Below are 114270 nucleotides of genomic sequence, written 5' to 3' on the forward strand. Positions count from 1 at the left end.
TTCTGATGGTGCGAACCGATCTGCCCGGCCGGCGGCTGATTGAACCGCTGATCCTGGTGCCAATATTCGTCTCGCCGATGGTACTGGGGTTCGGCTATGTGGTGGCGGCCGGGCCGGTCGGCTTCTTCTCGCTGTGGGCGGAAAAGCTGATTGGCTTTGTGCCGTGGAATATCTACTCGATGCCAAGCATCGTGGTGATCGCCGGGTTGACCCACGTGCCGCATGCCTATCTGTATATCTCCTCGGCGTTGAGAAGCGTCGGTTCGGACGTGGAGGAAGCGGCGCGCATTGCCGGTGCTTCGCCATTGCAGGTGATGACGGCGGTCAGCTTGCCGATGGTGCGTCCTTCGATCCTCTACGCCAGCGTGCTGCTGTTCTTCCTCGGGCTGGAGGTGTTTGGCCTGATGCTGGTGCTGGGCGATCCGGAAGGCAATATGGTGCTGGCGACCTATCTTTATCAGCTGACCAACAAGCTGGGCACGCCGTCGTACCATCTGATGGCGGCGGTGGCGGTGGTGTTGATCTGCATTACCATTCCGCTGGTGATGCTGCAACGGCGGCTGATGCGCACCGCTAACCGCTTTGTGACGCTGAAGGGCAAGGCGTCGCAGGCCCGCGCGCTGCCGCTGGGTAAATGGCGCTGGGTGGCCGGTGCGGTAGTGGCGGCATGGCTGACCATCACCATTGGCGTGCCGCTGCTGGGCGTGGTGCTGCGCGCGTTTATCTCCAACTGGGGCGTCGGCGTGTCGATCTGGGATGAGCTGTCGATCGGGACCTTCCGCACCATCTGGCAGCAGCCGAACCTGCTGCGCGCCATCGTCAACTCGATGGCTATCGGCGTGTTCGGCGGCGCGCTGGCGGTGGCCTGCTACCTGTTTATCGGCATTGCCATGCACCGTAAGCCGGATAACGTCACGCGCTTTCTCGACTACAGCGTGCTGGTGCCGCGCGCGGTGCCGGGCCTGCTGGCCGGTCTGGCATTTCTGTGGGTGTTCCTGTTTCTGCCGATGTGGCTGGATCAGTCGCTGAAGCATGGCTGGCTTTCGGCGTTGCCGATGGCGGAATGGCTGCGTGAACACTTTATCGTCTGGCTGAGGTCATTGCGCAGCACCATCTTCAGCGTCTGGCTGGCCTATACCGTGGTGTGGATGGCGTATGGCCTGCGGCTGATCTCGTCGACGCTGTTGCAGGTCGGGCCGGAGCTGGAGGAAGCCGCGCGCAGCACCGGCGCTTCCCGCGCGCAGATCACCCGCCACGTCACCATCCCGCTGGCACGCTACGGGCTGATCGGCTCCTGGCTACTGATGTTCCTGATTTTCGAGCGCGAATATTCCACCGGCGTCTATCTGCTCTCGCCAGGCACCGAAACCATTGGCTCGATGCTGGTGTCGCTGTGGGCGGCGGGCGCGATCGATATCGTCGCGGCGCTCTCCTTTATCAATATCCTGCTGGTGGTGATTGGCCTTGGTGTCGCCCTGCGCTTTGGAGTGAAATTACATGATTGAGCTATCCGTAGAAAATCTGCATCTGACCTATGGCGACAATCCGGTGCTGAAAGGCGTCTCTATGCAGCTGAAAAAGGGCGAGGTGGTGTCGCTACTGGGCCCTTCCGGCAGCGGCAAAACCACGCTGCTGCGCGCGGTCGCCGGGCTGGAGAAACCCACGCAGGGCAACATTGTTATTGGCGACAAAACCGTTTATGCCGGCAATCCGCGCAGTGAGATCCCGGCGGAAGAACGCAATCTTGGGCTGGTGTTCCAGTCTTACGCGTTGTGGCCACACAAGACGGTGTTTGAGAACGTCGCCTATCCGCTGAAGCTGCGCAAGGTGGCCTCGGCGGAGATTAAGCAGCGCGTGCAGTCGGTGCTGGAACAGCTGGGCCTCGGGCATCTGGGCCAGCGGCATCCGCACCAGCTGTCGGGCGGACAGCAGCAGCGCGTGGCGATTGGTCGGGCGCTGGTCTACAACCCGCCGGTGATTTTGCTGGATGAGCCGCTGTCCAACCTGGATGCCAAGCTGCGTGAAGAGGCGAGGGTGTTTCTGCGTGAGCTGATCGTCAAGCTGGGGCTGTCGGCATTGATGGTCACCCACGATCAGAACGAAGCGATGGCCATTTCCGACCGCATTCTGTTGCTGAACAACGGCGTGATTGTGCAGCAGGGCACGCCGCAGGAGATGTACGGTTCGCCTGCCACGCTGTTCACCGCCGAGTTTATGGGCAGCAATAATCGCCTGCACGGCAAGGTAACGGAGGTCAGCGAGGGCAACGCGCGGATTCAGGGCGTGGACTGGGCGTTATGGGGACGGGCAGCCGAAGGCGTGACCGTCGGACAGGATGCTACCGCGGTGATCCGCGTCGAGCGGGTACGCCTGACCGACGGCCCGGAGGAGAATGCGCTGGCCTTGCCATTGCTGACCAGCATGTACCTGGGCGACCGCTGGGAATACCTGTTCCGCACGGCGGGCGATGACTTTGTGATCCGCGCCTACGGCACTGAACTGCGCGACCCGGCGCACTGTCATCTGTCACTGCCAGCCGGGCACGTGTGGATTTTCCCGAAAGGCTAATCAGAACGGGGGCGACATCCGCCCCCGGTTTTCCCCGCAACATTTTCTTCCCGTCACCCAGACTTTCAAATGCGGCAGACGCCGCCATCAGCGTGGTATTTCCCGTCGCAGTCATGGCCGAAGGTCACAGCCTGTTTAATCTGAACTTCACGCCAATGGAAAGCGTAACAGGTGGCTTTGTTAAGACGGTCAGATGCTGTGTCAGACAGGACAGGTGATTCATCCTGTTCTGAAGTCAGATTAGCCAGAGGCTGTTTTAGAGTTAATTATTTTCTGAAGCGTTCGCTATTTAATTTTCCTGCTGTTAAATCGTCTTTTTTAATTTTATCGCGCCAGCGGAAGGGATGCGGCGGTTTATTTATAAAACCTACCCTGTGCTTATAAGGAAAAAATAGTATTGAGGTGATTTATTTTCTTGAGAATAGTCCTGGTAGCACCGATCGGTTATGCCGATGAATCGCCGCTCTGCACCGGGTTAATTGTTAAGAATAATCTTGCATTATGGGGATTAATCAGCCCAGCGGAAAGTTAACGTAATTATTTGTCATTATTTCCATTGAGAGGGATTATTTAATTCAAGGAATAAAAAGCAAATTAATTGATTAAATACAATGAGTTGGATTAGTTTTTCAATGAAAACTATATATCATTACGATAAAAAATATTTGTTTTACAGCTTTTATCTGCAATTCACATACTCGCCACGATATTTACTGCTGGCTGTAATAACGTCACGTAAATAACGAAAGGCCAAATCAAGATTTACCCCTCGCAGGCCATATGTCATGGATGTTTTTTCGGAGTTAATAAATTGTGGACTGCGTGCCTTAATTGTTTAGCTGCTGAAGGAATGCAGGGTTTATTTTGATAACCCTTTGTGCTTCTTTATATGTTAAAAGGAATTTCAGTAATGAAAAAATGCAGCTTCAGTCTGAGCGCTGTCGCATTATCCGTTTTATTTAGTCTTGGCGCGACCGCGCTGACGGCTAATGCAGCAGCGATTGCTGTGCCGGATGTTAGCGCGCTGAGTAAAGATGGTAATGGACAGTATGTCGGTGGCGGTTCGGTATTTATTGGTGGCTCTGATTTAACCTGGAGCAAAGATGTCACCGCCGGAACGGCGTGGCAGAAGATCAAAATCTATACGCCAGGCTTTGATGCGCTGGTTCGCAGCAGCGGCTATCTGGATTATCTGAACAGTGCTTCAAGCCAGCTGGAATCTGACGCTAATTATCTGATTGAGGAAGACTATCAGCGTTCTGTCCACGGGCAGCGTCTGGCCAATGCCTTAACGGAACAGGGCTATTCACGACCCACCAACGTGGTGCAGGGACTGCGCATGGGGTCGGCGGATAATCGCTATGTTAAAACCCAGGCGGTCACCCTGTATCAGCGTGATGCCAGCGGAAATATCGAATACCAGAAAAATGCGGATGGCACTTACGTCGTTGATTCGCAAGGCCATCAGATCCCGCTGACCGTCAGCAAAACCATCGAGCTGGATCGCAATTCCGATGTTTACCTGCGCACGGCCGAGAATGTCGGTGGTGTGGTGGGTCTGCTGGATGCAGAAATTTACTCTAAGGTGAAAAGCTTCGCGGCGAATGTCACGGCTGCGGTCACGTCGGCCGGCAACTTGCATGAAAATGACTGGAACGGTCACGCGCGTGATGTGGTGAGCATCCGCAACAGCATTATCAATAATACCCTGACTGATGACGCGTATGTCGTCAGTCCCGCGATTGAAAGTGAGTCCGGTACCGATGAGCAAGTCTACAGTGAGCGTCCGTTCGCCGTCGGCCTGTCTTTGACCCATTCAGGTGCGACCTGGCAGACTGACAGTGCCGGCAATCAGATTGACAGCAGTACGCTGACCAATGTGGTGCCCGCCACCGCCAATATCGTGCTGGATCAGGTGCAGATCACTGCGCAGAACCTCGCTGCGGTCCGTCAGGATAACCATACCTACACCAATCAGAACCGTTATGACTGGCTGGCCGATACGGAGTCTACCGCGCTGCAGATCGCCGGTTCAGGTCTGTTTGCCACCATTAATGAGTCAACCCTGAACGGTGGGGTGAATGCTGCGGGTACGTCGCTGGCCCTGTCGGGACATGCTAACCGTACCGATATCAGCAGTTCAACGCTGAATGGTGATGTCACGATCAACCATGACGGTAACATCCCGGTGATTACCGTCGCGGTGAAAAGAGACTCGGCTGGCAACTATACGGCGGTCGGAGCCAGTGTCAGCACCACTGATGCCTCCGTGCTGGATCGCAGCCATAACGGCACCACGCTGAATGTGGCTGGCAGCACCATTAACGGCGATATCACCGCAGGCGGCACCACCGGCTTTAGCGTGCAGCTGGTGGACGTGACCGATGCCAATTCACAATCCAACATTGCCCCAACCGTGCATGCCACCACGCAGTCAATTTATAACAACGTGATCAGCAGTACGAATCAAACCGTGTTGGCCAATGCCAACGGTGCCTGGACACCCGTGACCGTTAATCTGGATCAGAGCGTGTTAAACGGTAAGGTCACCGGCACCACCACGCTCTTCAATCCTGTCGATTATGCTCACCAGAGCGCTGAGCGTGTGCTGACGTGGAATCCGGATCTGACCGTGAAAAACGGCTCGGTATGGAATGCCGCTGCGCGTGCTAATGACCAGGGACCGGAAGTCGCGCTCAGCAATCTGCATAACCTGAACCTGACGGCCTCAACGCTGAATCTGGTGAACCTGAACAGCCAAACGTCGACCCTGGGCGGTAAAAATCGTTCCCAGGACCTCAGCACCGCGCGCGTGGTGGTGCATAACAACCTGACGCAGGATAAAGACGTTAACGGCAACTACCTTGGCTCGCAGATTATTAGTGGTGACAGTATTGTCGCTCCGCTGCTGGACCTGGGTGGCGAATATGCCTGGGGTTCTCTGCAGGTGAAAGGCAGCGCTGCGGGTAATTATCTGCTGCATATCGCCAGTTCCGGCATTGAACCTTACGTTTACAACGACTATCTGGACGATGCTCAATACAACGCAGAAGTTGGACACAGCTTTGTAAACTACAAAGACGCCAACAGCGATGCGACCTTCACCGGTAAAACCGAGCTGGGTGTATACCAGTACATCGCGTCCGATGAGTATGACGACACCTTACCGGGCGAGCGTAACGTCTACTTCAAACGCAGCGGTAAACTCTCCAACTCTGCCGCCACCGCACTGAGCATCCCGGCGGCTCAGGTCAACGTGGCAACCTTAGAGTCCGATGCACTGGCTAAACATCTGAACGCTTCCCGTAAGGCTAAAGATGTCGGCGGCGTGTGGATCTCTTACTTCGGCGGTAAAAACGAACAGCGTGTATCTGCAGGTGCTGACTATGACCTGAAGACCAACGGCGTGATGCTGGGTGTGGATAACCGTTTCGACATTGAGAAAAACGGCAGCTGGCTGACCGGTTTAGCCTTCAGCTCCGCGCGTTCTAACCTCAGCGTAATGAACAGCTCGGGCGACCTGGATAGCTACGGTGCGCAGTTCTACCTGTCCCGTCGCTTTGAGAATGGCCTGTTTGTTGATACCCAGGGTCAGTTCGATCACTTCAGCAACAGTGCCTCGGTGCGGATGCTGGACGGTCGCAAAGCGCATGCGGCGTTCTCAGGCAACGGTTACGGCCTTGGCATGAAGGTGGGTTACACCTGGGAAGACAACGGACTGTTTGTTGAACCTTATGCGAAAGCCACCGGACGTGCGTTTGACGGTGCCCACTACACCCTGACCAACGGCATGGTCGTCAACGGGAACGATTATAAATCCCTGCAGGGCGAACTGGGTGCCGATCTCGGCTACACCTTCGAGATGGGCGCCGGTCACCTGAAGCCTTACCTGCATCTGGCTGGCATCAACGAGTTTGCTGACAACAACCAAACTCGGGTGAATAACGCCACGCTGAACAACAGTATTGATGGCGCAGCCATTCAGCTTGGCCTGGGGGCGGAAATGAAAGTGACCGACAACTTTGGAGGTTACGTCGCCTATGACTACGCCAGGGGCCATGATTCTGAACGTCCATGGCAGACCACTGTCGGTGTGAACTACAGCTGGTAATTTTAAATCATCGTCCCTGCCTTAGCTTATTTCGAGGCGGGGATTTTTTTCATCAGGGAAAGGAGGAACAGGATGTGGACGTAAAGGACAGAAGTACTAAGTCTCCGCTGCGTAAAGTCGTGGCGCAAAGCAACCATGACAGTGCACAAGTCCCAGAACTTCTGGAGGAGTATGCGGATAAACCTCTCTATCTGTTGATAGCGTTGTGGTGCCGACATCAGAACAGCTGGATAGACCGACAACAAATCTCCGACGCTTTTGCTATTACCGAACGGCGGGCAACCTTTCAGATCTCCTACATTTTGCGGCACAAGGAGATGATTGAATGTCAGAGCAGAAAAGCGCGGGGTGATGACACCGGAAGATTGCGTTTACAAATCAAAGTGCAGGAGGTGGACTTAAACAGACCCGCGCGCAGGACATTTGCCGAAATGCGTGGGGAGGTTAAAAAACCGGAGAGAGCGGAAAAAGAACCCGTAAACGACTGGCGATGGGTGTTGATGCGACAGCCGCCAGGATGCAAATGATGCCGTTCAACTGCGTACCCAGCAACCAGGTAACCTTAGCCTGACATAATGCCGGGGCGTGAATTACAGCATTTTTACTTTTTATACTACGCCATACCAGGGAAGTTTTGCTTGTGAATGACATAAAAAAACCAGCCCGCAGGCTGGTTTCAGCGGTGAAGAAGACCGCTTAATCTGTTCCTCAGGTGCGAACCCGCAGAGCAGCTTCAATCTTATCGGCGACCTTCGTCACGACGTAGGCAATCACCATATAGAACACCACGGCAATCAGGAACGCCTCAAGATAGTAGAAGTTCAGGGCGGCGGTCAGCTGAGCCTGGGCAAAGATATCGACCACTTCAATCGCGAAGGCCAGAGAAAGCGCCTTCATGATCACCATAAACGAGTTCGCCAAATCCGGGATGGCGGCAACGATAATTTGCGGAAACAACACCCGACGGAACAGTTGGCCATTGCTGTAACCCAGTGAATGCGCGGCATCGGACTGACCACTGTCAAAGGAGTTCAGCGCACCTTTCACCACTTCGGCCTGGAACGCGGCGACGCATGCGGTCAGGGCAATGATAATGATCGCCCAGTTCGGCATGGCATGCGCGTTGATTTCTACCCCAAGCAGCGAACTCATCGATTGCAGCGCCAGCGGCAAACCGTAATAGGCGAGGAAGATCACCACCACCATCGGGATGCCTTTGAAGGTGATTTTGTACACCACCACCAGTTGACGCAGCACCGGGATCTTTTTGTGTTCGATGAACGCCAGCAAGCCACCGAGCAGCGTCGAGATAATAAAGATGGTAACCGCCATCGCCAGCGTGACCGGCACGGCATCCATAATGCTCCAGAAGTCCGGCAGCAGCACATCAAGATCAAACATATTCTGAGTCCTTATTCCTTCACACGCTTGCCGTGAACTTTATCTTGGCTGCGGCGCTTTTCGACGTGTACTTCGCATGACGCATCTCGAAGAAACGCACGATAAGCCAGGCCGCCAGGCACAGCAGAGAGTAGATCACCGCCAACACCAGATAGGTGCCGAACTGATACTGGTTATAATCCCGCTCCATAATCAGGTGCGCCGTCGCCATCACATCTGCCGCACCGATGTACATCACCAGCGCCACGTTGTGGATCAGGTAAATGATCGAGTTACCGTAACCCGGCAGAGCGATATGTACCGCCTGTGGGCCAATAATGCGCGTCAGCTTCTGGCGGAAGGTATAACCCATGCTGTCCGCCGCATCATGCTGACCCCGCTCGACCGCAAGGTAGGCCGGACGCATCACTTCAGACAGATAGCCGCCGTGATACAGGCTGAGCCCGACCATCGAGGCGATATTGGCGGTGATAAAATCCGCCAGGCCAAACCCGCTGACGACCAGCGGCAGTCCATAAAAGGCGACGAACAGTTGCAGCACCACCGGGACACTGCGCGCGTAGGAAACATAGAGATCGGCCAGCTGGCTGAGCACCGGTAACCTGCGCACGCGCAAGGTGGTGGCCACTATCGCCAGAAAGAATCCGGCGATCAGCGCGACAAACATAATCGCTAACGTCAGCGGCAAAGCCGAGAGCAGCTCGGGGATCATGGTAGAAAGATTCACGTTGAAACACTCCTGGGTGCAGCTTTGCCCGTCGGCGACAAAATGAGAACAGCCTTACTTCATGTATTTGACGACGTCTTCGCCAAACCATTTCTGTGAAAGCTTATCCAGCGTGCCGTCATCCTTCAGCGCTTTCAGCGCGTTGTTGATATCGTCGTTCAGCGCCTGATTTTCCGCCGAGCGGTGGATCAACACATAGGTATTGTTGATGGAGATGGGTTCGCTTGCTTGAATAGCCAGCTTCTGATTATCGATAACCGTCTGCTCACCGAGGTTGGAAGGCAGGATCAGCGCATCGTACTTGCCGTTCTGCACTTCCTTCAGGCGATCCGGATAGGGCACACCGGCGCTTGACGCTTTGATGTTCACTTTGTCGTTTGGATTTTCCTGCTGCCACTGAGTGACCAGCTTGTAGACGCCGCCGCCGGCGGTCACCGGTACGATGTTCTTACCGACCAGATCTTTCAGAGTGTTGATATTGCTGTCTTTGCGGCTGTAGATTTTCATCAGACTGGCACCCATCGGGCTGTCCGGGATCAGGAACTGCTTGCTACGGGCTGGCGCTTTATAGAAACCGCCGGTGGCCATGTCGTATTTCCCGGTCGCCAGTCCGGTTTCCTGCGCGATGTCTGCCGCGCCGGTCATCACAAACTTGTACTGGGGCAGTTTGGCATTGATCGCTTTTAATACGTCAGGCTCGTAGCCTTCTGGCTCAACGCCAATCGCGCCCCAGGACAACGGCTTGGATTCAGCAGCAGTGGCGATTTTAATGGTGCGCACGACGGTGTCAGCAGACGCGGTGAAGCTCAATCCAGCGGAGGCCATGGCGAGCGTCACGCCGCCGATAACGGCCAGGCGACGTAAGGTAGTCTTGATTGCAGGCATGTCTTTATTCCTTTTATTAGTAGAGTGCGTGTTCAGAATTCAGGAACTGGGCGAGTCGTGGGAGGGACGGATTATCAAAAATCTCCGTCGGCGTGCCTTCAGCGGCGACGACGCCCTGGTCCATAAAGACGATTCGGTTCGAGATGTTTTTGGCAAACTGCATTTCGTGGGTGACCAGCAGCGAGGTGATGCCTGACGAGGTGACGTCCTGAATCACTTTAAGCACTTCGTTAACCAGCTCAGGATCCAGCGACGAGGTCGGTTCATCAAACAGCATCACATCCGGTTTCACCGCTAACGCGCGGGCAATACCGGTTCGCTGCAGCTGTCCACCGGAAAGCTGGGAAGGGTAGTGATCCTGTTTTGCGTCAAGGCCCACTCGCTTCAGCTCTTCCATCGCAATATCACGCGCTTCTTCTTTCGATTTGCGCTGTACAACCACCAGAGGATCCATCACGTTTTGCAGCACGGTCATGTTTTTGAACACGTTGAACTGCTGGAAGACCATTGCCGTCCGCAGGCGAATAGCCTGGATAGCCTGCTTATCTGGCGACTGATAATCCATTTTGACCTGGTCGAAGGTGATCAACCCTGAATTGGGCTTCGCCAGATAGTTAATGCAGCGCAGCAGGGTGGTTTTCCCGGTGCCGCTTGGGCCGATAATCGACACCACATCGCCGCGTTTGACCGAGAGATTGACGCCTTTCAGGATCGGAGAACTGCCGTAAGACAGCTTAAGATCGTGGAGTTCAAGCATGTTGGTAGTCCTCTTTATTTCCCGGGCGTGGCATGGCCAAGCACGTGCATCAGGCGATTTGCCCAGCCAAAAATCGAAATAGCGTGGATAAGATCGATAATTTCGACGTCATCCAGACCCACAGAGCGCAATGAGGCGATATCTTCCACCGTCGCTTCGGCAGGCGCAGCCGATAACCGGCGGGCAAAGCGATAAATGGCGGCATCGCGCGGGCCAAGCATTTCAGGTTTATCAAAATAGATCGCGCTGACCAGCTTATCGCTTTTGGTCAGTTGGGCATGACGGCGCGCGTGAACCACGGCGCAATACTTGCAGCCGTTAACGATCGACGCCCCTAATGCCCCCAGCTCGCGATCCGGACGGTTAAGCCCGCCTTCGACGTACATAATGGCGTTGAACAAAACGGTGCGGGCAACGTAGCTTTCCGGATCGTGCGCCAGCGTGCGCACGTACTCGGAAATCTTCTTGTTGGATGGCGTCACCTTCATCGCATCACGCTGCGCCGGCGTGGCGTCTTCCACGTCGACGGGCGCGATGTAAGGATGCCAGGCCAGAGGCTTCAGGCTGACCAGAGGGATCATGCGGACCTCATCAGGCGCAGGCCAGCGGCAACGCGCGTTTGGAAGTTAACAAAAGCGATCAGCTCGGACAGCGCAACGATTTGCGCGTTGTTGAGCCCGGCCTGCTGCAGACGGGTCATATCACTGGCAGCGGCCTCGCTCGGGGTCATGGTGACCCGATCGGCATGGCGGACAATCGTCGCCAGCGGCTCATCCAGATCGACTTCGCCATTCGCCAGCTTCAGCAACTGTTCCGAAGGGGAAAGCGCGGCCAGCTGTACATCATAGTCCGCCATCAATTCTTCTGCGGCATTCAGCGCGGCCATGCGGTGAGCAAGCGCCAGCCGCAGTGACGGTTCCAGTCCCTGAGTGTCCTCTGGCTGTAAAACAGACAGGCGGCAAAGCTCTGCGCCCTCAACAAATTCCGTACGGAAGCGACGGGCCTTAAACAGCGCGTCGTCCGGTGAAAGTCCGGCAGCCTTATCTATTGCGTCGATCACAACGTGTTCTCCTGATGTAGCAAGGGGGTTGAATCAACCCATTCGTCACCCTGCAATTCCGGGATGTCGTAAGCCACCATGCTTGCAAAGTGGGCGTCGACGTCCTCTGCAAACAGCGAGGCGGTGATGCCGCGAACCAGACGATCGGCACCGGCACTGACTGCCGGAATATCACCGGAAACCTTGCCGTGCGTCAGCATCGCCGCATCATTAAAGCAGTGTATATGTGCCAGCATCGGGCAGGCGCCCGGCACACGCTCGCGGAACTCAAAGGATGGGCCAAGGTCCGGCGCTTCCAGCATATTCTGCCTGGCGGGTCCCATTCCGGGCTGATAGCGTCCGTCGGCCCAGTTGCGGATATGCGAGGCCAGCGCGGAAAATTCCGGGCGGCCGGTAAAGTCATTGGAAAAACCGGTGGCCGCGATCAGAAAATCAGCTGGGCGCGGGCCCTGAGTGGTTTCAATCAGCAGCCCGTCCGCCTGCTGTTTTACCGCGACGATGCCGCAGTCCAGCAGGAAGCGGGCATTGGGATGGCGCGACACGCGCAGCGTTGAAGAACGCGGCGGCGGCGTCTGGCTGGAGGCGGTGTAGTCGACAAACTTCCACTTCCAGGCATCCGGCAACTGATGCATGCCGTGCACCACGCCCTGGCTGCCAATCCCGGTCATTTTATTGATGCGTGGCATCTCTTTGCGGCGGATCAGCATTTCTACCGAACCGGCACCTGCTTCAAGTGCGGTGGCGGCGTTATCCATTGAAGACGCGCCCGCGCCGATCACCGCCACCCGTTTGCCTTGCAGCGCGGCAAAATCAATGTCGTCTGCCGAGTGCGCCCAGTAAGCGCGGTCGATACCGTTAAGGAAGTCCGGCACGGCGAAACCGCCCAACCCGGAACGTCCCGTGGCCAGCACCAGCCGACGGGTCAGCACGCGCCCCGTTTCCGCCCCTTCAACATCAAGCGCGATAAATTCGCCAACCTGCGAGATGCCGGTCATGCGCACGTTGTTCTGCACCGGAAGATTAAGCACCTGGCGATACCAGACCAGGTAATCCATCCACTGGCTTTTTGGGATCTTGTCCAGCGCTTGCCAGGCCTGCTGGCCCCACTGTGCGGTGAACCAGGCGCGGAAGGTCAGCTGTGGCAGACCCAGCGCAGGACCGTGCAGCGTTTTCGGCGAGCGCAAGGTTTCCATGCGGGCGAAGGTAATCCACGGGCCTTCCAGACCTTGCGGGGCCGCATCATAGGCAATGACATTATTGATGCCGGTCAGCACCAGTTTGGCGGTGGCTGCCAGGCCGCACATACCCGCGCCAATGACCACAACATCGCGAACGGCTTCGCCCTGATGCAGCTGCTGAGGAACCCAGGGTTTTGCCGGCAGCTCAAGGAATTCAAGATCTTGCTTGAGCTGGGCTTCCAGTACGTCGAGGCCGATGGGCAGTGGCGAAGTTGCAGGCGTTGTCATCATAAATTTCCCCGACTTGTGTTGAATTCAGTCTGTCACAAGTGCTGCGGTAAAGGCCTGGCGAAGATGAAATCCAGCAAATTTACGCCCGTGGAGAGATAATTTTATTATCTGCCTGGTGCATGATTTAGCATTCATTATCTGTCTGGCGCATGGTAATAAATCAGTTTTCGCATAATCCACTTCCCCCGGATGGGAGTCAAGCGGGCTGATTATTTGTTAACCAATGAAATTCTTATATCTTATGCTGAAAAAAGCATATGCCGCAGGCGGCGGCAGTGAAAAGGGCTGTTGAGATGAATGGCGGGGCGTTCAGAAAAGGAGGGTGTTGAAAAATTAGTCCTGATTTATCAGCTTCATAACCCGCTGGTGTTCGGTGGCCGGCAGCCGCTGGAAGGCGGGAAGCAGATTGGCGGCTGCGGTCTCCAGCGCATCAACCAGCGACTGAGTCGCCGCTGAAAGTTGCCGACCTTGCGGGGTGATCACCCCAAAGAAGTAGGGGATCTCCTCTTCCAGCGCGCGAATAGCGACCCCCTCCAGCGGCATTCCCCAGGCGGTGACCGGCTCCAGAATGGCGACGCCCAGACCGGCACGCACGCAGGCAAGGATATTGGCGGAAGAGTTAGTCTCGATGGTTTCGTGAGGGGGTATCTTCAGCTTTTTCAACGCCTTTTCGAAACGTCCACGCAGGCGCAGCGGGCTCCACGGCACAATTAAACGCCGTCCGGCTAAACGACCAATGGCAATTAACTCTTCTGATGCCAGCGGATCGCTTTCTGGCAGCGCGACCACGCATCGGGATTGACCAATCCAGTGCAAATCCACCGCATGATGTTCCAGCGGCAGGCTACACAGACCCAGATCCGCTTCGGCGGTGATCACGGCATGCGCGGTTTGTTCAGCGGACTGGCTGACAATCTGCACTTTGTTTTGCAGGCCCAGCAATGCCAGCGCCTGGGGTAATAAACCTGCGGCCAGTGCGGGCGTCGCCGCAATACTGAGTGGACGATGCTGCTGATGGCCAATTTCATTGGCGCGCAGGCGGATTTGTTGCAGCGACAGTAACGCTTTTTGCACGTACTGATGCAGTTGAAGCGCTTCTTCGGTGGGGTGAATGCGCGGGCCGTTGCGGATAAAGAGGGGATATCCCAGCGACTGCTCCAGCTCCTGGATCAGCCGGGAAACCGAAGATTGTGAACGATCCAGCGCCTTTGCCGCCGCCGTTACGCTGCCCGCAGAGATGACGGTGGCAAAAGCTTCCAGCTGTCGCAAATCAAGGTCATGTAAAGTTGTCATCCCGCCGACGTCCCTAACTGGTTGATAAGTCCCAACAAGCGTGTGGGAAACCTTCTCATCATAGAGAGACTCTGCCGAATAATCTACAACGGTCCCAGGGCCTGAAGTGTTCTGCGTGCGGGATTGGGATGTTAACAATGGATAGCAAAATCACAATAACAGCACTAATTGTTACTACACTAATAATAACTTGAGTTATTATTGTTTCATCGGAGGCAAACAAACCTCCCAAACAAATAACTTAAGGATTACAACCATGAAAACCATCAACACACTGTCACTTGCCGCTGTAGCCGCTCTTTCTCTGATTTCATTTGGTAGCTTCGCGCAGAGCGTCTCCGTTACCTCATCGACTCTGGACGGCGCTGAAGCTAAAATCGCTGCACAGGCACAGCAACACGGCGAGCAGTACAAAATCACCAGTGCTAACACCAATAACAACGTGTATATGACTGCAGAATTGTATAAATAAGGAATGGTTGCATAAGGATGTGCCGGAAGAGGTCGCCCATTGGGCGGCCTTTTTTGCATTTGAAGTGGATAAAAAGCATCGCAAAAAGCGCGGATCAGTCTGAATAAGCCTGGGATTACTTCTGGCCCTCGATTTTGGTGGCATTTTTCCGGGTAAAATCTCTGAAGTCACTAATGCTTAACGGGCGGGAAAAGTAAAACCCTTGAAACGCAGTGCAGCCAAAACTCTTCATCAACGACCATTGTTCCGGTGTTTCAATCCCCTCAGCCAGCACCTCAAGTTTCAGATCGAGCCCCATGCGCGCAATATGCCTTGCGATGACAGCCCCCTTCATACTTTCTCTCGCGCCAAAGACAAAGCTGCGGTCGATTTTTATTTGCTCAAGTGGCAGGCGGCGAAGGTAACTTAATGATGAAAAACCGGTACCAAAATCATCCAGCGAGAATCTAAATCCTGCATTCGACAGCGCACTCATTTTTGCCACCACGGTTTCAATATCAGAGGCAAAAACGCTTTCAGTGAGTTCAATCTTCACCAGTGAGGGGGTGATCTGCGCAATTTTGGCCTGATTCAGCAGGCTTTGAACAAAGTCTGGCTTCATCAGATGATCAACGGTGACATTGATGGAAAGCGTCAGGTGACTGGTTTTAGGATCTAACCGCCATTCGGCTAATTCTCTGAAGGCATTGACGATCACCCATTCACCCACCGAAGGCATCAGCCCAGCTTGCTGCGCATCGGGAATAAATTCCGACGGTGGAACCAACCCTTTTTTGGGATGGTTCCAGCGCAACAGCGCTTCGGCCCCAGAAATATGACCCAACGAATTAAGCAGCGGCTGATAATAGATAACGAATTCGTCGTTATAAATCGCATTCTGAAGAGATCGGATTTTTTCGCTCCTGCGCGAGAAATCTATACGCATGGCGACGATGCCCCCAGCCAGGATAGCGGTCGACAATATGCCGTTAATCCAGGGGAGAACCGCTCTCAGTTCAGGCGGAATAGGTTCTGCGAAAGGGAAGACTAAATTGGCTGCACTAAATACGCTGAACGTCGCCAGCGAGAGTAATATTATCAGCAGTTGCAGCAGACTCTTCTGCCTCTGGTAATTGATATAGCCAACCAGCGCTATCGTCAGCAGGTAAAGGTGGGTTGTTCTTGGCGCATCCATTTCAGGGATATCAAAAAATAAACAGAAATAGATGGCATAGGCAATGTGGACGACCTGAGCAAGCATCAGACCTGTGGAAAAACTTCGCTTTTCGGTTACGGCCCAACAAATAATGGCGGCAATAATCAGCGTAATGTCTGAATAGGCCATCGACCATTCATGCAACATTAAAAATACCGTACACCAACCGCATATCACGATTAAACCAATAATAAAGGCAGAACGGCACATAAAAGCGAGATGTTCTTCATCCAGAGATTTGACAACTCTTTGCTTGGGCATGGTGCAGATGACTCCACTTCTGTAATAAATTAACCCTCTGAAATTAGAGTTTTGAGGTAAGAATCAGAGGCGAGATATGAGTGATTTAAGTCAAATAATCGTTAGTAAAGTCGTCGCCGGGTGGCATTTCTTTGGATGACGGAAACACTTTAGCATCATTCTATTTCCTTTTAGAACACTTTATGTATGAATTAATTATGAAGTAAAAGGCTTTCTTATCTCAATTAGCATATTAAATAATTCAATGAATAGAATGAGTTAAGGCTGAGATGCTGACGCAAAAATCGACTTGAGCACTTATACCAGACTGTACAGCTTTTGATCAATATTTTCGCAAGGGTATTATTTCACGGTTTTAATCATTGCAGATTAGCGATCTTTTAATTTTTAAACCTGTTTCGAAGGCCGCTGTTTAATTGCTTCTCCTGGTCGCCAATCAACGTCGGAAACTGTGGATGAGGACGCTGCGATAGACTCTATAGGAGAAAACGGAGGCTCAGAAATTTAGCTTAAATATCGTTGCGTTCCCGTTCGCCTTTGCTTATTGTGTGAGCGATTAGTGCCAGTTAAATCAAGAGGTCAGTGTCTCATCAGGCGTTAACCAGGGCCCGTGGAAGGAATCTACGGGTCAGATAATTTTTCTATAACAAGGATTGTTATATGTCATCACATTCCCCGTTTTTTACCTGCAGCCGCCTCGCGGTGCTATTGGCGATTTTTCCACCGTTTTTTGGGCTAAACGTGGCCCTGGCCGCCCCTGGCGATGAACCGCTTGTTCTGCAACAGCAGCGGCAAAAAGCGCTGGAGCAGCAGCTTACACCGCCAACACCCGACGTGCACCTTTCGCCGCCTGCGTCTGGCTTCAGCCGCATTCCGTTTCCACAGGAAAAACCCTGTTTTCTAATCGATAAGGTCGTGCTCAGCGGCATAGACGACTTACCGCACTGGCTGCCGCTTCGGTTAATCACCCATCAGGCCACGGGTCAGTGCCTGGGCGGCAAGGGTATTAACCTGTTGATGAGCGCCCTGCAGAACCGCCTGATCGATCATGGCTATATCACCTCGCGTGTGCTGGCGCCGGCCCAGGATCTGACCAGCAACGAGCTTAAGCTGGTGATTGTGCCCGGCAAGGTGCGCAAGGTGGTCCTGACGCCGGGCAGCGACCGCTACGCTTCGCTGTACGCTGCCTTCCCGGCCCATGCCGGCAACCTGCTTGATTTACGCAACATTGAGCAGGGGCTGGAAAACCTGCAGCGGCTGCCGACGGTGCAGGCCAGCATGGAGATTGTGCCCGGCGAGCAGCCGGGCGAAAGCGACGTGCTGCTTAGCAGGCAGCAAACAAAAATGTGGCGCGTCGGCGCGTCGCTGGACGACGCCGGCACCCGCACGCCGCAGACCACACCATCACCCTGGGGTATGCGCAAAGCAAAGTAGAGGATTTTAAAAACATCCAGGGGGTTAATGCGAAATATCGCTACGAGTGGAACTCTCCTCTCAGTATCATAAGCTCATTTACCTATCTGAATGGCAGTAATGACGGTCATTATTCAAACGTCAATAATACTATCTATCCAGAAGTTGATGTAAAGTATTATTCTTTAACCGTCGGTCCGGCATATCGTACCAATGATTTTTTCAGTCTCTATGGTTTAGTTGGCTTGAACTATAACAAAGTTAATTACAGCTATGACTTGGAAAAGTTTGGCCTGGGAAATTCAAGTAGTACGAGTGACAATAAATCTACCAACCTGATGTATGGCGCGGGTATGCAAATCAACCCATGGAATAATCTCACCATCGACGTGGGTTATGAAGGTTCAAGAGTCACAGACGGCGTTACGGACTACGCAGTGAATGGATTTATTGTGGGTGTTGGCTACCGCTTTTAAGTCGCGAGTGCACTGTTAAGAAGAATCCGGCCATGTGCCGGATTTTTTCTGCGCTTTTAGGGTATTAATCGCTAAAAGATAACGCTTAGCCAAATGATTATCGTCATTACCACTGCCACTAACTGTGCCGCACCGCCAATATCTTTGGCGCGTTTAGAGAGGGGATGAATCTCTAAAGAGATACGGTCCACCACAGTTTCAATGGCGGTATTCAACAATTCCACGATCAGCAAAATAAAGCAGGTGGCAATTAACAGGAGTCGTTCGGTTTTTGTGATGTCCAGAAAAAATGTAATGATCAGTAAGAATGCGTTAATGATGATGAGTTGGCGAAAAGCATCCTCGGTGAAGATGGCATCTTTCAAACCTTCCCAGGAATTATTGACGCTGCTGATGAAGCGATTGATGCCTTTTTTCTTTTCAAAGGACATGCGTTTACTCTTATAAATTAGAATGAATTCATTATGCCAACTAATAACGTCAGGTGAGTTATCCTGAGCTTTTAATGATTAATTATTTTAATTAATCATCTCGCGGCGAGACTTGCTCGCAGTGCAGTGCTGCATAGCGACCAGTTGCTAAGCAACACCACCGCGAGAGTCGACGCGCGTTAGCGCCCGTAGAAAGATCAGAGTGTCTTTTCAAACAGGCGATAACGCTTATACGGCACGGCACCAATGCGCTCCAGAATCGTTCGCATGCCGGTGTTGGACTCCAGGATCCACGACATCTCCAGCGCATCAATATTGCGTCTGGCAAAGGGATCACGTAACGCCTCAATCAATAACAGCGCCATAATTGGCCCCATCCTACTGAACTGAAAATCATGGCGAACGCCCATCAATGGCACCCGCGCAGTGCGCACGCCGCTGACCTTCAGTCGCCATAACAGCTTCGCCCAGCCGAAGGGGAACAAACGGCCTTCTAACCCTTCAATAGCCTCGTTAATATTCGGTAAGCCCACGATAAATGCGCAGGGCACAGAATCCACTTCGGCAATATAAATCATGTCGTCTGGAACCAGATATTTCAGCTGGTCACCCATGGTGGCAAATTCATGTTCGGTGAAGGGCACAAACCCCCAGTTGTTTTGCCAACCGGAGTTGAATATTTCCCTCAATACCTGCATTTCTTCAGCAAATTTTTTACGATTCAGGCGGCGAATGCTGACCTTTTTTCTCACCTGAGCCATCAGTTTAGTCAGTGAAGGTTCAAAATGCAGATCGGTCCGCTTCATCCAATAGGCCAACAGATCAATGCCCTGTGAATAGCCTTGTTGTTCAATATAATCAGCGTAATAGGGTTTACCATGCGTCATCAGGGCGGAAGGTGGGGTATCAAAGCCCTCAATCAATAAGCCGCTTTCCTGATTGATATTCATGCTGAATGGGCCGGTGATCTTGATTGCGCCTTTTGACTTAAGCCACGCTTCTGCCGCCGCAAATAACGCCTCAAAAACCTCCGCATCGTCAATCGCATCAATCATGCCGAAATGGCCGGTATCCTGACCATAAAGCTCGCGATGCAGACTGTCGATTTGCGCGGTAATTCGCCCGACAATTTTACCCTCTTTTTTTGCCAGAAATGCCTGCCACTCAATATGTTCAACGCTCGGGTTCTTCTTCGAGAGATGCTCCTCACGCTCGATAAACAGCGGGTCAATCCAGTTGGGATCGTTGCGATAAAGTGAGGAGGGAAAAGCAATAAATGCCTTCAAATCACGCTTTTCAGTGACTTTTTCAATATGAATCATAAAAAACCTTTAATTATTTTCGTCTGTTCGAAGAAGCCCACGGCCAGCTGGCAGGCATTTTAAAGTTCTCAAAGCGATGATCAAGCAGGCCTGAAAGCGAATGCTGATGATGGCAAAAGCATTATTTGTTAATAAAAGTTTTGCTTCGCGCGGGTAACTATTAATTTAAACATTACGTGCTGCAGTGATTATTGGCAGAGTACTTCCGCAACAGGGTAAGCAATTTATGCTTTACTCTTTCGTTCTATTAGTTTTGTAAAGACCTTTGACCCTTTGCAGTCTACTGATTTTCTTTTTCTGACGTGAAGCTATTTTTTATCACTTAATGCTTTTGTCATAATCATCGTGAATCAGCTATTCACTTTTAACCGGGTTCCGGCTACTGTTTATGAAGTGTTTAGGTTCGGTAATGAACGTGAGAAGACGCGGAAATATAACGTTGCGTCCTGAACATAAATGCCAGTGAGACTCTTTTTCTTTAGTCATGGGTGGTTTGCGAAAGCTTAACTGCTTGCGAAGCTAATGGCGGAATAAAAAAGAGTTAAATAACGGATTATAAAAAAATTCATAATAAAACATCAACTCTCTCACCAACCTTGCCTGTCGCATTTGGTGATTTGAATCTATGGCTGATTTGTCTATGTCTGAAACGAGCTCAACCCATTCTCTTCCTATGCGCTATGCCGATTTCGGCTCACTGGTGGAGGCGTTAGATTACGCCGCCCAGGGCCGCACAGGAATGAACTTCTATGACCGTCGCAATCAACTGGTGGGCGTGTTGGAATATCGTGCGCTGAAAGAGCGGGCGATAAGTGGCGCTCGTCGTCTGCTGTCGCTGGATCTGAAAAAGGGCGACCGTGTTGCGCTGATCGCAGAGACCAGCGTCGGTTTTGTCGAAGCGTTCTTTGCCTGCCAGTATGCCGGTCTGGTCGCGGTCCCGCTGGCCATTCCGATGGGGATCGGGCAGCGTGCTTCGTATGTCACCAAGCTGAAAGGATTGATTTCCAGCTGCGCACCGGCGGCGATTATCAGCAGTGAAGAGTGGGTGCCGTTAATCAGCTCAGCCACAGAAAATGCACCGCCTCCACACATTCTCAGCAATGCCGAATTCAATGCCTTGCCGGAACGGGATATTGCGCTCGACAAGCCTGCAGCCGATGATATTGCCTACCTGCAATATACCTCCGGCAGCACCCGTTTCCCGCGCGGGGTGATTATTACCCAGCGTTCGGTGATGGCGAATCTGCAGGTTATCAGCCATGACGGAATCAAATTACGCGCTGGCGACCGCTGCGTTTCCTGGCTGCCGTTCTATCACGATATGGGGCTGGTGGGTTTCCTACTAACGCCAGTGGCGACGCAGCTTTCCGTCGATTATCTGCGGACGCAAGATTTCGCCATGCGGCCTTTGCAGTGGTTGAAACTGATCGACAAAAATCGTGGCACGGTCACCGTCGCGCCGCCTTTTGGTTACGATCTGTGCCTGCGTCGCAGCAACATGAAGGAGCTGGCCGGGCTGGACCTTTCCAGCTGGCGCGTGGCCGGCGTCGGCGCGGAACCTATTCCTGCCGAATTACTCAAGCAGTTCGGTGAGCACTTCAGCGAACTCAGCTTTAATCCCAACGCTTTTATGCCTTGCTACGGCTTAGCTGAAAACACGCTCGCGGTCAGTTTCTCGGAAGAGAACGCCGGGGCGCAAATTCATGAGATCGACCGTGAAGTGCTGGAATATGAAGGCCGGGCCGTCGCGCCAGGCAAAAATACCCTGGCCACCTCATCCTTTGTGAATTGCGGCAGAGCCTTGCCTGGGCATCGCATCGATATTCGTAGTGAAAATGGAACGACGTTGCCGGAACATCAGGTTGGGCATATTTATATTTCAGGCCCCAGCCTGATGAACGGTTATTTCCGTGACGATGTTTCGCAGCAAATGATCAAGGCGACGGGCTGGATGGATACCGGCGATTTGGGTTATCTGTCAGGCGGAAATCTGTATGTCACCGGCCGCAAGAAAGACTTAATTATTATTCGTGGCCGTAATATCTGGCCGCAGGATATTGAATATGTTGCTGAAGCAGAACCGGAAATTCATGCCGGCGATGCGATTGCGTTTGTCACCGAAGAGCACGGTGAGGGCGCCAGAATTATATTGCAGATCCAGTGCCGGATCGGTTCTGAAGAACGCCGTGAGCAGATTGTTCACTCGCTGTCGGCCAGCATTCAAAGCGAATTCGGCGTGGCGGTGGATATCGAACTTCTGCCGCCTCACAGCATTCCACGCACCTCGTCAGGGAAACCTGCGCGCGCTGAAGCGAAAAAACGCTGGTTATCCGCAGCACTCTATCCGGCGGTGCAACTGGCTGGGCTGGCCTGATGAGCACCACGGTCGCAGTGACGGGCGCAACGGGTTTCATTGGGAAACACATCGTCGGGAATCTGCTGTCGCGAGGCTTCAGGGTGCGGGCGTTAACCCGCACACCGCAACCCTCCACCGACGACAATCTGGTGTGGATCCAGGGTTCGCTGGAAGATCAAGCTTCGCTCTGGGAGTTGGTGCGCGGGGCAACCAGTGTCGTTCACTGCGCAGGGCAGGTGCGCGGCAGTTCGCAAAATACCTTCACTCAATGCAACGTTAACGGCAGCGTCGGCCTGATGCAGGCTGCCCGGTTAAGCGGCAGCTGTAAGCGATTCCTGTTCCTGTCGTCTCTGGCGGCCCGCCATCCTCAACTGTCCTGGTATGCGCGATCGAAATTTGTCGCCGAGCGCGAGCTGATCTCAATGGCCGTAGGCATGTCTCTGGGTATATTCCGCCCGACGGCGGTTTATGGACCGGGCGATAAAGAATTGAAACCGGTTTTCGACTGGCTGTTACGCGGCGTGCTTCCCCGACTGGGCTCGCCAGAAGCGAAGCTCTCGTTTCTGCACGTCAGCGATCTTGCCGAAGCCGTCAGCCAGTGGCTGGTTGCCGACGTGCCGGAGACGCAAACCTGCGAACTCTGTGATGGCGTGCAGGGCGGTTACAACTGGCTGCGATTGAAGGCGATCGGTTCAGCGGTGCGCGGAGGTCCGGTGCGGTTGCTGGGCGTGCCGTTGCCAGCGCTTAAGTTCTTTGCCGACGTCAGTATGTTGTGGAACCGGCTGGCCAGAAAAGAGCCGATGCTGACGCACAGCAAAATCCGCGAATTAACCCATCAGGACTGGTCGGCAAGCAACACATCTTTATCCGAAACCATTCACTGGTTTCCAGAGGTCAGTCTGGAACGCGCGCTGCGTGAAAGACTGTTTTAATTCTTACGAGTAGAGGTTTTCAACGTTCTTATGCTAAATCGCGACGAAGTGATGGATTATATTCTTACCTGCTTACAGGACATCGTTAAGGGCGGGGTGGATGTCAGGCCGGACAGCGATCTCGTCAACGATCTTGGCCTGGAATCGATCAGAGTGCTGGATTTGCTGATGATGCTGGAAGACAAACTGGATATTTCTATTCCGATTAATATTCTGCTGGATGTCAGAACGCCTGAGCAACTGCTTGTCGCGCTGCAACCTCACCTGGAGAGCGCCAATGGGCCTGTATAATAAGTTTTCACGCCTCGCGGGTGAGCGTGAGCAGTTCCAGACGTCCGGACTGAATCCTTTTGGAACCTGTATCGATGAGATTTACTCCGCGACGGAAGGGCGCATCGGTGACCAGAAAATTGTGCTGGCCGGAACCAACAATTATCTTGGACTGACCTTTGATGCGCAGGCCATCGCTGACGGCCAGGCCGCTTTAGCCCTGCAGGGAACCGGCACCACCGGCTCGCGTATGGCAAACGGCAGCTACGGTTCACACCTGGCACTGGAGCAGGAGCTGGCGACCTTTTTCAACCGCCCCTGTGCCATCGTTTTCTCCACGGGCTATACGGCTAACCTCGCCGTCATCAGCACACTTGCGGGCCCTGGCGCGGTGGTGCTGATTGATGCCGACAGCCACGCCAGTATTTATGATGCCTGTGCGTTGGGCGGCGCTGAAATTATCCGTTTCCGTCACAACGATGCTAACGACCTGGAACGCCGGATGGTCCGTCTGGGCGAACGGGCAAAAGAGGCGATCATCATCGTCGAAGGCATTTACAGCATGCTCGGCGACGTGGCCCCACTGGTGGAAATTGTCGATATCAAGCGCCGGTTTGGCGGGTATTTGCTGGTCGACGAAGCCCATTCCTTCGGCGTGATGGGCGAAAACGGTCGCGGTCTGGCCGAAGAGCTGGGTGTGGAAGAAGAGGTCGATATTATCCTCGGCACCTTCAGCAAAAGCCTGGCGTCGATAGGTGGCTTTGCCGTGGGCAGTAAAGCCATGGACGTGCTGCGCTACAGCAGTCGGCCCTATATTTTCACCGCGTCACCTTCGCCATCCAGCATTGCTTCGGTGCGTGCCTCCCTGCAGAAAATCGCCCAGCAGCCTGAATTACGCAAAAAGCTGTGGAGCAATGCCAACCGTCTTTATAACGGGCTGGCGCAAATCGGTTATGAGCTGGGGCCACGGATCAGTCCGGTGGTGCCGGTGATGATTGGCTCGAAAGAAGATGGCCTGAATTTCTGGCGCGATCTGATTGCGAAAGGGGTTTACGTCAACCTGGTTTTGCCGCCGGCGGCGCCGTCTGGCGTCACGCTGCTGCGCTGTAGCGTCAATGCGGCACACAGTGATGAAGAGATCGATAAAATCATTCAGGCGTTTGCGGAACTGAAAAAGTAACCGCGCATTCCCTGCTCATGCAGAGCAGGGAATGCAGGATGAAAGCGGAGGTTATTGCGAGTGGGCGACCGATTCACCTTCATAAACCGACAGGTAACCCTGTGTAGCCATAAATTCAGAGATAGCCTGTTCCGCTGCGGCAATCACCTGATCGATCGGTTTATTCGCATCAATATCAACCAGCGGTGCGCCTTCAAACGTCAGTAGCGGTGTGGCAGCCACTTTTTTACTGAGTTGTTCGCGGCGGTGATCGGGCTTACGTGCGCAGGCGACGTCAAGATCCACATTCAGTTTGATCACCAGGTCTGGCTTATGCGCCGCCATCCACCTGAAGGCAGAACGCTCGCGACCGGCCATCCATTTTACCAGGCCGTTGCCTTTGGTGTCTGGCGGGAACACCGTTCCGTCATAGGCACCGGGAATTTGCGCCTGAGGAAAACGGTCGGTTAATACGATGAGCCCTTGTCGACGATAAGCCAGCATGCGGCGAAAACGTAATAAGCGGCGCACAACAAAAGTCATGATCACCACCGACGGCAACAGACCCAGTTTGGTCTTTTTTGTTTTCACTTTTTTGGTATTACGCTCGATGGCACGTTCAAGGGATTTGCCCATTAGAGGCAGTTGTGACACGGCGCGTCCGACATTTCCGGCCTGTTTACCGAGGTGAACGTGTACAGCAGGACCGTATTTTTTGACGTGAACAATCAAATGTTCACAGACAGTAGACTTTCCGGAGCCATCACTGCCAATTACCGCAATAAGCGGCGGGAGTCTGGAGGTCATAATACTTTGCTCTTTATTAATACTGAATGAAATGTACCATTTTGACCGCAAGAAGTCGTTAGCGAGGTATGGTTATAAAATGCTACTTGTTGGTAACGCCGTGGGCGGAAAATTAAATCAGGTGGTTGCGTTTTTTCTGAGTGATTTATTCTGTTGTTGAGCGGATAAATATACGTCTCAGGGCAAGAGTTTATGAATTTTAGAGCACGAAATAATAAGAAAAATAGCGTGAAAAGATGGTTTGGATGCCCGCTTAGCCGGTATTTAACAATACCTGCTACCCGGTGATAAATGACTTGAACCCATAGAGGAACAGAATAAAATGGTTTTTTTACCTGTGGATAGCTTGTTGTGCGCCAGAAAATAAATTCCCAGTCGCGTTATTCCCCGGTGCGCGTAATCGCTATTACAGGTTGTGATGGTTCCGGAAAATCGACGTTAGCTGCCAGTCTGGTTAAGCACTTCTCTTCGCAACAGCCGACGGAATTTCTCTATCTCGGTCAGTCATCAGGATTGATAGGAAAGTGGATCGCCGATCTGCCAATCATTGGTGCGCCGTTTGGCCGCTATTTGCTGAAGAAATCCGATCGCGTTCACCAGCGTCCTTCCACGCCTCCCGGCAATGTTACCGCGCTGGTGATTTTTCTGCTCTCTTTCTGGCGATCTTATAAGTTCTGGAAAATGCTCAGAAAAAATTGCCATGGTCAGTTGCTGATCGCCGACCGCTACCCGCAGGCCGAAGTGCCGGGCTTCCGTTTTGATGGACCGCAGTTGGCCAAAACCCACGGCGGAAATCGTTGGATTGGTTGGCTCAGGAATAAAGAGCAAAAGCTCTATCAATGGATGGCCTCATATCCGCCATTGTTATTAATCCGTCTGGATATTGATGCGCAGACAGCGCATGCCCGCAAACCCGATCATTCGCTCGCCGCGCTGCACGAGAAAATTGCCGTTATTCCTCATCTGACTTTTAATGGCGCAACCATTCTCGATCTGGATGGTCGGGAGCCGGCAAATAAAATTCTGGATGAATCATTACGTGCGATTCAGGCCTCATTAACCTATTCAGAGACAGAGTTATTTCATGACCATCATGCTGAAGAAAATTAACAACGGGCGTGCAGAAAATGACGTGGACGACTCTTCTTTCTGTATTCCGGGGCTTATTGCGGTTGTCGGCAGTGACGGTACCGGAAAATCGACGCTGACGGCTGATTTAGTCAGGAATTTGCAAAAGCAAAGGGTAACGGAACGCCGTTATTTAGGTCTGATATCCGGTGAGGATGGCGATAAAATTAAACGCTTACCGGTTATTGGTGTCTGGCTTGAACGTCGGTTGGCGGCAAAATCGGATAAAACGCAGCGCATGAGTAATAAGCCTCCGGCACTGTGGGCGGCTCTGATTATGTACGGTTTTTCATTGTGGCGTTCGTCGAATTTACAGAAAGCGATACGTCTTGCGCAGAGCGGCGTACTGGTGATCAGCGATCGTTATCCTCAGGCTGAAATATCGGGTTTTTATTATGATGGTCCCGGCATTGGCGTGGAACGGGCAAAAGGCTGGTTAATGAGCCGACTGGCCGAAAGTGAACGACGCTTATATCAGCAGATGGCGTTGATTCGTCCGCAGCTTATTTTGCGTCTGGATATTGATGTGGATACCGCCTATGCGCGTAAACCGGACCACAGTTATGAAGAGTTAGAAGATAAAATTTCTGCCATGGTCAGAATTCAGTACAACGGTTCGCGCATTATCGAACTGGATGCGCGCGCGCCTTACGAGGAAGTGCTGGCGAAAGCGCTGGATTCGATCACGGCTGTTGCCGCCGGTTCCACATCATGAAGCACTGGTTTAAGGATGGCGCCTTTCGCACGATGTTGAAAAATGCCGCTTATCTTGGATCCGGCAGTGTGGCAAGTGCCCTGCTGGGCCTGGTGGCGCTTTCCTGTGCCGGCAAAGGCATGTCGACAGAAATGTTTGGCGTACTGGTGGTTATTCAGGCTTATACCAAAGCGGTCAGTGATTTAATTAAGTTCCAGACCTGGCAATTCGTGGTGCAATTTGGCACCCCGGCACTGGAAGGCAAGAATATCTCCCGCTTTCGCGACGTGATTTCATTCTCCTTTGGGCTCGATATCCTTAGCAGCGTCGTGGCTGTATTGGGTGGAATGGCGCTGCTGCCTTTCCTTTCACACTCGCTGGGTCTGGATATTCACAGCCTGTGGCTGGCGGTGCTTTACTGCACGTTAATTCCGTCGATGACCTCGTCCACGCCGACCGGTATTTTGCGGGCGTTCAACCGCTTCGACTTAATTGCCGTGCAGCAGGCGATTAAGCCGTTCCTGCAGGCGGTCGGCAGTCTCTTCTGCTTCTATTTCGAGCTGGGTTTCCCCGGTTTTATTATTACCTGGTACGTTTCCAACCTGATTGGCGGCACGCTGTTTTGGTGGTTCGCCGCGCGCGAGCTGCGTTCCAGAGAGATTCATAATGCGTTAACTCCCCGACTGATGAAGACCGCTCGCCGAATTGAAGGCGCGTGGGACTTTGTCTGGACGACCAATTTCGCCCATACGATTTGGGCGGCGCGAAATTCCTGCAGTACGGTGTTGGTTGGCATCGTTTTAGGTCCGGCGGCGGCCGGCCTGTTTAAAATTGCGCTGACCTTCTTTGATGCCACCGGCACGCCGGCCAAGCTGATGGAGAAAAGCTTTTACCCGGAAATCATGCGCCTCGATCCGCGCACCAGCAAGCCGTGGCAGCTCGGCCTGCGCTCCGCACTGTTTGCGGGTGGCATCGGGGTGGCGGTGGCGGTGCTGGTATTGGTCGTCGGCAAGCCGCTGATTTCCGTGGTCTTCGGCTATAAATATTTGCAGGCCTATGACCTGATGCAAATTATGCTCGGTGCGATCATCGTTTCTATGCTGGGCTTCCCGCAGGAATCCTTGCTGTTTATGGCGGGCAAGCAGCGGGCATTCCTGATTGTGCAGACGATTTCTTCGGCCTGTTATATTGCGCTGCTGATCGGCATGTCGCACTTTTTCGGCGTTCAGGGCGCGGCGTTTGCCTATTTTGCAGGGCAATCCTTAGACGTATTACTCACGATGATCCCGACGTTACATGCCTGGCGCCATCGCAATGCCCTGCGGTTTACCCTGCCTCAAGAGAGTCAACAAAATGGATAATAACTGGAAGAAATTTCCCGTCGAAACCACGGAATTGTTATTTGCCGCCGTGGAAGAGGATGACATCGTTGATGCGAATTTCAGTCTGCCGCAGCAGATCGCGTTGCCGTGCTCTCAGGAAGGGCTGCGAAATAATTATGCGCTCTGCCTGCAATTCTGGCAGGACGGCTTTTCCCGTGAGGAGTTACTGGGTCTGGTAAACGACTTCCTCAGAGGACGTGACATGTCGGCGTCGACGCGTTTACGCTACAAATATATTCGCGCGCGTTATAAGCATTTACGTTTTGCTCAGCGTCTGTATGGCAAAAAACATCAGTCGGGTCGTCTGTTCCATCTGACCACCGTGCTTCTTGGCCACTTCCAGGATGCGTTCCGCAATGGCAATAAAAAGAACCTGAATCTCTACGGCAATATTCTGCGGGTGTTCCTCAGCAAGCCGATCTGGTCACAGGTCAGCCATGGCCTGCGTCATCTTAAGTTAGAAACCGAAAGCGGATTTATTGCCTATCGTCAGGATCAGTTGCGGCAACTGCAAACGTTGATTGCCAACCCAATGCTGACCGGCAAAGAGTTTCACGACGTCCGCAAAATCGTCAGTCAGCAGGTCTCCTTCTACGACACCCTGAGATCCCTCGATCCTGAAAACCTCGAAGCGCGGAAAATTTCCCGCTTTATGGCCGCGATTAACGGGCTGATGGGTGACCGGCATGATGTGATGGTGGCCGACAAGCTGTCTGGCGGTAAATCCTACGACGCGCCTGCGGTATTGGATATCGATATCCGCCAGCGGCTGGAATCCCTGCTCGCCAGGTTTCACGCGCAGTGATCAACGCCGGGATGCTTCGCAAGTCGATGGCCCTGGTCTTGCTGTTGCTGCCATTCGCGGCATCCGCCCATAACTTTATTTATGGCCAACCCGTTGCGCCCGTGGCAATTGCCGACCGTGGGGAGTTGATCCTCAGGGAAGGGGAATTCAACTATCAAGGCTGGAACAGCGGCGAACTGGCGGGAAAGGTACGGGTTGTGCAGTACATCGCGGGCCGTACGTCGGCGAAAAAGAAAAACTCGCTGCTTATCACCGCCGTTAAAGAGGCGCAGTTTCCCGAGGATCGCTTCCAGCCCACCACCATTGTTAACACCGATGACGCCATCCCCGGCTCCGGTTTCTTCGTCCGCGGAAAGATTGAGAAGAACAAAAGGAATTATCCCTGGGCACAGTTCGTTGTCGACAGCGACGGCATCGGGCGGAAAACCTGGCAGCTCCCTGAAGAGAGCTCCACCATTTTAGTGCTCGATCGGGAAGGGCGCGTACGCTGGGCGAAAGATGGGTCGCTGAGCCCGACCGAAGTCAGCGATGTGATCGGCCTGGTGCAAAAGCTGATCGGCAGCGGCCAATCATGATGTGCAACCTGACGATGAGCCCCGTGGAGAAAAGCGGCTGGCCTGGCGCGAAAGGAGAACCGTTGTGTCGCTGATTGAACGCTATATCACGGTTGAAATTCGTCGGCTGGTGATGGTTATCGTCGGTTTTCTGGTGGTGATGTTCGCCAGTTATTCCGCACAGCGCTACCTGACCGATGCGGCCAATGGCACGCTTGCGTTGCAGGTGGTGTTTGATGTCGTCTGCTACAAAGTATTGATTGCGCTGGAGATGCTGCTGCCGGTTGGACTGTATGTTGCCACCGCCGTCGCGCTGGGCCAGCTTTACACTGACTCCGAAATCACCGCAATACTTGCCGCCGGTGCCAGCCCGGCTCGCCTGTATAAAGCGGTGCTGTTTTTAGCGATTCCACTGGCGGTGGTGGTGACGCTGCTGTCTCTTTACGGCCGTCCGTGGGCGTATGGCAATATCTACCGGCTGGAGCAACAGTCGCAGTCGGTGCTGGATGTCAGCCATTTACAGGCCAATAAATTTAACGTTAATGGCAGCGGCAGAATGGTGATGGCCAGCCGCATCGAGCCTGCCAGTCATCAGCTTACCGACGCGTTGATTTACTCCCGCTCCGGGAAAAATACCAACCTGTACCGGGCGCATTCGGTGGTGGTCACCGATCCTTCACCGGCCACTCCCAGCGTAAACCTGAAGAACGGCACGGCGTATGTGTTGGATCGCGAGGGGGCGCAGGACAATATGCAGCATTACCACAGCCTCAATATCGCGTTGAAACCCTTTATTGAAAGTCAGGAAGTCAGGCGAAAGTCGGCTCCCGTGGCCGAGTTAAGGCGGTCGTCGGATCCGGCAGATAAAGCAGAACTGCAGTGGCGGGAAAGCCGCGGCCTCAGCACCTTATTGATGGTGCTGTTAGCCATCCCGCTCAGCCGCACCAAACCCCGGCAGGGACGCTACGCCACCTTACTGCCGCTGACGCTGCTGTTTACCGCCATTTTTTATGGTGGCAACGTCTGCCGCACGCTGGTAGCCAATGGTTCGCTGCCTGCCATCCCCGGCGTGTGGCTGGTTCCGCTGGTGATGCTGATTGGCTTAGCCTGCTGTATTGCGCGCGATTTCTCTCTGCTGCGGAAATTCTCCCGATGACTATTTTCAGCCGCTATCTGATGCGGAATATCTTTATCGGATTTGCTGCGGCCGCGGGTTTGCTGATCCCGCTGTTCACCACCTTCAACCTGATTAACGAACTCGATGATGTGGCGCCGGGCGGCTATCGCTGGACGCAGGCGCTGCTGGTGGTCGTGATGACCTTACCGCGCAGCCTGGTGGATCTTGCGCCCTTTGTTGCCTTGCTGGGCGGCATTGTCGGGCTGGGGCAGCTCTCCAAGAGTCTGGAACTTACCGCTATCCGCACCGCCGGGTTTTCGATCTCCAGCATTGCGCGGGTGATGTTCTGCGCCGGACTGGTGATGACCCTGACGCTCGGCGCGGTAGATGAGTGGGTGGCCGCTCCGTTGCAACAGCGGGCGTTGCAGATAAAAAATGTCGCGATGGCGAAAGCAGAAAGTGACTCCGATGCCGGCAATGCGCTGTGGGCGAGGAGTCAGGATGACTTTGTGACGGTGCAATCGTTGGATAATCACAACCAGCCGGTGGGGATCGAAATCTTCAGCTGGCAGCCCGACCTGACGTTGAAGTCCTATATTTTTGCGCAGAGCGCGACCATCGCCGGAAAGGGCATGTGGACGCTACACAATGTCACCGAAAAGCGCTGGGATAAGCAGCAGGAAACCGTCAGTAATCTGCCAGAAATGCAGTGGCATTCGCTGTTTTCGGGTGAAGATTTGAAGAGGCTCACGTTGCCCGCAGAAAGTTTCTCGGCCCGACAGCTCGCTGACTATATTGTCTATCTGCACAAAACCGCGCAGCCAAGCCTGGAGTATGAAAGTGCCTTGTGGCAGAAAGCGGGGCGGCCCATTTTGATTCTGGCAATGATCCTGCTGGCGGTTCCCTTCACCTTCAGCACGCCGCGTGCGCCGGGACTGGGAAGTCGCTTAGCGCTGGGCGTAATCGTCGGGCTGGTGACCTGGATTGTTTACCAGATCGTTCTTAATCTCGGGATTTTGTTCTTAATCAATGCCCAGCTCACCACGCTGGTGCCGCCGGTGTTATTGCTGGGGCTGGCGGTTGGATTGATCTATCGCTTCGATCGGCGGCTAAAGTATTAGGTACTGAGTCTGACAATCCGAGCAGACCGCTCCCTTGCCCTGGATCAGCGTAAGAACGAGGAACACTCAATGATCACGTTATGCAAAGCCTGCGGTACATCTTATGAGATAACCTGTTCCCAGCCAGCTCAATGCAAGATATGCCAGGATGAACGTCAGTATGTCCCCGCTTCCGGGCAGCAATGGGTGGACTTTGATGCCCTTTGTGCTTCGCACAGCAATAAGTGGAAACAACACGACAGCGCTCTCCTCAGCCTCCGCACCGTGCCAAATTTCGCCATCGATCAGCGCGCGTTTATTCTGCGTACACCTGAGGGCAATATTCTGTGGGACTGCATTGCCACGCTGGATGACGCTACGATAACGTTAGTGGCCTCACTGGGAGGACTTAAGGCTATCGCGATATCGCATCCTCATTACTACACCACCATGCAAGATTGGGCTGAAGAATTTAACGCCCCAATTTACCTGCATGCCAGTGACCGTGAATGGGTGATGCGCGACAGCCCCTGGATTACCTTTTGGCAAGGCGACACCCTCGAACTGACCCGCGATGTCAGCGTGATACGTCTCGGCGGGCATTTTGCTGGCGGCTGCGTTCTGCACTGGGCGCGAGAAGAAGGTATCGTGCTTTCCGGCGACATCGTTCAGGTAGCGCCGGGCGGGCAGGGGGTCTCCTTTATGTGGAGTTACCCCAATATGCTGCCGTTGCCCGCCGCAACGGTCAGCGACATCACACAACGCCTGAGTACGGTGAAATTTAAGAAACTGTATGGCGCTTTTGAAGGCAAGGATTTAACGGATAACGCGGATGAAATCGTGCGGCGTTCAGGCGAAACGTATCTTCGCTGCCTTAAATAAAGGGGGAGGTAATTGCTGAAACCGCAAACTTTGTCCTCACGTGACAATGCGTATACCTGGCTCAAGTTTTTTCAATTCTTGGGTAAAATAGCACCGTAACTGATAGTTTGGCTGGAATGATTTCAAACATAAAAAACATCACCAACAACGCCATTATCATCACCAGAATAAATTAAACAAGCTTCGCTTTCGTGTTCAAATATTCCAAGCTTTTATAAATATTATTCATAAATTCGTGAGCTATTTTGTCTTGCTTAATTTAATTTATTCCTTCAAAAAAAGGAAGGACACTGTGTGTTGGCATAATCCTATAGACAGGAATACCCATTGATTCATCTATAAAATAAATATGATTTTTATAGTTCATAGATATTTACCTCTTACTCTGTTAGCTAATGTAATTCAAAAGTAAGAAGGCAGGTGAGGGATTTTGTAAAAACCTAATAACTGATTTAACCATGCCGACTCGAGGATTTAAAATTACATGCCCAATGTTATAAATTCTCATCTGCAGACTTCCGCCCTTAAAATTTTTATCTCCATAACGAGTTATTCCAGTAAGAAAGTCTGCTCCTGGTACATAGTGGTCATCTCAGCTCAAATAATATCTGTTCTCAGCATTCGTGAATCGCCAAAGGTTTAACAGACACCTCGGAGTCATTTAAGATGACTTAAAAGAGAGGTGCTCATGAGCGTTAAACGTTATCCCGAAGAGTCTAAAATTGAATCGGTAAAACAGGTTGTTGAGCGAGGCCATTCTGTTTCCAGCGTCGCAACACGTCTCGATATCACTACTCACAGTCTTTACGCCTGGATAAAGAAGTACGGACCGGACTCTTCCACCAACAAAGAACAGTCAGATGCTCAGGCTGAGATCCGCCGACTCCAGAAGGAGCTGAAGCGGGTTACTGACGAACGGTACATATTAAAAAAAGCCGCGGCGTACTTCGCAAAGCTGTCCGACTGAGGTACGCCTTTATCCGTGACAACTCCTGTTGTTGGCCTGTTCGTCTGCTCTGTCGGATGCTGAATGTTCATCCGAGTGGGTATTACACTTGGCTTCAGCAGCCGCATTCACCACGGCATCAGGCGGATCTCAGGCTGACAGGACAGATCAAACAGTTCTGGCTGGAGTCCGGTTGCGTTTATGGTTATCGCAAGATCCATCTCGACCTGCGAGATAGCGGGCAACAATGCGGGATTAACCGGGTCTGGCGGCTGATGAAGCGTGCCGGGATAAAGGCTCAGGTCGGGTATCGAAGCCCACGAGCGTGTATAGGTGAAGCCAGTATCGTGACACCCAACAGACTCCAGCGGCAGTTCAACCCGGAAGCACCGGATGAACGTTGGGTAACGGACATAACTTACATCCGAACCCACGAAGGCTGGCTGTACCTGGCCGTAGTTGTTGACCTGTTCTCACGCAAAGTTATCGGCTGGTCAATGCAACCCCGGATGACAAAAGATATTGTCCTGAATGCGCTTCTGATGGCCGTGTGGCGACGTAATCCTCAAAAACAGGTGCTGGTTCATTCTGATCAAGGTAGTCAGTACACAAGCCATGAGTGGCAATCGTTCCTGAAATCACACCGACTGGAGGGCAGCATGAGTCGCCGCGGTAACTGTCACGATAACGCAGTTGCAGAGAGTTTTTTCCGGCTGCTGAAGCGTGAACGGATAAAGAAAAAGATCTACGGGACGCGGGAAGAAGCTCGCAGCGATATTTTCGTTTACGGAGCAAGAAATTACGCGCAAAGAAAAGGATCTCAAGGAGATCCTTTACGGATCGACGAATACATCATTATTTCATCGACAGCAACTTGTCATAATCTGGGTAGATATGAGTGATATCTTCACTGAAACCATTTGGATAAGTCGCAGTTATATTTCCAGGGCGAATTGCTGGTGGAGTTAACACAACTACTTTGCTGAGGTGTATTTTCGGCTCAATATTGATGTTTTCTACATCCAGTGTTTTATATCTCCTCCTCCACTGCTCATATCCTGTATTACCACCGAAAAGAGACAGATCCGCTTGATTATCAATGTGGTGAACAACCATTGGGAAAAAGTCTGTTTTTAGTTCAATTATCTCTCCGCTGGACACTTTAGCCCGCCCAGTCCCATAGCCATCACTGAGACCATAGTCTCCAAAATCGAATATATAACTGGTATCGATAACCTTTTTCCCCTTCACCAAGGGAACATCATCCGCAATCCTGAAGCTTACCAGCAGCGAGTTTAGCTGCCACTGACACGGGCCGCCACCGTCCACTGTGACGCGCAGATGACGGACATTGCTGCTATCCGACACATCGAACGGTCGTTTAACATCGTTATAGCCCGGAATATCATGCGGCTCATTGCTCGAGTTATAGCGGACTGACTTACACTGCGCCGAACGATACAGCAGCTCAGCGGGCTGCAGCGTAATCCCCTCCGGAACCCGGAAAGTAACATCCACCCACTTTGCATCTGCCGGGGGAGAAAGAGTCTTATCCGGACGGTTATCACACCCGAAAAGTAGAGTCAAAGCGCATGCAATGACGGCGGTTTTACTGAGAGAGTTCAACTTCTTCCTCCGTTACCGCCGCAAAACGCAGAAGGGCATTGTTTCCTGTTTCTTCGGCTTGTGTCCCCCTCAGAGCCACCGGCAGCATGTCCTGCAACGCCAGAAACTCACGGTTACGTTCAACCTCATCCGGGTTACTGTAGGCTGCGGCTTTCTCAACCTCTTCCCGGAACATGACCCGCATCTCTCTCCGGTTCATATCGCGGGTCGGATCGGCCAGTTCCAGCAACTGATTGTGAATATAGGGCAGGTAGCGGTGCGCCATCGAGTGGCTGCGGGGATCTGTTCCGATGCCGTTCAGCTCCGGGTTAGTGTTCTGCGGAAAGGTCTTTGCCAGGCTGGCCGGGTTCAGACAATGGATAAACGAGGCCTGATGTTCACCGGTGGATTTCAGGCACTCCTCATTCAGGGACGGCACCACATACAACTTAGTGGCCACAAAATGCCGTGAGTAGGCCTGCCCGTCGACCAGGCTTTTCTGGTACGGACTGGCGGCCCGCATCGCGCACTGCTGCGCCCGGAAAAATATCACTGTGCTGCCGTGATGCCAGTACGGTTCTTTTTTCTCTGCAAGCCCAGTTGACTGGTACGTCAGGTCCCGCACGGCCACGCTGAGTCCAGCTGCCGTGGTCAATGACCAGTCAAATCCCAGTTTGTCGCCCAGAGGTCCCCACTTTCTGTAAAATTCATTATCAAGATCGGCATCCGGCGGGATCTGCGTGATAGTGTCATTGTCGTTAACGTGCCGGTAGTGTTTGATATTCCCCAGAGAGGCTATCGCCGAGCGGGTGAAAGTTCGTGGCATCCCGTAGGTGTATAGAACTGGCTGGTAATCCTTCATTTCAGCGGCATAAAGCAGCGCTAGAGCACCACCCAGACTGTGACCACAAATAAATAATGATTTTCCTTTGTCTAAAGATGTCCTGATAGCCCGAAGATCAAACTTATCCCCGAATTTCCGTTTTGCCAGTTGATAGGCGCCCAGAAAACCACCGTGAACATTTCCCGCTACGGCCAGCTCCGGCAGACAGCGCTTAGGGGCAAAAGACAAATCGGTCAGGATATTCAGCAGGCTATCGGTACCGCACCAGGCGACCAGCACATGTGCAGCACATTCCACCGTAAACAGGCGGGTATCACCTTCTCTCGTCGGCCCCTCCCCGGTGTTCAGGTAGACCGGAGGCAGATAGCGCTCGCGGAACGGCACATCCACCGCCAGCGTGTGGAACCACGACGGATACTCGGCAAACTGCGGGATGCAGGACAAATCCTGACACTTCCGCCGGAAAAAATAATCGATAGTCGGGTTATTAGACTCTGCGGCATACACAAGGTCGGCCATGATGCCGAGGTTCAGCCCATTGGCGAGGTCATAATCTTTCGTGTCGTGTAACGACAGCACCCACGCCCGGAAAGGACAGATTTCTATCACATGGCGCTGCTCCAGCGCGTCCCGCGCGATTTTCGTCCCTTTCATCTCCTTTCCGGTCGGAAAATGAAACATTGGAGGATCAGTCTCAGTCCATCCCGGCATATCCGGCAACCGGTCACACAGCTCCCCGATGGTCACATAGTGATGGCGGTAACCGGCGTCTTCAGCTTTCCCCTGCACGTCTGAGCGCCATGTGGGATCATGGGTTTCCGGCCGGAAAAGATTATTACTCACTGGCTGGCTGTTAGGGTTACGGTTGATGCTTAGCGGTCGCTGCTCCATTTCGTCGGCCAGTTGTTGGCCGTCTGTTTTCACATCTACCGCTATCCAGTACAGATCATCAAACCGTACCAGACCTTCACTGTCAGTGACACCGGCGGGCGGGTTCGGCGGCGGTGTGGGGTCAAACTGAGTGTGTCCGCCTCTGGCCCACAGAGCCAGCTCTGCCGCCGTTGCCAGCGGATGATACTCCAGCTGCACGTTGAGACCGGAAACTGGGTTGTTGTTCTCATCCACGAACTGCAGCTCCAGCCAGTGCATCCGCTGCTTACCGCAGGCGACTTCTTTGTACTTCATTTTGTGACTCAGGCAGGTCACTGTCGTGTTGTCTGTTGCGTCCATTTTGCACTTAAATCCTTTTAATTCAATTTTTTAAATTGATTCCCACCTTGCACGGGGCGCAACTTAACCAAAATATTCACTGTTATCTTAATATGCAGTGGGCTGAAGGTTGCAGGTCATTTATGGATTTACGGTAAGCCCCGTTTTGCAGAACGTTCTATCTCCGATTTAGAGCCTGTCTCTCGGTATTACCAGTAGTCTGACCATAATCCCACATGAATCATAATGATATCGTAGGCATAATATCCAAAACATGACTAAAGCCAAATCATTCTGAGTGAAAAATGTTCGGTTTGATGTGGGGGGGAGTGAGGAGTGTCCAACGCAGGTGGTATGCGTTTTACTTCAGACCGAACAAAGAGCGGATGTAGCCGTGCAGTAAAATCCGTTAGCCAGGTGCTCATGTGGAAATAGTGTCTATTGAGGATGTGAAGTCTGACAGGCAAGACCACCGCGACCAGAGGGGATGGTTGCCACTTAGAGGAAATGTTTAGGCTGGATGGAAGAGGTAAAGCAGCGACATTAGCGGTCAAAACGACCAGAAATTTACCGGAACCCCAGAAAGCAAAAAACCAGCCCGTAGGCTGGTTTTTCTGAATGATGGTGCCCGGACTCGGAATCGAACCAAGGACACGGGGATTTTCAATCCCCTGCTCTACCGACTGAGCTATCCGGGCAACGCGGCGCATTAAACCTTACTGGCAGCGGGGCGTCAATGGCTTTGTCATCAAAACGCAACTGATTGCACTCTTTTCCATCAACCCAGGGAATAAGTGATAATTTCCTGCGCAGTCAGTCGAATTTTACAGCGCATGCATCGCTGTTTTCCGCCTGTAAAAAACATCCTGCTGCCGGTTTTCGTTTAGCTGACATAAGGGCACGTATTAAGAATAATCTGAGTAAATCCATCAGGCTGTCATATTTCCGACCTATTCTGTTCATCTTGATTCGCCACGAGTCTGCACAATGGACTACGCCGCCCAGCCTTTAAGCACCTTTACTGCCCGCTCGCGCCAGCTTACTGCGCGCGCGCTGTGCATTGATGTGCCTTGTGTGACCCCAGAAAGCGATAACCTCGCCGTCATGGATCTGTTCAATCAGCACGCCTCGCTGATCAGTTTGCCGGTGGTGGAAGGGCATCGGCCGTTTGGGATGATCAACCGGCATATCTTTCTGTCGCAGATGTCGCGACCCTTTTTCCGCGAGCTGTATGACCGTAAAAGCTGCATCGCCTTTATGGACAAGTTCCCGCTGGTGATTGATGCAGAAAGCACGCTGGAGGCGGTGACGCAGCAGATGGTCGCCTCCGGGGATAAATCGGTCACCGATGGCTTTATCCTGACCTCCGCCGATCGCTATATCGGTATGGGACTGGGCATTGATGTGATCAAAACCGTCTCGGATCTTCAGGCTCAGCAGCATCATCAGATCATGCAGAGTATTGAATACGCGCGGGTGATCCAGGAAGCCATGCTCGATCAGTCGCAACAGACGCTGGCTGCCGAACTCAAGGACTGGTGTCTGAGCTGGCAGCCAAGGGACTGTGTTGGCGGCGATTTCTATGCCTTCCATCAGGTCGATCGCGGCTGGCTATTGCTGATGGCCGACTGCACCGGCCATGGCGTCCCCGGCGCCTTTATGACGGTGATCCTCTCTTCGGCGCTGGAGAAAGCGCTGGCGCATTGCCCGCCGGATCAGCCGCAGCAGTTGCTGGCGCATATCAATCATTCGATTAAACAAACGCTCGGCCAGCTGAATCAGTCGCAGCAAACCTCACTCTCCAACGATGGCTGTGACGCGATGGCGGTATTCATTGACAGCGATCGTCAGCGGCTGATCTGGTCGGGAGCCCGGCTCTCCGGCTTTTTACTGTCCACCGTCAGTGAAGAAGCCATTGCACTGAGCTGTGACCGGATGGGCATTGGCTACACGGACACGCCGCCAGATTACTGCTGGACCCGGCATGAGCTGCCGTTAAAAGGGCAGGATATGTTCTTCACCTTTACCGACGGTCTGACCGATCAGATCGGCGGTGAGCGCAATATTATGTTTGGCAAACGGCGCATTCAGACGCTGCTGCAACAGCACCGCACGCAGTCCATGCCTGAGATCGCTCAGGCCGTGATGGATGCCTACCTTGGCTGGCAGGGAAGTCAGCCGCGTCGCGATGATATGACCTTTCTCGGGTGCCGTTTTTAATGTCTGAAGGCCGACAAGCAGATTATGTTTATGAAAAATGATGCCGTCCTCTCTGGTCTGTTCAGCCCGTCGCAGCACGACGTGGTGGCGTTGCAGTACACAGGGTTTTTCTCGCAACACAACATTACCGCGATGGGCGAGGTGATCCGCCTGTACCTTGAGCAGAATGAAGGCTCTTTCGCCACCCGCCGCAAGCTGTTCTCCACCTTTATTGAGATGGTACAGAATATCCTGCGCTACTCCTCAGACAGCCGGGCGCTGCTGCGGGATAACGATGAAATGCGCTTTGGCTCAGTGACCTTTGGCATGGACCAGGGGAAATACGTCTGTCAGAGCGCCAACCTGGTCAGGTCTGAAGACACCGGGCGCCTGCGCGAATGCCTGGAAACGCTGCAAAGTATGAGCGATGAGCAGATCAAACTGACTTATAAAGCCTCGCTGCGTGCCGAGGCTCCCGCGTGGAGTAAAGGGGCCAATATTGGCCTGCTGACGCTGGCGCGTGACGTCAGTGAGCCGCTGGAATTTACTTTTCAACAGGTGGAATCTACGGATTTATCCGCCTTTTATCTGAAAGCCATTATTTAGGGCAGAGCGACAACATGAACGACATCAGCATTCCTGCAACTTCATGCACACCCGAAGTTGAGTTTAATTTCGACGGCCGGGTGCTGTCGCTGCGTGGCGAATCCTATCCGGAAAATGCCGCCGCCTTTTATCGTCCGTTAGTGACCGCCGTGGAAGGGTTCACCGCTTCCCATGCGCTGCATAGCGAAACAGAGATGGCGATACATGTCTCCCTGAGCTATTTCAACAGCTCCAGCACCAAAATGCTGTTTGGCTTGTTCGGTGTGTTAAACAGCGGAGCGGTCGCGGGCATCGCCACCACCCTGCACTGGTATTACGATCCGGAAGATGACATCTCGGAAGAGTTTGGTCAGGAGCTGAGCCTGGATTTTCCAGCGATCACTTTCCACCTTCATCCGGGGGCGCTGTCATGATGAGCCTGGATGAACTGTTCACTCAGGAAAAGAGCATTTTGCAGCACTCGCAGGCGCTGGCCAGCCACTCCGAGCTGCCGGCCGAGCGCTACCGTGAGGCGTTGCAGCAACTCAGCGGCCACTATCAGCAGCTGATGCGCGAGTCTTATCGGCTGATCTCCCGCAGCGATCGGGCAGAACGCGAGCTGAACATGCTTAACGAGCAGCTCCAGCAGCTGGCGGTAAAGCTGGAATACGAAGCCACGCACGATCCGCTCACCGATGTCTTCAACCGTAGCGCCATTATCAACCATATCAGCAGTGCGCTGCTGGAGGATGAAGCGGCGTTGATCCTGCTGGATATCGATCATTTTAAGGCGATTAATGACCGTTATGGCCATCCGGTCGGGGATGCGGTGATCCGTGAGCTGATCCAGCGGATCGGCGGTTGTGTACCGCAGGAAGGCAGTGTGGGTCGGGTCGGCGGTGAGGAGTTTACGATTTTGCTGCCGCGCCACAGCCTGGCGCAGGCAGTGATTGTGGCGGGCTATATCCATGCTTCACTCAATGCATCGTCGCTGAAATCGATGCCGCATCAGCTGGTGACCGTCAGCCTCGGGGTTAGCTGGGGCCAGCAGGCCAGCGAGTTTGATCTGCTTTACAGCCAGGCCGATGTGGCGCTCTATGAAGCCAAGCGCCGGGGCCGTAATCGCGTGCACTGCGGCTAACCCGCCTCAATCCAGCCGCTTGTCCACCGCATCACGCAGGCGATACCAGCCGCTGACAAAAGGCACAAACCACGGGCGTCCATCGTACAGCGGAATGCGCTTAAAGGTGGGGCGATCGAACGACAGCGGACGCGGTTCCGTGCCCAGCACCTTCTGCGCGGTGCGGTATCCCAGCCAGCTCATTAACGCCACGCCGTTACCGTTGCAGCCTACCGCAAAGCGCGCGTTATCCATCAGCCCGGCATAGGCGGTTTTATCGTGCGTCATGCCGACATAACCGCTCCAGGCGTGGCTGATTTTGTAGCCCGTCAATTCCGGCCAAATCGCCAGCATCCTTTCGCGGATCTTAATCGCGGCGGTTTTATCGTCGCAGTCCATCATGCCAGGACGCGAGCCAAACAGCAGGCGCGTGCCGTCGGGAGAAGGGCGGGTATAGATCAGATCGCGGCGACTGTCGGTGATCATCCTGCCGCCGGGGATCAGCTTCGCCATCAGCTCTGGCGGTAACGGTTCGGTGGCGATTTGATAGCTTTTCACCGGCACAATGCGTTTAGCCAGGTTTGGCGTGGCCAACGTATCGGTGTATCCATTAGTGAGCACTAACACTTCTTGTGCTGCAATGGCTCCACGCTCAGTATTAACGATTTTTCCGCCATCGCGCGGGGTAATCGCGGTGACGCGCGCGTGGGAGAACAAGGTGGCACCCAGCTGGCGGGCCAAATCGCGCAGCGCCTTGTTGTATTTCCCCGGATGCACGCCGCCGTACTCATCGACCAGAATCCCGCCGTGATAGAACTCAGAACCGATGATCGACGCCTGCTCTTTACGCTTCACCTTATGCACGGTCACGCCGGTCACCTTGTGCAGGATATCGCCCATTTGATACAGGCTGTCGAGCTGCTTTTTGGTGTGCGCGCCAAAATAACGACCGCCGATAAACAGGTCGGCATCCAGCTGCTCGCTTTTGACCAGCTGCTGAATAAAGTCGAAAGAGGCGATGGAGTCGGCAATCATCTTGCTGAACAGCTCGGGCGAGATGCCTTTGATCGCACCCCCAACCACCAACTTCTGACCGCTGCTGATCATCCCGCCGGTGCGCGTGCTGCCGCCGCTGCCGAGTTCGTTGGCGTCCAGCACCACCACATTTTTGCCGTGGCGTGCCAGCTCAATGGCGGCATTGAGTCCGGCAAAGCCGGAGCCGATCACCACCACATCGGCGGTGGCCGGCAGAGGATCTAAAACCGTTTCAGGCGGCGCGGCTTCCCACCAGTAAGGGCTGGTTTTGAAGTCGGCGGTAAAAATCTCATCAGTTTGGCTTGCCATGGTGTCTCTCAAAAAGGATCACAAAACCTGGCCGAGGAATTCGCGGGTACGCGGATCCTGCGGGGCATCAAAAAGTTGCGCAGGGGGGGCGCTTTCCACAATCCGGCCGCGATCGGTGAAGCACACGCGGTGCGACACTTCACGGGCAAAGCGCATCTCGTGGGTGACCAGCACGCAGGTCATCCCTTCATCCACCAGTTCGCGGATGGTGTTCAGCACTTCTTTTACCGTCTCGGGATCGAGCGCCGCCGTCACTTCATCAAACAGGATGATTTCCGGCTGCATCGCCAGCGATCGGGCGATAGCCACGCGTTGTTGCTGGCCGCCCGACAACTCACCGGGATAGCGATCTTCTTTACCGGTCAGGCGCACTTTGGCGATCAGTTTGAGCGCCCGCTCGCGCACCTCATCACGCTGATGCTTCAGGACCTGCATTGGCGCCATCATGATGTTGTCCAGCACCGTGCGATGCGGGAACAGGTTGTACTGCTGGAATACCATCGACACCTGGTGACGCAGCGGACGCATCTGCTTCTCGCTGGTCATCTCATGCACGCGGTGATTGCCGACGCGAACGAAGCCTTCATCCACCGGCAGCAGGCCGTTAATGCAGCGCAAAATGGTGGACTTGCCGGAGCCAGACGGGCCGATGATGCACACCGCTTCGCCTTTATTGACGCTCAGCGAAATCCCCTTCAGCACATGGGTATCGCCGAACGACTTGTGAATATTGTCCAGCTCAATAAGGGCGTGGTTACGCTCGCTCATATCGCTTCCCCTTTAGTATTTTTTTCCAGCCGACGCGCCAGCAGCGCAATCGGGTAGCAATAAAAGAAGAACATCAGCAGCACGGTCACGTAGAAGTAAACCAGGGTGCTTTCGCCTTCGGTCGCCAGCGTGGTGCGCAACAGCGTGACCACTTCCTGCACGCCCGTGACGGTTGCCAGCGCGGTGGAGATGGTCAGCAGCGCATACAGGTTCATCCAGCCGGGAATGATGCGGCGGAAGGCCTGCGGCAGGATCACCAATCGGTAGATCTGCCCGTAGCTGTAGCCCATCGAGCGTGCGGATTCCCACTGACCGCTGTGCACCGACTGCACGGCACCACGAATGACCTCTGCGAAGTTGGCGGCGGTGGGCAGGCTCAGCCCGACAATCGCCTTAAACAGCGGTGAGAAGGTAAAGGAAATGCCAAACACCGATGCGTGATAAGGCAGCAGATAGAGCATTGAGAACAGCAGTACCAGCCAGGGCGCGTTGCGCAGGAAGTTCATCACTGCGCGGGCAGGCAGGCTGAGCCAGCGGCGTTTTGCCATCATTGCCAGCCCCAGCAGCAGGCCAAACACGGTAGAAAGCGCCATGCTGACAATGCTGATATAGATGTTCAGCACAAAGCCGCCCGACCACGGCCAGCCTTGCTGACTGCCGGTTAACAGCAGCGGCAGCCGCAGCCACACCTGATGCCATTCGCCACCCGGATCGTTAAAGATGGTGAACAGCAGTCCGATCAGCGCCAGCAGCGCAAAGGCCTGTTTGGTCTGGCGCTTTCGCTTCAGATAGAGCGCATCCATGATTAACCTCCGTAGCCAGGATAGGCGAGACGACGCTCAACCCAGCTGATAAACCACACCAGCAGGCTGACCAGCACCACGTAAATCAGCAGCACTAACAGCATCACTTCCAGCGTGCGGAAGGTGTCGTTGTAGATCTGTCCGGCGGCATACATCAGCTCCGGCACGGTGATCACCGACGCCTGCGAGGTGGTTTTAAATAAGTTGGTCAGCACGTTGGTCAGCGGCGGCAGGCAGATGCGTGACGCAATCGGCGCCTGCACGTGCACAAACAGTCCCCAGCGGGAATAGCCGAGGGATCGCGCCGCCTCCAGCGTGGCTTTCGGCACCGCATCAAAGCCGGAACGAAAGGCTTCAATGCATAGCGCGCCGCCAAACAGGCTGAGCGAGACGGTTGCCGAGGCGAAGGCGCTGACCAGCGGCACCTGCAACCCGGTAACCGGATCGGTGGCGGTAAAGCCAATCTGCGTCAGGGTGAAGTAAAAAAACAGCATCTGCAGCAGCGGCGGCGTATTGCGAAACAGCTCTACAAACAGCTCGATTAGCGCATCAAGCCAGGCGATTTTGAAGGTCAAGCCAAGCGCCCCGGCCAGGCCGATGGCGATGGCAATCACCGAAGAGAGTGCCGCCAGCTCCAGCGTCTGCACCACGCCCTGAAGCAGCCATTGCTGATAGGTCGGATCCAGCAGCCAGGAATAATCGAGTCCGAACATCGTTACGCTCCCGCCGCTTACTTGGCTGCGCGGGCGGCTTCGGCACGCTTAGTGATGTAGTCCGATGGCGGCATATGGTAGGTGCTCTGCCATTCAACCAGCTTGTTTTCGCCTTCCGTTTTCACGATTGCCGCGTTAACCGCGTTTTTGAACGCCTCGTCACCCTTGCGCAGTCCGCCCGCCATCGGCAGGAACTCGTAAGGCTTGATGGCAATTTTGTAGTCACTCCAGCCCGGCTCGCCCAGCTTGTTCTGCAAGGTCATGTCATCGAAGACCATCGCCACGCAGCGGTTATCCTGCAATGCGCGATAGGCTTCCGGCAGGGCGGTGAAGTTCACCAGCTGGATGCCGTATTTCTGCGTCAGCGTTTTGTTGTAGTAAGAGCCCTGAATGCCGCAGATTTTCTGGCCTTTCAGCTGTTCCCACTGGTTGAATTTAGCTTCTTTGCGCGCCATCACCGACGGGCCCGCTGCCGAAACATACTCCACGGTGAAATCAATTTCTTTAGCACGCTCAGGCGTTACGCCCAGCGTGGCCATAATCAGGTCGATCTGGCCGGACTGCAGGAACTGAATGCGGTTAGAGGCGTTGACCGGCACCAGTTTGATTTTGTCGGGTGAGCCGAGCAGGTTAGCGGCGATGGAGCGCGCCAGGTCCACTTCAAAGCCCACCGTTTTGCCCTCGGCGTTCATAAAGCCGTACGGCGGGTAATCGTTTTTGATACCCACGGTCAGTACGCCACGACTTTTGATATCGGACAGGGTGTCAGCATGGGTAATAACAGGAGTCATAATCAGCAGGGAAAGAGCCATCAGTGCGCGATTTCTTTTCATGTTTACATCCTTCCGGTGTCGTGGTGATTGCAGGTGATTTCCGGCCTTTTTGGCTCAGGTTTTGGTCTGTCGGCAGCGCGATGCTCTGATTCTTTTTTAGCCCTGGTGTGCTTAAAAATGCATCTCACTTGCCAACCGAGTGTGAAATCTGCTAGAAATTTAGTCAACAAAAAACCACATATTGAAATCTTATAATTAAAAGTTCCACATAGTGGAATTTTGGAGGGGCGATGAGCGACGCTCATGGGAAAAACGGGGTCCAGCTTCTGGACCGTGCGGTGATGCTGCTGGACCTGGTGTCAGACGTCGGCAGCGAAGGTCTGACGCTGAAAACGCTGTGCGAGCTGTCCGGGCTCAACAAGGTGACCTGTCACCGCATTTTGAATTCGCTGGTGGATCATCAGCTATTGCATAAAGCCCAGGGGGATAAGTGCTACCGGCTGGGCACCAAGCTCCTGATTTACGGGGCGAAGGCGGCCAAAGGGCCAGGCCTGCGTCGCCACTTCCAGCCGGCGCTGGAACGTTTAAGGCAGTTGACCGGCGAAACGGTGATGCTGATGGCGCGCGACCGCGATGATTCGGTGTGTATCGACCGTTATGACAGTGATTTTCAGATGCAGACGCTGACCGGCTCGATAGGTGGCGCGGTGCCGCTCGGTTTGGGGCCCGGCAGTCTGGCGATCCTGTCATTTCTCGACGCGGAGACGCAGCAGGCGATCCTCGAACGCAATGCGCTGCGGCTGAATAACTGGCCGATCCTGACTAAAACCCGGCTGCAATCGTTGATCGATCAAACCGCCTCGCGCGGTTACGCGTTGGATCCTGGCGAATTATTGCCGGGGATCGGCGGGGTGTCGGTGCCGATCCGCGTGGCGGGTGCGGGCGTGGTGGGATCGCTGGGCTTAACCGTATTGTCACCCCGTTTGACGCCGGACGCCGTGCAGCGCTATGTGGCGTTATTACAGGAAGAAGTGGCTGGCGTAGAACCGATGTTAAGTCCGCTGGATACGCGTCTGCGGGCATCAATGAGCTAACTGGAGAAGAACCTGATGAATGCTTCAACCCGGCGCGTGGCGCTGATCAGCGGTGCCAGCCGTGGCATTGGTGCGGCGATTGCCGCAAATTTACTGGCCAACGGTTGGGCGGTGAGCCTGGGATGCCGGACGCCGGAAGAGGTGGCCAACGCCGATCCTGAGCATCAGCTGGTCTGTCGATTTGATGCGCTGGATGGCGCCACCGAAGACGACTGGATTGCGGCCACCATCGCAAAATTTGGCCGCATCGACGCGGTGATCCATAACGCCGGGATGATGCTGCCGGTTTCGGTGCTGACCGCCACCGACGACGAGTTTGACCGCACTTTTGACGTCAACGTGAAGTCGCCGATGCGTCTGAGCCGCAAGGCCTGGCCGCATCTGGTGGCCAGCGGCAGCGGGCGGATTGTGGCGCTGGTTTCGCTGTCCGGTAAGCGGGTGCGTGCAGAACGTTCCAGTCTGTACGCGATGAGCAAGTTTGCTGCACTGGCGCTGGCTCACGGTTTGCGCCGGATTGGTGACGAAGACGGCATTCGTTCCACCGCCATCTGTCCGGGTTATGTCGCCACGGACATGGGCACCGCGCTGACGGAAGTGCCGGCGGAGAAGATGACGCAACCCGAAGATTTGGCGCATCTGGTGCGCACGGTGCTGGAGCTGCCGACCACCACCAGCATTGCGGAGATCCCGGTGAACTGGACCGTGGAAGATCAATACTAAAAGAGGGTAAGTCATGGGTCCAGTCGTTGATTTGGTGCCATCGTCGGCGATCTTCCCGACACAGGCGGAAGTGGTGGTGATCGGTGGAGGGATTATTGGGGTGGCGACGGCGATGTCGCTGGCGCAGCGAGGGATCCAGGTCGTTGTGTTGGAGAAGGGCACCGTTGCCGCCGAGCAATCCAGCCGCAACTGGGGCTGGTGCCGCCGGACCGGGCGCGATCTGCGCGAGCTGCCGTTGATCGAGCAAAGTTTGAGAATGTGGGAGGGGATGAATCAGCGGGTGGGGCGGGAAACCGGTTTCCGTCGCGAAGGCATTCTCTACACCTCGCGCAATGAACAGCAGCGCGAGCGGCATCAGCGTTGGTGTGACGAAGCGCGTCAGTATGATATTCACAGTGAGATGCTGTCGGCAGATCAGACCGCCGCCAGGCTTCCGGGTCTGAACCAGGCGATAGCGGGCGGGATGTGGACGCCGTTGGATGGTCGGGCCGAGCCACAAAAAGCCGCGCCCGCGATGGCGATGTACGCGATGGAGTTGGGAGTCAATATTCAGCAGCATTGCGCGGTGCGCACCATTGAGCGCGCTGCCGGACGGGTGAGTCATGTGGTGACCGAGCACGGAGCGGTGGCCTGTCAGTCGGTGGTGGTGGCTGGCGGCGTCTGGTCCCGGTTGTTGTTGCAGGGAATGGGGATCACCTTGCCGCAGTTAAAGGTTTTGTCGACGGTGATGAGAACCCGGCCGGTTAATTGTGAAATCGCGCCGTGCGTCAGTTTTGGCGGCGTCGCGATGCGCAAGCGGCTGGACGGTGGGCTGACCATCGCCAGTTCAGCGGTGAATACCGCCGATATAACGCCTGATTCGTTACGTTTTCTGAAGGTTTTTTTCCCGGCGTTCTGGCAGGAGCGCAAGGCGTTACAGTTGCGGTTGGGGCAGCGTTTTGTGGAAGAAGCGTTGCACTGGCGGCCCGGTCAGGCGGATCGCGTTTCGCTGTATGAGCGGATCAGGGTGCTGGACCCGCAGATCGATCCGGCGGTGCTTAAGCAGATCCTGATCAACCTGAAGCAATGGCTGCCTGCGCTTGGCAACGTACAGGTAGCGCAAAGTTGGGGCGGGATGATCGACACGATGCCGGATGCGATCCCGGTGATTTCCGGCGCACCAACGGTGCCAGGCCTGTTTATCGCCACCGGTTTTTCCGGGCACGGTTTCGGTATCGCGCCCGCTGCGGGTCAGTTGATGGCCGATCTGGTGAGTGGATCAACACCGATCGTTGATCCCACCGCCTTCCGTTTAGCGCGGTTCAGTGACGGCGAGAAGATCGAGGCGCAGCACTGGCTGTAGATCTGGGGGGTTGAGTTTGGTAAGTCTTCTGTGGGTCTGAGTTTGGTAAGCCGTCTGTGGGTTGGGGTGGCAAGATTGACGGGGCTGTGGGCTGCGATTCAGTAAGTCGTCTGTATGCTATGGTGGCAAGCTCAGGGAGAGAGGGGGGAACACAAAGACGCCGTGCACCCATCCCTGGGGGCTCAGCTGCGACATCCCTGTCGCAGATGCTTTGTTTATCCCCCCTCTCTCCCTTCCCCCTAGGCTTCAATGCCGAATGATTGAATGTGGACACTCAGGTCAAAACCCCGCCCAGCTGGCTGCCGTTGACCTGTGTATGCACTATCCCCTCAACAACAACGCGAACTAAAATCCTGCCCTTGACCTGTGTATCCACGAAACCTATCAACTACGCGAATGTTATAGGGTGGCGGCGTAGAGCGCGGTAGCCGAGTGTCTGCGGCAGGGATGCCGCAGCCAAGCCTCCAGGGAGGGATTTACGGCGTCTCGGATACCGCGCTCTATGCTGACGCCAACCACCGACCCGGTTTTGACCTTCACCCCGTTGAATATCTTTGCAACAAAACTGCATAACCAACAGAAAAATAACCTTTTTTATTTTTATCGCCAATTTTAGTCATTAAATATCAATTAATTAGAGAAAGCGCCGCCAGCCGATAAATTCACCCGCCGTCTTGAACCTGAAAAAAAAAAGTGCCATCATTGCGCCCACTCTGACGGATAACGTCACCACGCCACTTTAAGGTCGCCGCCATGCCTGGTTCACTGCTGAAAAACAGCACCTGTACCCGACATTCACGTATGTCGCTGGCGCGCCGATCCGCTTGTCACATCCTGTCGAAAAAATCTCTCACCGTGCGGTGAGGTTTTCATACGCTTACTGTTGGCCATGAGTAAAAACAGACGCGATCTGATTTTACTGATGTCTATCGGTTGAAGCCGGACCCTGTTGGCTGTTCACCTGTTTGACACCTTTCGCCGGAAGAGGGCTATTGCCGTCTCCCATTGCTGTGCCTCTGGCACCCACTCATCCTTGACGCCTGAGGATTTGTGCTATGACACCACTGAAAATTGCAGCCAGCACCACTGTGGCTATCCACCTCCAGACCGGACGCGAAGTCGTTACGCTAGAGAAAACTGATTTTACGGATGTGGCGGCGGTGGTCGTCTCTGTTGCCGACTCCCGTAGCGGCATGCTGGCGCTGCTGCGCCATACCGGCTTTAACCTGCCGGTGTTTATCTCGCTGGACTACCCTGAGCAGGAACAGGAAATTGACCTGCCGGAAAACGTCGGCTTGCTGACCGGTGCCGGGGACGATGCGATCAAACTCGAAGCCGCCGCGTCCGAATACCAGAGCGAACTGCTGCCGCCGTTCTTCAATACGCTGACCAAATATGTCGCGATGGATAACAGCACCTTTGCCTGTCCCGGCCACCAGGGCGGCGCATTCTTCAAAAAGCACCCGGCTGGCCGTCAGTTCTTCGACTTCTTCGGCGAAAACGTCTTCCGCGCCGATATGTGCAATGCCGACGTAAAGCTGGGCGACCTGCTGATCCACGAAGGATCGGCGAAACATGCACAAAAGTTTGCTGCGAAAGTCTTCAACGCCGATAAAACCTATTTCGTGCTGAACGGCACCTCCAGCGCCAATAAAGTGGTGACCAACGCCTTGCTGACGCGCGGCGACCTGGTGCTCTTCGACCGCAACAACCATAAATCGAACCACCACGGCGCGTTGATCCAGGCCGGTGCGACCCCGGTCTACCTCGAAACCGCCCGCAACCCGTTTGGCTTTATCGGCGGTATCGATGCGCGCTGCTTTAACGAGGACTACATCCGCGAGCAGATTAAACAGGTGGCGCCGGAACGCGCGCAGGAAGCCCGTCCTTTCCGCCTGGCGGTTATCCAGCTTGGCACCTACGACGGCACCGTCTATAACGCCCGTAAAGTGATCGACAGCATCGGCCACCTCTGCGACTACATCCTGTTTGACTCGGCATGGGTCGGCTACGAACAGTTTATTCCGGTGATGGAAGCCTGTTCGCCGCTGCTGCTGGAACTCAACGAAAACGATCCGGGCATCTTTGTTACCCAATCGGTGCATAAACAGCAGGCCGGATTCTCGCAAACCTCGCAGATCCACAAAAAAGATAACCACCTGCGCGGCCAGAAGCGCTTCTGCAGCCATAAACGCCTCAACAATGCCTTTATGCTGCACGCCTCAACCAGCCCGTTCTATCCGCTGTTTGCCGCGCTGGACGTGAATGCCAAAATGCATCAGGGCGAAGCGGGGCGTCGCCTGTGGCACGAATGCGTCACCCTCGGCATCGATGCCCGTAAAGCGATCCTGGCCCGCTGCGAAATGATTAAGCCGTTTATTCCCGATGAAGTGGACGGCAAACCCTGGCAGGATGCGAAAACCGAAACCATCGCCTCGGATGCCCGCTACTTTAGCTTTGCGCCGCGCGCTGACTGGCATGGCTTTGAGGGCTATGAGAAAGATCAGTACCTGATCGATCCCTGTAAGCTGCTGCTGACCACGCCGGGCATCGATGCCGCCAACGGTCAGTACGCATCCTTCGGCATCCCGGCTACTATCCTGGCTAACTACCTGCGCGAAAATGGCGTGGTGCCAGAGAAGTGCGACCTTAACTCGATCCTGTTCCTGCTGACGCCCGCAGAGAGCGTCGAGAAAATGGCCCATCTGGTGGCTAAGCTGGCGCAGTTCGAACAGCACGTCAAAGAGGATGCGCTGTTATCCGACGTACTGCCAACCATCTACCGCAAGAATGCGAAGCGCTACGCAGGTTACACCCTGCGTCGTCTCTGTCAGGAGATGCATCAGCTGTACGTCAGCTATGGCGTGAAGGATTTGCAGAAGGCGATGTTCCGTCAGGAAAGCCTGCCAAAAGTGATGATGAACCCGCAGGATGCCAATATCGAATTTATTCGTGGCAACGTCGAGCTGGTGCCGATTGCGAAGGCGGAAGGACGCATCGCGGCGGAAGGCGCACTGCCTTATCCTCCGGGTGTGCTCTGTGTTGTGCCTGGCGAAGCCTGGGGCGGGGCGGTTCAACGCTACTTCCTCGCACTCGAAGAAGGGCTTAATCTGCTGCCTGGCTTCTCGCCGGAACTGCAGGGCGTCTATGCCGAAGCCGATGAGAATGGCGTCAAGCGTCTGTTTGGCTACATGCTTAACGAGTAACGGCTGTCAGTAACAGGTGAGTATCAGGGGCCGCGATTGTGGCCCCTGTGCTTTGCGGCAGCTCAGTCCGCCGTCAGCGCTTTTTCATCTTCGCGCGCCTGACGTACGATCGCTTTGGCTATCCACTTGCCAATATCTTCCAGCTGCAGGTTATCGCAGCCCCAGATATCCTTCATCACCAGAAAAATCTCCGAGCCATAGACCAGCGACAGCGACTGAACCACGCGCTCCACCATCTTCGGTGACATCTCCTGGTTTAACGGCTCAACCACATGCTGCAGCATCGCCTTGCGGTTACCCCTGATCAGCTTCTCTTTTTCCGGCCGTTCGCTGGAACGTGACTGCGCCCACTGCGTCAGAGAAAGGTGCAGGGCAGCACGCAGCGTGCCTTCATGCTCCAGCATGCGCGGGAAGGCAAATCCCAGCATCTCATCAATGCGGTCGCCGGTGTCTTCTTTGGTCGGACGCCAGTTTTTGATCGGGCTGAGCGTCTCAGTCACGATGGCCGAAACCAGCGCGCTCTGAGTGGGAAAATAACGGTAGGCTGTCGCCCGCGAAAGCTGTGCTTCCTGAGCGACTTCGGTGATCGACGGGAAGGCGCCACTGTCGAACATCTTCATTGCAGTTTCAATCAGTAAGCGTCGTGTTCTTGCCCTTGTAGCGGTTAATGTCATAACCCCAGCGGAATCCCTTTGCTCCACAATAACCTCATTTGTTCAATTAATTCGGCTTGAAATTCAAGCGATTGACGAATAATGCCCGGAAGAAATCGCGATGACTTCGGGGCAAATCTAAAAGCCAGACCTCAGCCGTAAGCATAGTCAACATCTCTGTGAGACGCATATTTCATTCAATTGATTTACCAATAATGAAGGTGGTACTGTAATCTCGTGGCCTTGAAAATAATGAGGCGTACAGGTTATGTACGTTTTTACTACTGGTTTTTCAAGTTCTTATTTCGTCTGATAACAGGGTGTTGTTACGACTATGAGTATAAACGCAGGTTATATCTACGCTGTTGCTACAGCAGATACTAAAGGAAGGGAACTGTTTTACGTCAGTGACTGCATCGCCAAAACCGGTGCAGACGTGTTAACAGTTGATCTGTCAACTCAACCAGTTATGCCTTCTGAAGCGGATTTCCCCCCGGAACTGATCGCCGACTTCCATCCCGATGGACGCAACGCCGTGTTCTGCGGCGACCGCGGCAGAGCCATTGATGCAATGGCGCTGGCATTTAAGAATTTCCTCAGCAAAAGAAGCGACCTGCTCGGCGTGATTGGTTTGGGCGGATCCGGCGGAACGGCGCTGATCACCCCGGCGATGCAGGCACTGCCCATCGGCATCCCGAAAGTGATGGTTTCTACCATGGCCTCCGGCGACGTCTCAGGCTATGTCGGCGCCAGCGATATCACCATGCTGAATTCCGTGACCGATGTGGCGGGCCTGAACCGCATTTCCCGTCGGGTGCTGGCCAACGCCGCCCACCAGGTTGCGGGTGCCGTGTTGTGGGACGTCGAAGAGGATCCGAATGAAAATCCGGCGCTGGGGCTGACCATGTTCGGCGTCACCACGCCCTGCATTCAGCACGTCAGCGCCGCGCTGGAAAAGGACTATGACTGCGTGGTGTTCCACGCCACCGGCAGCGGCGGCATGGCGATGGAAAAACTCACCGCCAGCTATATGCTGTCCGGCCTGCTCGATCTGACCACCACCGAAGTCTGCGACCTGCTGTTTGGTGGCGTGCTGGCTTGTGATGATACCCGCTTTGATGCGCTGGCCAGTTCAGAAGCGCCCTGCGTCATCTCCTGCGGCGCGCTGGATATGGTCAACTTCGGCCATGCCGACAGCGTGCCGGAAAAATATGCCGACCGTCTCTTCTATCATCACAATGCGCAGGTTACGCTGATGCGCACCACGGTTGAGGAGAATGTGGCGCTGGCAACCTGGATCGCCGCCAAGTTGAACCGGTGTCAGGGAAAAATTGTCTTCCTGATCCCGGAAGGCGGATTCTCGGCACTGGATGCGCCAGGCCAGGCATTCTGGTCTCCGGACGCCGATCGGGCATTTATCACCACGCTGGAAGACCGTTTAGTGCAGACGGCAAAGCGTAAAATACTTCGCGTACCCTATAACATTAACGACCGGGAATTTGCACAGATTGCTGTGGAGCAGTTCCGCCAACTGGCAAAGGAGTACTGAGAATGGCTTTTACCCGTCAGGAAATACTGACAAAATTTAACCAGATGATTGCCCGCCGCGAGCCGATTATCGGCGGCGGTGCCGGCACCGGCCTTTCTGCGAAATGCGAAGAGGCAGGCGGCATCGATCTTATCGTCATTTACAACTCAGGCCGTTATCGCATGGCAGGACGCGGCTCGCTGGCCGGACTGCTGGCCTACGGTAACGCCAATGAGATTGTGGTGGATATGGCGAAGGAAGTGCTGCCGGTGGTGAAAAACACCCCGGTTCTGGCCGGCGTCAACGGCACCGATCCGTTTTGCCAGTTCGACCGTTTTCTGGACGAGCTGAAAGCGCTGGGCTTTTCGGGCGTGCAAAACTTCCCGACCGTCGGGCTGATCGATGGTAACTTCCGCGCCAATCTGGAAGAGACCGGCATGGGCTACGGCCTGGAAGTCGATATGATCCGTCTGGCGCACCAGAAAGAGATGCTGACCACGCCGTATGTGTTCAGCGAAGCCGATGCCATCGCCATGACCGAAGCCGGTGCCGATATTATCGTGCCGCATATGGGGCTGACCACCGGCGGGAATATTGGTGCAGAAACCGCGCTGAAGTTAGCGGATTGCGTGCCGCTGATTAATCAGTGGGCCACGGCGGCAAAAAGCGTGCGGGAAAACGTCATTGTGCTGTGTCACGGCGGGCCGATTTCCAGCCCGGAAGACGCCCAGTACATTCTGGATAACTGCCCGCAGTGCGACGGTTTTTACGGTGCCAGCTCAATGGAGCGTCTGCCAACCGAAACCGCACTGACCGACACCACAAAACAATTCAAAAATATCAGTCGTTAATTTTTGCCCACAGCAGGGCGTATCAACTATAAAAAAGGGCAGCCCTTACGGAGCTGCCCTTTTTTTTGCCTCAGCATCAGTACGAGTGGTAGCTCTTCTGCGCGCTGCTCACTTTATACAGATAACGACGGGATTCCGCTGACGGATGGTTGGTGGTCAGCGTCTGATACACCTCGGCTGGCGACAGATTGTTGATGGTGTTAAACGCCCGCGTTTTATCGCTGGAGAACACTTTCAACACGCTGCCCGCGCCACCGTTGTAGGCAGTGATCACCGCATAACGCCGCGAGGTTGGGTTGGTGATCCCGGCCAGATAGCTACCCTGCAGGATCGACAGATAGGCGGTACCGGCATCAATGTTGTTTTCCGGATCCAGCAGATAGCTGCGGCTCGGCTTGCCCCATTTGCCCTTCATGCGGAACACGTCAACTCCGGCGGTATGCTGCACCACCTGCATCAGTCCGAGCGCGTCGGCATTACTGACCGCATACGGGTTAAAGCTCGATTCAATCTGCATAATCGCCAGGATCAGCGACTGATCGACGCCATACTTCGCGGAGGCTTCGCGCACCATCGGCAGGTATTTATGAGCACGCTTATCCAGATGGTTGGGCACCATCGGAATGGTGATCGAGTAGATCACATGCAGCCCGGAGGTGCGGCGTTGCAGCTTGTTCTGGATCAGATAGTCCGCAAAGGTGGCCGCACGGCCTTGCCAGCGGATCGCCTGGCCGGTGTTATCCAGCACCTGACCGTAAAGCAGCGGCTCGGTACCGAGCTTAATATCATTGGCATCCGAGTACAGATCGACATTCCCCGGATCGTCACCGATCAACAGGGTGGTGATGATCGCCTGACGCAGGCTGGTCATCGGATCGGTCCCGGCAATGGTCTCAATGGTGATCGATCCAGACTCAAAGTTGATGTGGCTGCGGGTGTAATATTGATCGCTGTACTTCACGTAATCTTTGGGGCCGGCGATCAGCACTTCGTTGATGCCCCAGATATTCTCGATGTTATGGGCAAACTGTCCCATCAGAATATCGAATCCGTTGGTGTCTTTAACCCACTCTTCGTGGAAAGCCGGCTTTTTGTTGCCTGAGCAGGAAATCAGCAGCGGCGCTATTACCAGCAAACTAAGGAGTTTCTTATTCATGTTGTCGTGCTTCGCCCACATTGTGAGGGCCTCATCTGTGAGGCCCAACGATTATTCTTCTGGCGGGGTGTAACCTTCGATATGGACCTCATGCCCTTCAAACAGGAATTTAATCATCTCCTGCTCAAGCTGCTTACGATCGTCGGGGTTCATCATGCTGAGCTTCTTCTCATTGATCAGCATGGTTTGTTTGCTCATCCACTGTGACCAGGCTTCTTTCGAAATCTCATTATAGATACGTTTACCCGTCTCACCCGGATACAGCTGGAAATCCTGCCCTTCGGCGTCACGTTGCAGGAACGTGCAAAAAATCATTCGGCTCATTACTCTTCCTCTTCTGTCGCGCGGATGTTCAGCGCTTTCTGTTGTGGCTGACGCAGCTGTTGTAACAGGCGTTCCACCGGCGCGGCCAGCCCAACGGACTGTGGCTGCGCTAAGTTATACCAGAGACCAGCGCCTTCATCCATTACCGCGCCTGCCGGAGGCAGTTCCAGCCACATTGGCACAATATCCAGGTGGAAATGGCTGAAGGTGTGACGAAACGCGATGCTCTGTTGCAGGGGTGCGCCATCAATGCGTTTGTCGCTCAGCCACTGTTGCAGCTCGGGCAGGGTAGTAAACTGCGGGAAACAAAACAGCCCACCCCAAAGGCCGACCGGTGGGCGCTGTTCCAGCCAGACCTCCTGATCCTGCTGCATCATCAACAGCCAGCCGGTGCGCACCGGCAGCGTCTGCTTTGGCTTCTTGCCGGGGTAACTGGCCCAGCTGCCGTTGGCATAGGCGATGCAGCCCAGATTCAGCGGGCAGATTTCGCATTTGGGTTTTGAGCGGGTGCAGACCATCGCCCCTAAATCCATCATCGCCTGATTAAACTGGCTGACGCCTTCTGCTGGAGTGACCTCTTCGCTGATCTCCCACAGACGCTTCTCGACCTCTTTTTTGCCCGGCCAGCCGGAGACGGCATAGCAGCGGGCCAACACGCGCTTAACGTTGCCGTCGAGGATTGGATAATGCTGCCCGAGAGATAAAGAGAGGATCGCGCCGGCGGTCGACCGGCCGACGCCGGGCAAATCCATCACCTCGTCAAAGGTCTGGGGGAAAATGCCGTTGTGCTTCTCCGCCACCGTTTTCGCCGCTTTATGCAGATTGCGCGCGCGGGCGTAATAACCGAGGCCGGTCCATAAATGCAGAACTTCATCCAGCGGGGCGTTGGCTAAATCGCTGATTTCAGGGAAGCGCGCCATAAAGCGTTCGAAATAAGGGATCACCGTCGCGACCTGCGTTTGCTGCAACATCACTTCCGAAAGCCAGACTTTATACGGCGTTTTTTCCAGCTGCCAGGGCAGAGTTTTGCGGCCAAAGCGCTGATACCACTCCAGTACCTGCCGTGAGAACTGCGGCGCTTGCATCATGTCAGAGAAATATCCTGGATAAGTGAAAATCAGGCTGGGATTCCAGCACAGACCAACTATGCTGTAAACCGGAAGTTACCGGGGCTTGCTTAACCGCTGTAACTTTGCATAATGCCCCCTTTCCAGAGATTGCAGACCAGCAGGCAGAAATATGAAGAATGATGTCATTTCCCCGGAGTTTGATGAGAACGGTCGCCCAATGCGCCGTATTCGCAGCTTCGTTCGTCGTCAGGGTCGTCTGACGAAAGGCCAGCAGCACGCGCTGGACAATTACTGGCCGGTAATGGGTGTTGAGTATCAGCCTGAACCTGTTGATCTGGTCAGCTTATTTGGCCGTGAATCACCGGTGGTGCTGGAGATCGGTTTCGGCATGGGGGCTTCTCTGGTCACCATGGCGCAGAATAATCCGGCCCAGGACTTCCTCGGAATTGAAGTGCATTCACCTGGCGTCGGCGCTTGCCTGAGCAGCGCGCAGGAAGCCGGCGTGGAGAATCTTCGCGTGATGTGCCACGATGCGGTCGACGTGTTAGAGAAGATGATCCCGGATAATTCACTGCGTATGGTGCAGCTGTTCTTCCCGGACCCGTGGCACAAAGCGCGTCATAACAAACGCCGTATCGTGCAGGCCCCGTTTGCCGAGCTGGTGATGCGCAAGCTGAAGCTGGGCGGCGTGTTCCATATGGCTACCGACTGGGAAGCCTATGCCGAGCACATGCTGGAAGTGATGAACAGCATTGCTGGCTATAAAAACCAGTCAGAAACACAAGACTACGTGCCGCGCCCAGAGTCGCGTCCGTTAACGAAATTTGAGCAGCGTGGCCAGCGTCTTGGTCACGGTGTTTGGGATCTGATGTTTGAGAGGATTAAATAATGGCTACCCAACGCAGTCGTCGCCTACGCAAGAAAATGCATATCGATGAGTTTCAGGAATTAGGTTTCTCAATTGGTTTCTCCTTCCCGGAAGGCACCAGCGAAGAGACCATCGACAAGAGTGTTGATGCGCTGATCGAAGAAGTGATCGACCCGAACGGCCTGGCCTTTGATGGCAGTGGCTACCTGCACTGGGAAGGTTTGATTTGCCTGCAGCAGACCGGCAAATGCACCGATGAGCACCGCGAGCTGGTGCGCAAATGGCTGGAAGAACGTAAGCTGAACAACATTCAGGTCACCGAACTTTTCGATGTTTGGTGGGACTAAGTCAGTATCCCTCGTCGCATCTGAAAGGATGTCGGGATAAACGGATGTTTGTTAGGGCCACGCATGCGTGGCCTTTTCTTTCTCAGGAGAATGCAAAATGCGTAAAGCGATGATGGTGGCAGCGCTGTTGCTGGCAGCGGGTCAGGCTCAGGCTGACTATCAATGTAGCGTGAAACCCCAGGATGACATCGTGATCTCCCCGCAGACTGTGCAGGTAGTGGGTGCCAGCGGCAATCTGGTGATCACCCCAACCGGCGACGTGCAGCGCAACGGCCAGGCGGCGACGGTTGATACCGCCACGCGCCAGAAGGCGATTGATTACCAGACCGCATTACGTCGTGATTTGCCGTGGATCGATCAGGGTGCACGTCAGCGTCTGGAAAAAGGCCGCGTTGCGCTGGATAAAGTGATTGTTGAAAAGCTCGGGCAGGACAGCAACGTGCGTAACCGTCTGACCTCGCTGGATACGCAGCTGAAACAGCAGATGAACCGGATTATTGAGCATCGCAGCGATGGGCTGACCTTCCATCATCAGGCCATCGATCAGGTGCGCAAAGATGGCGAGGCGCTGGTGCAGAGTGCGATGGGCGGCGTGGTGCAGGACAGCCTGAACGAGATGGGCAGCAAACAGGCCGGTAACGGCGGGAATCCGCTGCAGGCGCTGATGGGCAATCTCGGCGGTTTGCAGCAGTCTTTACAGGAAGAGTGGAAAGGGCAGGAGCAGGATTTCCAGAACTTCGGTCATGAAGTCTGCAACCGGGTGACGGTGCTGGAAGATCAGCGCCAGGCGATGATTGCCGGCCTGAAGTAAGCCGAACCTTGCACGATAAAAAAACGCCTGATGAAGCTCATCAGGCGTTTTGTTTTTATGGCGCCTCGTCTTCTGCGAGGAACAGCTCAAGCAGCGAGTTGAGGAACAGCTTCCCTTTCTCCGTCACCTGCCAGCTTTCCGCCGTTTCCGTCAGATAGCCTTCGCCGAGGGCCTGATTGATTTGCGGGCGGATGCTGCTCTCATCCAGGCCGGTATACAGCGGATATTCGGCACGTGGCGCCGCTTCCAGCAAGCGGAAGCGGTTCATAAAGAATTCGAACGGCTTGTCGCTGTCGCTGACGTCCTGCTGACGGTCGAGATATTTTCCAGCCATAAAACCGCGAGGATGGCGGGTTTTGGTGGTGCGGATAATGCGGCCATCGGTCTGGGTCAGCTTGCCGTGCGCGCCACAGCCAATCCCTAAGTAGTCACCAAAGCGCCAGTAGTTGAGGTTATGCTCACAGCGATAACCCGGTTTGGCATAGGCCGAGGTTTCATACTGTACATAACCTGCCGCCGTCAGCAGCCGATCGCCCTGTTCGAAGATATCCCACAGCGCGTCGTCATCCGGCAGTTTTGGCGGACGTGAGGCAAACAGCGTGTTGGGTTCGATAGTCAGCTGATACCACGACAGATGCGGTGGGTTCAGCGCAATCGCCTGGCGTAAATCGTCCAGCGCCTCTTCAAGGGACTGATCCGGCAATCCGTGCATCAAATCGAGGTTAAAGCTACGCAGATTCAAATCTGTTGCCAGATGAGCCGCGCGCTTTGCTTCTTCCGGGCCGTGAATGCGTCCCAAACGCTCCAGTTTCTGCGCGCTGAAACTCTGCACCCCAATTGAGATGCGGTTGATTCCGGCGCGCTGGTAGCCACTGAAGCGGTCTGCTTCCACGGCACCGGGATTGGCTTCCATGGTGATTTCCGCCGCGGCAGAAAGTGGCAGGCGGGCGCGAACGCCATCCAGCAACATCTGCATGGCTTCACTGCTTAACAAACTGGGCGTACCGCCGCCGATGAAAATGGTGCTGACTTCACGCCCGGAGGTCAGGTGAAGATCGGCATCCAGATCCGCCAACAGATGCTGCACGTACTCTTCATGCGGCACGTCCCCTTTCAGCGCGTGCGAATTGAAGTCGCAGTAGGGGCACTTCTGCACGCACCAGGGAATATGGATATACAGACTGAGTGGCGGCAGCTTACGCATTGCGCATCGCTTCCAGCAGCAGCGTCATGGCTTTGCCACGATGGGAAACCGCGTGCTTCTCAGCTTTGGTCATCTCACCGGCGGTTTTACCCAGCTCAGGTACAAAGAAGATCGGGTCATAGCCGAAGCCGCCTTCGCCCACCGCGCTGCGGGTAATTTCACCCTGCCAGCTGCCATGGAACACCAGTGGCATCGGGTCTTCTGCGTGACGCAGATAAACCAGCACGCAATGGAACTGCGCCTGACGCTTATCGTCAGGCACGTTTTCAAGCGAAGCTAACAGCTTCAGCAGATTCTGCCGATCGCTGGCATCTTCCCCGGCATAGCGCGCCGAGTAAATGCCCGGTGAGCCGCCCAGCGCATCGACCGCCAGCCCGGAGTCATCGGCAATTGCCGGCAGGCCGGTGATCGCCGCCGCATGACGCGCTTTCAGGATGGCGTTTTCAATAAACGTCAGGCCAGTCTCTTCAGCTGACTCCACGCCCAGTTCGGTTTGCGCCACAATGTCGAGGCCAAAGGCGGCCAGTAAATCAGCCATTTCACGAACTTTGCCGGGGTTGCCGGTGGCGAGCACTACTTTTTGCATATCAGGTCCAGAATTTTCAGGTTACAGCAGATACCAGAGGCCCGGGAACAGGTCCATGCCCAGGTAGTTCAGCATATAGAGGATCAAAATCACTACCATGGCCGAGAAGTCGATACCGCCCATCGCGGGCAGTATCCGGCGGATAGGGGACATCAGCGGCTCGGTCAGTTGAATCAGCACCTGATCCACCGGGCCACGGCCCTGGCTGATCCAGCTCATCAGTGAACGGATGATGATCACCCAGAACACCAGGTTGCCCGCTGACTTCAGCAGCGATAACAGACCCACCAGCAGATTCATCGGGTCAACCGAGAAGGCACCCACCTGAATCAGCAATAAAATCGGGTATTTCAGCGTCGTCAGCACAAACGCCAGCAACAGTGACGCGGTATCTATCGGGCCAATGGAGGGCAGGATCCGTCGCAACGGTTTCACCACCGGTTGGGTAATTTTAACGACAAACTGCGCCAGTGGGTTATAGAAATCGGCTCGTGACCACTGCATCCAGATACGTAATAACAGCACCATTACGTACAGGTCGATCAGGGTTTTGACCAGGAAAGTCAACGTCAGCATGGGGTTCCTCAGTTATTGTTGTGAGCGGCGCTGTAATCACGCGCGCCAAAAATAGCGGTGCCAATGCGCACCATGGTACTGCCTGCCGCGATTGCAGCATCCATATCGTCGCTCATTCCCAGAGAAAGCGTATCGACAGCGGGATAGTCTTTTTTCAGTGCGTTAAACGCCTCTGCCATCTGCTGACACACCGCTAACTGCCGCGAATACTCTGCTTCGGGTGCCGGAATGGCCATCAGTCCACGCAGCGTTAAGCGCGGCAGCAGGGCGATCTCTTTTGCCAGTTCGCTCAGCGCCTCCAGCATGATGCCAGATTTACTGTTTTCGTCACTGATGTTTATCTGAATCAGCACATTCAGCGACGGCAAATCAGCCGGACGCTGCTCGTTAAGCCGGGTGGCAATTTTCAGCCGGTCAACGGTGTGGCACCAGCCAAAGTTCTCCGCCACCAGTCGGCTCTTGTTGGATTGCAGCGGACCAATAAAGTGCCACTCCAGGGCGGAATTCCCCAGTGCCAGGATCTTATCCACGCCTTCCTGCACGTAGTTTTCACCAAAACACCGCTGGCCCGCAGCAATAGCTTCTTCGACCGCGCTCTGGGGTTTTGTTTTGCTGACTGCAAGCAAAGTAATCTCTGCCGGATCGCGCCCGCACTTTGCGGCTGCCGCGGAGATTCGCTCGCGGACTTGCTGTAGGTTGTGCTGAATCGAGGTCATAGTCAGGGAGTATTATATGGATATTGAGGACATGGTGGCCCTTAGTGTAAAGCATAACGCCTCGGATCTGCACCTTTGCAGTGGGCATTCTCCATTCTGGCGCCGTTGCGGCCAACTGGAGCCGATCGGCGCTTCACCGTTGGTCACCAGCGCGATGCTGGAAAGCCATGCGCGGCACTGGCTGACCGACGCCCAGCAGGCGGCATTCGCAGAGGCCGGGCAGCTGGATTTTGCCCTGACCATGGCGGACGGAACGCGGCTGCGTGCCAACCTGTTCCGCCAGCGGCAGGGGCTTTCGCTGGCGTTGCGGGCGATCGCAAGCGAAAGCCCGGATATGGCTGCGCTAAAGCTGCCGGAGATCACCCGCTCGCTGCTTCAGCTGCAGGCCGGGCTGGTGCTGGTCACCGGGGCTACCGGCAGCGGAAAGTCGACCACGCTGGCGTCAATGATTGCCGCCATCAACCAACAGCAGGCGCGGCATATTCTGACGCTGGAAGATCCCATCGAGTTTCTGCATCACAGCCAACGCTCGCTGATCCAGCAGCGCGAAATAGGCACGCATTGCGCGTCGTTCAGTGCAGGGTTGCGCAGTGCGCTACGTGAAGATCCTGACGTTATCCTGCTGGGCGAACTGCGCGACGGCGATACCATTCAGCAGGCATTAACCGCCGCGGAAACCGGGCATCTGGTGCTGGCAACGCTGCATACGCGAGGTGCAACGCAGGCCGTGGATCGGCTGGTGGATGTGTTTCCGGGAGCGGAGAAAAACCTGATCCGCAGCCAGCTGGCCGGGAGCCTGAAAGCGGTGATCGCGCAACGGCTGGAGCCGGAAGGCGAGGGCCGCATCGCACTGTTCGAGGTGTTGGTGAATACGCCAGCGGTCGCGAATCTGATCCGTGAGGGCAAAACCCATCAGCTTGGCGGATTAGTGGAAACGGGATCGCAGGTCGGCATGCAAACCTTTGCTCAGTGCCTCAGGCAGAGGCAACAAGCGGGAATGCTGCTCCAGCTGGCATGGGATTAAGGGGGATTGTGCGACCTCAGGACCAGCTGTTTTCAAACCAGCTTTCGAGGATGATCACCGCGGACAGGGAGTCGACGCTGCCTTTACTCAGGGCACGAAAACCCCCGCGCTCGAACAGCTCGGCGCGGGCTTCTACCGTGCTCAGGCGCTCGTCATGAAGGTCAACCTGCACGCCAAAACGGCCATGAATGCGGTTGGCAAACTTACGTGCCCGGGCCGTCAGCGGTTGCTCGGTGCCGTCCATGTTCAGCGGCAGTCCAACCACCACGCGATCGGGTTCCCACTCTTTCAACAACGCTTCAATCTTGTTCCAGTCTGGCGTGCCGTCCTGGGCCTTCAATGCCGCCAACGGCCTGGCGGTGCCGGTTAACTGTTGGCCGATCGCGACGCCGATGCTTTTGGTACCAAAATCAAACGCAAGTAAGGTCATATGGCTCATCAGGCGTGACCTGCATCGCTGGCGATATTGTGAATATCCACGCCGATGCTTTTTGCCGCTTCACGCCAGCGTTCAGCGATCGGGGTTTTGAACAGGATATTGCTGTTGGCAGGGGTGGTGAGCCAGGCATTTTCCAGCAGCTCACTTTCCAGCTGGTCTTTTTCCCAGGCGCAATAACCCAACGCGACCAGCACGTCTTTTGGCTGCTCCGGGGTTCCCAACGTTTCCAGCACGTCACGGGAGGTGGTGATCACCGTGTTGTCAGAAACACGAATGCTGGAGGCAAAGGTACGCTGGGCTGAATGCAGGATAAAACCACGATCTTCCGCCAGCGGGCCGCCAGAAAAGACCGGCTTGTCGAGTTTGACCTCGGCTTCGCGTGGGGTAGGGCTGATTTTTAGCTTCTTGAGAATGCCGTCAACGGTCAGATTGTCCATTGGCTTATTCACAATCACACCCATTGCCCCATCATCATTGTGCTCGCAGATGTAAACCACCGAGCGCTTAAACAACGGGTCTTGCAGCGTGGGCATCGCAATCAAAAAATGATGCTGTAAATTCATATCAGGATTCTGTAGTAGGGTTAACCGCCCAGGGCTGGCGCCCCGGGCGTAATTAACGGGTTAATAAAGGGGCCCGTTGACCCCATTCGACCTGTCAGGCCAGACGCTTTTCAATTGCGTCCATCAGCATACCAGTAATTGAAACCGGGAATGCTGCCTCGATCTCACGGATGCAGGTTGGGCTGGTGACGTTAATTTCGGTCAGCTTGTCGCCAATGATGTCCAGACCGACAAAAATCAGTCCTTTGGCTTTCAGCGTTGGGCCAACGCGACGGGCAATTTCCCAGTCGCTTTCGGTCAGCGGGCGGGCTTCGCCACGGCCACCGGCCGCCAGATTGCCACGGGTTTCGCCGGACTTTGGAATACGTGCCAGGCAGTAAGGCACCGGCTCGCCATCGACAACCAGCACGCGCTTATCGCCTTCGGTGATCGCCGGGATGTAGTTTTGCGCCATGCAGTAGAAGTTGCCGTGCTCGGTCAGGGTTTCAATGATCACTGACAGATTCGGGTCTTCTTTCTTGATGCGGAAAATTGACGCGCCGCCCATGCCGTCCAGCGGCTTAAGGATGATGTCGCCATGCTCCTGCCAGAATTCGCGGATCTTCTGCGCACTGCGCGTCACCAGCGTGTCTGGCGTCAGCTCGGCAAACCAGGCGGTGAACAGCTTTTCGTTACAGTCGCGCAGGCTCTGCGGCTTGTTGACGATCAGCGTGCCTTTTTCCTCTGCACGTTCAAGGATGTAGGTGGCGTAGATGAATTCGGTATCGAACGGTGGATCCTTGCGCATTAATACCACGTTCAGATCGGCCAGCGCGATGTCCTGCTCGCTGCCGAAGTCGAACCACTTGTCGTAGTTCTGCTCCACGCGCAGGGTGCGGGTGCGCGCACGCGCTTCGCCGCCACGCAGGTAGAGATCGTTCATTTCCATGTAATGAATTTCGTACCCACGGCGCTGTGCTTCCAGCAACATGGCGAAGCTGCTGTCTTTTTTAATATTGATGGAGGTAATCGGGTCCATCACAATGCCAAGCTTAATCATTATTGCTTCTCCAGTGAGCTCTTTTTCTTTGCGGATGGGTTAGCCCAAATCGCCAAACCGGACCTGCAGGGCGGTAATCGCCGTCAGGGCCGTTGTTTCTGTTCTGAGCACTCTTGGGCCTAACAGAATATCTGTAAAGCCATATTGTGCTGTCATGCTGATTTCATCAGCGGTTAAGCCGCCTTCCGGGCCAATCAGCAGGCGTACCCGTTCAACGGGCAGCGGCAGAGTGTTGATGCTCTGGCTGGCGCGGGGATGCAGGTTCAGCTTTAAGCCAGCGTCCTGCTCGGCGCTCCAGCGCTCCAGCATCATCGCTTCACGCACCTCAGGCACGCTATTTCTGCCGCACTGTTCACAGGCAGCAATCACAATTTTTTGCCATTGCTGGTGTTTTTTCGCCAGCCGCTCAGCATCAAGCTTTACGCCACAGCGCTCAGAAAACAAGGGGGTGATCACATTTACCCCAAGTTCCACCGCCTTCTGAATGGTGAACTCCATCTTCTCCCCACGCGACATCACCTGGCCTAAATGCAGGTGAAGCGGGGATTCACGGCTATCTTCGCGGCTTTCGCCGAGGGAAACGCGGACGCTTTTTTTGTCGGCCTGCACGATCTCAGCGGCAAAAGTCAGATTACTGCCATCGAACAATTCCAGGGCCTGTCCGGCACCCATTCGCAACACGCGGCCAACGTGGTTAGCGGCCTCGTCGCAGAGAGCAATCTCGCTGCCCGCGGTAAGCAATTCGGGATGAAAAATGCGGGGTATACGCATGGAAATCCTGATAAATGTTAGCGGCCGGAAAACAGATCCGGCCTGAAGATGGGCTCTAGTTTAGGTCAGTGATTTTACCGCTGGCAAGCTTGCTGTACATAGGGATTGTGGTTGCCCTGTACGCGCGCGATGCGATTGTCCCGTTCGCACTCCCATGAACTGACCGGATACTGCTTGTTCCAGACCGTCATCAGCTGGGTTTGCTGCCTGGACATGTCGATCTGATAGCGATCGCGCATATAGAACCAGGTGCGGGCAATGGCGCCGCGCGCACGTGCAGGGGGCTCGGCCTGTTTGTTTTTGAAATCGATCTTCATTTCACACTGACCATAGTGGCGCTCGCCGCCGTTCCACTGGCTGTACATAAAGTTCCCACGGTCGCCATTCACTTCGCCAATCGAAGGCTGAAGGTTGTGCAGATCGGTCTCTATCTGGCGGTAACCGGCATCTTTCGCGCACTGTTTACGGCCGCCATTTTGCCAGCATTGACGCTGGTGGCCGAACGTCCAGGCCGGCACCACGTGTTCCCACTCGATGCGTTTCGCCCGGTTGGCATTTTTACGCACCTGATAGCCACAGGAGGCGAGGTCAGGCACGCCTTTTTTCCCTTTCCAGTGGATTTTACAGCCGCAATAGAACGATCCTGGCGCATCGGCGTTGATTTGAGCCGCATATTCTTTGGCCTGACCAAAGCTGTTCTGGTGATAGTTATCCAGGCTGAGGCCGTGAGCGAAAAAAGTCGGTAAAAACAGGGAGAGTGACAAGCAGTAAAAAATTTTGCGAAGCATGTTGCGGGCCTGGCCTGATAAACGAGGCGGCGAGAGTAACAGATGCGATTCGCTTCGGGAAATCAGTGCCAGAAAATCAGCGGGTTATTGCTGAATAATTGGCCATCAGGACGATTTTTCGGATTGTTGGAACTCACCGGGAGAGAGCCGATCGCCGCAGCGGACGCAGCGATACTCGCTTTCGCCCCTGACGACACGGTTATGGCGGCGTACCGTCAGCTGATGCTGCTGACAGCCACAACGGTAGGGGAAAGAGCGACTGCGTACCGATTCAATCTCAAACTTGTGTGTGCGCTGCGCCGGCACATCCAGAATGCTTTCCATCATCCACTTCCACTCTTTACCGTGCGGTGCGACCCGGCCAAAGTGTTTCCACACCAGTAGATGCGCCAGTTCATGGGGCACCACTTCATCAATAAAAGCCTGCTGATTTTCCAGTAACAGCACCGGATTCAGGCGGATCTCCCAATGTTGCAGCCACGCGGTGCCCGCTGCCGTGCCGCGTTGTTGGTAGACCAACGTCGGTTCAGGGTAGCTGCGTTCCAGGCGATGGTTTGCCAGCTGCAATTTTTCACGCAGTGAGCGCATCACGGCTTGTTGCAGGGCAATGGGAAGTCTGAGGGATTTCATACGGCAGAGAATACGATGTGGCAGGGGGGAATTCAATAAAGCTGGCCGGGTTTCCCCGGCCAGAGAGTCTTAGTCACGATGACCGATATCGCGCAGCTTCTTGCCGCCCAACAGGTTACGTTCAATGTGTTCCAGCGAAATACCTTTGGTTTCCGGGATCAGCACGATGGTCAGAATGATAAACAGCACGTTCAGACCGGCGTAAACCCAGAAGGTGTTCGCGTTGCCCAGGGTGTTGAGCATGGTCAGGAAGGTGGCGCCGACAATCATGTTGGCAATCCAGTTGGTTGCCGTAGACACGGTGATACCGAAATCGCGGCCTTTCAGCGGCTGAATTTCAGAACACAGAACCCAGATCAACGGGCCGGCACTCATCGCAAAACCGATGATGAACATCAGCAGCATGGCGATAGCGAAGTACTGACCGGTTGAAGAGTGGATGCCCACGTGCAGCATGGTGCCGAGGATACCCATACCGACCGCCATCACCAGGAAGCCCAGTTTCAGCGTTGGCTTACGGCCCCAGCGGTCAACCAGACCGATAGCAATAAAGGTCGCCAGTACGTTAACCAGACCCACAATCACCGTGCCCCACATCTGCTCGGTAGTGTTGGTGAAGCCCGCAATTTCAAAAATCTTCGGCGCGTAATACATGATGACGTTCATCCCGGTGAACTGCTGCATGATCTGCAGAAGCACGCCCAGGTAAACCGCGCGACGGAAATTGCTGTTGCCTTTGAACAGGCTCCAGCCGGACTGTTTGATCTTCAGGCTTTCACGGATTTCGTCCAGCTCGCGTTTCGCTTGCTCGCTGGTGTCACGCAGACGGTCCAGTACGCGCTGAGCGGTACGGAAATCGCCTTTAGCAGCCAGCCAGCGTGGGCTGTTCGGCAGGAAGCAAACGCCAACCAGCAGCAGCGCGGCCGGGATGGTGATCACGCCCAGCATCCAACGCCATTCGCCGGTGTAGCTGAATGCGGTATCAGACAGATACGCACCCAGAATACCGATGGTGATCATCAGCTGGTACAGGGAAATCATACTGCCGCGAATCTTCTCAGGTGCGATCTCAGAGAGGTACAGCGGCGCGGTATAGGAGGCAACGCCGACGGCCAGACCCAGCAGAACGCGGGCGAAGATCAGCATTTCCGGGTTGGATGACATCGCTGACCACAGCGAACCAATCACAAACAGAATGGCACCGATCATCAGGCTTTTTTTACGGCCCAGACGGGAAGACATCCAGCCGCTACCAACGGCACCGACGGCGGCACCAAACATCATCGAGCTGACGATCCACTCCTGCTGATGTGCGGTAACGTTAAAATCTTTCGCGATGAATGGCAGGGCACCGGCGATAACGCCGATATCCAGACCAAACAGCAGGCCGGCCAGTGCTGCGAGGAAACAAACAAAGAAGGTCATCGCCTTGTTTGATGTCCTGCTCTTTTTCTTATTATCAGGCATAACGCCTCCATTAAAGTGGTACTGCTTATTGTTGTTATAAATGTTAGAAAACCTTTGCCCACAAGACTGTGCTGCAGATCACATTGGTGTAATCGGTTACACACCAGATCATTCCTAAATGCAGCATTTTCACGCGCGCTTACGCTTTATAACCAGTTAGTCATAGTAGTAAATAGTTTCACTTAGTTCCCGAGTGCCCTTCTATCAGACAGCGCTGAAAATAGCGCATTAGGCTACAAGTTGTTAAGAGAGTTAATTCTTAATTATCAGATATTCGTAAATATTTCTGAGTGTAACCGTTAACAATCAACGCGTCTGAAGCCAAAAAAAGTGTAGACAGCGATGGTTATTCCGCCAGCGTCAGACAGCAAAAAGGGCACCCACCGGGTGCCCTGAGTCCTGCAAGCTGGTGCTTACTTGAGGCCAGCAGCTTCACGCAGCTGTGCAGCCTTGTCGGTTTTTTCCCAAGGGAAATGTTCACGGCCGAAGTGACCGTATGCCGCGGTCTCGCGGTACATCGGATGCAGCAGGTCCAGCATCTGAATCAGGCCGTATGGACGCAGGTCGAAGAACTCGCGCACCAGCAGCGTCAGCTGCTCGGTAGAGACTTTCTCAGTACCGAAAGTTTCAACCATGATGGAAGTCGGTTCAGCCACGCCAATCGCGTAGGAAACCTGAATCTCACAACGGTCAGCCAGGCCAGCCGCAACGATGTTTTTCGCCACATAGCGCGCTGCATACGCCGCTGAACGGTCAACCTTAGACGGATCCTTACCGGAGAACGCACCGCCGCCGTGACGCGCCATGCCGCCGTAGGTATCCACGATGATTTTACGACCCGTCAGACCACAGTCGCCCATTGGGCCACCGATGACGAAACGGCCCGTCGGGTTAATGTGGTATTTGGTGCTGGCGTTGATCCACTCTGCTGGCAGAACCGGCTTGATGATCTCTTCCATCACCGCTTCCTGCAGATCTTTCAGCGAGATATCTTCAGCGTGCTGAGTAGACAGAACCACGGCATCAATACCGACGATTTTGCCATCGTCATACTGGAAAGTGATCTGGCTTTTTGCATCCGGGCGCAGCCATGGCAGGGTGCCATTTTTACGCACTTCAGCCTGACGCTGAACCAGACGGTGAGCATAGGTCACCGGCGCAGGCATCAGCACATCAGTTTCGTTAGTGGCATAACCAAACATCAGACCCTGGTCGCCCGCACCCTGTTCCAGAGGATCGGTGCGGTCTACGCCCTGGTTGATATCAGGTGACTGTTTACCGATGGCGTTCAGTACGGCACAAGAGTTGGCATCAAAGCCCATATCGGAATGGACATAACCGATTTCGCGTACGGTGTTACGGGTGATCTCTTCAATATCGACCCAGGCCGACGTGGTGATTTCACCACCGACCAGCACCATGCCGGTTTTCACATACGTTTCGCACGCGACACGTGCTTTCGGATCCTGCTCGAGGATGGCATCGAGCACAGCATCAGAAATCTGGTCGGCGATTTTATCAGGATGTCCTTCTGAGACGGACTCGGAAGTGAAAAGGTGTTTAGCCATTAATTCTTTACCTTACTGAATACGGGTTGATAACGACTGCATAGCGCTAAAGACTGTTTGCCAGTTCTCACCGGCTTCGGTTCCCAGCGCCCCCTCAGGCAAAGCCATGAGCAGTACATAACAGGTGACGCTTAGAAGTTAACCATTTAGATGGATTAACATCTGGACGGCTATTTTAGGTCACTCATTAATCGGATTGCCAGCCTTTTTTCTTTAAAGCTTTTTTCAGCTCAGGTAAAAAGTGGAACATTTTCATGACAGGCTTCTCATTCCGCACATTAAGGAATTGCATAATGTTATACTTGAGAGACCGATTGGCGCGGCCTTTCAGCGTTTTATGCTGAATATCCCGCTCGCCGATGGCTTGTTGTTGCGGGTTATCCCTGCGATAGTAGTTAACTGTTCCGCATCACTGAAATTTGAGGCTCGCAATGTCTGACGACATTAAGACAATGAAGGGTTCGTCAGCTGGCGAACAAGGTGGACTCCGCTCGATGCAGGAGGTGGCCATGAGCGATCAAGAAGCCAGCAAGATGCTGCGCACCTACAATATTGCCTGGTGGGGTAATAACTACTACGACGTCAATGAGTTAGGGCACGTCAGCGTCTGTCCGAATCCGGACGTCCCGGAAGCCCGGGTCGACCTGGCGAAGCTGGTTAAAGAGCGCGAGGCCGAAGGCCAGCGTCTGCCAGCCTTGTTCTGCTTCCCGCAGATCCTGCAGCACCGTCTGCGTTCGATTAACGCCGCGTTCAAACGCGCGCGGGAATCTTACGGCTATCGCGGCGATTACTTCCTGGTCTATCCGATTAAGGTTAACCAGCACAAACGCGTTATCGAATCGCTGATCAACTCCGGCGAGCCGCTGGGGCTGGAAGCCGGTTCGAAAGCCGAGCTGATGGCGGTACTGGCTCACGCCGGTCAGACCCGCTCGGTGATTGTCTGTAACGGCTATAAAGACCGTGAATACATTCGTCTGGCGCTGATCGGCGAAAAGATGGGCCACAAGGTCTATCTGGTGCTGGAAAAAATGACCGAAGTGAAGCTGGTGCTGGAAGAGGCGGAACGTCTGAACGTGGTGCCGCGTCTCGGTATCCGTGCGCGTCTGGCGTCTCAGGGCTCCGGTAAATGGCAGTCTAGCGGCGGCGAAAAATCCAAGTTTGGTCTGTCGGCGACGCAGGTGCTGAAGCTGGTCGATATCATGCGTGAAGCTGGCCGGATGGAAAGCCTGCAGCTGCTGCATTTCCACCTCGGTTCGCAGATGTCCAATATTCGCGACATCGCCACCGGCGTGCGTGAATCGGCCCGTTTCTATGTTGAGCTGGCTAAACTTGGCGTCAACATTCAGTGCTTCGATGTCGGCGGCGGTTTGGGCGTGGACTATGAAGGAACGCGTTCGCAGTCTGACTGCTCCGTTAACTACGGCCTGAACGAATATGCCAACAACGTGATTTGGGCGATCGGCGATGCCTGCGAAGAGCACAATCTGCCGCACCCAACGGTGATCACCGAGTCTGGTCGTGCCGTCACGGCGCACCACACCGTGCTGGTGTCGAACATCATCGGCGTTGAGCGTAACGAATTCAGCGAGCCACAGACCCCGTCTGCGGACTCGCCACGTCCGATCGTCAGCATGTGGGATACCTGGCAGGAGATGCATCAGCCAAACAACCGTCGCTCGCTGCGCGAATGGCTGCATGACAGCCAGATGGATCTGTTTGATATTCATACCGGCTACTCGCAGGGCACCTATGACCTGACGCAGCGCGCCTGGGCTGAGCAGCTTTATCTGAGCATCTGCCACTATATTCAGCAGCATCTTGACCCGACCAACCGCGCGCACCGTCCAATCATCGACGAACTGCAGGAGCGGATGGCAGACAAGATTTACGTCAACTTCTCGCTGTTCCAGTCGATGCCGGATGCCTGGGGTATCGATCAGCTGTTCCCGGTGCTGCCGCTGGAAGGGCTGAACAAGTCGCCTGAACGTCGCGCGGTGCTGCTGGACATCACCTGTGACTCCGATGGCACCATCGATCACTACGTTGATGGCGATGGCATTGCCACCACCATGCCGATGCCGCAGTACGATGTGGATAATCCTCCGATGCTCGGCTTCTTTATGGTCGGCGCTTACCAGGAAATCCTCGGCAACATGCACAACCTGTTCGGCGATACCGAAGCGGTGGATGTGTTTGCCTATGCCGATGGCCGCGTCGACGTGCATCTGTCTGACGAAGGCGACACCGTTGCTGACATGCTGGAATACGTGCAGCTGGATCCGCAGGAGCTGCTGACGCACTTCCGCAACCAGCTTAAAGAGAGCGATCTGGACGAAGAGCTGCGCGCGCAGTTCCTCGAAGAGTTCGAATCTGGCTTGTACGGCTACACTTATCTGGAAGACGAATAAGCTGGACGAGTTGACCACGCCGATGGTGGGCGTGGCAATTCTCCGCAAAGTCCCTTCCTCGTCGGGTTTAACGACGCGGTGGGGATTTTTTTTATCTCTGTTTCAGCCGAAAGCTGGCCTGGTCCGGCTTCACAGTTAAAGAGGATTTGGTATGAATAACACCCTGGGCAACCAGTACGACAACTCGCTGGTGTCAAACGCCTTTGGTTTTATGCGTTTTCCGGTCAACTTCCAGCCTTACGACAGCGATGCTGAGTGGGTGATCACCGGTATTCCTTTCGATGCCGCGACCTCCGGTCGTCCTGGCAGCCGCCTGGGCCCTGGCGCGATCCGTCAGATCTCCACTAACCTGGCGTGGGAAGGCTGCCGCTGGCCGTGGAACTTCGATCTGCGTCAGCGTTTAAAGGTGATTGACTGCGGTGACCTGGTGTACGCCTTTGGCGATTCTCAGGATCTGACCGACAAGCTGCAGGCGCATGCCGAGAAGCTGCTGGCCAACGGCAAGCGTATGCTGACCTTCGGTGGCGATCACTACGTGACGCTGCCGCTGCTGCGCGCTCATGCTAAATACTTCGGTAAGATGGCGCTGGTGCATTTTGATGCCCATACCGATACCTATTCCAACGGCCCGACCTTCGATCACGGCACCATGTTCCACCATGCGCCGAAGGAAGGCCTGATCGATCCGGCACACTCGGTGCAGATCGGTATCCGTACCGAGTTTGATGCCTCACTGGGCTTCAACGTGCTGGATGCGGCGCAGGTCAACGACCGCAGTGTTGATGACATCCTCGCTCAGGTGAAGCAGATCGTCGGCGATATGCCGGTTTATCTGACCTTCGATATCGACTGCCTCGATCCGGCGCATGCGCCAGGCACCGGCACGCCGGTAATTGGCGGTCTGACCACCGATAAAGCCACCAAGCTGGTGCGCGGTCTGCAGGGGCTGAACATCGTCGGGATGGATCTGGTGGAAGTCGCACCGGGCTATGACCAGTCGGATCTGACCGCTCTGGCTGCCGCCACGCTGGCGCTGGATATGCTGCATGTTCAGGCCGTTAACAAAGGCTAGTTTTACAGCCGAAATGAGAAGGGCGCCTGATATGGGCGCCCTTTTTTTATGGCAACACGCGGTTATTTACCGGCAGCGATACGCTCTTTAATGTGCTGAGCGCGCGCTTCGGAAGCCGGGTGGGAGTCAAACATCGAGCTTTGATGGCTGCCTTCCAGTTTCGCCAGTTTTTCGAAGCTGGTGACCAGGCCGTTAGGATCGATGTTGCGTTTTTTCATCAGGTCGAAAGAGTAATCATCTGCCTGTGATTCCTGCTTCTGCGAGAACTGCGCGTTAACCAGTTTCTCACCCAGGTCTGCAAGCTGCGACTGGGACAGCGTCCCGGCGATGCCGCCCACGGAGCCAATGGCGGTACGGGCAGCGGTGGTGCTGTAAGCAACCTGCATCGCGCGACGGCTATGGCCTAGTGCCACGTGGCCCATTTCATGGCCCAGCACACCCTCGACTTCATTGTCGGTCATCATATCCATCAATCCGCTGTAAACGCGGATACAGCCGTTCGCCATCGCCCAGGCATTGACGTCTTTGGTGATGTACACCTTGTAGTTGGCCGGCGTGCCGTTGATATTGTCACCCAGCGCAGCGGAGATTTTCGCCAGGCGCTGCGCATACGGGCTGGAGTCGGGCGCAATTTGCGCTTCGCTATCCATCTGCGCACAGGATTTCACGCTGAGTTCTTTGACCTGTTCATCGCTAATGGTGGCGGCCTGGTAGGCCTGCGCACCAGACTGCATCAGCGCATTGCTATCTACTCCCTGACAACCAGAAAGTGCGGTAATCAGTCCCAGAGAAACGAAAGAGAGGGGTAATTTCATATTATTTCATCCATCAGTAACAAGGTAATAAAAACAAGTACCTGCCAAACCGGCAGAAAAAAACGCTGCTTATAAAGAGAGCGTTATAACGTGCGCATCTACGAATGCATAGTGGTTATAGCCCCAAACCGCAAGTTTACGCCTGCTATTTTGCACGTTTCGCCATGTACAGCAGACCCGTCTTTCATGTACATTGAGGGTCGACTTTTACAACTTTGCCTGATAACTCATTGATTAAAATAGGTTAAGGACGGCGAAGCGTTTAATCCGACCTGGAGTAGAACATGTCTTCTCGTAAAGAGCTTGCTAACGCCATTCGCGCATTAAGTATGGATGCGGTACAAAAAGCCAAATCTGGCCACCCTGGCGCCCCGATGGGCATGGCAGATATCGCCGAAGTATTGTGGCGTGAATTTCTGAACCATAACCCAACGAATCCACTGTGGGCCGATCGCGACCGCTTCGTGCTGTCGAACGGTCACGGCTCCATGCTGATCTACAGCCTGTTGCACCTCACCGGCTACGATCTGCCGATTGCTGAGCTGGCAAACTTCCGTCAGCTGCACTCTAAAACTCCAGGTCACCCGGAATTCGGTTACACCGCAGGCGTGGAAACCACTACCGGCCCACTGGGTCAGGGCGTGGCTAACGCCGTAGGTATGGCCATTGCCGAGCGCACGATGGCGGCGCAGTTCAACCGTCCGGGTCACGATGTTGTTGACCATAACACCTATGTGTTTATGGGTGACGGCTGCATGATGGAAGGTATCTCCCACGAAGTGTGCTCGCTGGCGGGTACGCTGAAGCTGGGCAAACTGGTTGCCTTCTATGATGACAACGGTATCTCAATCGACGGTCACATTGACGGTTGGTTCACTGACGACACCGCCAAGCGTTTCGAAGCTTACGGCTGGCACGTGGTGCGCGGTGTTGATGGTCATGATGCCGCAGCGATCAAGCAAGCGGTTGAAGAAGCGAAAGCAGTTAGCGACAAGCCTTCCCTGTTGATGTGCAAAACCGTGATCGGTTTTGGTTCACCAAACAAAGCCGGTACCCACGATTCACACGGCGCACCGCTGGGTGATGACGAAGTGGCACTCACCCGTAAGCAGCTGGGCTGGAACCACGCGCCGTTTGAAATCCCACAGGATATCTACGCGCAGTGGGATGCGAAAGAAGCCGGTCAGGCAAAAGAAGCCAGCTGGAACGAGAAGTTCGCGGCTTATGCTAAAGCTCACCCGGAGCTGGCGGCAGAATTCAAACGTCGCATGGGTAACGAGCTGCCGGCTAACTGGCAGGCTGAGTCGCAGAAGTTTATCGAACAGCTGCAGGCTAACCCAGCAAAAATTGCCAGCCGTAAAGCGTCGCAAAACACGCTGGAAGCCTTCGGTAAACTGCTGCCAGAATACCTGGGCGGCTCGGCTGACCTGGCGCCAAGCAACCTGACTATGTGGTCTGGTTCTAAGCCAATCAACGACGATCTGGCCGGTAACTACATCCATTACGGTGTGCGTGAATTCGGTATGACCGCCATCGCTAACGGCATCACGCTGCACGGCGGCTTCCTGCCCTACACCGCGACCTTCCTGATGTTTGTTGAATACGCGCGTAACGCTGCGCGTATGGCTGCACTGATGAAAATCCGTCAGGTGATGGTCTATACCCACGACTCCATCGGTCTGGGCGAAGATGGCCCAACGCATCAGCCGGTTGAGCAGATGGCCAGCCTGCGCGTGACGCCGAACATGAGCCTGTGGCGTCCATGTGACCAGGTTGAATCTGCGGTTGCCTGGAAATACGCAATCGAGCGCTTCGACGGCCCAACGGCACTGATCTTCTCCCGTCAGAACCTGGCGCAGCAGGATCGTACCGCTGAGCAGCTGGCCAATGTGGCGCGCGGTGGTTACGTATTGAAAGACTGTGATGGTCAGCCGGAAATCATCCTGATCGCAACCGGTTCAGAAGTTGAACTGGCGGTGGGCGCGTATGACAAGCTGACCTCCGAAGGCCGTAAGGCGCGCGTAGTCTCGATGCCGTCTACCGATGCCTTCGACAAACAGGATGCCGCTTACCGTGAAGCGGTTCTGCCGAAAGCGGTCAGCGCCCGTGTGGCGATTGAAGCCGGTATCGCAGATTACTGGTTCAAATACACCGGTCTGAACGGTGCAATCGTCGGTATGACCACCTTTGGTGAGTCAGCGCCTGCCGAGCAGCTGTTTGAGATGTTTGGCTTCACCGTGGATAACGTTGTCGCTAAAGCGAAAGAACTGCTGTAAGCCCAGCGGGGCGGGATTGCTTCCGCCCCGTTTTCACTTTTCCGCCGTCATCCCCGGCCGTGGAATTTTCCAAATCTGTGACTTAGATCTAAAGATTGTTGCAGCAATTGATCCTCGTCATTCCTATTATTCCTCCATTCTATTATTCTCGCTGAACCGTTTCAGTTTGCGCAGTTGCTGAAGATATACGGGCTCAGTACAGTTTTTCTGATGCAAGAATTCCCTGTACAAATTTGAACGTCTGGCTCAGGCTAACGCTCCAGTTTTACACCGAATTCGGATGCAGGAGTGATATGACGGTTCGCATTGCCATAAACGGTTTTGGTCGCATCGGGCGCAACGTGTTGCGCGCTCTTTATGAAACCGGGCGTCGTGCAGAGATCACCGTGGTGGCCATCAATGAGCTGGCTGACGCGGCGGGAATGGCGCATTTACTGAAGTACGATACCAGCCACGGGCGATTTGCCTGGGATGTCCGCCAGGAGCGGGATCTGCTGTGGGTCGGCGAAGATACTATTCGCCTGCTGCATCGTGCGGAAATCAGCGATCTGCCGTGGCAGGAGCTGAATGTCGATGTGGTTCTGGATTGTACCGGCGTGTATGGCAGCCGCGAAGACGGCGAAGCCCATCTGGCCGCCGGCGCGAAAAAAGTGCTGTTCTCCCATCCTGGCGGAAACGACCTGGATGCCACCGTGGTTTTCGGTGTGAATGAGAAAGAGCTGCAACCGGACCACCTGATCGTCTCCAACGCTTCCTGCACCACCAACTGTATTATTCCGGTGATTAAACTGCTGGATGATGCCTTCACCATCGAGTCGGGCACCGTGACCACAATCCACTCTGCCATGCACGATCAGCAGGTGATAGATGCGTACCATCCCGACCTGCGACGCACGCGCGCAGCCAGCCAGTCGATTATTCCGGTTGATACGCGTCTTGCCGCCGGCATTACCCGTATTTTTCCTAAATTTAACGACCGTTTTGAGGCGATAGCGGTACGTGTCCCTACAATAAACGTGACGGCGATTGATTTGAGCGTCAGCGTGAGGGAGGCGGTGCAGGCGTGCGAGGTTAATGCCTTGTTGCGAAACGCGTCAGAAGGGGCATTTAGTGGTATAGTTGACTATACGGAATTACCGTTAGTCTCCATAGATTTTAACCACGATCCGCACAGTGCCATAGTGGACGGCACGCAGACGCGGGTCAGCGGTCAGCACCTGATCAAGACACTTGTCTGGTGCGACAACGAGTGGGGCTTTGCTAACCGAATGATCGACACGACGTTAGCGATGGCCGCAACCGGTTTCAGGTAGGGCGCGGTTTGCGCCTGTCAAAACTTAGAGAATCAACGAGAGGATTCACCATGTCTGTAATTAAGATGACCGATCTGGATCTTGCTGGCAAACGCGTACTTATTCGTTCTGATCTGAACGTGCCAGTGAAAGAAGGGAAAGTGACGTCGGATGCACGTATTCGTGCCTCATTGCCGACCATCGAAGCGGCGTTGAAGCAGGGCGCGAAAGTGATGGTTACCTCCCATCTTGGTCGCCCGACTGAAGGTGAATACAACGAGGAGTTTTCCCTCCTGCCAGTTGTTAACTATCTGAAAGACAAACTCTCTTCTCCTGTTCGCCTGGCGAAAGGCTACCTTGACGGCCTGGACATTGCCGAAGGTGAGCTGGTCGTTCTGGAAAACGTTCGCTTTAATAAAGGCGAAAAGAAAGACGACGAAGCCCTCTCTAAAAAATACGCCGCCCTGTGCGACATCTACGTGATGGATGCCTTTGGCACCGCTCACCGCGCGCAGGCGTCTACCCACGGCGTCGGCAAATTTGCCCCAATCGCCTGTGCCGGCCCACTGCTGGCTAACGAACTGGACGCGCTGGGTAAAGCGTTGAAATCGCCAGAGCGCCCAATGGTGGCGGTAGTTGGCGGTTCTAAAGTTTCCACCAAATTTGACGTGCTGAACTCGCTGGTAAAAATCGCGGACACCGTGATTGTCGGCGGCGGCATTGCCAACACCTTCGTGGCGATTGATAACAACGTCGGTAAATCTCTGTATGAGCCTGATTTTGTTGATGCGGCGAAAAAACTGCGTGACGAATTTAAAATCCCGGTTCCTACCGACTCCCGCGTAGGCACGGAATTCTCTGAAACTGCACCGTCTACCGTGAAGAAAGTCAGCGAAGTGAAAGATGATGAAGAGATCATGGACTTCGGCGATGAAACCGCACTGGCAATGGCTAAGATCTTGAAAGAAGCCAAAACTATCCTGTGGAACGGTCCGGTCGGCGTGTTCGAATTCCCGAACTTCCGCAAAGGTACTGAAATCATTGCCAATGCAATTGCAGACAGCGACGCATTCTCTATCGCAGGTGGCGGTGATACGCTGGCGGCCATCGATCTGTTCGGTATCGAAGATAAGATCTCTTATATCTCTACCGGCGGCGGTGCTTTCCTGGAATTCGTGGAAGGCAAAACACTGCCAGCAGTCGCCATGCTTGAAGCGCGTGCAAAACAGTAATTACTGGGGCGGGACGTTGCGTCCCGCCAGAATGATTTACCCGCTTGACGGGTTCCGAATCTCTTAATACGACCGACGAAACAGGACAAAAAACATGTCTAAAATTTTTGATTTCGTAAAACCAGGCGTTGTCACCGGCGACGACGTGCAGAAGATCTTCAAAGTCGCGAAAGAAAACAAATTCGCTCTGCCAGCTGTTAACTGCGTAGGCACCGACTCTATCAACGCCGTACTGGAAACCGCTGCGAAAGTTAAAGCCCCGGTCATTATTCAGTTCTCTAACGGTGGCGCAGGCTTCATCGCCGGTAAAGGTCTGAAATCAGACAAGCCACAGGCTGCAGCCATCCTGGGCGCAATCTCTGGCGCACACCATGTGCACCAGATGGCAGAACATTACGGCGTGCCGGTTATTCTGCACACCGACCACTGCGCGAAAAAACTGCTGCCATGGATCGACGGTCTGCTGGACGCGGGTGAAGCTCACTTCGAGAAAACCGGTAAGCCACTGTTCTCTTCTCACATGATCGACCTGTCAGAAGAATCACTGGAAGAAAACATCGAGATCTGCAGCACCTATCTGGCCCGTATGGCTAAAATCAACATGACGTTGGAAATCGAACTGGGTTGTACCGGTGGCGAAGAAGACGGCGTGGACAACAGCCACATGGACGCATCTGCGCTGTACACTCAGCCAGAAGACGTTGATTACGCATACGAAAAACTGAATGCCATCAGCCCGCGTTTCACTATCGCTGCGTCATTCGGTAACGTGCACGGCGTGTACAAGCCAGGCAACGTTAAGCTGACCCCGACCATCCTGCGTGATTCTCAGGACTATGTGAGCAAGAAACACAACCTGCCACACAACTCGCTGGATTTCGTGTTCCACGGTGGTTCCGGTTCTTCTGCTGCAGAAATCGAAGAGTCAATCAGCTACGGCGTGATCAAAATGAATATCGATACCGACACCCAATGGGCAACCTGGGACGGTATCCTGCAGTACTATAAAAAGAATGAAGGCTATCTGCAGGCCCAGCTGGGTAACCCGGAAGGCGCAGACAAGCCAAACAAAAAGTACTACGATCCACGTGTCTGGCTGCGCGCATCTCAGTCATCAATGATCGTGCGTCTGGAGCAGGCATTTAAAGAGCTGAACGCAGTAGACGTTCTGTAATTTTGCCGCTTTAACGACAGTCTGAAAAAGGCCCCTTAACCGGGGCCTTTTTTTTCGCCTGTCCGGTAACAAATTGTTAATTTCGCTGCGAATTTGGCAGAGCGCGGCATTTTTGGTTACCCTTTGAGTTTGGGATGTCAGTTTGTCTGGCAAAAAAACTGCTTACTTCCCGCAGGGGAAAAACAACAGGAATACGAAATGGAAGATCTGAACGTGGTACATGGCATTAACAACGCAGGAGGTTGGCTGGTGCGCAACCAGGAGCTGCTGTTAAGTTATGCCGTAAATATCGCGGCGGCCATTGCGATTATCATCGTCGGGATGATTGTGGCGCGCCTCCTCTCCAACACCCTGAATAAAGTGCTGCTGGCGCGTCATATCGATGCCACGGTAGCCGACTTCCTGTCTGCACTGGTGCGCTACGGGGTCATCGCCTTTACGCTGATTGCCGCCCTGGGCAGGGTAGGCGTGCAGACAGCCTCAGTGATCGCGGTGCTCGGTGCCGCCGGTTTAGCCATTGGTCTGGCGGTGCAGGGCGCGCTGGCAAACCTGGCGGCCGGCGTGTTGCTGGTGACCTTCCGTCCATTCCGAACCGGTGAATTCATTGATATCGGCGTGATGGGGACGGTGCAGAGCGTGCAGATCTTCTCTACCACCCTGAAAACCGCCGACGGCAAAATTGTCGTGGTGCCAAACGGTAAAATCATCGCCGGGAACATTGTTAACTTCTCGCGGGAGCCGGTGCGCCGTAATGAGTTCATTATCGGTGTGGCCTATGATGCCGACGTTGATCAGGTGATCCAGCTGCTGCAGGAAGTGGTTGATGCCGAGCCTCGCGTGCTGCGCGATATGGGCATCCAGATCGGGCTGAATGAACTGGCCGCCTCTTCAGTAAACTTCGTGGTGCGCTGCTGGAGTAATGCCGGTGACCTGCAGAACGTTTACTGGGACCTGATGAAGAACTTCAAGCGCACGCTGGATGCGCATCAGATTGGCATTCCTTATCCGCAGATGGACGTTCACCTGCATCAGGTGAAGTCCGCTGATGATCAGCAAGCTGAAGCCAAAACCGCGACGCCCGAGGTCGCACCGTCGTTACCTAAGCCAGAATAATCAGTACGTTAAAGGCGAGCCGCGGTTCGCCTTTTTTGCCTTAATAGTATTAGTAAAATTGATATAACATTAGTTTATTCCATTTCCTCTAATGAATCTTCCGCTATACACTCGCCTGCAATTATTCAGGACGAGGTGTTTACCGTGTTTTCAATTTTCTTTCAGGGCATGGCTCTGGGTGCTGCGTTAATCCTGCCATTGGGCCCGCAAAACGCGTTGGTGTTAAATCAGGGCGTCCGTCGTCAGTATCATCTCATGACCGCCGGCCTCTGCACCTTAAGCGACATCGTCTTGATTTGTGCCGGCGTGTTTGGCGGCAGTGCCTTGCTTACCCAGTCGCCACTGCTGCTCAATCTGGTGACCTGGGGCGGGGTGGTTTTCCTGCTATGGTACGGCTGGGGAGCGTTACGTACTGCGTTCAGCTGCAACATTGAACTCTCTTCCTCTACCGCGATGAAACAGGGCCGCTGGCGGATAGTGGCCACCATGATGGCGGTGACCTGGCTGAATCCGCATGTCTATATCGATACCTTTGTGGTGCTCGGCAGTCTGGGCGGACAGTTGCCGGCAGCTGCGCGTAGCTGGTTTGCGCTGGGGTCGGTCACCGCATCAATCCTGTGGTTCTTTGGCCTGGCGTCACTCGCCGCCTGGCTGTCACCGCTGCTGAATACGGCGAAGGCCCAACGCATCATCAATGCGCTGGTTGGGGTAATGATGTGGGGTATTGCGTTAAAGCTGGCGTTGCAGGCAACAGGTTTCCACTAATTGTCTGATGGGGATGATTTCAGTCACAAGGAACTCACTCCAGGAATTAAGGTCATAGCCTGATACCCAAAAACGCAATAACATATGCCAGCTTGTTGCGTTTTGACGGAACATTTCTCTGGCGGTGAGGCAATTTTCCCCGTCAGTAAACCTTGATGTGACTGAAATACCCCACGGAGGAACCCAGTGAAGCTTACTAAATTGGCCCTGGCCGCAATGATTGGATTTGGAACCGTACCGGCTCTGGCGCTGGCAGATGAGCTGCCGAATGGCCCACACGTTGTGACGTCTGGCCAGTCCAGTGTTGAAGCCACACCGGATATCGCTACGCTGGCTATTGAAGTCAGCATTTCGGCGAAAGATGCCGCGACAGCCAAGGCTCAGGCCGATACGCGAGTCGCGCAGTACTTTGATTTCCTGCAGAAAAATGGCATTGAGAAGAAAGATATTGATGCCGCTAATCTGCGTACGCAGCCAGAATATGACTACACCAAAGAAGGCAAAGCGGTGCTGAAAGGCTACCGTGCGGTGCGTCAGGTGCAGGTGACTCTGCGTCAGTTAGATAAGTTGAACGAGCTGCTGGACGGTGCGCTGAAGTCTGGCCTGAACGAAATCCGCTCCGTTGAGCTGGGCGTGGCCCATCCGGATGAGTACCGCGACAAGGCGCGTCAGGCCGCGATTCAGGACGCGACGCAGCAGGCAGGCGAGCTGGCGAAAGGCTTTAATACCAAGCTGGGCCCGGTTTACAGCATCCGTTATCACGTTGCTAACTACCAGCCAATGCCGGTCGCGCGCATGTATAAAATGGCCGATGCCGCACCGATGACCTCCGCGGCGGAAACCTATGAAAAGCAGAGCATTCACTTCGACGATCAGGTTGATGTGGTGTTTGAACTGCAGCGTAACCCGTAATCGCAAAAAGGGCGCTGTCGCTGACAACGCCCTGTGTATGCTGTATTCAGGGCTCCTAGTGGGAGCCTTTTTTATGGCTTATTCCGGCTGACGCAGGACGCGATGGCCGTGAGCGATCAACGCATCGGTGACCTTGCGCATCAGGCGGCTTTCTGGCGCGAAGCGGTGCCAGTAAAGCATCCGGCGCTGGAACAGGCCCGGCGTTAAGTCAATCAGCTCGCCTTCTGCCAGCTCGCGCTCAATCTGCAGGTGCGGGATCATACAGCAGGTGGTGCCCTGACGCGCCAGCTGCACAAACGCTTCTGAAGAGTTAACGATATGGCAGGGAACGCTGCCCGGTGACAGGTCAAAGTTCTGTTGTAAAAAGGCCTGATGCATATCATCCAGATGGTCGAAGGCCACCGCGGGTGCTTTCAGCAGGGCAGAGCGGGTCACGCCATTCGGGAAATAACGCGCCGCAAACTCCTTCGAGCCGACAAACAGATAATCCAGCGCGCCGAGCTGATCCACCAGGCAGCTTGGCAGAGGCTGATGCTGAATACTCACTGCCCCAACCACTTCGCCACGACGCAGGCGTTCCTGCGTGCGGCTTTCATCTTCCACCTGCAGGTTCAGACGCACCGGAGAGTCGGTTAATACGGTTTTCAGCGCGGGTAGCAGCCAGGTTGCCAGACTGTCGGCGTTTATCGCCAGCGACAGCAGCAATGGCGTGGTGCCGCTGTTCTCATCGCCCAGCCACTCCTCTTCCAGCAGTTCAACCTGGTGCAGTAACGCCAGCAGCTTTTGCCCTTGCTCGGTTGGGCGTGGCGGCACGGTACGCACCAGCAGCGGCTGGCCGAACATATTCTCCAACTGTTTGATTCGTTGCGAGACTGCCGACTGGGTAATGCAAAGCTTTTGTGCTGCGCGTTCGAAGCCGCGCTCGCGAATCACTGCATCCAGCGCCTGAAGCGTGCGATAATCCGGGCGTTTCATAGTGGGTGATAACTCTCTTTCAGGTGTGGAAACTGCACTATGCCATATTTTTGTCACTTTGCCCTGGGCAAAGGCGACATTATCCCGCTTCAGGTTTGTGGCCTGGCTTCCAAAGTGCCAACAAAGCCCGCGTGAAGGCAGTCATTTCCATCGGGTTGTTTTATACTAGCGCCACACTGTAGCTGTACGGAATCTAAACTTACCATGACACAGGATGAACTGAAAAAGGCCGTAGGTTGGGCAGCGCTGGACTATGTTACCCCGGGCACCATTGTCGGTGTGGGGACGGGTTCCACTGCCGCTCACTTTATCGATGCATTGGGCTCGATCAAACACCAGATTGACGGTGCGGTCTCCAGCTCTGAGGCTTCAACAGAGAAGCTGAAAAGCCTGGGTATTCAGGTATTCGACCTCAACGAGATTGATTCCCTGTCGGTCTACGTCGATGGCGCTGATGAGATCAACGGCATGATGCAGATGATCAAAGGCGGTGGCGCGGCGCTGACGCGGGAGAAAATCATCTCTGCGGTGGCGGATAAGTTTGTCTGTATAGCGGATGAGTCTAAGCAGGTTGATGTGCTGGGCGGTTTCCCGCTGCCGGTGGAAGTGATCCCGATGGCCCGCAGTTTTGTGGCGCGTGAACTGGTGAAGCTGGGCGGCCTGCCGGAATACCGTCAGCATGTGCTGACCGATAACGGCAACATAATTCTCGACGTGCATAATCTCAAAATTCTGGACCCAATTGCGCTGGAGAAAGCGATCAATGCGCTGCCAGGCGTGGTCACGGTGGGGCTGTTTGCGGCACGCTGTGCCGACGTTGCGCTAATCGGGACCGCCAACGGCGTGAAGACCATAGTAAAATGATCTTACCGGCGCCGCCATGGCGTCGGTTATTTTCTGATAAAAAACATCTTTTCTGAACCCGATGAAATTTGGTGACTTATGTCACATAACTTTCCTGCGCAGGCTTATCCTGCTAATCCTTTTCACCATTCCCCGATTATCTGCCAAATTGTGCTGCCTTGCCTGTTAGCCGTGCTGGCCCCAAGGCAATCGTTTGTATTGCCGCAGCCGTAAATTTTGATATTTTGGCAGAAGGCTATCTTATACCCGGATGTAGATGGGGTAAGCTGGCACTTCTGAAGTCGCAAAAATAGGGTCGGGAAATGGCAAAAGTATCACTGGAGAAAGACAAGATTAAGTTCCTGCTGGTGGAAGGCGTCCACCAGAGCGCGGTCGAGAATTTGCGCGCATCAGGGTACACCAACATCGAATTTCATAAAGGCGCGCTGGACAGCGAAGCTCTGAAAGAGTCCATCCGCGACGCGCACTTTATCGGTATCCGCTCGCGCACCAACCTCACTGAAGAGATTTTCGCTGCGGCGGAAAAACTGGTGGCGGTCGGCTGCTTCTGTATCGGAACCAACCAGGTTGATCTGACTGCTGCTGGCAGTCGTGGCATCCCGGTATTTAATGCACCTTTCTCCAATACCCGATCCGTTGCAGAGCTGGTCATCGGCGAGCTGCTGTTAATGCTGCGCGGCGTGCCTGCCGCTAACGCCAAAGCACACCGTGGCATCTGGAACAAACTGGCCGTGGGCTCATTTGAAGCCCGTGGTAAGAAGCTGGGCATCATCGGCTACGGCCATATCGGCATGCAGCTGGGCGTGCTGGCGGAAAGCCTGGGCATGCACGTGTTCTTCTATGATATTGAGAGCAAGCTGCCGCTGGGTAACGCCACGCAGGTCCGCCATCTGCCTGACCTGCTGAATATGAGTGATGTGGTCAGCCTGCATGTGCCAGAGACGCTCTCTACGCAGAACATGATGGGCGCAGAAGAGCTGGCGATGATGAAGCCAGGCTCACTGCTGATTAACGCCTCACGTGGCACCGTGGTCGATATTCCGGCCCTGTGTAAAGTGCTGGCTGACAAGCATCTGGCGGGCGCGGCAATTGACGTGTTCCCGGAAGAGCCTGCCACCAACAGCGATCCGTTCCTTTCGCCGCTGTGCGAGTTTGATAACGTGATCCTGACGCCACACATCGGCGGCTCAACGCAGGAAGCGCAGGAAAATATCGGTATCGAAGTGGCGGGCAAGCTGGCTAAGTACTCGGATAACGGTTCAACGCTGTCTGCGGTTAACTTCCCGGAAGTGTCCCTGCCGATGCATGGCGACCAAAGTCGTTTGCTGCACATTCATGAGAACCGTCCAGGCGTGCTGACCGCAATCAACAACATCTTTGCAGACCAGGGCGTCAACATCGCCGCACAGTACCTGCAAACCACCCCACAGATGGGTTATGTGGTGATTGATGTCGATGCACCGCAGGATGTAGCGGACAAAGCGCTGCAGCTGATGAAAGCCATTCCGGGCACCATCCGTGCTCGTCTGCTGTACTGATTAAGCTGGCGGGTTAACGCCCGCTCCGTTAATCAGCATAAAAAAGCCCCGTCAATTGCCCGGGGCTTTTTTTATAGCGATTCAGCCTTACCACTGCCAGATTTTCGACGGCGTAATCATCGCCGGGAGCGGCACATCCCACTCCGCAACGGGCAGGTCATCAACCAGCTGGCAATCATGCCCAAGGCCGACGGGTAAAAATCCGTGCTGCTGCCAGTTTTGCAGCGTGCGGTCGTAAAAACCACCGCCCATCCCCAGCCGTTGTCCCTGCTTATCAAAGGCCACTAACGGCACCAACAGCACATCCAGCTCGCTAAGCGTGGCCAGATTGCGGATATCCAACGGCGGCTCAGGAATACGCAGCCGGTTGGGCGTAAGCGTCGTATGCTCATCATAACGAATAAACAGCAGTTGGCCTTCGGAGAACGGATGGAGCACCGGCAGGTACACCTGCTGCTTGTGCTGCCAGAGTTTGGCAATCAGCGGACGGGTATTCAGCTCACCGTCGAAAGAGAGAAACAGGGCGATTTTTTTGGCTTGTTGTATCGGGGCAAAATTAAGCGCGCGTTCGGCGGCTTGCACGGCGGCGAGCTGTTGCTGCTCGGGTGTCAGCGCCCGACGGAGGTGACGAACATGGGTGCGGATATCCTGGCGATCGAGAAGATTCAGGTTCATAGCTCACCGTGTAGTAAGACTGGACAGGGGTAAACACAGAAATCACACGCTGGGTGTTGGACAGGATCGTACCAGAAAGGAACTGCTGTAAAGAAGTGGAATCTCCGAGATGCCGCCGCAGGCTGTAACCCTTGAACCCTTGGTTCAAGGTGAGACTGCCGTCGTAACCATCAGGCTTCTCGGACGAACCGAGCTTGCACACAGGTTACAGAGCGTCAGACTCTGATGGTATTAAATATCGGCTCAGGGGACTGGCCCGCTTGCAAACATCTCAGAGAAATTTTGTACTTCACCGTCACTCTAACACAGATAACGATGAGGTGTTATTCGAACTTACTGCCGGTCCGGTCCGTAATGCGACCCTGTTCAAGCAACGCCTGTTCAATGGTCTGTTGCAGCATCCGGATGCGCTGCTCCATGTTACTGGCATAGTCGCGGGTTTTCAATTTCTCCGCAGCCAGCTCATGGCAAATATTGAGCGCAGCGATAAATACCAGCTGCTCTGTGTTAGTGACTCTAGTGCGAACTTTTAAATCTTGCAACCGTTGATTAAGGTCTTCGGCAGCCATATTCAGCGCATCTTGCTGTTCAGGCGGACAATTTACTCTTAACGAACGACCAAAAATTTGAATATCTACGGGTTGAGCAGACATGCCACCATCCTGACTGATTACTTCGCCGCCAATCTCCCTTACCGCTCAATGGGTTGGGAGGGGCGCAACTATAACTACGCCTTATAGAAGAAACAACCCCTTTTCTGGAATCGTTGAGGCACCTGGTGGTAGCATAACACGAACTTATCCAGCCAACGATGACCAAAACGTATGTCACTATCAAACACAATGCCGGGCTATGATGCGCTGGCTTCAGCACTGACGCAGCAGGGCGTAGGGATGACACCTGCCGAAATGCACGGTTTACTCAGCGGGATGATCTGTGGCGGCACGCAGGACAGCAGCTGGCAAACCCTGGTTCATGAGCTGACCAACGAAGGCATGGCGTTTTCCCAGTCGCTGGCTTTGCCGCTGCAACAGCTGCATGAAGCCATCGGGAATACGCTGGCGGAAGAGGGTTTCCTGTTCCAGCTTTATCTGCCAGAAGATGATGACATCACCGTGTTCGATCGCGCCGATGCGCTGGCGGGTTGGGTGAACCACTTCTTGCTGGGTTTGGGCGTTTCCCAGCCTAAACTGGACAAGGTGAAAGGCGAGACCGGCGAAGCGATCGACGATCTGCGCACCATCGCTCAGCTTGGCTATGATGAAGACGAAGATCAGGAAGAGCTTGAGCAGTCACTGGAAGAGGTGATCGAGTACGTTCGCGTTGCGGCGTTACTCTGCCACGATACCTTCACCCATGTGCTGCCAACCGCTGTGGAAGTACAAAAACCGACCCTGCACTAAGCGGGCGCACACTCAGGAGAAGTTGATGACCCAGCAAGAATTTTTACGTCGACGCGCTGCATTGCTCAGCAAAATGGCGCCGGCCAGCGCCGCGGTGATTTTCGCTGCGCCGGAAGCCACGCGCAGCAACGACAGTGAATATCCTTATCGCCAGAACAGCGATTTCTGGTACTTCACCGGCTTTAACGAACCCGAAGCCGTGCTGGTGCTCATCAAAAGCGACGAGAGCCACAATCACAGCGTGCTGTTTAATCGCGTGCGTGACCTGACCGCAGAAATCTGGTTTGGCCGCCGTCTGGGCCAGGATGCCGCACCCGAGAAGCTCTCTGTCGATCGCGCGCTGCCTTACGACCATATCGGCGAGCAGTTGCCGCTGCTGCTGAACGGGCTGGACGTGGTATATTACGCGCAGGGACTTTACCCTGAGGCCGATTCGCTGGTATTTGCGGCGCTGGACAAGCTGCGTCGCGGCTCGCGCCAGAACCTGACGGCGCCTGCTACCATCACCGACTGGCGTCCTGTGGTGCATGAAATGCGCCTGTTTAAATCTGCGGAAGAGCAGGCTGTATTGCGCGAAGCGGGCCGCATCAGCGCGCTGGCACATACGCGCGCCATGCAGACATGTCGCCCTGGCATGTATGAATACCAGCTTGAAGGTGAGATCCAGCACGAATTCAATCAGCATGGCGCACGCTTCCCGTCCTACAGCACCATTGTTGGCGCCGGTGAAAACGGCTGCATCCTGCACTACACCGAAAATGAGTGCCAGATGCGCGATGGCGATCTGGTGCTGATCGATGCCGGGTGTGAACTGAAAGGCTATGCCGGCGATATCACGCGTACCTTCCCGGTCAACGGCAAGTTCACCGCACCTCAGCGCGCGATTTACGACATCGTGCTGGAATCATTAAACACCTCGCTGGAACTGTTCCGCCCCGGCACCAGCATCCGTGAAGTGAATGCGGTCGTGGTGCGCATCATGGTGACCGGGCTGGTGAAGCTGGGCGTGATGAAAGGCGATATCGATACGCTGATCGAAGAGCAGGCCCATCGCCAGTTCTTTATGCACGGACTGAGCCACTGGCTGGGGCTGGACGTGCATGACGTCGGCGTGTACGGCAACGATCGCGACCGCACGCTTGAGCCAGGCATGGTGATCACCATCGAGCCGGGTCTGTATATCGCGCCGGATGCGGATGTACCTGCCGAATATCGCGGCATTGGCATTCGCATCGAGGACGACATCATTATCACCGCTGAAGGTAACGAAAACCTGACGGCGACAGTGGTGAAAGAGCCGGATGAGATCGAAGCGTTGATGGCGGCAGCGAAAGCCTGATGAGCATCGTAATTGCAGGCGGAGGAATGGCGGGAGCCACGCTGGCGCTGGCCATTTCTCATCTGACGCAGGGACAGGTGCCGGTCACGCTGGTGGAAGCCACCGAACCCGCCAGCCGATCCCATCCTGGCTTTGATGGCCGGGCGATTGCGCTGGCGGCGGGAACCTGTCAGCAGCTGGCGGCCATTAATCTTTGGCCGTACTTGAAGGATTGCGCCACCGCCATCACCCATGTTCACGTCAGCGATCGCGGCCATGCCAGTTTTGTCTCGCTGGATGCTGCCGACCATGGCATTTCTGCGTTGGGTCAGGTGGTTGAGCTGCACGATATCGGCCAGCGGCTGTTTACGCTGCTGAAGAAGGCGCCCGGCGTGCGCGTATGTTGCCCGGCTAAAGTTACGGAGCTGGTGCGCAATCAGCAAGACGTGCAGGTGACGCTCAGCAATGGCGAAACCTTGCCGGCTCAGCTGCTGGTGGCGGCCGACGGCTCGCGCTCCTCGGTGGCGGCGTCCTGCGGCGTGCAGTGGCAGTCGCAGGATTATCAACAGGTGGCGGTGATCGCCAACGTGGCGACTCAACAACCCCATCTGGGCCGGGCCTATGAGCGTTTTACCGAGCATGGCCCGTTGGCGTTATTGCCGATGTCTGCAGGCAGAAGTTCGCTGGTGTGGTGCCATCCGCTGGACGATAAAGCCCGTATCGATGGCTGGAGCGATCGGCAGTTTATTCACCAGCTTCAGCAGGCGTTTGGCTGGCGCTTAGGACGCATCACCCAGGTCGGGCAGCGCCACAGCTATCCGCTGCAGCTGCAGGCTGCCTCTCAGCACGTTTCACACCGGCTGGCGCTGGTCGGCAATGCCGCGCAAACGCTGCATCCGATCGCCGGTCAGGGATTTAATTTAGGGCTGCGTGACGTGATGTCGCTTGCCGAAACGGTCGCGGCAAGCTGGCGCGCTGGCGAAGATGTGGGAAGTTATGCCACGCTGCAGCGCTATCAGCAGCGCCGACAGCCGGATGCCGCGGCCACCATCGGCATTACCGACACGCTGGTCAGGTTGTTTGCTAACCGCTACACACCGCTGGTGGCAGGAAGGAGTCTTGGCCTGATGGCGATGGACTCGCTGCCGCTGGTGCGTAATTTGCTCGCCGAGCGCACGTTAGGCTGGGTTGAGCGCTAAGGAGAAAGCAGTAATGCAAACCTATGATGTTATCGTCGCAGGCGGCGGTATGGTTGGACTGGCGGTCGCCTGTGGCCTGCAGGGCAGCGGGATGAAAATCGCGGTACTGGAGCGTGAACCTGCCGCAGAACCGTCTGTGGCTGATCAGCCTGCGCTGCGGGTGTCCGCCATCAACGCCGCCAGCGAACGTCTGCTGCAGCATCTTGATGTCTGGACCTCGATTCTGGCGGCACGCGCCAGCGCCTATCACGGTATGGAAGTCTGGGACCGCGACAGTTTTGGTCACATCGCTTTTGACGATGGTCAGCAAGGGCTGGCGCACCTCGGCCACATTATCGAGAATCCGATTATTCATCAGGCGCTGTGGAAGAAAGCCAGCGAGCTGAGCGACATCACGCTGATTGCACCGGCAGAGCTCCAGCAGGTGGCCTTTGGCGACAACGAAGCCTTTGTCACCCTGAAAGATGGCAGCATGATGAGTGCCCGTCTGCTGGTGGCGGCCGATGGTGCTAACTCCTGGCTGCGCAACAAAGCGGATATTCCGCTGGCGTTCTGGGATTACGACCATCATGCGCTGGTGGCCAATATCCGCACCGGGCAGCCGCACGACGCGGTAGCCCGTCAGGTATTCCACGGCGACGGCATTCTGGCGTTCCTGCCGCTGAGCGATCCGCATCTGTGCTCGATTGTCTGGTCGGTTTCGCCGCAGGAAGCGACACGTTTGCAGTCGATGCCGGAAGATCTCTTCAATCAGCAGCTATCGGTGGCCTTCGATCTGCGACTGGGGCTGTGTAAGGTGGAAAGTGAGCGTAAAAGCTTCCCGCTGATGGGACGTTATGCCCGCAACTTTGCCGCGCACCGTCTGGCATTGGTCGGCGACGCCGCGCATACCATTCATCCGCTGGCAGGTCAGGGCGTTAATCTCGGTTTTATGGATGCCGCCGAACTGATTGGTGAAGTGAAGCGCCTGCACCAGCAGGGCAAAGATATCGGACAGCACCTGTATCTGCGTCGCTACGAGCGCAGCCGCAAGCACAGTGCGGCGATGATGCTGGCCGGAATGCAGGGCTTCCGTGAGCTGTTTAACGGCAATAACCCGGCGAAAAAGCTGCTGCGTGATATTGGTCTGAGCCTGGCCGATAATTTGCCTGGCGTGAAGCCACGTCTGCTGAAGCAGGCGATGGGGCTGAACGATCTTCCCGATTGGTTGCGGTAACCTTGCGATGCCGTTCAGGGCGAAGTTCACCTTGCCCTGAACGTTTTCCCTCCTCTGCTTTTCCCCTGTTGCTGCTAATCTTTACACCAACTTATTTGCCCACAGAAACGCTTTTTCAGGTGAGTGCAACGGCTGCCCCATTTTGGCCCATCGTTTGAAAAATTCTAATTTTACTGCCCACTTCGCATTACTTTTAATAATGCATAAATTGCTAACCTGAAGTTATTTTTTATCTGTTTCGCCTGAAACCCTTACTTTTAAACTGAATTTTTAGCGGTTGATTGCCGTTTATGTGCGGTTTGCCGCGGAAATCTGGTGAAAAATGCTGGAAACTCTGTTGCCGTTCCGCCCTGCACTGAAAAGATTCACCCCCGTTTAACTTATGGTTAATGGCAGCATTCGGTGGTAAGTTCAGAACCAGGGTATCGTTTGCGTTCCGGTCGCCACAGGCTGTGACCAGGCGCATGACAACTTGTAAAGCACAGGAATGATATGACTCAGCAGACCCCCTTATTCGAACAGCATCAGGCTTGCGGTGCGCGCATGGTGGATTTCCATGGCTGGATGATGCCGCTGCATTATGGCTCCCAGATGGATGAGCACCACGCGGTCCGGACTGATGCCGGCATGTTTGACGTCTCTCACATGACCATTGTCGATCTCAAAGGTGCGCGCACCCGGGAATTCCTGCGCTATCTGCTTGCCAACGACGTTGCCAAACTCACGGTGCCGGGCAAAGCCCTTTATACCGGCATGCTTAACGCATCGGCTGGCGTAATTGACGATCTGATTGTTTACTTTATGACCGAGGACTTCTTCCGTCTGGTGGTTAACTCTGCCACCCGTGAGAAAGACCTGGCGTGGATTGGCGAGCACGCGACACCGTTCGGCGTTGAGCTGACGCTGCGTGACGACCTGTCGCTGATTGCCGTGCAGGGTCCGCAGGCGCAGGAAAAGGCGCAGACGCTGTTTGACGAAGCGCAGCGCCAGGCCGTAGCCAGCATGAAGCCGTTTTTTGGCGTGCAGGTCGGTGAGCTGTTTATCGCCACCACCGGTTACACCGGCGAAGCAGGCTACGAGATTGCACTGCCCAATGAGCAGGCGGCGGATTTCTGGCAGAAGCTGCTGGCGTCAGGCGTGAAGCCTGCGGGCCTGGGCGCACGCGATACGCTGCGTCTGGAAGCCGGTATGAATTTGTATGGTCAGGAGATGGACGAGGGCGTCTCTCCGCTGGCCGCCAATATGGGTTGGACCGTGGCGTGGCTGCCGGAAGATCGCAATTTTATTGGTCGTGAAGCGCTGGAATCCCAGCGTGAAAAAGGCACCGAGCAGCTGGTCGGCCTGATCATGACTGAAAAAGGCGTGCTGCGTAATGAACTGCCGGTCCGCTTTACCGACGGCGAAGGCAATCTGCGTGAAGGTGTGATCACCAGCGGATCTTTCTCCCCGACTTTAGGGTGCAGTATTGCCCTGGCACGCGTACCGGCTGGCATTGGCGAGCAGGCTATCGTGCAGATCCGTAACCGGGAAATGCCGGTTAAGGTCACTAAACCGATTTTTGTACGCGCCGGTAAACCGGTCGTCTGATAACAATAACCTCTCAGGAGAGCCTGGCGATGAGCAATGTGCCAAATGAACTGAAATACCGTGACAGCCACGAATGGGTGCGCAAAGAAGCCGACGGAACTTACACCGTAGGCATCACCGAGCACGCGCAGGAGCTGCTGGGCGATATGGTGTTTGTTGACCTGCCGGATGTGGGTAACACCTACAGCCAGGGCGACGACTGCGCCGTGGCCGAGTCAGTGAAAGCGGCGTCGGATATTTACGCGCCCATCAGCGGCGAAATTATCGAGGTGAATAGCGCGCTGGACGGCGAACCGGAGCTGGTTAACAGCGCCCCGTACGCCGAAGGCTGGCTGTTCAAAATCAAAGCCAGCAATGAATCTGAACTGGATTCGCTGCTGGATGCCGATGCTTACAAAGGCAGCATCGACGAATAAATCATTGCCCTGCGGGACGAGCCCACTCGTCCCGCTTCTGCTTACCATGCCCGATTCAGGATTTACCGCTAATGACTCAGACTCTCAGCCAGCTTGAACACACCGGCGCGTTTATCGAGCGCCATATTGGTCCTTCGCAGGAGCAGCAAGCTGCGATGCTCAATGCCACCGGTGCCAGCTCACTCCATGACCTGATCGCGTCGATCGTGCCGGCAGATATTCAGTTGCCGAGCCCGCCTGCGGTGGGGGATGCCCTGACTGAACATCAGGCTCTTGCGGAGCTGAAGGCGATCGCCAGTCAGAATCTGCGTTACAAATCCTATATCGGCATGGGCTATACCCCGGTGCTGACCCCGCCGGTTATCTTGCGCAACATGCTGGAAAACCCAGGCTGGTACACCGCTTACACCCCTTATCAGCCGGAAGTGTCTCAGGGGCGTCTTGAAGCGCTGCTGAACTTCCAGCAGCTGACGCTGGACCTGACCGGTCTGGATATTGCTTCCGCCTCATTGCTGGACGAAGCCACCGCCGCCGCTGAAGCGATGGCGATGGCCAAACGCGTCAGCAAGCTGAAAAACGCCAACCGCTTCTTTGTGGCGGACGATATTCACCCGCAAACCCTCGACGTGGTGCGCACCCGTGCGGCGACCTTCGGCTTTGAAGTGCTGGTCGATAAAGCCGAAAAAGTGCTCGATCATCAGGAGGTGTTCGGGGTGCTGTTGCAGCAGGTCGGCACTACCGGTGAAGCACATGAGTACAGCGATCTGATTGCCGAACTGAAAAACCGCAAGGTGATCGTCAGCGTCGCGGCGGACTTTATGACCCTGGTGTTGTTGCAGGCACCGGGTAAAATCGGTGCGGATATCGTCTTTGGTTCCGCGCAACGCTTTGGCGTGCCAATGGGCTACGGCGGTCCACACGCCGCCTTCTTCGCCGCCCGTGATGAACATAAACGCTCGATGCCAGGCCGCATTATCGGCGTCTCGCGCGATGCCGCAGGCAATACCGCGCTTCGTATGGCGATGCAGACCCGCGAGCAGCATATCCGCCGTGAGAAGGCGAATTCCAACATCTGTACCTCGCAGGTCTTACTGGCCAACATCGCCAGCCTGTATGCGGTTTTTCATGGACCGGTAGGGCTGAGGCGCATTGCCTCCCGTATTCACCGTCTGACCGACATTCTTGCCGCCGGTCTGCAAAAAGGCGGCCTGACGCTGCGCCACCACAGCTGGTTCGATACGCTGACCGTGGAAGTCAGTGATAAAGCGGCCGTACTGGATCGTGCGTTAAGCTTCGGCGTGAATCTGCGTACCGATATTCTTAATGCCGTCGGCATTACGCTTGCTGAAAACACGCTGCGTGAAGATGTCGTCGCGCTGTTCTCGATTCTGCTGGGCGAAAATCACGGTCTGGATATTGATGCGCTGGACGCGTCGGTCGCGGAGGAAAGCACCTCGGTGCCGGCTGCGCTGCTGCGTAAGGATCCGATCCTGACCCATCCGGTGTTTAACCGTCATCACAGCGAGACTGAGATGATGCGGTATATGCACAGCCTGGAGCGTAAAGATCTGGCGTTGAACCAGGCGATGATCCCGCTGGGATCCTGCACCATGAAGTTGAACGCGGCGGCCGAGATGATCCCCATCACCTGGCCTGAGTTCTCTGAGCTGCACCCCTTCTGTCCGGCCGACCAGGCGACGGGTTACCTGCAGATGATTGGTCAGCTTTCCCAGTGGCTGGTTCAGTTAACCGGTTACGACGCACTGTGTATGCAGCCAAACTCGGGTGCGCAGGGTGAATATGCCGGCCTGCTGGCTATCCGTCACTACCATGAAAGCCGTAACGAAGGCGGGCGTAATATCTGCCTGATCCCAAGCTCCGCGCACGGAACGAACCCGGCCTCTGCGCAGATGGCGGGCATGTCGGTGGTGGTGGTCGCCTGTGATAAACAAGGCAACATCGATCTGCACGATCTGCGGGTCAAGGCCGAGCAGACCGGCGATGCGCTCTCCTGCATCATGGTCACCTACCCGTCGACGCACGGCGTTTACGAAGAAACCATCCGTGAAGTCTGTCAGATTGTGCACCAGTTCGGCGGCCAGGTTTATCTGGACGGCGCGAACATGAATGCCCAGGTGGGGATCACCACGCCTGGCTATATTGGCGCGGACGTTTCCCACCTCAACCTGCATAAAACCTTCTGTATCCCACACGGCGGTGGCGGTCCGGGTATGGGGCCTATCGGCGTAAAAGCGCACCTGGCACCGTTTGTGCCGGGTCACAGCGTGGTGCAGATTGATGGTGTGTTAACCCAGAACGGCGCGGTCTCTGCGGCCCCGTTCGGTAGCGCATCGATTCTGCCCATCAGCTGGATGTATATCCGCATGATGGGTGCAGAAGGGCTGAAGCAGGCCAGTTCTGTGGCTATCCTCAATGCCAACTACATCGCCACGCGTCTGCAGTCGGCCTATCCAATCCTTTACACCGGACGTGATGGCCGCGTCGCGCACGAATGTATTCTGGATATCCGTCCGCTGAAAGAGCAGACCGGGATCAGCGAGCTGGATATCGCCAAACGCCTGATCGACTACGGTTTCCATGCACCGACCATGTCGTTCCCGGTGGCGGGAACCCTGATGGTTGAACCGACCGAATCAGAAAGCAAGATTGAGCTCGACCGCTTTATTGACGCAATGCTGGCGATCCGCATGGAAATCGACCGTGTTGCGGCGGGAGAATGGCCTGCCGACAATAACCCGCTGGTCAACGCGCCGCATACGCAGATGGAAATCGTCGGTGACTGGGATCATCCGTACACCCGTGAACTGGCGGTGTTCCCGGCAGGCAGCGACAACAAATACTGGCCAACCGTGAAGCGTCTTGATGACGTGTACGGCGACCGTAATCTGTTCTGTTCCTGTGTGCCGCTGAGCGAATACGAGTAGTTATCCGGCAAATTGGCTACAGTAGAAAGGGCACATGAGGTGCCCTTTTTTTTTATGGGAGTGAAGTGATGAAAACGGCTTTAGTGACCGGCGGTGGACGCGGCATCGGCAGAGAAACGTCGCTGTTGCTGGCGCAGCGGGGATATCAGGTTGCGGTGAATTATCATCAGAACGCGGCAGCGGCAGAAGAGGTGGTGGCGTTAATCAAACGACAGGGCGGACAGGCATTCAGCGTGCAGGCGGATATTGCGCAAGAGCAGCAGGTGGAAGCGATGTTTGCACTGATCGACCGCCAACCGGGCACGCTGACCGCGCTGGTCAATAATGCCGGCATACTCTTTCAGCAGACCACGCTGGAGCAGCTGACCGCAGAGCGTATCAACCGGGTGTTTGCCACCAACGTCACCGGCTGTTTTATCTGCTGTCGCGAAGCGGTAAAACGCATGGCGCTGAATCATGGCGGGCAGGGTGGGGCGATCGTCAACGTCTCATCGGCAGCTTCCCGCTTGGGCGCGCCCGGCGAATACGTCGATTATGCGGCGTCGAAAGGGGCGATGGATACGCTGACCAAAGGGCTCTCGCTGGAAGTGGCGGCGCAAGGTATCCGGGTAAACGGTGTCCGGCCGGGCTTTATATACACCGAGATGCATGCCAACGGCGGCGAACCCGGCCGTGTTGATCGGGTGGCGTCGGCGATCCCGATGAAGCGTGGCGGTCAGCCTGAGGAGATCGCCCAGGCCATTTGCTGGCTGCTAAGCGATGAGGCCTCCTATATCACCGGCAGCTTTATTGATGCCGCCGGTGGGCGCTAACGGATGGCCGGGGTGCACCGCTAATGTTCCACCCCGGCGGTTTATTGTCAGAGCTTTTCACCCTGGCTGGCAATTACCTGCTGATACCAGCCGAAGCTCTTCTTCTTCGAACGTTTCAGGGTGCCGCTGCCGTCGTCGTTTTTATCAACGTGGATAAAGCCGTAACGTTTGCTGTACTGGCCGGTAGTAAAGGACACGCAGTCAATGCAGCCCCACGGCGTGTAGCCCATCAGCTCGACACCATCGTAGAACACTGCCAGCTTCATCTGTTCGATATGCGCTTTCAGATAGGCAATGCGATAGTCATCGTTGATCTGCCCATCGGCTTCCGGCTTATCGATGGCACCAAAACCGTTTTCGACAATAAACAACGGTTTCTGGTAACGCTCGTACAGCGCGGCCAGCGAATAGCGCAGCCCCACCGGATCAATCTGCCAGCCCCAGTCAGACGCCTTCACATGCGGGTTCGGCACGCTGCCCTCAAAGCCTGAAACCGCGCTGCCGGTGCCTTCGGCGTTGGCCTGCACCGCGTTGCTCATGTAATAACTCAGGCCGATATAATCCGCACAGCCTTCGCGCAGCACCTGTTCATCTTCATTCTGCATCTCAATATGGTATCCCTTGCGGGCCCACTCGTTGAGGATGTAGGACGGGTAATAGCCGCGCATATGCACATCGCCAAACAGATAGCGTTCGCGCATCGCTTCCTGCGCCAGCATCACGTCATCGGGATGGCAGGAGAAGGGATAGAGCGGCACCATGGCAATCATGCAGCCAATTTGTAAATCGGGATTAATCTTGTGACCGAGGCTGACCACTTTAGCGCTGGCGACAAACTGGTGATGCAGCACCTGGTACATGGCCTGCTCAGGCTGCGGATGGTCGGTAAATACCACGCCTGAACAGCAGTAACCGAACAGCGGATACTTCCAGTTGCGCTGGTTATTGATCTCGTTAAAGGTCATCCAATACTTCACTTTATTTTTGTAGCGCTCCAGCACCACCTCACTGAACCGCACAAAGAAATCCACCACTTTGCGATTCAGCCAGCCGCCATACTCTTTCACCAGGTGATAGGGCATCTCAAAGTGGGAGAGGGTGATCACCGGTTCGATATTGTGCTTCAGCAGTTCATCAAACAGGTCGTCATAAAATTGCAGACCGGCCTCGTTGGGCTGCTGCTCGTCGCCGCTGGGGAAGATGCGCGTCCAGGCAATCGAGGTGCGGAAGCATTTGAACCCCATCTCGGCAAACAGGGCGATATCGTCTTTATAGTGCGAGTAAAACTCGACGGCCTGGTGATTTGGGTAGCTGTAGCCTTCCAGCACGCCGTCGGTCATCACCCGATCGACGCCATGCGCACCGCCGGAGAGCACATCCGCAATGCTGACGCCTTTGCCGCCCTGATCCCACCCGCCTTCAACCTGATGCGCGGCAACCGCGCCTCCCCACAGAAAATCTGCTGGTAACTGCTGATGTTTGCTCATCAATCCCGTCCTTTTGGTAAATGTATGCTGTCGGGCGGCGAGCGCCGCCCGTTGAATCAGGCTTTGGCTGGCTTCAGCGGCGCGGGGTCAACCACCACCGGCTGCTCCTTAAACCCGGCAAACCAGGTAAAGACCACGCCAAGCACAAAGGCGATGCTTATCGACATCAGGAAGCCAATAAACTGGGGCATATGGCCCTCTTTAAAGAACACCGGCAGCACGGCGATGCCCGGCAGGCAATAGCTCCACGACACGGCGTTAAAGAAGCCCGCCACCGAGCCACCAATCGCGCCGGCCAGACAGCCGCAAATCATTGGACGTTTCAGCCTGAGCGCCACGCCATACAAGGCCGGTTCGGTAATGCCAAACAGCGCGGTGAGTCCGGCGGAAAGCGAGACGCGCTTCATCTCCATATCGCGGGTCTTCAGCCAGACGCCAAAGGTGGCGCCCGCCATGGCGAACACTGCCGAAGCCTGCAGGCCGGTAAAGGTGTCATAGCCCAGCGTGGCATAGTTACCGACCGTTACCGGGGTAATGCCCCAATGCACGCCCAGCGTCACCAGCGGCATCCACACCGCGCCCACCACGAAGCCGGCAATCACCGGACTGAGGGAATACAGGGTGTTATAAACGCCACCAATGGCGCCGCCAATCGCATTGCCAATCGGGCCGAAGGCCAGCAGCGTCAACGGCACCATAATCGCGATGCAGAACATCGGCGTGAACAGGTTGCGGATCACCAGCGGCAGGATGCGTTCAAAGAAATGCTGGATATAGGACATGATCCACACCATCAGAATGATCGGGATCACCGAGGCGGTATAACTGAGGTACTTAACCGGGATGCCGAAGAAATCCAGCGGCGCGGCGTTAACCGGCACGCCCGCAACCTCCGCCAGGATCTTCACCATTTCCGGGTTACCGACAGCCTCTTTCATCAGCTGTTGCAGGGCCGGATCCGCCGAGTTAGCCAGCAGGATTTTATTGGCGGTCAGCATATTCATATAGTCCGGGCTGACCAGTGCACAGGCGGCAATCACCGCGGTGAAAGGATTGACGTTGAATTTCTTCGCGGCGGTAAAGGCCACCATCACCGGTAAAAAGGTGAAGCCCGTCCAGGAGACGAAGTTAAGAATGCGATAGGCGCCGCTGGCCTGATCCATCCAGCCAAGGGCGGTGACCAGCGATAAAATTCCCTGCAACACGCCGCAGGCGGCAAGCGGATAGAGGAAGGGTGCAAAGATGCTGGAGATGATATCCATCAGGCGGCTGACCAGCCCGACGTTGGGGGCAGAGACCGGCGCATTCTCATCAACGCTGACCAGTTTCAACACTTCCTGATAGGCGTCGCCGACGTGATTGCCAATCACCACCTGAAGCTGACCGCCCGCTTCAATAACGGTAATTACCCCTTTAACCCGTTTTAATTGATCCTTATTAACCTTCGCGCCATCTTTTAATATAAAACGTAATCGGGTAGCGCAATGTGTGACATTGATCACATTGTCATTGCCGCCAATCAACGCGACAATTTCCACTGCAGACTGAGCATAATTCAACGCCATGTCTTACTCCTCGGTAGGGTACCTTTGCTCCTGACTGGAGTCATTGGTTTATTATTATTACCGCGAGTTTAACAAGGAACCGAATATTGTCACGATATAACAAATCACCGGCGATGTGATTTGTTACATGAAAAAAACAGGGTGTTTTTTTATTTCAGTTTACTGGCCAGTCTGCGGCCAATAGTTTCCAGAATATAGATCACCGGCACCTGCGTGGTGACGTCATACTCGCCGGAGACCAGCAGCTGTGGCATATGATAGGAGAGATTAAAGTCTGCCATCTTTGCCAGCGACGAATTATCATTATTGGTGATCGAGATAACCTGACACTGATGCAAACTAAACTGGCTGGCAAGACGCAATATTTCCGGTGTTTCGCCAGATACCGATAATATAATGGCGACGGCATCCTTATACATGTCGCTATTAACCGGATAATAAGGGTCATCGATATGATTACTGAACTTGCCGACGTTGGAAAAGAAGCGGGCGCCGTATTTTCCCAGGGTACCTGAGGTGCCTGCACCGACGAAAATGATCCTTTCCGCACGGACCAGATGTTTTACCGCCTCATCAATTAAGCTTTCGAACTCTTCATTGTTGATGCTTTTAAAAAAACTGACGATTTCACTGACGCCGGAATAACCCGGTTGCTGCTGTTCCTGCTCAAGATAGAGCTTAAAACGGATGCGAAATTCGGAATAACCGTCACAGTGCATTTTGCGGCAAAAGCGCAGCACGGTGGTGGTGGAAACCTGCGCGGCATCAGACAGTTCGCGAATGGTCATATACATGACCTTATCGCGATTCTTAATGGCGAAATTATAAACCTGCAGTTCCAGGCTGTTGAGGGTTGCAAGGTTATGGTGAGTAAACATTACAGCAGCCAGCCTTGTTGCTGCGCGCGATGCAGATGCTGCTTCAGGTGTCCCCACAGCGTCGGCCACTGTTGAGCAATCACCGCATTGCGGCTGACCACCTGTTCCAGGCGAATGCCGTTTTCCTTCCAGCTTTGGCCCTGATTGTGCAGGTTCTGGATAATCGGCAGCGCACGGTCAAGCATATTGGCGAAGCGTGCATCAGCCGTCTCGCCCGTTTCATACTCGTCCCACAGCGCGCGGAACCGATCGCGCTGCGCCGGCGGTAAAAGGGCGAAGATACGGTCAGCGGCGGCCACTTCCTGCGCGTGAATCGCTTCGCGAGCCGCCAGGTCATACACCAGCACATCACCGGCATCAATTTCCACTACATCATGCAGCAGCGCCATCTGTACCACGCGCTGCACGTCGACCTGAAAACCGCAGTACGGCGCAAGGCTCATCGCCGCCACCGCCAGATGCCAGCTGTGCTCAGCCGAGTTTTCATGGCGATCGGTGCCAATCACTCGGGTGCGCCTTTCAACGCTTTTCAACTTATCCAGTTCCATTAAAAATTGAAAAACGTCTGTCATTTCACCGAAATCTACTGCGGATACGCTCTCTGACATGGCTGGCCTCTTCACTTCCCTGAGAAAAAATTTGGCAACCAGTGTAAGACAAAGCGTGAGAGAGGTCTTTCCAAAAAATGGGCGCTACACCTCATCACCGTTTATTTTTAAGCTTACATGTGTACTCTGAAACTATTCTCAGTTACTCTGGTTCTGCTCATTTTTCGGGCGCACTGGCCGATAACCTGTTTATTAAAAACGGTTGGAGCCCCGTTAAGAAAGGATTTCAGGCCCGTTGCGGGCAGGGAGAAAACGGTTTTATGAGTCCTAAAACTCTGGTGGCTGAAGGCTATTCGCTGGCTGAAGAAGTGGCGAACAGCATCAGTCATGGTATTGGTTTGATCTTCGGTATTGTGGGTCTGGTGCTGTTGCTGGTTCAGGCCGTCGCCATGCAGGCAACGCCGGTGGCGATTACCAGCTACAGCCTGTATGGCGGCAGCATGATCCTGCTGTTCCTTGCGTCCACGCTCTACCATGCTATCCCCAATCCGCGCGCCAAATTCTGGCTGAAACGGCTGGATCACTGCGCCATTTATATCCTGATTGCCGGCACCTATACGCCATTCCTGCTGGTCGGCCTGAATTCGCCGCTGGCGCACGGGATGTTAGTGGTGATCTGGAGTCTGGCGCTGATCGGCGTGCTGTTTAAGCTGGCGTTTGTTCACCGTTTTGAAGCGTTGTCAGTCATCACCTATCTGATGATGGGCTGGCTGTCGCTGGTGGTGGTTTATCAGCTGGCGATGAAGCTGTCGGCGGGCGGAATTTGGCTGCTGGCCATCGGCGGGATTATCTATTCGCTCGGGGTCATTTTCTTCGTCTCGAAGCGTATTCCTTACAACCATGCTATCTGGCACGGGTTTGTGCTGGGCGGCAGCGTCTGCCACTTCCTGGCAATTTATTTCTACGTGATGTGAAAAAGGGGCCGAATGGCCCCTTTTACTTAGCTCACAACCGCTATTCGGTCAGAGAATAGGGCAGCGGCTGAATCGCCAGCTTGCCGCCTTCATCACCCTGCACGCGCAGTTCGGTGTCAGGTTCCAGATCGTTATTCAATACCGCCTGAACCCAGACCTCGCCATTATCTAACTGACAGGCGGTCAGGATAGTGCCGGTACGACGCCAGTTCTCACCCAGCTTCATTTCCAGCGCGTCGTTGGCAGCCGGAATACGTCCTGCCGCACCCGCCAGCCAGTAAAGCGCCCGTTTATTGGCACCGCGGAATTTAGCGCGAGCCACCATCTCCTGCCCGGTATAGCAGCCTTTCTTAAAGCTGATGGCGTCCAGTGCCTGCAGGTTAGTGGCCTGCGGAATAAACTGCGCGCTGGTTTCGGCATCAATCACCGGCAGACCGGCTTCAATATTCAGCGCCAACCACTGCGTGCTGTCATTGAGCTGCGCTTCGCCTTCCAGTCCTTTGCGCACCGCGTCGGCTTTTTCGCGGCTGGTCACCAGCAGGAAACGCTCCGCAGGCGCGGCAAACCACAGCAGCGTCGTGTCGTCCTGTTGAATAACCGGGTTTTCAGCGTCTGGTAGCGCGGTAAAGAAACCGCTCAGCGCCGAACGCGCCTGGAAACCGGCTACGCCAAGCAGCACCGCTTCGTCATCCGGCTGAATGACCACTTTGGCGAACACCGCATATTTCTTCAGTTCGGTGATCTGGTTATCCCGCAGGCTGCGGCGCTCCAGATAGGCCAGACCTTCGCCGCGATGGAACAGGCGCAGGTTGCTCCACATTTTCCCTTTGGCATCGCAGTGGGCGGCAGGCAGATGGCCATTGCTGGCCAGCGCAGCAACGTCCAGCGTCACCTGGCCTTGCAGATAGCTTACGCGATCGGCACCGGTCACCGTGACCAGCGCCCACTCTTCTAAAGAGATCAGCGTAAGCGGCAGGCGTGAAGAGGCCGTGGGATGACGGGGTGGGAAAGAGAGTGTCGGCATGATTCCATCCTGAATGTGAGAGCTATGCTGTTCATGTTAAAAGAGCCCACTGGCATTGCAACCAGTTTTCCGGAAACGAGGCACAAATCGCGTGATAACCCTGCAACAGATGCGACTGCTTTGCGCGCGCGCCCGCATGCCGATCACGACGGCATCAACATCAGCGGAAAAAAGCGCTACACTAGCCGCCATGTTTGACTGACTGACGATGGATAAAATGGATATTAGTAACAGAGCACGGGTTCACTGGGCGTGCCGCCGTGGCATGCTTGAACTGGATATCGCCATCATGCCGTTCTTCAAGTTTGAGTACGATACGCTGGACGACAACGACAAACAGCAGTTCGTGCGTCTGCTCGAAAGCCCCGATCCTGACCTCTTTAACTGGCTGATGAATCACGGTGAGCCGGATGATGCTGAGCTGAAGCGGATAGTCAATTTGATCCAGCAGCGAAATCAGCAACGTGGCCCTGTGGCACTCTGATTTACGGATCTCATGGCGTGCCCAGTGGATTTCTCTTTTGCTGCACGGCGTGGTGATCCTTGCGCTGTTACTCGCGCCCTGGCCTGCCAGTTTCACCCTGGTGTGGATGCTGCTGCTGACGCTGGTAGTGTTTGAATGCGTGCGCAGCCAGCGGCGGATCCGCAGTCGTGAAGGCGTGATTTCACTGCTTGAGCATCAGCAAATGCAGTGGCGGCAGAAGCGCTGGCAGATTTGTGGCCGCCCGTGGATGACCCGCCAGGCGATTTTCCTGAAATTAAGTTCAGCGAAAGGCGAGAAGGAAAAACTGTGGTTGTGCCGCGACAGCATGGATGAAGACGACTGGCGGGCATTGCGTCAGCAGTTGCTGACGCCGGGCTAACCGACTATAGCGATTCGGCAATTAAAGCGATCCGGCCTTTACAGCGATTCGGCCATTTCGGTCAGGATTTGCTCGCACCACTGGGCAATGCGTTCATCGGTGGCATCAAACTGATTGATGTCATCGAGCGCCAGCCCGACAAAGTGGCTGCCGTCTGAGGTCAGCGGTTTTTTGCTGGTGAACTCATAGCCTTCATTTGGCCAGTAACCAACAAACTTCACGCCTGACGGCATCAGCACGTCATGCAGCATACCCAGCGCATCGAGGAACCACTCGCTGTATTCGCCCTGATCGCCCATTCCATAAAGCGCCACGACTTTTCCCTGCAGATTCAGCGCAGGCAGCTCGGTCCAGATCGCCTCCCAGTCTTCCTGCAACTCGCCGAAATCCCATGTTGGGATGCCGAGGATCAGCATATCGTACTGCTCCATCAGCTGCGGCGCATCGTCTTTCAGGTTGTGCAGGGTAACAAGGTCTTCGCCAATAAAATCGCGGATCTTCTCAGCTGCCATTTCGGTGTAACAGGTGCTGGAACCATAAAAAAGTCCGATATTCATATCTGATAACTCAATTTACTTGGTGCAATGGCGCAGATTATATCAGAATTGAGCCTCTGCGGCGCAGTCAGCGACCGCAGCCAGCAAAAGGGGAAGACGTGCAGGACAGCGATCTGATTGAGCAATTTCTGGATGCCTTGTGGATAGAGCGCAATCTGGCTGAGAATACCGTGGCATCTTACCGGCTGGATTTGATGTCTCTGGCGGGTTGGCTACAGCACAATGAATCAAATTTGCTACGGGTCGATGCCGTCGATTTGCAGGGCTTCCTTGCGGAAAGAGTGGAGGGCGGTTACAAAGCCACCAGTTCGGCTCGCCTGCTGAGCGCTATGCGCCGTCTGTTTCAGTATCTCTATCGTGAGAAACTGCGCGAAGACGATCCCAGCGCGCTGCTGGCTTCCCCTAAACTCCCACAGCGTTTGCCGAAAGACCTGAGCGAAGCACAAATCGACCGGCTGTTGCAGGCGCCAAGCGTTGAACAGCCGATTGAGCTGCGCGATAAAGCCATGCTGGAACTGCTGTATGCCACCGGTTTACGCGTTACGGAACTGGTGAGCCTGACGCTGAACAACGTCAGCCTGCGGCAGGGCGTGGTGCGGGTGATTGGCAAGGGTGACAAAGAACGGCTGGTGCCGCTGGGCGAAGAAGCGGTGCACTGGATTGAGCAATATCTGGAGTACGGCAGGCCCTGGCTACTGAACGGCCAGACGCTGGATGTGCTGTTCCCCAGCAACCGCGCGCAGCAAATGACGCGGCAAACTTTCTGGCATCGGATTAAACATTACGCCACACTGGCAGGGATCGACAGCGCGAAGCTCTCACCTCACGTATTGCGTCACGCATTTGCCACCCATCTGCTGAACCACGGGGCGGATCTGCGCGTTGTGCAGATGCTGTTAGGGCACAGCGATCTCTCCACCACCCAAATTTATACGCATGTCGCCACCGAGCGGCTGCGTCAGTTACATCAACAGCATCATCCGCGGGCCTGACCTGGCGGAGTGAAATAAACGGCCCGCGAATGAGGCCTTAAAGGACAAACGATGAAAAAGCCTTACCTGGTACTTTCTCTGCTGATCGCCGCGATTAGCGGTGTGGCACATGCAGACGATGCCGCCATCCAGCAATCGCTGAAGAAATTGGGTTTGCAGCAGACTGAAATCCAGCCTTCCCCTCTGCCAGGCATGAAAACCGTGCTGACCGAGAGCGGCGTGCTGTATGTGACCGAAGATGGCAAACAGTTTATTCAGGGCCCGTTGTACGATGTCAGCGGTGGCCAGCCGGTCAACGTCACCAATAAGCTGCTGGAGAAGAAAGTCGAGGCGCTGAGCGATCAGATGATCGTTTATAAAGCGCCTAAAGAGCAGCATGTGATTACGGTGTTCACCGATATCACCTGTGGCTACTGCCGCAAGCTGCACTCCCAGATGGCTGACTACAACGCGCTGGGGATCACCGTGCGTTACCTCGCGTTCCCGCGTGAGGGGATGAATGGTCAGGTGGCGAAAAACATGGAATCCGTCTGGTGTGCGGCCGATCGTAAAAAGGCCTTCACTACCGCGATGAACGGCGGCGAAGTGTCACCGATTGACTGCAAAATCGACCTGTCACAGCACTATAAACTGGGGATCCTGTACGGCATCCAGGGCACGCCAGCCATTCTGTTGCAGAACGGCATGATGATCCCAGGTTATCAGGGGCCGCAGGAAATGAAACAGCTGCTTGATAGCCAGAAAGCGGGTGGCTAATCGTTTTGACTAGCCCAACCGAACTCCGCCGCCGCCAGGCGGTGGAAGGAGCCGAGCTCCCTGACGAACTCCATCCTCTGCTTCGCCGTCTGTATCTGCATCGGGGGGTTCTGCAAGCCACTGAACTGGAGCGCGGGGCAAAAAATCTGCACCCGTTCCATTCCCTGTCCGGCATTGAGCGCGCCGCTGAAATCCTGCAAAAAGCCCTCGCCGATAACCTGTGCATCATGATTGTCGGTGATTTTGATGCCGATGGCGCCACCAGCACCGCGTTGACGGTGCTGGCGCTGCGCAGCATGGGCGGCCGCAACATCAAATACCTGGTGCCTAACCGTTTTGACGATGGTTACGGCCTGAGCCCGGAAGTGGTTGAGCAGGCGGCAGCGCGGGGCGCGCAGTTAATCGTCACCGTGGATAACGGCATCTCTTCCCATGCTGGCGTGGATCTGGCGCATGAGAAAGGGATTTCGGTGGTGATCACCGATCACCACCTGCCTGGCGAAACGCTGCCGGCGGCGGAAGCGATCGTTAACCCGAATCTTGAAGACTGCGCGTTTCCTTCCCGCTCGCTGGCGGGCGTTGGCGTGGCCTTTTACCTGATGCTGGCGTTGCGTGCGCGTCTGCGCGACAGCGGCGCTGAAGTGCTGCCAAACCTGGCCGAACTGCTGGATTTGGTCGCGCTGGGCACGGTGGCCGACGTGGTGCCGCTGGATGCCAACAACCGCATTCTGGTCTGGCAGGGCTTAAGCCGTATCCGCGCCGGTAAATGCCGTGCCGGCATTAAGGCGCTGCTGGAGATTGCTAACCGCGATCCCCGTCAGCTCGCCGCCAGTGATTTAGGGTTTGCGCTGGGGCCACGGCTGAATGCCGCCGGCAGGCTGGATGATATGTCGGTCGGCGTGGCGCTGCTGCTGAGTGAAGACATTGCTCAGGCGCGGATGCTGGCCAGCGAGCTGGATGCGTTAAACCAGACCCGCAAAGAGATTGAGCAGGGAATGCAGACCGAAGCGCTGGCCCTGTGCGATGCGCTGGAAAGCAAAGACGAAGCGCTGCCGCTGGGCATCGCCATGTATCACCCGGAATGGCATCAGGGCGTGGTCGGCATTCTGGCCTCGCGGCTGAAAGAGCGTTTCCACCGTCCGGTGATTGCCTTTGCCCCTTCCGGCGACGGCACGCTAAAAGGTTCCGGTCGTTCCATCGCCGGGCTGCATATGCGCGATGCGCTGGAGCGGCTGGATACCCTGCACCCCGGTTTGATCATCAAGTTTGGTGGCCATGCAATGGCGGCCGGACTGTCGCTGGAAGAGACGAATTTTGATCGGTTCCGTCAGCACTTTGGCGATCTGGTGGGTGAATGGCTGGATGCAGAAGCGCTGCAGGGCGTGGTCTGGTCCGATGGTGAACTGATGGCGCAGGAGCTGACGCTTACCACCGCGGAACTGCTGCGTGAAGCGGGTCCGTGGGGACAGGCGTTCCCGGAACCGCAGTTCGACGGCAAATTTACGCTGATCCAGCAGCGCCTGGTTGGCGAGCGTCACCTTAAGGTGATGATCGAACCGCTGGGCGGCGGCCCGTTGCTGGATGGTATCGCCTTTAACATCGACACCACCCAGTGGCCGGACCCGAGCGTCAGGCAAGTTGAGCTGGCCTACAAACTGGACATCAACGAGTTTCGCGGCAACCGCAGCGTGCAGCTGATCATCGATCATCTCTGGCCGCTGTAAACACCGACCCCGGCCAGCGGCAAATTTCCTCCCGCTGGCCGAAATTGCCGCCTCTTCAGCGCTACAATCCGCAGGCAAATTCGGTTAAACTGCTCAGTTACATTCATGTCCTTAAAAGATTCTAAAATCATGTTTGAAATTAATCCGGTAAAGAACCGAATTCAGGATCTCTCTGAGCGCAGTGGCGTTCTCAGGGGGTATCTTTGACTACGATGCCAAGAAAGAACGTTTAGAAGAAGTTAACGCCGAGCTGGAACAGCCTGACGTCTGGAACGAACCCGATCGCGCCCAGGCGCTGGGTAAAGAGCGTTCCTCGCTCGAAGCCATCGTCGATACGCTGGATCAGATGGAGCAGGGACTCGAAGACGTCAGGGGCCTGCTGGAACTGGCGGTCGAAGCCGACGATGAAGAAACCTTCAACGAAACCATTGCTGAACTCGACGTGCTTGAGAAAAAGCTCGGCGAGTTAGAATTCCGCCGCATGTTCTCCGGCGAGTACGACAGCGCTGACTGCTACATTGATATTCAGGCCGGTTCTGGCGGCACCGAAGCTCAGGACTGGGCCGGCATGCTGGTCCGTATGTACCTGCGCTGGGCAGAAGCCAAAGGCTTCAAGACCGAAATCATTGAAGAGTCCGAAGGCGAGGTTGCCGGAACCAAATCCGCGACGCTGCGGATTATCGGCGATTATGCTTTCGGCTGGCTGCGTACCGAAACCGGCGTTCACCGCCTGGTGCGTAAGAGTCCATTTGACTCCGGCGGCCGCCGCCACACCTCTTTCAGCTCGGCGTTCGTTTATCCGGAAGTGGATGACGATATTGATATCGAAATCAATCCGGCCGACCTGCGTATTGACGTCTACCGTGCCTCAGGCGCGGGTGGTCAGCACGTTAACCGGACCGAGTCGGCGGTACGTATTACTCACCTGCCGACCAACACCGTAACCCAGTGTCAGAATGACCGTTCTCAGCACAAGAACAAAGACCAGGCGATGAAGCAGATGAAGGCGAAGCTGTACGAGCTGGAAATGCAGAAGAAAAATGCTGAGAAACAGTCGTTAGAAGACAACAAGTCTGACATCGGCTGGGGAAGCCAGATCCGTTCATACGTGCTCGATGATTCACGTATCAAGGATCTGCGCACCGGCGTAGAGACCCGTAATACTCAGGCGGTGCTGGATGGCGATCTGGACCGTTTTATTGAAGCAAGCTTGAAAGCAGGGCTATAAGGAACTGACATGTCTGAACAACAACCGCAGGGCGCTGACGTCGCACTTGAGCTGAATAACGAACTGAAAGCACGTCGCGAAAAACTCAGCGCGCTGCGTGAAAACGGCGTGGCATTCCCGAACGATTTCCGCCGTGACCACATCTCCGAACAGCTGCATGCTGAATATGACGGACGCGAGAACGAAGAGCTGGAAGCGCTGGGCGTCGAAGTGAGCGTGGCTGGGCGTATGATGACCCGCCGCATCATGGGTAAAGCCTCTTTCGTCACCTTGCAGGACGTCGGCGGCCGCATCCAGCTGTACGTTTCCCGTGACGATCTGGCGGAAAGCATCTACAACGAGCAGTTTAAGAAGTGGGACCTTGGCGACATCGTCGGCGCGCGCGGAAAGCTGTTCAAAACCAAAACCGGCGAGCTGTCGATCCACTGTAGCGAACTGCGTCTGCTGACCAAAGCCCTGCGCCCGCTGCCGGACAAGTTCCACGGCCTGGCCGATCAGGAAACCCGCTATCGTCAGCGTTATCTGGATCTGATCGCCAACGAAGAGTCGCGTAAAACCTTCAAAATCCGTTCGCAAATCATGGCGGGTATCCGCAGCTTTATGGTTGGCCGCGAGTTTATGGAAGTGGAAACCCCAATGATGCAGGTGATCCCTGGCGGCGCGTCTGCCCGTCCGTTTACCACCCATCATAATGCGCTGGATATTGATATGTACCTGCGTATTGCGCCGGAACTGTATCTGAAGCGTCTGGTGGTTGGCGGCTTCGATCGCGTGTTTGAGATCAACCGTAACTTCCGTAACGAAGGTATTTCGCCACGTCATAACCCAGAGTTCACCATGATGGAACTCTATATGGCCTATGCGGATTACAAAGATCTGATCGAACTGACCGAAAGCCTGTTCCGTACCCTGGCTCAGGACATTCTCGGCAACACCGTGGTGCCTTACGGCGAGCAGGAATTCGACTTCGGTAAGCCGTTCGACAAGCTGACGATGAAAGAAGCGATCCTGAAATACCGTCCGGAAACCAACCTCGCCGACCTCGACGATTTTGATAAAGCGGCCGCCATCGCGCAGTCACTGGGCATCAAAATCGAGAAGAGCTGGGGCCTGGGCCGTCTGGTCACCGAGATCTTCGAAGAGACCGCAGAAAGCCATCTGATTCAGCCGACCTTCATTACCGAATACCCGGCTGAAGTCTCACCACTGGCGCGTCGTAACGACGAGAATCCAGAAATCACTGACCGCTTCGAATTCTTTATCGGCGGCCGTGAAATCGGTAACGGCTTCTCCGAGCTGAACGATGCACAGGATCAGGCTGAGCGTTTCCTGCAGCAGGTGAATGCCAAGGATGCGGGCGATGACGAAGCCATGTTCTATGACGAAGACTACGTGACCGCACTGGAGCACGGCCTGCCACCGACGGCCGGTCTGGGCATCGGGATTGACCGTATGGTGATGCTGTTTACTAACAGCCATACCATCCGTGACGTGATCCTGTTCCCGGCAATGCGTCCATCGGGCAAGTAATGTCGTTGTAAAAACAGCAAAAGGGGCGAAGCAATTCGCCCCTTTTTTAGATCCCTGCGAAAAGCGGGCACGCGCTTTGCAGGATGGTTTTTTTCATCAGGAAGACAGATGAGCGCGAAACAGGCCTCGCTTGAGAGCCGCATCAGACAGTGCTGGGATCAACTCTCGGCCCATGAGCAGCGTTTAGCGGATGTGATCCTTGCGGCACCCGGTCAGCTGGCCATGAACACGGCAACGGAACTGGCGCAAAGCGCTGGCGTCTCTAAAGCTACCACCACCCGTTTTTTCCGACATCTGGGCTACGAAAGCTTTGATGCCGCCCGTCGTCAGGTGCGCGAGCTGCAAAGCGGCGGATCGCCCCTTTATCTGCAACAGTTTCAGGCAACCTCGGGCCTGGATTCGCTGATCCAGAGCCATCTGGAGCGCGAAATTGCCAACCTGGTCAATACCTACCGTTCGCTGGATGCCCAACAGCTGGCCGATGTGGTCAGCGCGATTGCTCAGGCGCGCCGCGTGGTGGTGCTTGGCTGGCGGCACAGCCAGACCATCGCCTCGCTGATCTACCGCGAGCTGGTTCATGTCCATCGCGACGTACAGCTGCTGCCAAAGGCAGGGGATTCACTGGCGGAATCTCTGGCCGCATTAGGCCCGGAAGATGTGGCGATTTGCGTCGGACTGCGACGTCGTATGCCGGCTCTGAATAGCGCGATGAACGCCTTAAATGAGCTGAAAGTGCCGATGCTTTATCTCTCGGATGTGCTGTCCGGTAAACCGGCGAAGCAGGCCAGCTGGATCATCCGTTGCCACACGGAAGGCAGCCTGATCTTTGACAGCACCGCCTCTCTGTCAGGCATTTGCAA

The 114270-nt window shown here is 55.0% G+C and carries 107 protein-coding genes, 1 tRNA gene, 1 other RNA gene and 1 pseudogene (2 of these 110 running past the window's edge); 63 read left to right on the forward strand and 47 right to left on the reverse strand.

Going from position 1 to position 114270, the window contains the following annotated elements:
* The 4 genes from AC1UKS_RS03940 to AC1UKS_RS03955 all read left to right on the forward strand — a co-directional run.
* Positions 1–1505, forward strand: partial view of an ABC transporter permease gene (locus AC1UKS_RS03940; protein ID WP_482435866.1) — the 3' portion only. The gene continues 265 nt to the left of window position 1, outside the view; 1505 of the gene's 1770 nt are visible here — the last part of the coding sequence; its start codon lies beyond the left edge, outside the window; the stop codon is at positions 1503–1505.
* Positions 1498–2568: an ABC transporter ATP-binding protein gene (locus AC1UKS_RS03945; RefSeq protein WP_265909526.1), complete on the forward strand. Its 1071-nt coding sequence runs from the start codon at positions 1498–1500 to the stop codon at positions 2566–2568. Before AC1UKS_RS03940 ends, AC1UKS_RS03945 begins: the two co-directional genes overlap by 8 nt.
* Before the next feature lie 910 nt (positions 2569–3478).
* Positions 3479–6679 (forward strand): autotransporter outer membrane beta-barrel domain-containing protein, encoded by a 3201-nt coding sequence (locus AC1UKS_RS03950; RefSeq protein WP_482435867.1) that lies wholly within the window; start codon positions 3479–3481, stop codon positions 6677–6679.
* Between the two features lie 74 nt (positions 6680–6753).
* On the forward strand, positions 6754–7206 hold the full coding sequence (locus tag AC1UKS_RS03955) for a CaiF/GrlA family transcriptional regulator (protein WP_265909524.1): 453 nt from the start codon (positions 6754–6756) through the stop codon (positions 7204–7206).
* 181 nt (positions 7207–7387) lie between these two features.
* Here AC1UKS_RS03955 and AC1UKS_RS03960 read toward each other — a convergent pair whose 3' ends face one another.
* The 8 genes from AC1UKS_RS03960 to AC1UKS_RS03995 all read right to left on the reverse strand — a co-directional run bounded on the left by AC1UKS_RS03960 (position 7388) and on the right by AC1UKS_RS03995 (position 14271).
* Positions 7388–8080: an amino acid ABC transporter permease gene (locus AC1UKS_RS03960; protein WP_013203748.1), complete on the reverse strand. Its 693-nt coding sequence runs from the start codon at positions 8078–8080 to the stop codon at positions 7388–7390.
* Positions 8081–8099: 19 nt separating this feature from the next.
* Positions 8100–8792 carry an amino acid ABC transporter permease gene (locus AC1UKS_RS03965; RefSeq protein ID WP_197535592.1) on the reverse strand — a complete coding sequence of 231 codons (693 nt, stop codon included), beginning with the start codon at positions 8790–8792 and terminating at the stop codon, positions 8100–8102.
* Positions 8793–8861: 69 nt separating this feature from the next.
* A complete protein-coding gene (locus AC1UKS_RS03970) occupies positions 8862–9692 on the reverse strand; it encodes a transporter substrate-binding domain-containing protein (protein WP_482435868.1) in 831 nt (276 codons plus the stop codon).
* A gap of 16 nt (positions 9693–9708) precedes the next feature.
* Positions 9709–10449: an amino acid ABC transporter ATP-binding protein gene (locus AC1UKS_RS03975; protein ID WP_482435870.1), complete on the reverse strand. Its 741-nt coding sequence runs from the start codon at positions 10447–10449 to the stop codon at positions 9709–9711.
* A 14-nt stretch (positions 10450–10463) separates the two neighbouring features.
* Positions 10464–11030 carry a peroxidase-related enzyme gene (locus AC1UKS_RS03980; protein WP_105760156.1) on the reverse strand — a complete coding sequence of 189 codons (567 nt, stop codon included), beginning with the start codon at positions 11028–11030 and terminating at the stop codon, positions 10464–10466.
* The gene (locus AC1UKS_RS03985; protein WP_482435872.1) at positions 11027–11509 is read right to left on the reverse strand and encodes a CMD domain-containing protein; all 483 of its coding nucleotides are present in this window, start codon (positions 11507–11509) and stop codon (positions 11027–11029) included. Before AC1UKS_RS03985 ends, AC1UKS_RS03980 begins: the two co-directional genes overlap by 4 nt.
* The gene (locus AC1UKS_RS03990) at positions 11506–12975 is read right to left on the reverse strand and encodes an NAD(P)-binding domain-containing protein (RefSeq protein WP_482436879.1); all 1470 of its coding nucleotides are present in this window, start codon (positions 12973–12975) and stop codon (positions 11506–11508) included. Before AC1UKS_RS03990 ends, AC1UKS_RS03985 begins: the two co-directional genes overlap by 4 nt.
* A 336-nt stretch (positions 12976–13311) precedes the next feature.
* Entirely contained in the window at positions 13312–14271 is a 960-nt protein-coding gene (locus tag AC1UKS_RS03995) for a LysR family transcriptional regulator (protein WP_482435874.1), read from the reverse strand.
* A 256-nt stretch (positions 14272–14527) separates the two neighbouring features.
* Here AC1UKS_RS03995 and AC1UKS_RS04000 point away from each other — a divergent pair, with 256 nt between their 5' ends.
* Positions 14528–14743: a YdgH/BhsA/McbA-like domain containing protein gene (locus AC1UKS_RS04000; RefSeq protein WP_482435876.1), complete on the forward strand. Its 216-nt coding sequence runs from the start codon at positions 14528–14530 to the stop codon at positions 14741–14743.
* A gap of 115 nt (positions 14744–14858) precedes the next feature.
* Here AC1UKS_RS04000 and AC1UKS_RS04005 read toward each other — a convergent pair whose 3' ends face one another.
* Complete coding sequence (locus AC1UKS_RS04005; protein ID WP_482435878.1) at positions 14859–16199, reverse strand: putative bifunctional diguanylate cyclase/phosphodiesterase; 1341 nt, start codon at positions 16197–16199, stop codon at positions 14859–14861.
* A gap of 660 nt (positions 16200–16859) precedes the next feature.
* Between AC1UKS_RS04005 and AC1UKS_RS04010 the strand changes: the two are divergent.
* Together AC1UKS_RS04010 and AC1UKS_RS04015 are read left to right on the forward strand one after the other, a co-directional pair.
* Positions 16860–17588: pseudogene (locus AC1UKS_RS04010) on the forward strand (POTRA domain-containing protein); the annotation flags it as partial.
* On the forward strand, positions 17546–18088 hold the full coding sequence (locus tag AC1UKS_RS04015) for an Ail/Lom family outer membrane beta-barrel protein (RefSeq protein WP_482435880.1): 543 nt from the start codon (positions 17546–17548) through the stop codon (positions 18086–18088). The pseudogene AC1UKS_RS04010 and the gene AC1UKS_RS04015, both read left to right, overlap by 43 nt.
* A gap of 71 nt (positions 18089–18159) precedes the next feature.
* Here the strand turns inward: AC1UKS_RS04015 and AC1UKS_RS04020 are convergent, their stop codons facing one another.
* Entirely contained in the window at positions 18160–18519 is a 360-nt protein-coding gene (locus AC1UKS_RS04020; RefSeq protein ID WP_013203735.1) for a diacylglycerol kinase, read from the reverse strand.
* A 197-nt stretch (positions 18520–18716) separates the two neighbouring features.
* Positions 18717–19841: an N-acetyltransferase gene (locus AC1UKS_RS04025; RefSeq protein WP_265908480.1), complete on the reverse strand. Its 1125-nt coding sequence runs from the start codon at positions 19839–19841 to the stop codon at positions 18717–18719.
* Between the two features lie 640 nt (positions 19842–20481).
* On the opposite strand from AC1UKS_RS04025, the gene AC1UKS_RS04030 reads away from it, so the two are divergent.
* Genes AC1UKS_RS04030 through spt form a run of 4 tightly spaced genes read left to right on the forward strand, consistent with a single transcriptional unit; the run spans position 20482 to position 24579 of the window.
* Complete coding sequence (locus AC1UKS_RS04030; RefSeq protein ID WP_482435882.1) at positions 20482–22215, forward strand: fatty acyl-AMP ligase; 1734 nt, start codon at positions 20482–20484, stop codon at positions 22213–22215.
* Positions 22215–23129, forward strand: a complete 915-nt coding sequence (locus AC1UKS_RS04035; RefSeq protein ID WP_482435884.1) for an NAD-dependent epimerase/dehydratase family protein — start codon at positions 22215–22217, stop codon at positions 23127–23129. The genes AC1UKS_RS04030 and AC1UKS_RS04035 overlap by 1 nt, the downstream gene beginning before the upstream one ends.
* A gap of 30 nt (positions 23130–23159) precedes the next feature.
* Positions 23160–23420, forward strand: coding sequence for an acyl carrier protein (locus AC1UKS_RS04040; RefSeq protein ID WP_053143570.1), 261 nt, complete (start codon positions 23160–23162; stop codon positions 23418–23420).
* Positions 23407–24579 carry a serine palmitoyltransferase gene (gene spt / locus AC1UKS_RS04045; protein WP_482435887.1) on the forward strand — a complete coding sequence of 391 codons (1173 nt, stop codon included), beginning with the start codon at positions 23407–23409 and terminating at the stop codon, positions 24577–24579. The genes AC1UKS_RS04040 and spt overlap by 14 nt, the downstream gene beginning before the upstream one ends.
* Positions 24580–24630: 51 nt before the next feature.
* Here the strand turns inward: spt and AC1UKS_RS04050 are convergent, their stop codons facing one another.
* Positions 24631–25365 carry a dTMP kinase gene (locus tag AC1UKS_RS04050; RefSeq protein ID WP_482435888.1) on the reverse strand — a complete coding sequence of 245 codons (735 nt, stop codon included), beginning with the start codon at positions 25363–25365 and terminating at the stop codon, positions 24631–24633.
* Between the two features lie 351 nt (positions 25366–25716).
* On the opposite strand from AC1UKS_RS04050, the gene AC1UKS_RS04055 reads away from it, so the two are divergent.
* The 9 genes from AC1UKS_RS04055 to AC1UKS_RS04095 all read left to right on the forward strand — a co-directional run bounded on the left by AC1UKS_RS04055 (position 25717) and on the right by AC1UKS_RS04095 (position 34875).
* On the forward strand, positions 25717–26475 hold the full coding sequence (locus tag AC1UKS_RS04055) for a nucleoside/nucleotide kinase family protein (RefSeq protein ID WP_482435889.1): 759 nt from the start codon (positions 25717–25719) through the stop codon (positions 26473–26475).
* Positions 26459–27208 (forward strand): nucleoside/nucleotide kinase family protein, encoded by a 750-nt coding sequence (locus AC1UKS_RS04060; RefSeq protein WP_482435890.1) that lies wholly within the window; start codon positions 26459–26461, stop codon positions 27206–27208. Before AC1UKS_RS04055 ends, AC1UKS_RS04060 begins: the two co-directional genes overlap by 17 nt.
* On the forward strand, positions 27205–28548 hold the full coding sequence (locus AC1UKS_RS04065; RefSeq protein ID WP_482435891.1) for a lipopolysaccharide biosynthesis protein: 1344 nt from the start codon (positions 27205–27207) through the stop codon (positions 28546–28548). Before AC1UKS_RS04060 ends, AC1UKS_RS04065 begins: the two co-directional genes overlap by 4 nt.
* Entirely contained in the window at positions 28541–29374 is an 834-nt protein-coding gene (locus AC1UKS_RS04070) for a hypothetical protein (RefSeq protein ID WP_482435892.1), read from the forward strand. Before AC1UKS_RS04065 ends, AC1UKS_RS04070 begins: the two co-directional genes overlap by 8 nt.
* 26 nt (positions 29375–29400) lie before the next feature.
* Complete coding sequence (locus AC1UKS_RS04075; protein ID WP_482435893.1) at positions 29401–29949, forward strand: YtfJ family protein; 549 nt, start codon at positions 29401–29403, stop codon at positions 29947–29949.
* A gap of 64 nt (positions 29950–30013) precedes the next feature.
* Positions 30014–31084: an LPS export ABC transporter permease LptF gene (lptF, locus tag AC1UKS_RS04080; RefSeq protein ID WP_482435894.1), complete on the forward strand. Its 1071-nt coding sequence runs from the start codon at positions 30014–30016 to the stop codon at positions 31082–31084.
* Entirely contained in the window at positions 31081–32166 is a 1086-nt protein-coding gene (gene lptG / locus AC1UKS_RS04085; RefSeq protein WP_482435895.1) for an LPS export ABC transporter permease LptG, read from the forward strand. The genes lptF and lptG overlap by 4 nt, the downstream gene beginning before the upstream one ends.
* 69 nt (positions 32167–32235) lie before the next feature.
* Positions 32236–33027 carry an MBL fold metallo-hydrolase gene (locus tag AC1UKS_RS04090; protein ID WP_482435896.1) on the forward strand — a complete coding sequence of 264 codons (792 nt, stop codon included), beginning with the start codon at positions 32236–32238 and terminating at the stop codon, positions 33025–33027.
* Between the two features lie 688 nt (positions 33028–33715).
* Positions 33716–34875, forward strand: a protein-coding gene (locus tag AC1UKS_RS04095) for an IS3 family transposase (RefSeq protein ID WP_482435897.1) whose coding sequence is annotated in 2 segments (ribosomal slippage) — positions 33716–33947 and positions 33947–34875 — 1161 coding nt in all. Because the reading frame shifts where the segments join, the coding sequence is not laid out codon by codon here.
* Here the strand turns inward: AC1UKS_RS04095 and AC1UKS_RS04100 are convergent.
* The 3 genes from AC1UKS_RS04100 to AC1UKS_RS04110 form a co-directional block, all read right to left on the reverse strand.
* Positions 34829–35599: a hypothetical protein gene (locus AC1UKS_RS04100; RefSeq protein ID WP_482435898.1), complete on the reverse strand. Its 771-nt coding sequence runs from the start codon at positions 35597–35599 to the stop codon at positions 34829–34831. The two genes, AC1UKS_RS04095 and AC1UKS_RS04100, sit on opposite strands and share 47 nt — an antisense overlap.
* On the reverse strand, positions 35583–37652 hold the full coding sequence (locus tag AC1UKS_RS04105; protein ID WP_482435899.1) for a lipase family protein: 2070 nt from the start codon (positions 37650–37652) through the stop codon (positions 35583–35585). Before AC1UKS_RS04105 ends, AC1UKS_RS04100 begins: the two co-directional genes overlap by 17 nt.
* Before the next feature lie 601 nt (positions 37653–38253).
* Positions 38254–38329: transfer RNA gene (locus AC1UKS_RS04110), tRNA-Phe, on the reverse strand.
* A 289-nt stretch (positions 38330–38618) separates the two neighbouring features.
* Between AC1UKS_RS04110 and AC1UKS_RS04115 the strand changes: the two genes are divergently transcribed.
* From AC1UKS_RS04115 to AC1UKS_RS04130, 4 genes are read left to right on the forward strand one after another with little or no spacing between them, the layout of a single operon-like run.
* Positions 38619–39851, forward strand: a complete 1233-nt coding sequence (locus AC1UKS_RS04115; protein WP_482435900.1) for a PP2C family protein-serine/threonine phosphatase — start codon at positions 38619–38621, stop codon at positions 39849–39851.
* 30 nt (positions 39852–39881) lie between these two features.
* The gene (locus tag AC1UKS_RS04120; protein ID WP_482435901.1) at positions 39882–40436 is read left to right on the forward strand and encodes a SiaB family protein kinase; all 555 of its coding nucleotides are present in this window, start codon (positions 39882–39884) and stop codon (positions 40434–40436) included.
* Positions 40437–40450: 14 nt separating this feature from the next.
* Positions 40451–40849 (forward strand): DUF1987 domain-containing protein, encoded by a 399-nt coding sequence (locus tag AC1UKS_RS04125; protein WP_482435902.1) that lies wholly within the window; start codon positions 40451–40453, stop codon positions 40847–40849.
* Positions 40849–41556 carry a GGDEF domain-containing protein gene (locus AC1UKS_RS04130; protein WP_482436881.1) on the forward strand — a complete coding sequence of 236 codons (708 nt, stop codon included), beginning with the start codon at positions 40849–40851 and terminating at the stop codon, positions 41554–41556. The genes AC1UKS_RS04125 and AC1UKS_RS04130 overlap by 1 nt, the downstream gene beginning before the upstream one ends.
* 6 nt (positions 41557–41562) lie before the next feature.
* Here the strand turns inward: AC1UKS_RS04130 and AC1UKS_RS04135 are convergent, their stop codons facing one another.
* The 5 genes from AC1UKS_RS04135 to AC1UKS_RS04155 are packed head-to-tail and all read right to left on the reverse strand — an operon-like array spanning position 41563 to position 45996.
* On the reverse strand, positions 41563–42879 hold the full coding sequence (locus AC1UKS_RS04135; protein ID WP_482435904.1) for an NAD(P)/FAD-dependent oxidoreductase: 1317 nt from the start codon (positions 42877–42879) through the stop codon (positions 41563–41565).
* A gap of 18 nt (positions 42880–42897) precedes the next feature.
* Entirely contained in the window at positions 42898–43647 is a 750-nt protein-coding gene (locus tag AC1UKS_RS04140) for an amino acid ABC transporter ATP-binding protein (protein ID WP_013203709.1), read from the reverse strand.
* Positions 43644–44450: an amino acid ABC transporter permease gene (locus tag AC1UKS_RS04145; RefSeq protein ID WP_482435905.1), complete on the reverse strand. Its 807-nt coding sequence runs from the start codon at positions 44448–44450 to the stop codon at positions 43644–43646. The genes AC1UKS_RS04140 and AC1UKS_RS04145 overlap by 4 nt, the downstream gene beginning before the upstream one ends.
* Positions 44451–44452: 2 nt before the next feature.
* Complete coding sequence (locus AC1UKS_RS04150) at positions 44453–45163, reverse strand: amino acid ABC transporter permease (RefSeq protein WP_482435906.1); 711 nt, start codon at positions 45161–45163, stop codon at positions 44453–44455.
* Positions 45164–45180: 17 nt separating this feature from the next.
* The gene (locus AC1UKS_RS04155) at positions 45181–45996 is read right to left on the reverse strand and encodes a transporter substrate-binding domain-containing protein (protein WP_455864289.1); all 816 of its coding nucleotides are present in this window, start codon (positions 45994–45996) and stop codon (positions 45181–45183) included.
* 230 nt (positions 45997–46226) lie between these two features.
* On the opposite strand from AC1UKS_RS04155, the gene AC1UKS_RS04160 reads away from it, so the two are divergent.
* From AC1UKS_RS04160 to AC1UKS_RS04175, 4 genes are all read left to right on the forward strand, one after another.
* Positions 46227–47030: an IclR family transcriptional regulator gene (locus AC1UKS_RS04160; protein ID WP_482435907.1), complete on the forward strand. Its 804-nt coding sequence runs from the start codon at positions 46227–46229 to the stop codon at positions 47028–47030.
* Between the two features lie 15 nt (positions 47031–47045).
* Positions 47046–47750, forward strand: a complete 705-nt coding sequence (locus AC1UKS_RS04165; protein WP_482435908.1) for an SDR family NAD(P)-dependent oxidoreductase — start codon at positions 47046–47048, stop codon at positions 47748–47750.
* A 13-nt stretch (positions 47751–47763) separates the two neighbouring features.
* A complete protein-coding gene (locus tag AC1UKS_RS04170) occupies positions 47764–49092 on the forward strand; it encodes an NAD(P)/FAD-dependent oxidoreductase (protein ID WP_482435909.1) in 1329 nt (442 codons plus the stop codon).
* Between the two features lie 1055 nt (positions 49093–50147).
* On the forward strand, positions 50148–52298 hold the full coding sequence (locus tag AC1UKS_RS04175; RefSeq protein ID WP_482435910.1) for an ornithine decarboxylase: 2151 nt from the start codon (positions 50148–50150) through the stop codon (positions 52296–52298).
* 62 nt (positions 52299–52360) lie between these two features.
* On the opposite strand, the gene AC1UKS_RS04180 is transcribed toward AC1UKS_RS04175, so the two are convergent.
* Entirely contained in the window at positions 52361–52972 is a 612-nt protein-coding gene (locus AC1UKS_RS04180; protein WP_265908518.1) for a TetR/AcrR family transcriptional regulator, read from the reverse strand.
* 313 nt (positions 52973–53285) lie between these two features.
* On the opposite strand from AC1UKS_RS04180, the gene AC1UKS_RS04185 reads away from it, so the two are divergent.
* Both AC1UKS_RS04185 and AC1UKS_RS04190 read left to right on the forward strand, forming a co-directional pair.
* Positions 53286–54500: a Tm-1-like ATP-binding domain-containing protein gene (locus AC1UKS_RS04185; RefSeq protein WP_482435911.1), complete on the forward strand. Its 1215-nt coding sequence runs from the start codon at positions 53286–53288 to the stop codon at positions 54498–54500.
* 2 nt (positions 54501–54502) lie between these two features.
* Positions 54503–55330, forward strand: a complete 828-nt coding sequence (locus tag AC1UKS_RS04190) for a phosphoenolpyruvate hydrolase family protein (protein WP_013203698.1) — start codon at positions 54503–54505, stop codon at positions 55328–55330.
* Positions 55331–55406: 76 nt separating this feature from the next.
* Here AC1UKS_RS04190 and mltC read toward each other — a convergent pair whose 3' ends face one another.
* The 3 genes from mltC to mutY are packed head-to-tail and all read right to left on the reverse strand — an operon-like array spanning position 55407 to position 57898.
* Positions 55407–56486: a membrane-bound lytic murein transglycosylase MltC gene (mltC, locus tag AC1UKS_RS04195; RefSeq protein ID WP_265908520.1), complete on the reverse strand. Its 1080-nt coding sequence runs from the start codon at positions 56484–56486 to the stop codon at positions 55407–55409.
* 51 nt (positions 56487–56537) lie between these two features.
* Positions 56538–56810, reverse strand: a complete 273-nt coding sequence (locus AC1UKS_RS04200) for an oxidative damage protection protein (RefSeq protein ID WP_013203695.1) — start codon at positions 56808–56810, stop codon at positions 56538–56540.
* Complete coding sequence (gene mutY, locus AC1UKS_RS04205; RefSeq protein ID WP_482435913.1) at positions 56810–57898, reverse strand: A/G-specific adenine glycosylase; 1089 nt, start codon at positions 57896–57898, stop codon at positions 56810–56812. Before mutY ends, AC1UKS_RS04200 begins: the two co-directional genes overlap by 1 nt.
* A gap of 151 nt (positions 57899–58049) precedes the next feature.
* Here mutY and trmB point away from each other — a divergent pair, with 151 nt between their 5' ends.
* The 3 genes from trmB (at position 58050) to AC1UKS_RS04220 (ending at position 59906) form a co-directional block, all read left to right on the forward strand.
* Entirely contained in the window at positions 58050–58769 is a 720-nt protein-coding gene (gene trmB, locus AC1UKS_RS04210) for a tRNA (guanosine(46)-N7)-methyltransferase TrmB (RefSeq protein WP_053143598.1), read from the forward strand.
* Entirely contained in the window at positions 58769–59095 is a 327-nt protein-coding gene (locus tag AC1UKS_RS04215) for a YggL family protein (protein WP_013203692.1), read from the forward strand. The genes trmB and AC1UKS_RS04215 overlap by 1 nt, the downstream gene beginning before the upstream one ends.
* Positions 59096–59192: 97 nt before the next feature.
* Complete coding sequence (locus tag AC1UKS_RS04220) at positions 59193–59906, forward strand: YggN family protein (RefSeq protein WP_265908525.1); 714 nt, start codon at positions 59193–59195, stop codon at positions 59904–59906.
* A 55-nt stretch (positions 59907–59961) separates the two neighbouring features.
* Here the strand turns inward: AC1UKS_RS04220 and hemW are convergent, their stop codons facing one another.
* From hemW to AC1UKS_RS04240, 4 genes are read right to left on the reverse strand one after another with little or no spacing between them, the layout of a single operon-like run.
* Positions 59962–61110 (reverse strand): radical SAM family heme chaperone HemW, encoded by a 1149-nt coding sequence (hemW, locus tag AC1UKS_RS04225; RefSeq protein ID WP_482435914.1) that lies wholly within the window; start codon positions 61108–61110, stop codon positions 59962–59964.
* Entirely contained in the window at positions 61103–61696 is a 594-nt protein-coding gene (locus AC1UKS_RS04230) for an XTP/dITP diphosphatase (RefSeq protein WP_482435916.1), read from the reverse strand. Before AC1UKS_RS04230 ends, hemW begins: the two co-directional genes overlap by 8 nt.
* Positions 61697–61717: 21 nt before the next feature.
* On the reverse strand, positions 61718–62272 hold the full coding sequence (locus AC1UKS_RS04235) for a YggT family protein (protein WP_482435917.1): 555 nt from the start codon (positions 62270–62272) through the stop codon (positions 61718–61720).
* Positions 62273–62280: 8 nt separating this feature from the next.
* Complete coding sequence (locus AC1UKS_RS04240) at positions 62281–62988, reverse strand: YggS family pyridoxal phosphate-dependent enzyme (protein WP_265908530.1); 708 nt, start codon at positions 62986–62988, stop codon at positions 62281–62283.
* Between the two features lie 16 nt (positions 62989–63004).
* Here AC1UKS_RS04240 and AC1UKS_RS04245 point away from each other — a divergent pair, with 16 nt between their 5' ends.
* Entirely contained in the window at positions 63005–64012 is a 1008-nt protein-coding gene (locus AC1UKS_RS04245) for a type IV pilus twitching motility protein PilT (protein ID WP_482435918.1), read from the forward strand.
* 16 nt (positions 64013–64028) lie between these two features.
* Here the strand turns inward: AC1UKS_RS04245 and ruvX are convergent, their stop codons facing one another.
* From ruvX to metK, 8 genes are all read right to left on the reverse strand, one after another.
* Positions 64029–64451: a Holliday junction resolvase RuvX gene (gene ruvX / locus AC1UKS_RS04250; RefSeq protein WP_013203685.1), complete on the reverse strand. Its 423-nt coding sequence runs from the start codon at positions 64449–64451 to the stop codon at positions 64029–64031.
* A complete protein-coding gene (locus AC1UKS_RS04255) occupies positions 64451–65014 on the reverse strand; it encodes a YqgE/AlgH family protein (protein ID WP_013203684.1) in 564 nt (187 codons plus the stop codon). The genes ruvX and AC1UKS_RS04255 overlap by 1 nt, the downstream gene beginning before the upstream one ends.
* A 94-nt stretch (positions 65015–65108) precedes the next feature.
* Positions 65109–66053 carry a glutathione synthase gene (gshB, locus tag AC1UKS_RS04260; RefSeq protein WP_482435919.1) on the reverse strand — a complete coding sequence of 315 codons (945 nt, stop codon included), beginning with the start codon at positions 66051–66053 and terminating at the stop codon, positions 65109–65111.
* A gap of 39 nt (positions 66054–66092) precedes the next feature.
* A complete protein-coding gene (gene rsmE / locus AC1UKS_RS04265; protein WP_265908535.1) occupies positions 66093–66824 on the reverse strand; it encodes a 16S rRNA (uracil(1498)-N(3))-methyltransferase in 732 nt (243 codons plus the stop codon).
* A gap of 74 nt (positions 66825–66898) precedes the next feature.
* The gene (endA, locus tag AC1UKS_RS04270; protein WP_482435920.1) at positions 66899–67612 is read right to left on the reverse strand and encodes a deoxyribonuclease I; all 714 of its coding nucleotides are present in this window, start codon (positions 67610–67612) and stop codon (positions 66899–66901) included.
* A 105-nt stretch (positions 67613–67717) separates the two neighbouring features.
* The gene (locus tag AC1UKS_RS04275; protein ID WP_482435921.1) at positions 67718–68242 is read right to left on the reverse strand and encodes a SprT family zinc-dependent metalloprotease; all 525 of its coding nucleotides are present in this window, start codon (positions 68240–68242) and stop codon (positions 67718–67720) included.
* Between the two features lie 69 nt (positions 68243–68311).
* On the reverse strand, positions 68312–69709 hold the full coding sequence (locus AC1UKS_RS04280; protein WP_013203679.1) for a sugar porter family MFS transporter: 1398 nt from the start codon (positions 69707–69709) through the stop codon (positions 68312–68314).
* Between the two features lie 413 nt (positions 69710–70122).
* A complete protein-coding gene (metK, locus tag AC1UKS_RS04285; RefSeq protein WP_013203678.1) occupies positions 70123–71277 on the reverse strand; it encodes a methionine adenosyltransferase in 1155 nt (384 codons plus the stop codon).
* Between the two features lie 337 nt (positions 71278–71614).
* Here metK and AC1UKS_RS04290 point away from each other — a divergent pair, with 337 nt between their 5' ends.
* The 3 genes from AC1UKS_RS04290 (at position 71615) to speB (ending at position 74757) form a co-directional block, all read left to right on the forward strand.
* On the forward strand, positions 71615–71716 hold the full coding sequence (locus AC1UKS_RS04290; RefSeq protein WP_225309839.1) for a virulence promoting factor: 102 nt from the start codon (positions 71615–71617) through the stop codon (positions 71714–71716).
* Positions 71709–73685: a biosynthetic arginine decarboxylase gene (speA, locus tag AC1UKS_RS04295; protein WP_053143608.1), complete on the forward strand. Its 1977-nt coding sequence runs from the start codon at positions 71709–71711 to the stop codon at positions 73683–73685. Before AC1UKS_RS04290 ends, speA begins: the two co-directional genes overlap by 8 nt.
* A gap of 151 nt (positions 73686–73836) precedes the next feature.
* Positions 73837–74757 carry an agmatinase gene (gene speB / locus AC1UKS_RS04300; protein ID WP_151036622.1) on the forward strand — a complete coding sequence of 307 codons (921 nt, stop codon included), beginning with the start codon at positions 73837–73839 and terminating at the stop codon, positions 74755–74757.
* A gap of 62 nt (positions 74758–74819) precedes the next feature.
* On the opposite strand, the gene loiP is transcribed toward speB, so the two are convergent.
* A complete protein-coding gene (gene loiP, locus AC1UKS_RS04305; RefSeq protein ID WP_013203675.1) occupies positions 74820–75572 on the reverse strand; it encodes a metalloprotease LoiP in 753 nt (250 codons plus the stop codon).
* Between the two features lie 284 nt (positions 75573–75856).
* Here loiP and tkt point away from each other — a divergent pair, with 284 nt between their 5' ends.
* From tkt to AC1UKS_RS04340, 7 genes are all read left to right on the forward strand, one after another.
* The gene (tkt, locus tag AC1UKS_RS04310) at positions 75857–77848 is read left to right on the forward strand and encodes a transketolase (protein ID WP_265908539.1); all 1992 of its coding nucleotides are present in this window, start codon (positions 75857–75859) and stop codon (positions 77846–77848) included.
* A gap of 293 nt (positions 77849–78141) precedes the next feature.
* Positions 78142–79161, forward strand: coding sequence for an erythrose-4-phosphate dehydrogenase (gene epd / locus AC1UKS_RS04315; protein ID WP_482435923.1), 1020 nt, complete (start codon positions 78142–78144; stop codon positions 79159–79161).
* A 50-nt stretch (positions 79162–79211) separates the two neighbouring features.
* A complete protein-coding gene (gene pgk / locus AC1UKS_RS04320; protein ID WP_482435924.1) occupies positions 79212–80372 on the forward strand; it encodes a phosphoglycerate kinase in 1161 nt (386 codons plus the stop codon).
* A 94-nt stretch (positions 80373–80466) separates the two neighbouring features.
* Positions 80467–81546, forward strand: coding sequence for a class II fructose-bisphosphate aldolase (fbaA, locus tag AC1UKS_RS04325; RefSeq protein WP_013203671.1), 1080 nt, complete (start codon positions 80467–80469; stop codon positions 81544–81546).
* A 198-nt stretch (positions 81547–81744) separates the two neighbouring features.
* The gene (gene mscS, locus AC1UKS_RS04330) at positions 81745–82659 is read left to right on the forward strand and encodes a small-conductance mechanosensitive channel MscS (protein ID WP_482435925.1); all 915 of its coding nucleotides are present in this window, start codon (positions 81745–81747) and stop codon (positions 82657–82659) included.
* 144 nt (positions 82660–82803) lie between these two features.
* Positions 82804–83424, forward strand: coding sequence for an arginine exporter ArgO (argO, locus tag AC1UKS_RS04335; RefSeq protein ID WP_482435926.1), 621 nt, complete (start codon positions 82804–82806; stop codon positions 83422–83424).
* Positions 83425–83610: 186 nt separating this feature from the next.
* Positions 83611–84336, forward strand: a complete 726-nt coding sequence (locus AC1UKS_RS04340) for an oxidative stress defense protein (protein ID WP_482435927.1) — start codon at positions 83611–83613, stop codon at positions 84334–84336.
* Positions 84337–84414: 78 nt separating this feature from the next.
* Here the strand turns inward: AC1UKS_RS04340 and AC1UKS_RS04345 are convergent, their stop codons facing one another.
* Positions 84415–85311 (reverse strand): LysR family transcriptional regulator ArgP, encoded by an 897-nt coding sequence (locus AC1UKS_RS04345; protein WP_482435928.1) that lies wholly within the window; start codon positions 85309–85311, stop codon positions 84415–84417.
* A 204-nt stretch (positions 85312–85515) separates the two neighbouring features.
* On the opposite strand from AC1UKS_RS04345, the gene rpiA reads away from it, so the two are divergent.
* Both rpiA and serA read left to right on the forward strand, forming a co-directional pair.
* Entirely contained in the window at positions 85516–86175 is a 660-nt protein-coding gene (rpiA, locus tag AC1UKS_RS04350) for a ribose-5-phosphate isomerase RpiA (RefSeq protein WP_013203666.1), read from the forward strand.
* A 302-nt stretch (positions 86176–86477) separates the two neighbouring features.
* The gene (gene serA, locus AC1UKS_RS04355; RefSeq protein WP_482435930.1) at positions 86478–87713 is read left to right on the forward strand and encodes a phosphoglycerate dehydrogenase; all 1236 of its coding nucleotides are present in this window, start codon (positions 86478–86480) and stop codon (positions 87711–87713) included.
* Between the two features lie 87 nt (positions 87714–87800).
* Here the strand turns inward: serA and AC1UKS_RS04360 are convergent, their stop codons facing one another.
* The 3 genes from AC1UKS_RS04360 to zapA form a co-directional block, all read right to left on the reverse strand.
* On the reverse strand, positions 87801–88388 hold the full coding sequence (locus AC1UKS_RS04360) for a 5-formyltetrahydrofolate cyclo-ligase (RefSeq protein ID WP_482435931.1): 588 nt from the start codon (positions 88386–88388) through the stop codon (positions 87801–87803).
* 97 nt (positions 88389–88485) lie between these two features.
* A non-coding RNA gene (gene ssrS / locus AC1UKS_RS04365) (6S RNA) lies at positions 88486–88669 on the reverse strand.
* Between the two features lie 42 nt (positions 88670–88711).
* The gene (zapA, locus tag AC1UKS_RS04370; protein WP_013203662.1) at positions 88712–89041 is read right to left on the reverse strand and encodes a cell division protein ZapA; all 330 of its coding nucleotides are present in this window, start codon (positions 89039–89041) and stop codon (positions 88712–88714) included.
* Between the two features lie 171 nt (positions 89042–89212).
* Here zapA and AC1UKS_RS04375 point away from each other — a divergent pair, with 171 nt between their 5' ends.
* From AC1UKS_RS04375 to AC1UKS_RS04410, 8 genes are all read left to right on the forward strand, one after another.
* On the forward strand, positions 89213–89791 hold the full coding sequence (locus tag AC1UKS_RS04375; RefSeq protein ID WP_013203661.1) for a YecA/YgfB family protein: 579 nt from the start codon (positions 89213–89215) through the stop codon (positions 89789–89791).
* A gap of 25 nt (positions 89792–89816) precedes the next feature.
* Positions 89817–91130 (forward strand): Xaa-Pro aminopeptidase, encoded by a 1314-nt coding sequence (gene pepP / locus AC1UKS_RS04380; protein WP_482435932.1) that lies wholly within the window; start codon positions 89817–89819, stop codon positions 91128–91130.
* On the forward strand, positions 91130–92308 hold the full coding sequence (ubiH, locus tag AC1UKS_RS04385) for a 2-octaprenyl-6-methoxyphenyl hydroxylase (RefSeq protein WP_482435933.1): 1179 nt from the start codon (positions 91130–91132) through the stop codon (positions 92306–92308). The genes pepP and ubiH overlap by 1 nt, the downstream gene beginning before the upstream one ends.
* A gap of 13 nt (positions 92309–92321) precedes the next feature.
* Positions 92322–93524 (forward strand): FAD-dependent 2-octaprenylphenol hydroxylase, encoded by a 1203-nt coding sequence (gene ubiI, locus AC1UKS_RS04390; protein ID WP_482435934.1) that lies wholly within the window; start codon positions 92322–92324, stop codon positions 93522–93524.
* Between the two features lie 492 nt (positions 93525–94016).
* On the forward strand, positions 94017–95111 hold the full coding sequence (gcvT, locus tag AC1UKS_RS04395; RefSeq protein WP_482435935.1) for a glycine cleavage system aminomethyltransferase GcvT: 1095 nt from the start codon (positions 94017–94019) through the stop codon (positions 95109–95111).
* A 29-nt stretch (positions 95112–95140) separates the two neighbouring features.
* Complete coding sequence (gcvH, locus tag AC1UKS_RS04400; RefSeq protein ID WP_013203656.1) at positions 95141–95527, forward strand: glycine cleavage system protein GcvH; 387 nt, start codon at positions 95141–95143, stop codon at positions 95525–95527.
* 71 nt (positions 95528–95598) lie between these two features.
* Complete coding sequence (gene gcvP, locus AC1UKS_RS04405) at positions 95599–98472, forward strand: aminomethyl-transferring glycine dehydrogenase (protein WP_482435936.1); 2874 nt, start codon at positions 95599–95601, stop codon at positions 98470–98472.
* Positions 98473–98540: 68 nt separating this feature from the next.
* Positions 98541–99284 (forward strand): SDR family oxidoreductase, encoded by a 744-nt coding sequence (locus AC1UKS_RS04410; protein ID WP_482435937.1) that lies wholly within the window; start codon positions 98541–98543, stop codon positions 99282–99284.
* Between the two features lie 47 nt (positions 99285–99331).
* Here the strand turns inward: AC1UKS_RS04410 and AC1UKS_RS04415 are convergent, their stop codons facing one another.
* The 4 genes from AC1UKS_RS04415 to AC1UKS_RS04430 form a co-directional block, all read right to left on the reverse strand.
* On the reverse strand, positions 99332–100771 hold the full coding sequence (locus tag AC1UKS_RS04415) for a 6-phospho-beta-glucosidase (RefSeq protein WP_482435938.1): 1440 nt from the start codon (positions 100769–100771) through the stop codon (positions 99332–99334).
* A gap of 56 nt (positions 100772–100827) precedes the next feature.
* Positions 100828–102336: a PTS transporter subunit EIIC gene (locus AC1UKS_RS04420; RefSeq protein WP_013203652.1), complete on the reverse strand. Its 1509-nt coding sequence runs from the start codon at positions 102334–102336 to the stop codon at positions 100828–100830.
* Between the two features lie 149 nt (positions 102337–102485).
* The gene (locus AC1UKS_RS04425; protein ID WP_482435939.1) at positions 102486–103214 is read right to left on the reverse strand and encodes a MurR/RpiR family transcriptional regulator; all 729 of its coding nucleotides are present in this window, start codon (positions 103212–103214) and stop codon (positions 102486–102488) included.
* Entirely contained in the window at positions 103214–103822 is a 609-nt protein-coding gene (locus AC1UKS_RS04430) for an HD domain-containing protein (RefSeq protein ID WP_482435941.1), read from the reverse strand. Before AC1UKS_RS04430 ends, AC1UKS_RS04425 begins: the two co-directional genes overlap by 1 nt.
* 260 nt (positions 103823–104082) lie before the next feature.
* Between AC1UKS_RS04430 and trhA the strand changes: the two genes are divergently transcribed.
* Entirely contained in the window at positions 104083–104736 is a 654-nt protein-coding gene (gene trhA, locus AC1UKS_RS04435) for a PAQR family membrane homeostasis protein TrhA (protein WP_265908562.1), read from the forward strand.
* Between the two features lie 40 nt (positions 104737–104776).
* Here the strand turns inward: trhA and ygfZ are convergent, their stop codons facing one another.
* Positions 104777–105760 (reverse strand): tRNA-modifying protein YgfZ, encoded by a 984-nt coding sequence (gene ygfZ / locus AC1UKS_RS04440; RefSeq protein ID WP_482435942.1) that lies wholly within the window; start codon positions 105758–105760, stop codon positions 104777–104779.
* A 217-nt stretch (positions 105761–105977) separates the two neighbouring features.
* On the opposite strand from ygfZ, the gene sdhE reads away from it, so the two are divergent.
* Both sdhE and AC1UKS_RS04450 read left to right on the forward strand, forming a co-directional pair.
* Positions 105978–106244 (forward strand): FAD assembly factor SdhE, encoded by a 267-nt coding sequence (gene sdhE / locus AC1UKS_RS04445; RefSeq protein ID WP_013203646.1) that lies wholly within the window; start codon positions 105978–105980, stop codon positions 106242–106244.
* A complete protein-coding gene (locus AC1UKS_RS04450; protein WP_053143651.1) occupies positions 106225–106623 on the forward strand; it encodes a protein YgfX in 399 nt (132 codons plus the stop codon). The genes sdhE and AC1UKS_RS04450 overlap by 20 nt, the downstream gene beginning before the upstream one ends.
* Before the next feature lie 38 nt (positions 106624–106661).
* Here AC1UKS_RS04450 and fldB read toward each other — a convergent pair whose 3' ends face one another.
* Positions 106662–107180 (reverse strand): flavodoxin FldB, encoded by a 519-nt coding sequence (gene fldB, locus AC1UKS_RS04455; protein ID WP_053143653.1) that lies wholly within the window; start codon positions 107178–107180, stop codon positions 106662–106664.
* A 98-nt stretch (positions 107181–107278) separates the two neighbouring features.
* Between fldB and xerD the strand changes: the two genes are divergently transcribed.
* The 6 genes from xerD to AC1UKS_RS04485 form a co-directional block, all read left to right on the forward strand.
* The gene (gene xerD / locus AC1UKS_RS04460; RefSeq protein ID WP_482435943.1) at positions 107279–108172 is read left to right on the forward strand and encodes a site-specific tyrosine recombinase XerD; all 894 of its coding nucleotides are present in this window, start codon (positions 107279–107281) and stop codon (positions 108170–108172) included.
* Positions 108173–108223: 51 nt separating this feature from the next.
* Positions 108224–108928, forward strand: a complete 705-nt coding sequence (gene dsbC / locus AC1UKS_RS04465) for a bifunctional protein-disulfide isomerase/oxidoreductase DsbC (protein WP_053143720.1) — start codon at positions 108224–108226, stop codon at positions 108926–108928.
* A gap of 5 nt (positions 108929–108933) precedes the next feature.
* A complete protein-coding gene (gene recJ / locus AC1UKS_RS04470; protein WP_482435944.1) occupies positions 108934–110652 on the forward strand; it encodes a single-stranded-DNA-specific exonuclease RecJ in 1719 nt (572 codons plus the stop codon).
* 129 nt (positions 110653–110781) lie between these two features.
* Positions 110782–111880 (forward strand): peptide chain release factor 2 gene (prfB, locus tag AC1UKS_RS04475; protein ID WP_105760302.1). Its coding sequence is split into 2 segments (ribosomal slippage): positions 110782–110856 and positions 110858–111880, totalling 1098 coding nucleotides; the frame shifts between segments, so codons are not numbered across the junction.
* 9 nt (positions 111881–111889) lie between these two features.
* A complete protein-coding gene (gene lysS, locus AC1UKS_RS04480; RefSeq protein WP_482435945.1) occupies positions 111890–113410 on the forward strand; it encodes a lysine--tRNA ligase in 1521 nt (506 codons plus the stop codon).
* 108 nt (positions 113411–113518) lie between these two features.
* Positions 113519–114270, forward strand: partial view of a MurR/RpiR family transcriptional regulator gene (locus tag AC1UKS_RS04485; protein WP_482435946.1) — the 5' portion only. 100 nt of this gene lie beyond the right edge of the window; only the first 752 of its 852 coding nucleotides appear in the window; its start codon is at positions 113519–113521; the stop codon falls past the right edge of the window.

This window comes from Erwinia sp. AK-PDG3-5, assembly GCF_056821705.1.

What these genes read in the sequence shown, in the direction of transcription:
- AC1UKS_RS03945 (WP_265909526.1), top strand. Translation starts at nt 1,498, where the DNA reads ATGATTGAGCTATCCGTAGAAAATCTGCATCTGACCTATGGCGACAAT.
- AC1UKS_RS03950 (WP_482435867.1), top strand. Translation starts at nt 3,479, where the DNA reads ATGAAAAAATGCAGCTTCAGTCTGAGCGCTGTCGCATTATCCGTTTTA.
- AC1UKS_RS03960 (WP_013203748.1), bottom strand. Translation starts at nt 8,080, where the DNA reads ATGTTTGATCTTGATGTGCTGCTGCCGGACTTCTGGAGCATTATGGAT.
- AC1UKS_RS03965 (WP_197535592.1), bottom strand. Translation starts at nt 8,792, where the DNA reads ATGATCCCCGAGCTGCTCTCGGCTTTGCCGCTGACGTTAGCGATTATG.
- AC1UKS_RS03970 (WP_482435868.1), bottom strand. Translation starts at nt 9,692, where the DNA reads ATGCCTGCAATCAAGACTACCTTACGTCGCCTGGCCGTTATCGGCGGC.
- AC1UKS_RS03975 (WP_482435870.1), bottom strand. Translation starts at nt 10,449, where the DNA reads ATGCTTGAACTCCACGATCTTAAGCTGTCTTACGGCAGTTCTCCGATC.
- AC1UKS_RS03980 (WP_105760156.1), bottom strand. Translation starts at nt 11,030, where the DNA reads ATGATCCCTCTGGTCAGCCTGAAGCCTCTGGCCTGGCATCCTTACATC.
- AC1UKS_RS03990 (WP_482436879.1), bottom strand. Translation starts at nt 12,975, where the DNA reads ATGACAACGCCTGCAACTTCGCCACTGCCCATCGGCCTCGACGTACTG.
- AC1UKS_RS03995 (WP_482435874.1), bottom strand. Translation starts at nt 14,271, where the DNA reads ATGACAACTTTACATGACCTTGATTTGCGACAGCTGGAAGCTTTTGCC.
- AC1UKS_RS04000 (WP_482435876.1), top strand. Translation starts at nt 14,528, where the DNA reads ATGAAAACCATCAACACACTGTCACTTGCCGCTGTAGCCGCTCTTTCT.
- AC1UKS_RS04005 (WP_482435878.1), bottom strand. Translation starts at nt 16,199, where the DNA reads ATGCCCAAGCAAAGAGTTGTCAAATCTCTGGATGAAGAACATCTCGCT.
- AC1UKS_RS04020 (WP_013203735.1), bottom strand. Translation starts at nt 18,519, where the DNA reads ATGTCCTTTGAAAAGAAAAAAGGCATCAATCGCTTCATCAGCAGCGTC.
- AC1UKS_RS04025 (WP_265908480.1), bottom strand. Translation starts at nt 19,841, where the DNA reads ATGATTCATATTGAAAAAGTCACTGAAAAGCGTGATTTGAAGGCATTT.
- AC1UKS_RS04030 (WP_482435882.1), top strand. Translation starts at nt 20,482, where the DNA reads ATGTCTGAAACGAGCTCAACCCATTCTCTTCCTATGCGCTATGCCGAT.
- AC1UKS_RS04035 (WP_482435884.1), top strand. Translation starts at nt 22,215, where the DNA reads ATGAGCACCACGGTCGCAGTGACGGGCGCAACGGGTTTCATTGGGAAA.
- AC1UKS_RS04040 (WP_053143570.1), top strand. Translation starts at nt 23,160, where the DNA reads ATGCTAAATCGCGACGAAGTGATGGATTATATTCTTACCTGCTTACAG.
- spt (WP_482435887.1), top strand. Translation starts at nt 23,407, where the DNA reads ATGGGCCTGTATAATAAGTTTTCACGCCTCGCGGGTGAGCGTGAGCAG.
- AC1UKS_RS04050 (WP_482435888.1), bottom strand. Translation starts at nt 25,365, where the DNA reads ATGACCTCCAGACTCCCGCCGCTTATTGCGGTAATTGGCAGTGATGGC.
- AC1UKS_RS04060 (WP_482435890.1), top strand. Translation starts at nt 26,459, where the DNA reads ATGCTGAAGAAAATTAACAACGGGCGTGCAGAAAATGACGTGGACGAC.
- AC1UKS_RS04065 (WP_482435891.1), top strand. Translation starts at nt 27,205, where the DNA reads ATGAAGCACTGGTTTAAGGATGGCGCCTTTCGCACGATGTTGAAAAAT.
- AC1UKS_RS04070 (WP_482435892.1), top strand. Translation starts at nt 28,541, where the DNA reads ATGGATAATAACTGGAAGAAATTTCCCGTCGAAACCACGGAATTGTTA.
- AC1UKS_RS04075 (WP_482435893.1), top strand. Translation starts at nt 29,401, where the DNA reads ATGGCCCTGGTCTTGCTGTTGCTGCCATTCGCGGCATCCGCCCATAAC.
- lptG (WP_482435895.1), top strand. Translation starts at nt 31,081, where the DNA reads ATGACTATTTTCAGCCGCTATCTGATGCGGAATATCTTTATCGGATTT.
- AC1UKS_RS04090 (WP_482435896.1), top strand. Translation starts at nt 32,236, where the DNA reads ATGATCACGTTATGCAAAGCCTGCGGTACATCTTATGAGATAACCTGT.
- AC1UKS_RS04105 (WP_482435899.1), bottom strand. Translation starts at nt 37,652, where the DNA reads ATGGACGCAACAGACAACACGACAGTGACCTGCCTGAGTCACAAAATG.
- AC1UKS_RS04115 (WP_482435900.1), top strand. Translation starts at nt 38,619, where the DNA reads ATGGACTACGCCGCCCAGCCTTTAAGCACCTTTACTGCCCGCTCGCGC.
- AC1UKS_RS04120 (WP_482435901.1), top strand. Translation starts at nt 39,882, where the DNA reads ATGAAAAATGATGCCGTCCTCTCTGGTCTGTTCAGCCCGTCGCAGCAC.
- AC1UKS_RS04125 (WP_482435902.1), top strand. Translation starts at nt 40,451, where the DNA reads ATGAACGACATCAGCATTCCTGCAACTTCATGCACACCCGAAGTTGAG.
- AC1UKS_RS04130 (WP_482436881.1), top strand. Translation starts at nt 40,849, where the DNA reads ATGAGCCTGGATGAACTGTTCACTCAGGAAAAGAGCATTTTGCAGCAC.
- AC1UKS_RS04135 (WP_482435904.1), bottom strand. Translation starts at nt 42,879, where the DNA reads ATGGCAAGCCAAACTGATGAGATTTTTACCGCCGACTTCAAAACCAGC.
- AC1UKS_RS04140 (WP_013203709.1), bottom strand. Translation starts at nt 43,647, where the DNA reads ATGAGCGAGCGTAACCACGCCCTTATTGAGCTGGACAATATTCACAAG.
- AC1UKS_RS04145 (WP_482435905.1), bottom strand. Translation starts at nt 44,450, where the DNA reads ATGGATGCGCTCTATCTGAAGCGAAAGCGCCAGACCAAACAGGCCTTT.
- AC1UKS_RS04150 (WP_482435906.1), bottom strand. Translation starts at nt 45,163, where the DNA reads ATGTTCGGACTCGATTATTCCTGGCTGCTGGATCCGACCTATCAGCAA.
- AC1UKS_RS04155 (WP_455864289.1), bottom strand. Translation starts at nt 45,996, where the DNA reads ATGAAAAGAAATCGCGCACTGATGGCTCTTTCCCTGCTGATTATGACT.
- AC1UKS_RS04160 (WP_482435907.1), top strand. Translation starts at nt 46,227, where the DNA reads ATGAGCGACGCTCATGGGAAAAACGGGGTCCAGCTTCTGGACCGTGCG.
- AC1UKS_RS04165 (WP_482435908.1), top strand. Translation starts at nt 47,046, where the DNA reads ATGAATGCTTCAACCCGGCGCGTGGCGCTGATCAGCGGTGCCAGCCGT.
- AC1UKS_RS04170 (WP_482435909.1), top strand. Translation starts at nt 47,764, where the DNA reads ATGGGTCCAGTCGTTGATTTGGTGCCATCGTCGGCGATCTTCCCGACA.
- AC1UKS_RS04175 (WP_482435910.1), top strand. Translation starts at nt 50,148, where the DNA reads ATGACACCACTGAAAATTGCAGCCAGCACCACTGTGGCTATCCACCTC.
- AC1UKS_RS04180 (WP_265908518.1), bottom strand. Translation starts at nt 52,972, where the DNA reads ATGACATTAACCGCTACAAGGGCAAGAACACGACGCTTACTGATTGAA.
- AC1UKS_RS04185 (WP_482435911.1), top strand. Translation starts at nt 53,286, where the DNA reads ATGAGTATAAACGCAGGTTATATCTACGCTGTTGCTACAGCAGATACT.
- AC1UKS_RS04190 (WP_013203698.1), top strand. Translation starts at nt 54,503, where the DNA reads ATGGCTTTTACCCGTCAGGAAATACTGACAAAATTTAACCAGATGATT.
- mltC (WP_265908520.1), bottom strand. Translation starts at nt 56,486, where the DNA reads ATGAATAAGAAACTCCTTAGTTTGCTGGTAATAGCGCCGCTGCTGATT.
- AC1UKS_RS04200 (WP_013203695.1), bottom strand. Translation starts at nt 56,810, where the DNA reads ATGAGCCGAATGATTTTTTGCACGTTCCTGCAACGTGACGCCGAAGGG.
- mutY (WP_482435913.1), bottom strand. Translation starts at nt 57,898, where the DNA reads ATGATGCAAGCGCCGCAGTTCTCACGGCAGGTACTGGAGTGGTATCAG.
- trmB (WP_053143598.1), top strand. Translation starts at nt 58,050, where the DNA reads ATGAAGAATGATGTCATTTCCCCGGAGTTTGATGAGAACGGTCGCCCA.
- AC1UKS_RS04215 (WP_013203692.1), top strand. Translation starts at nt 58,769, where the DNA reads ATGGCTACCCAACGCAGTCGTCGCCTACGCAAGAAAATGCATATCGAT.
- AC1UKS_RS04220 (WP_265908525.1), top strand. Translation starts at nt 59,193, where the DNA reads ATGCGTAAAGCGATGATGGTGGCAGCGCTGTTGCTGGCAGCGGGTCAG.
- hemW (WP_482435914.1), bottom strand. Translation starts at nt 61,110, where the DNA reads ATGCGTAAGCTGCCGCCACTCAGTCTGTATATCCATATTCCCTGGTGC.
- AC1UKS_RS04230 (WP_482435916.1), bottom strand. Translation starts at nt 61,696, where the DNA reads ATGCAAAAAGTAGTGCTCGCCACCGGCAACCCCGGCAAAGTTCGTGAA.
- AC1UKS_RS04235 (WP_482435917.1), bottom strand. Translation starts at nt 62,272, where the DNA reads ATGCTGACGTTGACTTTCCTGGTCAAAACCCTGATCGACCTGTACGTA.
- AC1UKS_RS04240 (WP_265908530.1), bottom strand. Translation starts at nt 62,988, where the DNA reads ATGACCTCGATTCAGCACAACCTACAGCAAGTCCGCGAGCGAATCTCC.
- AC1UKS_RS04245 (WP_482435918.1), top strand. Translation starts at nt 63,005, where the DNA reads ATGGATATTGAGGACATGGTGGCCCTTAGTGTAAAGCATAACGCCTCG.
- ruvX (WP_013203685.1), bottom strand. Translation starts at nt 64,451, where the DNA reads ATGAGCCATATGACCTTACTTGCGTTTGATTTTGGTACCAAAAGCATC.
- AC1UKS_RS04255 (WP_013203684.1), bottom strand. Translation starts at nt 65,014, where the DNA reads ATGAATTTACAGCATCATTTTTTGATTGCGATGCCCACGCTGCAAGAC.
- gshB (WP_482435919.1), bottom strand. Translation starts at nt 66,053, where the DNA reads ATGATTAAGCTTGGCATTGTGATGGACCCGATTACCTCCATCAATATT.
- rsmE (WP_265908535.1), bottom strand. Translation starts at nt 66,824, where the DNA reads ATGCGTATACCCCGCATTTTTCATCCCGAATTGCTTACCGCGGGCAGC.
- endA (WP_482435920.1), bottom strand. Translation starts at nt 67,612, where the DNA reads ATGCTTCGCAAAATTTTTTACTGCTTGTCACTCTCCCTGTTTTTACCG.
- AC1UKS_RS04275 (WP_482435921.1), bottom strand. Translation starts at nt 68,242, where the DNA reads ATGAAATCCCTCAGACTTCCCATTGCCCTGCAACAAGCCGTGATGCGC.
- AC1UKS_RS04280 (WP_013203679.1), bottom strand. Translation starts at nt 69,709, where the DNA reads ATGCCTGATAATAAGAAAAAGAGCAGGACATCAAACAAGGCGATGACC.
- metK (WP_013203678.1), bottom strand. Translation starts at nt 71,277, where the DNA reads ATGGCTAAACACCTTTTCACTTCCGAGTCCGTCTCAGAAGGACATCCT.
- AC1UKS_RS04290 (WP_225309839.1), top strand. Translation starts at nt 71,615, where the DNA reads ATGCTGAATATCCCGCTCGCCGATGGCTTGTTGTTGCGGGTTATCCCT.
- speA (WP_053143608.1), top strand. Translation starts at nt 71,709, where the DNA reads ATGTCTGACGACATTAAGACAATGAAGGGTTCGTCAGCTGGCGAACAA.
- speB (WP_151036622.1), top strand. Translation starts at nt 73,837, where the DNA reads ATGAATAACACCCTGGGCAACCAGTACGACAACTCGCTGGTGTCAAAC.
- loiP (WP_013203675.1), bottom strand. Translation starts at nt 75,572, where the DNA reads ATGAAATTACCCCTCTCTTTCGTTTCTCTGGGACTGATTACCGCACTT.
- tkt (WP_265908539.1), top strand. Translation starts at nt 75,857, where the DNA reads ATGTCTTCTCGTAAAGAGCTTGCTAACGCCATTCGCGCATTAAGTATG.
- epd (WP_482435923.1), top strand. Translation starts at nt 78,142, where the DNA reads ATGACGGTTCGCATTGCCATAAACGGTTTTGGTCGCATCGGGCGCAAC.
- pgk (WP_482435924.1), top strand. Translation starts at nt 79,212, where the DNA reads ATGTCTGTAATTAAGATGACCGATCTGGATCTTGCTGGCAAACGCGTA.
- fbaA (WP_013203671.1), top strand. Translation starts at nt 80,467, where the DNA reads ATGTCTAAAATTTTTGATTTCGTAAAACCAGGCGTTGTCACCGGCGAC.
- mscS (WP_482435925.1), top strand. Translation starts at nt 81,745, where the DNA reads ATGGAAGATCTGAACGTGGTACATGGCATTAACAACGCAGGAGGTTGG.
- AC1UKS_RS04345 (WP_482435928.1), bottom strand. Translation starts at nt 85,311, where the DNA reads ATGAAACGCCCGGATTATCGCACGCTTCAGGCGCTGGATGCAGTGATT.
- rpiA (WP_013203666.1), top strand. Translation starts at nt 85,516, where the DNA reads ATGACACAGGATGAACTGAAAAAGGCCGTAGGTTGGGCAGCGCTGGAC.
- serA (WP_482435930.1), top strand. Translation starts at nt 86,478, where the DNA reads ATGGCAAAAGTATCACTGGAGAAAGACAAGATTAAGTTCCTGCTGGTG.
- AC1UKS_RS04360 (WP_482435931.1), bottom strand. Translation starts at nt 88,388, where the DNA reads ATGAACCTGAATCTTCTCGATCGCCAGGATATCCGCACCCATGTTCGT.
- zapA (WP_013203662.1), bottom strand. Translation starts at nt 89,041, where the DNA reads ATGTCTGCTCAACCCGTAGATATTCAAATTTTTGGTCGTTCGTTAAGA.
- AC1UKS_RS04375 (WP_013203661.1), top strand. Translation starts at nt 89,213, where the DNA reads ATGTCACTATCAAACACAATGCCGGGCTATGATGCGCTGGCTTCAGCA.
- pepP (WP_482435932.1), top strand. Translation starts at nt 89,817, where the DNA reads ATGACCCAGCAAGAATTTTTACGTCGACGCGCTGCATTGCTCAGCAAA.
- ubiH (WP_482435933.1), top strand. Translation starts at nt 91,130, where the DNA reads ATGAGCATCGTAATTGCAGGCGGAGGAATGGCGGGAGCCACGCTGGCG.
- ubiI (WP_482435934.1), top strand. Translation starts at nt 92,322, where the DNA reads ATGCAAACCTATGATGTTATCGTCGCAGGCGGCGGTATGGTTGGACTG.
- gcvT (WP_482435935.1), top strand. Translation starts at nt 94,017, where the DNA reads ATGACTCAGCAGACCCCCTTATTCGAACAGCATCAGGCTTGCGGTGCG.
- gcvH (WP_013203656.1), top strand. Translation starts at nt 95,141, where the DNA reads ATGAGCAATGTGCCAAATGAACTGAAATACCGTGACAGCCACGAATGG.
- gcvP (WP_482435936.1), top strand. Translation starts at nt 95,599, where the DNA reads ATGACTCAGACTCTCAGCCAGCTTGAACACACCGGCGCGTTTATCGAG.
- AC1UKS_RS04410 (WP_482435937.1), top strand. Translation starts at nt 98,541, where the DNA reads ATGAAAACGGCTTTAGTGACCGGCGGTGGACGCGGCATCGGCAGAGAA.
- AC1UKS_RS04415 (WP_482435938.1), bottom strand. Translation starts at nt 100,771, where the DNA reads ATGAGCAAACATCAGCAGTTACCAGCAGATTTTCTGTGGGGAGGCGCG.
- AC1UKS_RS04420 (WP_013203652.1), bottom strand. Translation starts at nt 102,336, where the DNA reads ATGGCGTTGAATTATGCTCAGTCTGCAGTGGAAATTGTCGCGTTGATT.
- AC1UKS_RS04425 (WP_482435939.1), bottom strand. Translation starts at nt 103,214, where the DNA reads ATGTTTACTCACCATAACCTTGCAACCCTCAACAGCCTGGAACTGCAG.
- AC1UKS_RS04430 (WP_482435941.1), bottom strand. Translation starts at nt 103,822, where the DNA reads ATGTCAGAGAGCGTATCCGCAGTAGATTTCGGTGAAATGACAGACGTT.
- trhA (WP_265908562.1), top strand. Translation starts at nt 104,083, where the DNA reads ATGAGTCCTAAAACTCTGGTGGCTGAAGGCTATTCGCTGGCTGAAGAA.
- ygfZ (WP_482435942.1), bottom strand. Translation starts at nt 105,760, where the DNA reads ATGCCGACACTCTCTTTCCCACCCCGTCATCCCACGGCCTCTTCACGC.
- sdhE (WP_013203646.1), top strand. Translation starts at nt 105,978, where the DNA reads ATGGATATTAGTAACAGAGCACGGGTTCACTGGGCGTGCCGCCGTGGC.
- fldB (WP_053143653.1), bottom strand. Translation starts at nt 107,180, where the DNA reads ATGAATATCGGACTTTTTTATGGTTCCAGCACCTGTTACACCGAAATG.
- dsbC (WP_053143720.1), top strand. Translation starts at nt 108,224, where the DNA reads ATGAAAAAGCCTTACCTGGTACTTTCTCTGCTGATCGCCGCGATTAGC.
- lysS (WP_482435945.1), top strand. Translation starts at nt 111,890, where the DNA reads ATGTCTGAACAACAACCGCAGGGCGCTGACGTCGCACTTGAGCTGAAT.